This is a genomic window from Actinomyces vulturis (assembly GCF_001687305.1).
Lineage (GTDB): Bacteria > Actinomycetota > Actinomycetes > Actinomycetales > Actinomycetaceae > Actinomyces > Actinomyces vulturis.
Map to the genome: position 1 here is coordinate 1 of NZ_KV700386.1, position 115,343 is coordinate 115,343.

Here is a 115,343-nt window from a genome sequence, read left to right on the forward strand (position 1 = left end):
GCACTCGCTAGGGTGTGGGAGAGTAGGACGCCGCCGTACATATACTTGTGAGGGTTGAGCCCCGCTGCCATGTTTGTGTGGTTGGCGGGGCTCCCCCACACCCCAGGGCTGGATTGTTCTCTTTTTCCCACAGTATTGGTGGTATGGTCCTTGGGACTAGTGACTTGTGTGTATTGGTATTGGTGAGAGTTTGCATAGGGCATGATCTCGCTAGTTTCTTGTTCATGCCGTAGCCTTAGTGATGAGTTTTCATAGTGTTTGTTGGAAGTAGTGCCATGCCAGATCAGCCCCGTCGTTACGAGTCTTTCTCACAAGGTCAGTCTCGCGGTTCCTCCTCTGATCGAGGATCTGGCCGCGCTTCTTTCCGTGATCATCACTCGCAGGACGAGCGTCGTTCCTTCCGTAATGAGCGGCATGATAACGGCCGTCGTTCGTTCCGTCGTGATGGTGAGGAGCGTCGTTCGTTCCGTCGTGATGGTGATGGAGAGCGTCACTCTGTTCGCGGTGATCGTCATGATGAACGACGTGGTGGTCGTCCGGGAAGTTCTCGTGGTGCACAGTTCCGCGATCGCCAAGATAGTCGTGCTTCTCGCCGCCGTGACAATGACTCACGTCCTCCTCAGAGCGTTCGTGTTCCTGAACCACCGCTTGCTGATGATATTGCTGCCGGCGATCTTGACCCCTCCGCACGTAAGCCCCTTCGTGCTCTGGGACGTCAGAATGCCGACAACGTTGCTCGTCACCTTGTGATGGTCCAGCGTCTTCTTGAAACTGATCCTGCTCTCGCTCTTGCGCATGCGCGGTACGCGAACTCTCACGCCGGTCGTGTCGCTGTGGTGCGCGAGGCCACAGCAATGGCTGCGTATCTTGCAGGCGAGTATTCTGAGGCACTGCGTGAAATTCGTACAGCACGTCGTCTGAGTGGCCTGGACATCCACCGCGCTATCGAAGCGGATTGCGAACGCGCATTGGGACGATATGATGCCGCACTACGCGTTGCCGAGGAAGTTGATCCTCGGTTCCTTGATGACGCTGAACGAGCAGAACTCGCGATCGTTATATCCGGCGTACGCCACGAAATGGGACATGACGATCTTGCTCTGCTTGTTATCGAAGATGCGATTCGTCAGCGTCCTGCTGACCGCGAAACTCTTCGTCGTTTACATCTTGTTCGTGCAGACCGTCTTGAAGAACAGGGACAAAAGGCAGCAGCCGACGCTATTCGTGAACGTGTTGGTATCAACGAACCCACAATTGAAGACGAGGAAGTTACCGTCTTCGATCTTGAAGAAGAATTCAACACGGACGACGATTTCTCCGCGGATGACAATGAGTCTTTCCCAGATGACTCCCCACGCTCTCCGCTCAATGGTGAATCTGTCTATGGTGAGTCTGTCGAATGTGACAATGCAGATACTGATAGTAACGGTGGGAACCTCTCCACATTTGCAGACGATTCAGCGCACAACGTCGACATTGACGGACAAGCCGAGTTTCAATCCGCCACCAACACTGAGGATGACGATCAGGTATGAACGCAACTCTCCTGCCCTGTGACCAGCCATTGATGAGTGCCTTCGATACCGCACTCCTAGACCTCGATGGCGTTTGCTTCGCGGGAACCGACCCGATCGACTATGCGTCCCAAAGCGTTCGCGCTGCTCGCGAAGTTGGCATGCGGACCATGTTCGTCACCAACAATGCATCCCGTCCGCCACAGTTAGTTGCTGACAAACTTACTGGCCTCGATATTCCTACCGATCCCACGCAGATCTTCACCGCTGCGATGGATGGTGCAGCCGTCGTGGCGCAAATGTTGCCCAGCGGCAGTGCAGTGCTTCCTGTTGGAGGACAAGGCGTGATGGAAGCACTTGCGGATGAAGGCATGCGAATTGTGACCAGTGCCGACGACCACCCGGCTGCTGTACTCCAGGGCTACGATGCAAGCGTCGACTGGGCCATGATGAGTGAAGGAGCTTACGCCATCAATAATGGCGCCATTCATGTGGCGACAAATATGGATGCCACTTTGCCTACTGAACGCGGATTTGCGCTCGGTAACGGTAGCCTCGTTACCGCCATCAGCCACGCTACCCGCGTAGAGCCCATCGCCGCAGGAAAGCCCCTGCCAGGGATTTACCAGCGTGCTTTGGCACGATGCCATGGCGAGAACCCCGTAGCAATCGGTGACCGTCTCAATACAGACCATGCTGGTGCACGCGATAGTTCTATCGCTTCCCTCCATGTCCTTACTGGTGTGAACGATGCACGAGATGTCATTACTGCTCCGGCACAATGGCGCCCGACATTCGTTCATACCGACCTGCGTGGTCTGACTGAACCTCACCCGGAAGTCGACGTCACTGTGAACGCTGAAGGCGATGTTGTGGCGAGCGTAGCGCCAATCGGCGAGTACCCAGCAGCCCAGGCTTCGGTCCATGAAGGGGAACTAACTGTCGATGGAATCGGCTCTTTGTCTCATCCCCGTGAACTTAGCCTGAACGAGTACCGCGCAGCCATCGCCGCTGCATGGGCATGGGCTGATATTCATGGCCCTCTCGCTGATGATGTCGTGGCACATGTGAGTGTTAAGGCCTAACCTTTCATGACACCCCTATCCACTACTCAACCACTCTCTCCCCACACCGGTGCTGATCCGGCGCCCAGCCCTGCGAGTATGCCGATGCACGCCACTCGACCATTGACGGCACCGATGGGTGTAGAGGACATGCGAGTTCTAGCAGATCAGTGGTCGCAGAAACTTAGTGATGAACTTGCCTCACTGAAGGATTTGGACGTGTCTGACCACTACGCCGTCTACGTCGATATCTGTGAACAACTCTCGAGTCGATTGAAAACACCATGGCACGTCTGATTCGCCTGGATTCAGAACTTGTCCGTCGCGGATTAGCGAGGTCTCGCAGTCATGCGGCCACGATGATTCAGGACGGCCATGTGGCACTTGATGGACAGGTCGTGATCAAGCCTGCCCGTCAGGTCAATCCCGCTCAAGCGATTACTATCGTCGAACCTGAAGGAACGGATTACGTTTCCCGAGGCGCATACAAACTTGCCGGGGCTTTGGACACTCTCATCGAGATGGGCAAACCAATCGAGGTGCAAGGGCGACGCTGCATGGACGCAGGGGCATCGACTGGAGGGTTCACTGACGTGCTATTGCGCCGCGGCGCCGAACACGTCACCAGCGTAGACGTGGGCTACGGGCAACTCGCATGGAAACTTCAGAGCGACAGTCGAGTTACGGTGATGGACCGTACAAACGTGCGCCTCATGGAATCGGGAGACATCACACCTGAGCCCACATTGGTTGTGGGAGACCTTTCATTTATTTCACTGCGTCTTATTTTGCCGGCTTTAGTGAAAGTTGCGGCTGTGAAAGCCGACCTCCTCTTGATGGTGAAGCCACAGTTCGAAGTTGGCAAAGAACGACTTGGCCACGGTGGAGTTGTCCGTGACCCCGCATTGCACGCTAGTGCTGTTATTGATGTGGCTACATGCGCACTCGATCTAGGCTTACGTATCAGTGCTATTGCCGCCTCACCATTACCTGGTCCAGCGGGAAATGTAGAATACTTCATCGCGATGCACGCATCTGAGTCCACGATTGATACAACACTGCTTCTCGACGCTGAGCAATTACCTCAGGCAATCGATCAAGCCATCCAGGATGGTCCCGTTGGCCAGAGCACACGAGCCCATCACCGACGCCGTACATCCCCCATGTGAGGAGCATGATGATTCTCTCGCCCCAACGTGTCATGGTGCTACAGCGCAGCTCAGACATGAAACGTCCTCACTCTCGTGCCTCCCAAGAAACCGCACAGACGGCTGCGCTTGTGTGCAAGTCACTGGCATCCCACGGTGTTGAGGTAGTCAGCAATCCTGATGATCGTGCGAGTCATGACGACTTAATCGAACACAATGTTGACCTCATTATTGTTATCGGTGGGGACGGTACCATCCTTTTTGGATCCCAAATCGCCCGAGAACTTGACGTCCCCTTGCTTGGTATCAACACCGGCCATGTAGGCTTCCTCGCCGAAGTTGAGGCTGAAGATGTGGACAAGGTGATTCATCAAGTCATTCACGGCAACATCATGATCGAAGAACGCATGACACTTGACGTGGAAGTTCGCCGTCCAGATGGCAGTGTGGAATTTGGATGGGCTTTGAATGAAGCAGCCTTGGATAAACGTGATCGCTCACGCGTGGTTGATGTGGCAATCGGTGTGGATGGACAAGCAGTTTCGTCTTTCGGGTGTGATGGTCTGATCGTCTCCACCCCCACCGGTTCAACGGCTTACGCCTTCTCCTGCGGTGGCCCAATTTTATGGCCAGACCTTCAGGCGCTTCTCCTTGTTCCTGTTGCAGCTCACGCACTCTTTACTCGCCCCCTAGTAGTCGGCCCTCATTCCTGCCTTGAACTAGGGGTGGCTCATTCTGGTGGCGGTGGCTGTGATATTTGGTGTGATGGACGCCGTTCCATTGATGCTCCTGAAGGGTCACTTATTCGGGTGCGGGCTGGTGAACAACCAGTTCGCCTGGTCCGAGTCACTGATGCTCCCTTCTCCGAACGACTCGTGGCTAAATTCCACCTGCCCGTCGATGGCTGGCGCGCAGTAGCTGACTCCGAGGATTGATTTAGGCATGATCGAGTCCCTTGCCATTGATGATCTGGGAGTAATTGAGCACGCGGATTTCTCCTTCAGTCCTCGCCTGACCGCGCTGACTGGTGAAACCGGTGCAGGCAAGACGATGATTCTCTCCTCCGTAGCTCTTCTCATGGGAGCACGATCGGAGACCTCAATCGTGCGTGCAGGCGCAGAGAAAGCCGTGATCGAAGGCCGATGGCTTATTAATGACAATTCTGCCGCTGCACAACGTGCTCTAGAGGCCGGCGCAGCACTCGATGATGATGAACTCATCTGCGTGCGGATGGTTCCCTCTGAAGGCCGTTCTCGAGCAGTAGCCGGCGGGCGTTCAGTCCCCTCCAGCGTACTGGCCGATATTTGTTCAGACCTTATTACTATCCACGGGCAGGCCGACCAGATTCGCCTACGTTCGCAATCTGCACAGCGACGAGCAGTAGACAACAGCGGGGGGCAATCGCACCTTGATCTCTGCCGGAATTATGCTCAAGCGTGGAAAAAACTTACCGCTGCTCGCACAGAACTCAAGGAACGGACACACTCTGTAGCTCAACGTCAAGCCCGTGCCGCCCAACTGCGTCTTATGATCGACATGGTCGAGGAAGCACAACTCCAACCTGGTGAAGACGAAGAACTCACCCACGAAGTCGAACGACTTTCCTGGGTTGATGACCTTCGTCAGGCAACTACGCAGGCACTGGCTGCATTACGCGGTGGGGAAGAGACGACGTCGATTGACCAGGAGCAGGATGCTCAGACACTCCTGGGAAATGCCGTACGATACCTCGAGCATGCCTGCCACTATGACTCGGCTCTGGACGCAGTAACTGAACAACTGGGCGCACTGACCTCTCAAATTAGCGATATCACTGATGAAATCGTTTCTTACACTGCCGGTCTCAACGCGGATCCTCAGCGTCTAGAGGAAGTGTTCCAAAGACGTGCGCTTATCGCCCGCACCCTGAAAGAACTTGCTGCTGCATCCCTCCAGCCAATGGATCACACCGATGATGCTCTTCAGTTTGTGGCTGCGGCGCGTGAAGAATTAGCAGATCTCAATAACCCGGATAATGGCCCAGAACAAGCCCAGCGGAATGTTGATGCTGCTTATGCAGAAGTAGTCCGATTCGGCGATGAACTTACCGCATCACGCCAACGTATTGCCGCCACAATGGAAGAAAAGGTTGCCGAAGAACTCCATGGCTTATTCATGCCCGGGGCACGTGTCCATATCAGCCTTGACGAACTTGATGATTACGGCCCCACAGGTAAAGAAAATGTTGCTCTTCTCCTTCAGCCACACCCTGGTGCTGAACCACTTCCTTTGGGGAAGGGAGCATCTGGCGGTGAATTAAGTCGTGTCATGCTTGCCATTGAACTTGTCCTTGCCGATACGCGAGCACAACATACTGAGAACACGTCTTATCCCACCACGATGATTTTCGATGAAATTGATGCCGGTGTGGGCGGAAAAGCGGCAGGAGCCATCGGGCAGCGTCTTGCCCGATTAGCTCAACATCATCAGGTCATTGTGGTTACTCATCTGCCTCAGGTAGCCGCATGGGCAGACCGGCATCTTGTCGTCGAAAAAACCGTTGGAGACACGAGCACTACTACTCGAGTTCACCACGTAGTGGATGAATACCGTCAACGAGAACTCGCTCGAATGCTCTCAGGACATGATGATTCTGACACGGCATTACGCCACGCCGTTGAACTGCTCCGTGAGGCAACCGTGGCAGAATGCCATTCGTGAGGAATCTGTTCCGCAAACAACCAGCGTGCGATCCAGACCGTCCAAGTGGTGCGGTCAAGATTGACGCGCGTACAAAGAACCTTGTGAAGCGTCTCAACCCTGGGGATATTGCAGTCATTGACCACTGCGATCTGGACCGAGTTGCCGCAGAATCACTTGTTGAAGCGAAGGTCGCTGCTGTGCTCAACGCAGCCCCCTCCGTGAGTGGTCGCTACCCGAACCTAGGGCCAGGCATCATCATCGATGCCGGTATTCCTCTTATTGATGACCTTGGACCAGACGTGATGCGCCTGCGTGAAGGAACCCACGTCATCATCGTCGATGACACGATTCTTCACGTTAAAGATGAATCGATGATCGCGCAGGGTACCCGCCATAGCCGCGAAAGCATCGATACCCTGATGGAATCGGCCAATGAAGGTCTGGCCATTCAAATGGAAGCTTTTGCCGCCAATACCATGGAGTACATGCGTAAAGAGGCAGATTTGCTTCTTAACGGCATTGGCATGCCGCAAATCAAAACGGATATGCGAGGCCGCCACGTCTTGGTTGTGGTGCGCGGATATAACTATAAAGAAGACCTCCAAGCACTACGCTCTTACGTTCGCGAATATAAACCGATCATTATTGGTGTGGATGGGGGAGCAGACGCAGTTCTCGGCGCAGGTATGCACTTAGACATGGTGGTTGGCGACATGGATTCTGTCACCGATAAAGCCCTGCGTTCTGGTGCAGAAATCATTGTCCATGCATACCGTGATGGCCACGCCCCAGGCCTGGGACGTGTTGAGGAACTTGGAGTAGAACATACTGTTTTCCCCGCTGCGGGAACCAGCGAAGACATCGCTATGCTCATTGCTGACGAAGCGGGAGCAGAACTCATCGTCGCTGTGGGCACCCATGCCACGCTGCTGGAATTTCTTGACAAAGGTCGCTCGGGCATGAGTTCAACCTTCCTCACTCGCCTCAAACTCGGTGGCAAACTCATCGATGCCAAGGGAGTCTCTCGCCTCAATCGGCCGCGTATTCGCAACTGGCACCTGGCACTCCTGGTAGCCGCAGGATTCTTCGCACTGTTTGCAGCGCTCGCCTCAACCCCCGCTGGTCAGACTTTTCTCGGTCTGAGCGGAGTAGCGTGGGATGACTTGCTTAACTTCTTCCGATCCCTCGTGGGACTAGCACCCAACTCACCATCTGTGTGACGCGTGATTTAAGGATTACTCCAGTGATTGACTTCCGATACCACCTCGTGTCCCTGATTTCTGTGTTCATGGCTTTAGCTGTGGGCGTCGTGTTAGGTGCTGGTCCTCTTCAAGGGTCTCTGGGTAACGCCCTGGCTGACCAGGTCGATTCTCTTAGCGCCACCAAAGCTGCTACCCAAAGCCAGTTGGAAAAAACCGAAACCGCGGTTAATCAGCGTGATACCTATATTGCTCAGGCCGCGCAGGACTATCTGCCCGGCTCGCTTACCAATCACCATGTGGTTCTCGTGCTGCTCCCTGGTGCTCAAGGAGAAGATGTTGACGTCGTGGCTCAGGAACTCGAAACTGCTAGCGCCAGTGTGGTTGGTCGAGTGACTCTGACCCAGGCATGGGAAGACCCCGGACGCGAAACTTTCCGCAACACCTATGCAGGCCAGTTCAGCGCATACCTGCCTTCCAGCGCTGGTGCAGCCACCGGCAACGAAGCATTGGGGCAAGGGTTGGCCGTAGCATTGACCAGTAATGATCCCAACGCCGATGCGCTGACAGATTTGCTCACTGCCTCCGATTCGCCGTTGTTGTCTGGTAAGCCGGATCTTTCTGAACCTGCCGACATGATTGTGATCGTTGGTCCTCATGCTGACGTTGACTCCGATGCCATTCCCAGTCCGTCACCTGACGAAGACCCCAATGCTTGGACTGCAGCAGTCAAGGGCATCAACTCCATTGCCGCGACGGTGGTCCTCGGCTCTGCTGTCAATGACAATGATTTGATTTCCCTGCTCCGGCAGGGTGATTCTCAAGTCACCACTATTGATTCCGTTGGCCAGATGCCTTCTGCTGTTAGTGTCCCCTTGGCCCTAGCTTCCATGAGAACTGAGGGGAAACGCGCTTACGGCTTTGCTTCCAGTGCTACGGCAGTGATGCCGCCGCTTCCTGGTAAGAACTGAGGCACAGCGATGAGGATGACGCGTTCTCATCTCCATGATCTGTTTCATCATGTGGATATTTTGTCCCAAGCCAAGGATTGCCTCATGGGTGTGGCGCGGATCAGTGCTATGGCTACCATAGCTGTGAGTGAGGTGGCTGCTAGTCTTCCTGCAGAGGTTGCTGAACGTGTAAATTACCGTGGCAACACGGTGCATCTTCGTGGCGGTTTAGGTGCTGCATCCGGAGTTGTAGCCGCCGGAATTGTCACCTCGTTTGTTCCTCAAGTGAGCGTATTGGCCTCCGCCACCAGCCCATTGCGTCTTTTGCAGCATCGCCCGGTTAGCGCAGTCAATTCCCGAGACGGGGACCTGTCATATTCTGCATTGGGAGTGGCTACTGCGGTGGCAACCTCTGTGGGGGCCACTGCTGGCCTTATTGATGACCTTGAAGAACGCCATCGTGACAGTGAGTTCCACGCCAAGGGGATCCAGGGCCACGTTGATGCACTTCGTCACGGACATGTGACAACCGGGATGATGAAGGTTGGTCTTATTGGAACAGGTTCCCTCCTGGCCGCTTCTATTCTCTCAACTGACGCTGGGCTGGACCGTTCACTTCAACGTTTACCTCACCGAGCGGTTCCTGACGTTTTTCGAGCCCTGAGCGTGGGGTCACTCGTGGACACAACGGTACGAGCCATCGCTATTGCCTCATGGGCTAATGTCGCTAATTTGCTGGACTTGAGGCCAGGGCGCTGTTTGAAATCGATGAGCATGATTGCTGTACCTGCTCTGTTGACTGATGGACGATTTATCGACCGACAGGGGCAGGACAGTGCGACGGTGCCTGGAGATTTTTCGACATGCTTACCACTTTGCACAGGCACTACCTCACCGCTGGCTCTGTGCCCACGTCCAGGTGCACGCCGTACCCTAGCGACAGGCATCCTAAGCGTGTGCATGATGGCTATTCGAACTGATCTCAACGAAACCACCATGTTGGGAGATACCGGTGCCAACGCTTTGGGCGCAGCAGTCGGTGTTCTCCTGGCAAGTTCGTCTTATCCCTGGGTTCGCGTAGGTGCTGCTGTGACCGGTGTGGGACTGACTTTTGCGAGTGAAAGAATCTCTTTTTCTGCCGTCATCGACTCCACCCCTATTCTCTCTGCCTGGGATCGTTATGGACGCGCACATTCCAGCAACTGAGTGCTCTGCGCCAGGCAAGAATGAAAAGACTAGCCCCGCTCAGCCACCTTCCTTAGCTTCACGCGCAAGGAAGATTTCCGGGTTGACTCTTGGCTCTCGAGTACTCGGCTTCGTTAGGTGGATGGTTCAAGCCTCCATGGTCGGTTCAGGTACCGTCGCAGGCGCCTACGCTACTGCGAATCAAATCCCGAACGTCTTGTACGAAGTGGTCGTTGGTGGGGCGTTAGCAGGGGCTGTGGTCCCCATGCTGTCTTCAGCAGTTCACGCTGGTCACAAGGATGAAGTGGAACAGACATCCCGAGCGCTGTTCACTATCGTCCTTGTGGTTCTTGTTCCCATTGCGTTGGCAGTTTTTTTGGGTGCCGGTGCTATCGCTCATCTCTTCCCCGTCTCCGAAGGGGTGGACCCGCATCTTCAACGATCTCTTGTTGCATCATTTTTGAGGATGTTCGCCATTCAAATTCCTCTTTACGGAATTGGAGTGGTGATGACCGGAATCCTCCACTCGCATGAACGGTTTATTCTTCCCGCCATCACTCCAATTGCCTCAAGTCTGGTTGTGATGGTGACTTATGCGATGTATGGAGCACTGACTCACTCTGTGGGGGGCGCGGCCTCAAACACAGCAATGCCGTCTCAGCAGGCCCTTGAGGTACTGGGCTGGGGAACTACGATCGGTGTAGCGGCACTTAGTTTGCCGCTTGTTATCCCAGTCAAGCGTCTTGGTATTCGCCTTCTTCCCCAATGGGGGATGGATCGCGAGGTTGCCCGCAGAGGTCTGCATGTCGCAGGGGCGGGAGTGTGGGCCCTCATGGCCCAGCAGGTATGTGTTGTGGTGCTTATCGGCTTGACTCGCCATGGCGGAGCCACGGGTACCGTTGCTGTTTATCAGTACACCCAGGCGGTCTACATGCTTCCCTATGCCGTAGCCGTGATTCCGCTTGCGACGGTGGTTTACCCCTATCTTGCCCGTCAGGCGCAGGTCCCTGAACGCTGCGAATTCCACAATAAAGTTACTGCAACGATCTCTCTTATTGTGGTGGCCTCTATGGCAGGGGCTATTGCACTGAGCGTTGGGGCGCCAGCAGCGTGGAAAGTCTTTTCCTTGCTTGCTCCTGTTCCTGGTATGGATCATGCGCTTGTTGCATTTGCCCCGGGACTTGTGGGCTTGGCTCTTATCTATCACGCTACCCGGGTGCTTTACTGTGCAGGAAATCCTGCCTCAGCAGCAGTGATGACCAGTCTGGGATGGCTCATGGTCCCTATTCTTGCTTGGTTTCTCATTGCAGGTCCTGGGCAAGACATTAACTTGGGAACGCTGTTTGCTTGTGATGCCCACGCCTTTGATTATTCCGCAGGTGCTCGCACTCTTGTCGCTCTTGGATTAGCGACGAGTGGTGGCATGATTGTGGCTGGCCTGGCTATGATGGCGGCCGTTGCCAAGGTCTGTGGTTTACAAGTGGTCATAGCTCCTCTTCGCGTCTTCCTGGTTGGGGCCCTCATCTCTATTCCCACGGTATTTCTCTTACGTCCACTGACGCTGACTTTCGTTGAACGCTATAACCCGCTTATCGGTATTGTGCTGACCGCGGTGATTGCTCTTGTCGCAGCGGCGCTGTTAGTAGCGATTATCTTTGTTGGAGACAAGAAAATAACCCGTCCAGAACATCGTTGGAGTGCGGCATTACCTTCGACCGCTCATGTCGGTTCTTCAAGCTGTGGCAGGCTTGGACCTGAATGTGAATAATCGTATGCCTTGGAGGGCTTGGCATGGTGAGTGATGAGGAGACGTGAGGATGACCCGAATCGTCATCGTGTGTGCTCAAGCGTCCGGGGGAGTGCGTCATCATGTGGGGCAGACTGCACGCCTCTTGAGTAATTCTTATGAGGTTCACGTAATCGCGCCTCAGTCAGTTCTTGAGGGACTGGACTGCGGTCAGGCGGCCACCCATCCACTGGCTATCGGTTCACGGCCTTCTTCACAGGATCCTGCAACGGTGCGTGCGCTGAAACGTGCTTTCTCTCGCTATCGGCCTGACGCCGTGCACGCTCATGGCCTACGCGCCGGTGCTTTAAGTTCTTTAGCCCTGATGGGATTTCCCTCCCGTTTCGTGGTCACTCTTCACAATATGCCGGTAGGCTCACGATTGATCCGGGGAATTGGGCAGACATTGTTGAGCGTTATCGCACGTCGAGCTGATGTGGTGATGGCTGTAAGTCCTGATCTCCGTCAGTGGGCTCAGCGGGCAGGGGCGCGAGTGACTCGAGTGGCCACAGTTCCTGCGCCGTGGAGCGATACGAATGTTCACTCAACCCACCACAAATTGCCGCGAGAGAGTGGAAAATCGCAGTACGAAATTCGAAAACTCCGCCAGGCAATTCTTTCCCTCAGTAGTCACCGATCATACGACCTATCAGGTGAAGTTGAGAGGGTAGAACCACTCATTATTTTGACCTGTTCTCGTTTGGCTCCGCAGAAAGGAATGGGGGAACTTCTTGACGCACTCCGTATCCTGCGTACTTGTGCACCCCGTCCATTTGTCTGGGTTATTGCTGGTGAAGGACCACAAAGAGACTTACTTGAGCAGGCGAGAGATCAGGAGTCTCTTCCATTAGTGCTCCTTGGTCACCGCATTGACATACCCGATCTTATGACTGCTAGTGACCTCATCGTTTCGACCAGTCTTTGGGAAGGGCAGTCCCTCACTCTTCAGGAAGCCTTGCATGCACACAAACCTCTGATCACGACAGACGTGGGTGGCAGTGCACTAACCTCACACGGTGGAGCAACCCTGTGTGAACCCACAGGTGAGTCACTAGCGGAAGCGGTTCTCAGTGTCATCACTACTGATGATGCGTTGGCTCAGGCAGCGCGCAAGTCAGCGTCCGCAGCCCAATTGCTGCCGACAGAAGCCGATCTTCGCGACGAACTTATCTCTGTTCTTCGCCTTGATGCGTCAACTTAAAACTCAGATTCTCAGGCGCATAGCGCCAGAATGTGGATGTGAAACATGTGACATTTTTGTCCCTTCTCACGCCTAGTAACTGGAAAAATGTGTCGGAAAATCACCGTTTTCTCACTGTGCTGCAGACGAACGAAAAAATAAAGACTCGTTGACTCTCAACAAATTCCCAGGAAATACATATAGCCTGGAGTTCCGTGAATAATTCAATGACCCGACACGGGAATCAAACGCCAGTCCCACGCCATATTTTCGTCACCGGTGGCGTTGTCTCTTCCCTCGGTAAAGGCCTCACGGCTTCCAGTTTGGGCCGTCTCCTTCGCGCTCGCGGTCTGACCGTGGCCATGCAGAAACTCGATCCCTACATCAATGTGGATCCCGGCACCATGAATCCCTTCCAGCACGGGGAAGTCTTCGTTACTGAAGACGGTGCAGAAACCGATCTTGACATCGGACATTACGAACGTTTCCTTGACGTTAACCTCAGTGGAAAAGCAAACGCCACCACAGGCCAGGTTTACTCAACTGTCATCGCCAAAGAACGCCGTGGCGAATATCTTGGCGACACAGTTCAAGTCATCCCGCACATCACCGACGAAATTAAGCGCGTCATGCGCGCTCAAGCTGAACCTGATGCTGATGGCAATGTCCCCGATGTCATCATCACCGAAATCGGAGGCACTGTTGGTGACATCGAAAGTCAGCCGTTCCTTGAAGCAGCACGACAAGTGCGTGCAGACCTAGGCCGCGGAAACGTGGCCTTTGTTCATGTCGCCCTCATTCCCTTCCTCCCTGCAGCAGGTGAACTCAAAACCAAGCCCACTCAACACTCGGTAGCAGCACTGCGTAATATCGGTATCCAGCCTGATGCCCTCGTCCTGCGTACCGACCGTCCTCTTCCGGAGGGAATCAAGGGGAAGGTCGCATTGATGTGTGACGTGGATCGTGAGGCTGTTATCGAATGTGCCGATGCGGCGTCGATCTACGAAGTGCCTCCTACTCTCCATAAGGAAGGACTCGACGCCTTCCTTGTTCAACGACTTTCCCTTCCCTTCCGCGACGTGGACTGGAGTGAATGGAACCAACTCCTCGAACGGGTCCACTCACCTAAATACCGCGTTGAGGTAGCGCTCGTGGGCAAGTATGTCGATCTTCATGATGCTTACCTCTCCGTATCCGAAGCCATCAAACACGGCGGATTCGCCAATAATGCCCAGGTGAAAATTCGATGGGTTGCCTCGGACTCATGTGAAACTCCTGAGGGAGCTCAGCACGCCCTTGAAGGCGTAGACGCCATCGTGGTGCCTGGAGGATTCGGCGTACGTGGAATCGAAGGCAAACTTGGTGCATTGCGTTGGGCCCGTGAGCATCAGGTCCCAACTCTCGGTATCTGCCTGGGCCTGCAGTGTATGGTTATTGAAGCAGCACGTAACCTTCTGGGACTCAGCGCAGCGTCTTCTACCGAAATGGAGCCTGAAACGCCTGATCCCGTGGTGGCTACCATGGACGATCAGAAGCAAATCATCTCCGGCCAGGGCGACTTGGGCGGCACCATGCGACTAGGTGCTTATGAGGCAACTTTGACTCCGGGCTCCCTGGTAGCAGACATCTACGGCACTACTACTGTCAGTGAGCGTCACCGCCACCGCTTTGAAGTCAATAACGCTTACCGCAATCAACTTCAGTCCGTGGGCCTAAACGTTACGGGGACATCACCCGATGGTCACCTCGTTGAATTTGTTGAACTCGACTCGTCTTTGCATCCCTACTATGTAGCCACGCAAGCACATCCTGAGTTCAAATCACGTCCCACCACTCCTCATCCTCTCTTTGCTGGGTTGATTGGGGCCGCGCTAACGAAACGTCATGACCTTTACGCTGCTCACGAGTAAGCATCGCTAGGCTCACTTGGCTTCACTGCTATCTCACAGAAGGGACTAATCATGTCCGTACCTTTACGCGACGAACGCGTCATGGATGCTGAACTCGTTGAGCATGAACGTGTCTGGGATGGTCCAGTCTTTGGGATGAATGATGATGCTTTGATTTTGCCTAGCGGTGAACGCGTGATTCGACGTCAGTACCTTGCCCATCACTCGGCCGTTGCTGTGGTAGCGCTGCGTGATGGGCAGGTAGACGCGAAGGAGCCGGAGGTGTTGTTGATTCGTCAGTACCGTCATCCGGTTCGCGCTCGCCTTTGGGAGATTCCCGCAGGGTTGTTGGATCATCCAGGGGAAGATCCGCTTCTTGCTGCTCAGCGTGAACTCGCTGAAGAAACGCAGATGAGCGCCGCAACCTGGCATGTGCTTATGGATGTGTTCTCCTCACCTGGTTGCTCGAGTGAAGCACTTCGCATCTTCCTTGCCCGTGATCTTGAGGCCTGTTCTCTTCCTGAAGGGTTTGTGATGGAGGATGAGGAGGCCACACTTGAGCCCACCTGGGTTCCGCTAAGTCAGGCAGTCGATGCCGCATGTGCAGGCGATATTCACAGTGGTACTGCCGTGACGGGGCTGCTTGCTGCGCAGCGTGCGTGGGGGCGTTACTGCATCGGTGTGAGGAAGAGGTTTCTTTCTGAGGGTGGAAGTCGGGATGTGGTAGCGTATTCCGTCGCTTCTGGCGAACGGTGGCCGGGGCTTCGCTCAACGGATAGCGAGTGGCTTGGTTCGCCCTGCGGTTTTCGTTATTGCAATGATGGCAACCTCGTGAGAAACAACTCATGAAAAGTGCCTAATAATTTTGGCTTTATGAAAGCCATTCGCCTATGATTGGCGAGTAAGTATTTTCGGCACAAGAATCTTCGCTATTGTTGGGTATGGAGGTTTTCGTCTCTGCCGTACCGCACAGCGCTGAAGAGGGGAGTGGGCATGAACTACGCCGATGATGCCGGAACCCGAGCTAAAGTCCTTGATCTTATTGTGGAAAAAGGGCCGGTCTCGGCAGCGCAGATGGCAAGGGTCCTCCGTCTGACCCCAGCAGCCGTCCGTCGGCATATCACCGCCCTGGAGAACAGTGGTGATATCGAAGTTCATGAGGTTCCCCAAACATCTAAGCGTGGGCGCGGGCGTCCAGCGCGCCACTATGTTGCAACGACCAAAGCTGCAAGCCACTTGCCTGAAGGCTATTCAGAACTCGCCACGCGAGCATTGAACTACCTCTCTCAAGTTGCTGGTGGAGAAGCAGTCGATTCTTTTGCCGCCGCCCGTGGGCGTGACCTGGAACGTCGCTACATCGCCATTGTGAATGCAGCAGGAAAAGATCCAGCCGATCGTGCTCGTGCACTTGCTGATGCACTGACTGCCGACGGTTACGCAGCAACGGTCAGGGACATCGGTGACGGTAGTTTTGCCGTCCAACTATGCCAAGGCCACTGCCCCGTTCGTGAAGTTGCTGGAGAATTCCATGCACTGTGCGATGCAGAAACCCAAGCATTCTCCCGGCTCCTTGGAGTACCAGTGCAACGCCTGGCCACTCTTGCCGGCGGTGAGCACGTGTGTACCACACATGTTCCCGTCGCTATGCCAACCCTGCGTGCGCGAGCCGCACGCACCACAGACCAGCGAGGCCAACGTTCCTCGCGAATGGAAGGACACCGATGACTCAACCCACCAGTGAGGCCGTCAGCGATGATGAAATCATCGCATCCATCTCCACCAGTTATGACTACGGCTGGCACGATTCTGATGCCGCTGGCGAAAGTGCAAAGCGTGGCCTCAATGAAGATGTGGTGCGTGAGATCAGCGCAGCTAAAGACGAGCCCGAATGGATGCTCCAGCGTCGTCTGAAGGCATACGAAATCTTCGAGAGCAAGCCCATGCCCACCTGGGGTGTGGACCTTGAACCCCTCGATATGGACGCCGTGAAGTACTTCGTGCGTTCTACCGAACGTCCAGCTACGAGTTGGGATGACCTGCCTGAAGACATCAAAAACACCTACGACCGCCTTGGCATTCCTCAGGCGGAGCGTGAGCGTCTTGTCGCCGGTGTGGCAGCCCAGTATGAATCTGAAGTGGTCTACCACCAGATTCGCGAAGATCTCGAACAGCAGGGCGTAATCTTCCTCGATACAGATACCGCGCTTAAAGAACAGCCTGAATTGTTTCAGGAGTACTTCGGTACCGTGGTGCCCGCTGGTGACAATAAGTTTGCCGCACTGAACACTGCCGTATGGTCTGGTGGGTCCTTCATCTACGTGCCCCCGGGCGTCCACGTGGACATCCCACTTCAGGCCTACTTCCGTATTAACACCGAGAACATGGGGCAGTTTGAGCGTACGCTCATCATTGCTGACGAAGGTTCTTACGTTCATTACGTTGAAGGTTGCACCGCCCCGATCTACAAATCGGACTCCCTGCACTCTGCCATCGTGGAAATCGTGGTCAAGAAGAACGCCCGCGTTCGCTACACCACCATCCAGAACTGGTCTAACAACGTTTACAACCTGGTGACACAGCGCGCCACATGTGAAGAAGGCGCCACTATGGAATGGATCGATGGCAACATCGGCTCTAAGCGCAACATGAAGTATCCTGCGGTTTTCCTTATGGGGCCACACGCTCGCGGTGAAGCTTTGTCTATTGCTTTTGCAGGCGAAGGTCAGCACCAAGATACCGGTGCCAAGATGGTGCATATGGCTCCTCACACCTCGAGCCACATCGTCTCCAAGTCCATCGCCCGTAATGGTGGACGCAGTGCTTATCGTGGCCTGGTCCAGATCATGAAGAATGCACGTCACTCCAAGTCCAACGTGCTCTGTGATGCGCTGTTGGTTGATGAGATCAGTCGTTCCGACACTTACCCTTACGTCGACGTTCGCACTGACGACGTAGAGATGGGACACGAAGCAACCGTTTCCAAGGTGAGCGCTGACCAACTTTTCTACCTCATGCAGCGTGGTCTTAATGAGACCGAAGCAATGGCAACCATCGTGCGTGGCTTTGTTGAGCCCATTGCGCGCGAACTGCCCATGGAGTACGCACTCGAACTCAATCGCCTCATTGAACTTCAAATGGAGAACTCGGTGGGTTAATGCGCCCAACGCACACACCACCCCGCAACCCACTGAGATAGAGGAACGTCACCATGACACAACTTTCAACCGATCATTCACGGGCCACCTTAGACGGCGCCCACACCCACGGAGGCCCGCGCTACGTGGCCAGCCGTGGCCAACGCCCCACCTCTTTCGACATCGCAGATTTCCCCATGCCTCGCGGTCGCGAAGAAGAGTGGCGCTTTACCCCCATGAAGCGTTTTGCCCCGATTCTCGCCGAGGAACTGACAGACGCCACCAGCTGGATCAGCGTTGATGCTCCTGAAGGCATCAGTGTCGAAACCGTTGAGCGTAGCGACAGCCGCGTGGGCACGATTAACGAGCCCATTGATCGCGCCAGCGTCTGCGCATGGGAAAATGCCACTCAGGCCACTATCGTCACTGTAGGTAAAAATGTGACCACTGATCGTGCCACCACTGTGACGATCACTGCTAAGGATAATCAGCCTAGTGCGCAGCACCTTGTCATCCAGGCAGAGTCCGGCTCCACTGCCACTGTCATCCTTGACCACCACGGTACGGGCCAACTTACCCAGAGTATTGAAGTCGCCGTCGCATCCGATGCCAACCTCACCCTCGTTAGTGTCCAGGACTGGGACGATGAAACAGTCCATGCCTCCAACCACCGCGTACGCGTTGATGCCAACGGCAAACTTAAGCACGTTGTAGTCTCACTCGGCGGCGATGTTCGCATCTGCCCTGATATGGGCTTTGGTGGCGAAGGTGGCCATATTGATTCCTACGGTGTCTACTTCACCTCCGCAGGCCAGCACCAGGAACACCGCCCCTACGTGGCACACACTGAGCCCCACTGCTACTCACGAGTCACCTACAAGGGGGCCCTCCAGGGCAAGAACGCTCACGCTGTGTGGGTTGGCGACTGCCTCATTGGTGCCGCTGCACGTGGCACTGATACCTACGAACTTAACCGTAACTTGGTTCTCACCCAGGGCGCTAAGGCTGATTCAGTCCCTAATCTTGAAATTGAGAACGGACAAATTGAAGGCGCAGGCCACGCCAGTGCCACCGGCCGCTTTGATGATGAACAACTGTTCTACCTACGAGCACGTGGTATTCCCGAACATGAAGCACGCCGTCTCGTTGTTCTCGGCTTCTTCAATGAAATTGTCAGCGAAATCGGCGTTGAAGAAATCGAAGAACGCCTCATGGAAGCCATCGAAACCGAGTTGTCTGCCTCGGCCCTACTGGACTAATTAAGAAGAAAAGGAACCTAAGACTATGAGTACCCTCGAGATTCGCGATCTCCACGTCCAGGTGGCCACCAACGACGGCCCTAAGCCCATCCTCAAAGGCGTGAACCTTACCATTGACTCCAATCAGGTCCACGCCATCATGGGCCCCAACGGCTCTGGCAAGTCCACCTTGGCCTATTCCATCGCTGGCCACCCCTCTTATGAGGTCACCAATGGCCAGGTCCTGCTTGATGGCGAAGACTTACTTGAAATGAGCGTCGATGAGCGGGCACGCGCAGGTCTTTTCCTGGCCATGCAATACCCCGTTGAGGTTCCCGGTGTGTCCGTAGCGAACTTCCTGCGCACCGCCAAGACCGCCATTGATGGCCACGCCCCTAAGGTCCGCCAGTGGGTTGGCGAAGTTAACGCTGCTATGGAACGTCTACGGATGGATCCTTCTTTCGCGCAGCGCGACGTGAACGCTGGTTTCTCTGGTGGTGAGAAGAAACGTTTCGAAATTCTCCAGATGGAACTACTCAAGCCCCGTTTTGCCGTCCTTGATGAGACCGACTCCGGCCTGGACGTTGACGCCTTGCGCATCGTGTCCGAAGGCGTCAACCGTCTCCATGACACGACCGATGCAGGCTTCCTGCTCATTACGCACTACACCCGCATTTTGCGTTACATCAAGCCTGATTTTGTTCACGTATTCGTCGACGGCCGAGTCGCCGAACAGGGCGGCCCCGAACTGGCTGACCGCCTTGAAGAAGAAGGCTACGACCGTTTCTTGGCTTGATTGCCAGTAGTTAGTGGTGAGTCGACGACGATACTCAACTCCTCGGCGTCGGCTCACCACTGATACCACACCATCGCATCGTTCACGCAGGAACATCTATGACCAGCCACCCCTTCACGCCAGTACCCAGCGTCGATGACATTCGCGCCGATTTTCCCATCCTGGCCAAGCCTGTGCGCGGTCAACGTCCCTTGGTTTATCTTGACAGCGGAGCCACTAGTCAAAAACCTCAGCAAGTCATCGACGCCGTGAGCAACTTTTACGCGGCACAAAACGGTGCAGCGGGACGCTCTACCTATGAACTGGCTGACGAATCGACCCGAGTCGTTGACGAAGGCCGCATTAACGTTGCCGAATTTGTTGGCGCTCAGGACACTAATGTTGTGTTCACTAAGAACGCCACTGAAGCGATCAACCTCGTGTCATTGGCCATTGAACATGCTGGCGCAATTGCCCAGCACCCCCTCGCCATTGGAGAGGGCGACGAGGTTGTTGTTACTCGCGCCGAGCATCACGCCAACCTCGTGCCTTGGCAGCAACTGTGCCAACGTAGTGGCGCCACCCTCAAGTGGATCGACCTTGATGAACAGGGCCGCCTCGATATGGCTACCCTGAACGTCATTACCCCTGCCACACGCGTGGTTGCCCTGACACATGCCTCCAACGTCACCGGTGCAATCACTGAGCTGGGTCCCGTTCTCGATGCGGTCAATGCGATAGCAGGATCTAAAGCGCCTTCTGTTGAACGCGGCGGTAAAGCCATCGTTGTTCTCGATACGTGCCAATCCAGCGTTCACATTCCCATTAACTTCGCGCTACTTAGTAAGGCAGGCGTTGACGCTCTGTGCTTAAGCGCACACAAAATGCTCGGTCCTACCGGAGTTGGTGCATTGGTCGCCACGGAGGAACTCCTTGACCTTATGCCCCCTGTCCTGACTGGCGGATCCATGATCGAACTGGTCTCCATGGACTCTTCAACCTTCATGACAGGCCCTTCACGCTTTGAAGCCGGCACCATGCCCATGGCACAAATTGCCGGTTGGAGCGCAGCACTGAACTACATTAAGCGCTGCGACATGAGCGTTTTGCGTGAACGTGAAGATAGACTGACTCTCGCACTGCTACGTGGCATGCGAGATATGAATGGCATCCGGATCCTTGGCCCTGCAGATGACGAGAGCGTGACCAGCGGTATGCGTCTTGGCGTGGTGGCTTTTGATGTGGGGGATGTACATCCTCACGATGTGGGCCAAGTTCTTGATTCTTACGGTGTGGCTGTTCGTACTGGCCATCACTGTGCTCAACCGCTTCACGCTCACTTCGGCGTGCGATCCTCCGCACGCGCCTCACTTGGGCCATACTCGAATGCTACTGACGTAGATCGCTTCCTCGAAGCACTGCCGCAGGTTCGTCACTACTTTGGAAGGTCATGATGAATAACCTCGATCAGCTCTACCAGCAGGTCATCTTGGACCATTCTCGTGAACGCCACGGTGAAGGCCATATGGATGAGCCTCAAGGCTCATCATTCCAGGTCAATCCCACCTGCGGTGACGAAGCTACCGTGGATGTCCGTGTCGTAGATGGCCGTTTGGAAGAAGTTTCTTGGCACGGTAGTGGTTGCTCTATTTCTCAGGCCTCCATTTCCGTCATGCATGATCTGGTAGACGGTGAAGATCTTGCTACCGTGGCACGCCTGGCCAACGACTTTGATGCTCTTATGCACTCACGCGGCAAAGGCGTGGATGATGACATCCTTGACGAGCTCGAAGACGCTGCAGCTTTCGAAGGGGTCTCCCAGTATCCGAACCGTGTCAAGTGCGCACTTCTTGGCTGGATGGCTCTCAAAGACGCGCTTGTGAAAGCAGGCATTGACGTCTGCGCACTTGACGAGCGCAAATAACACGCCTTCCATTTGCCACCACAGTTGTTAGCAACAGAAAGACATCATCAGATGACTCAGTCAGATAATCCCATGGCATCGGATCACAAGATTCGTCCCATGCCCACCCAAGAAGAAATCCAGGCTGCTGCCCGTGCACAGGTCGAAGAAAGCCAGGAGAATCTCATGAAAGCAGGTGAAGAACTCGCTGAAAGTGCAGGTGCTCATTCCTGCGGTTGTGGCCATGGTGGCTGTGGTTCTTCCACATCTGAACTTAATGAACCTATTAATGCGGCTGATGTGGAAGAAGCTCTCCGCGACGTAATCGACCCCGAGTTGGGTATTAACGTGGTGGACTTGGGTTTGCTCTACGGTGTGGTTATTGAACCTGATGGTGCCATTGTTTTAGACATGACTCTGACCTCGGCGGCTTGCCCCTTGACCGACGTTATTGAAGAGCAGGCCGCACAGGCTTTGAGCGCAATGAGCCATGACGTACGCATCCAGTGGGTCTGGCTGCCACCGTGGGGACCGGACAAAATTACTCCCGAGGGCCGTGAACAATTGCGTGCTCTGGGATTCAATGTCTGAGCATAAGCCATTAACGCGCTGAGAAAGTTGTCAAGGAAGTAGGCTAATCCCGTGCTCTACCGACTCCTGTATAAAACTGTCTTCACCCATATTGACCCAGAACTGTGTCATCATGTGGCGGTCGATGCCATCAGCATGACTTCACGAGTTCCTGTATTGCGTGATGTGGTGCGTCAAATGTTTGGCCGCCGCCCCGACAAGCCGATTCCCGACGCTGCACATGGCGGCCCCTTTGTCCGCCCTGTTCCCGGTGTATTGGGCCTTGCCGCCGGTATGGACAAAGAGGGTTTGGCTGTCGAAGGCATGGATATGCTGGGATTCGGTTTTATCGAGGTTGGGACTTTCACCGCTCAAGCACAACCCGGTAACGATAAACCTCGCCTCTGGCGATACCCCCAGACCCGTGCTATCCGTAACCGGATGGGCTTTAACAACGATGGCGCTGATGAAGCAGGACGACGACTACGTCAGTTACGCTCTACCGTCCGTGGACGCTCCATTGTGGTGGGTGCCAACATCGGTAAAACTAAGGTCACTCCTGTTGAGGATGCGGTAGCCGATTACGTTTACTCGGCCTCCAAGGTGGCTCGTTGGGCCGATTACCTAGTCATCAACGTCTCGTCACCTAACACTCCCAATCTGCGCGATTTGCAACAGGTTGAAGCCCTGCGTCCCATCGCTGAGGCCGTTGCGGAAACTGCAGACCGCGTTGCTAAGCGCCATGTTCCGCTTTTCATCAAGATCGCTCCCGATCTTGCTGATGAAGACATTGATGCAGTAGCTGACATGGTTCTCGAACTTGACCTAGCCGGTGTGGTAGCCACGAACACCACCATTAACCATGATCTTGGCGAAGGCGGACTATCTGGTGCCCCTCTGCGCCCACGCGCATTAGAAGTGGTCCGTCGGCTGCGTATGCGGCTGGGCGATAAACCGACCATTATCGGTGTGGGAGGTATTTCTACCGTGATGGATGCCCAGTTGATGCTTGACGCTGGTGCTGACTTGCTCCAGGCCTACTCAGCATTCATCTACAACGGCCCCGCTTGGCCTGGTGCGATGAATCGTATGCTGGCTAAGGATTAGAACGGATTGTCCTGATCAGTAGTAGTGAGAAATCTGCGCGTTCTCTTGGCAGAACGCGCAGATTTTTACCTTGTGGTGGTGGAGATGGGCTACTTATTGCTTGATTCTGTTGTCCCATCTTTGGACTGATTTTGCGCGGTAGGAGGCGCCAAAATATCCCATTTATCGACAGAAGGATCATGTGGACGTAGCGCGACATGGCCACCAGGCCCTACCAGCACGTCCTCTCCAGGGGCATAGAACTCTAGAGATAGTTCGTTTCCCCAAGGAGCTCGCAGCACCTCTCCATCAGGACCGAGATAGGTCAAATAGGTAATTTCTCGTAAAATCGCAGCTTTTTTCGGTGCCGACGAGGTGATCACATCACAGTGTTGTATTCCTGTAATCATTCTTGTTGAACGATTTGCACCGAGAAGAAGAGCAGCATTCCAATCGGGAGTTATTCCAGCCACAGAAATAATTACTTCATCGCATCCAGCGCTGAAACTTAGTCCCGCGATAGGGGAGTGGTCGTGGGCAGCGACAAAACAACGTGTGGTGGCTTTTCCCTTGTTGGCTGAGTCCTCTTCCTTGCCTTCTATAGTCGATAAGGTAAACGAACCCTCGGGGAAATCACCTTGTTCATTTGACGCTGAGGGAAGCAGAATACCTGGCCCCCAGGGAGTAGCACCGCTTTGATTGAGGTCACTCACCGGCACTGATGAGACAACCGCCTGTGGCCAGGACATAGTGGAGCGAACGATCCGCGCTGAGGAAGTCAGCGAGACCATGACAAACCAACTTGGGTTAGGCGAATGATCTTCCACAATGACCCATGAACCACTGATGATAGGACGAAGCGTCCAAACGAGAATTGTTTTTGCTGTCAGTTTGTTCTCAGAGGCGGAGTAAATCACTCGTGCTGGAGTGGACCCTGAAGTATCCCAGGTGACTACATGCCAGTCGCTGTTCTCTGGATCATCCATGATCCATACGAGTGTGGTCCCTGATAGGGCCATTTGACCGATGGGATTACCTGAGGGGACATGATTGTTATGCCATGTGAATTGCGCAGGTTTCAGTGTATCGGGAGTCGCTAACCCGACCACGCGCTTATCGCCTTCAGCCCATGAACCCCACATGTTGCCGTTGAGGGATAGAGCCCCGGCAACAAAACCAACTTCTGCAGGAGTGGACCAAAGTGGCTTATTCGTGGTCCATTTTGACTCCGATGGGGTCACACGAGTGGCGGCGAGTGTCGAGCCGGGATTGTTTGTGCTAGGCGCCCAAGTGATGAATAGGTCAGGAATAGCATTCTCATCGGCTGGCTCTGGGGGAGCAGAACTCTCATCCTGAGGTTCATTAGTTAAAACCTCAGGATCTTCAGAATCTTCTACAGGACTTTGCGGGCCAAAAATGTCCCATAGGGCGAGCGCACCGATGGTTCCGCTTAAGCCGAGCCCCAGAGCCAGACGTCGAGAAATTGCCATTAGTGTCAGCAGGGCCGTTTTGCAGGTGATGCGGTTTTTGCCGGATCACGTTCTACGACGTCACCGATGGCTTTATCAATGGCATCCATGGCGGAATCATTGAGAGTAACGTCAGTTGCCTTAACGTTCTCAACCAACTGCTCAGGGCGAGAAGCACCAATGATGGCAGCACTGATTCCGGGACGTGATAGGACCCAAGCTAGAGACATCTGAGCCATAGTGACACCAAGATCATCGGCGATGGGCTTGAGATTAGCGACAGCGTTAAGAACGTCATCACGCATCCAGCGGGCAATCATCTGAGCACCGCCTTTATGATCGGTAGCACGGGAGCCTGCCGGAGGTTCCTGACCAGGAGCGTACTTACCGGTGAGCACGCCTTCGGCCAGGGGAGACCAGACGATTTGACCAATGCCCAGTTCCTGGCAGGTGGGGACGACTTCGGGCTCAATGATGCGCCACAGCATCGAGTACTGCGGCTGGGAGGAAATCAAGCGGAAGCCCATCTGGGTAGCCAGTTCCTGGCCGCGGCGAATCTCTTCAGCCTTCCACTCTGAGACGCCGATGTAGAGAGCCTTTCCTGAGTGCACCACGTCCGCAAAGGCCTGCATGGTTTCTTCCAGCGGTGTGGCGTAATCGAATCGATGAGCCTGGTAGAGATCAACGTAATCGGTCTGTAAGCGTTTGAGAGAACCGTTGATGGATTCCATGATGTGCTTACGGGACAGGCCACAGTCATTGGGGCCCATCGGACCAGTAGGCCAGTAGACCTTGGTAAAGATTTCCAAGGATTCACGGCGCTGGCCTTTAAGAGCCTGGCCAAGAACAGACTCAGCAGCAGTGTTGGCGTAAGTGTCTGCTGTGTCGAAACTGGTGATACCGAGGTCAAGTGCAGTTTCCACACACTTGGTGGCGATATCGGACTCCACCTGAGAACCGTGCGTAAGCCAGTTTCCGTAGGTGAGTGAAGAGATTTTTAATCCGGACGAACCAAGGTGACGGTGTTCAATCATGCTTACCAGACTAACGGGTAACGTCGGCCTTCGCAGGCATCAAGGAGACAAAAACACCTGAGTTTTACTTGGGGAACTCGCCGCGCTGAACCATCGCAACTGGCTGACGCCAACGGCGTAACTGGAAGCAACGGCTGAATACGTAGAAGAATAGGCGGCCACCACGAGCAACCTCAGTCTCATCGAATTTTTCGTTTACTCGAGACTGAATTCGCCTCCAGGCGATCACACTGTCACCGATAGCCACGGCGAACCACACATAAATGCCGATCATGAGCCATACAGCAGCGCTGGAGGTGGGTATGGTCTGACCCAAGATAAACATCATGACCAACATGAGCAAAGTGATAGGAAGGAATAACTCGCCGATGCTGTAGCGAGCATCCACGTAATCGCGGGCGAAGCGACGGACGCGCCCCTTGTCACGTGCTGGCAGGTAACGCTCATCGCCAGTCATCATCGCTTCGCGCTGACGCTCAAAGGCTGCATCGCGACGAGCACGCTCAGCACGCTTGGCAGCCTTACGGTCCTTAGGGACAATAGGCTGAATGCGCTGAGCCTGAGCATCGCGACGTTTGGGGGTAGGACGGCCCTTTTTGCCTTGAGAACGATGAGATTGTTCGGAGGACTGGTGCGCAGAGGCAGTCTTCTTTTCGGCGGTAGGGGCAGGTTCATTCTTCTTTAGCCAACTCACAAGGTAAGGGTAGCGGCAATTTAGCGATAGTCTGAAAAGCATGAGTACTGTTTCTTCACTCCGGACCGCCGTTCATGAGTCTTTTGAGGGCTACGTGGACGATTTATGTGACCTTGTAGCCATCCCTTCAGTCTCTTCTTCATCTTTCGATCAAGAGCAGTTGGTGGCCAGCGCTAAGTTTGTTGCTTCTCTGTGCGAACGTCTTGGAGCGGACCCCGAAATTCTCCGTGCTCCCATGGAAGATGGTGAATTGGGGCGTCCCGCCGTGGTGGCTCACTTTGAAGGCCCTGCCGAGGCTCCTCGCGTCCTGCTTTACGCTCATCATGACGTTCAGCCTCCCGGCGATGCTGCCCAATGGACTCAGGATGACCCCTTTACTGCCGTACGCCGTGGTGAGCGCCTTTACGGTCGTGGTACTGCTGACGATGGAGCCGGCGTGATCACCCATATCGCTGCTCTGGAAACTCTTAAGAAGGAACTAGGTAGTCTTCCCTGTTCTGTCACTGTTTTCATTGAAGGTGAGGAAGAAGTTGGCAGCCCCTCCTTTGTGAACTTCCTTGAAACCTATCGCGACAAGTTAGATGCCGACGTGATTGTCGTGGCTGACTCCTCCAATTGGTGCGTGGGTACTCCCGCATTAACTACCTCCCTACGCGGTGTAGTTCAGGCAGATGTCACTCTGTCAATGCTTGATCATGCTCTGCACTCTGGCCAGTACGGTGGCCCAGTCATGGACGCCCCCACCGCCATGTGCCGTCTCGTTGCCTCTCTTCATGATGAAAACGGTGATGTGGCCGTGAAGGGATTGGTTAGCCGTGACGCGGCCGACGTCACCTACGAAGAATCTCAGTTCCGTGCTGACGCTGGTGTTCTTGACGGCGTCGAACTTATTGGTACGGGAGATCTGGCCGCACGCCTATGGACCAAGCCCACCATTACCCTTATCGGTATGGACGTCACCAGTGTGGCTATGAGTTCCAATACCCTCAACCCCACCTGTAAAGCTCGCCTGTCCATGCGCATCGCTCCTGGACAGAACCCTGCTGAAGCATTTGATCTGCTTAGTACGCACCTGCGCGAACACGCACCCTTCGGTGCCCAGTTGGACATCACTAATGGAGAACTTGGCCCTGCCTTTGATTCCAGCGCCGATACCCCTGCTGGACGTGACGCCATGGCATCTTTGTCTGAGGCATGGCAAACCCCGGCCGTCACGATTGGCCAGGGCGGTTCTATCCCCTTTATCTCCGATCTTCAGCGTGTCTTCCCTGAAGCACAAGTGCTTGTCACTGGTATCGAAGATCCCGACACCCGCGCTCATAGCGCCGATGAGTCTATGCACCTAGGCGAATTTGAACGCATCATCCTGGCAGAGACACTTCTCCTGGCTCGCCTTGGCGGGGAACTGAGCGAGTAATACGTGAAGCGTGTTGCCTTCGTTACGACCTGCCTGAGTCTTAATGATCCCTTCTCCATCTCCACGATGCCATCAACACAGTCGGGGCCGGGGGAATGGATGCTTGCCACTCAGGCAGGTCGTATCATGCGTGAAGCTTGGACGAACGCCGCCCCCGACGATGAATGTCACCTCAGTTCACTTGTGGTGCCTTCACCCCATCTCTTGTCTGAATTCGATGCTTTACATCGCGAGAGTCAGGAGATAGAGCAGGGAGGGACAACCGCTACTGAGACCGCATCGCCCTTAGTAACACATTTGCCGGAGCGAGCATGGACTGTTGCTCGTACCGCATTAGGAACAAGCATCGTCTGCGATGCGACCGTCTCCTATTGGCCCGCTGACCTCACCAGTGCTCACCTCGCCACCCTTATTCTCGACGCCGCACAGGCGTGTCACGACGAAAGTGCTCGACGCGGTCAGGCCATTCCTCTTGTTCTCCTTCTTGATCGTCACCCCAGCCATGATGTGGGACAGGCGATGATTGAGCAGATCGGGGGAATCAATGAGTTGAAAACTTTGGTGCGTTCTACCTCGCTGGTTCTAGGACTCGTTGATAACAGTCCCCTAGGTGGTCTCCACGGTGCGGGAGCGCAATTAACAGATACCGCAGGTATCACAGAGGAAGAGGCTCAGCAAGCAGATCGTGCAGCCTGCAGCGCAGCGCATCGCCTCCAACGCCAGATCAATCCACTGGTGGAACTCAGCCCTAATGCTTGGGGAAGCGGTGCTGGCGGTGGAGCAGCGTTCACGTTGAGAGCCTGTGGTGCACGTGCCTACGACGCCACGATTATTCTTAACCCACCTCTGATATGGGGCGGGGAAGGAGAACCTGACATCGTAGTGACCTGCGCCGATGATATGTGGGACGCCACTAGCCTCCCGCACCTTGCACTTGTCGATCAGTGGGCACAACAATACGCTGCACCGCTTATCGTTATTGCCCGTTCTTGTGCCATGCCACGGCCAGAACGTGCGCAAGCAGGCATCCACGCGGTGTACACCATGGATGCTCTCCATAACGGTTCACTTCATGTCGATGAGGCACTTGCGGCATTGACTACTCGCGTGGCACGTACCTGGTCCCGCTGAAACGCTTTCCTCCACTCTTCGCCCTTTGAACACTTCGTAGGAAAATCCATGACATCCTCTTCATTACGTGACCGTATTAGCCAGAGTATGCCGCGTTATAGTGATTTGCTCTCCGAGTTTGTCGCGATTGATTCAGTTTCACAGAGCACTGCCGACCCGAGTCGAGTTGATGCCAGTGCACAGTGGGTGGCTGAACAACTTGGCGCTCGCGGTTGTGACGTGGAGATTTATCGTACGCGCACTCCAGAGGGTTCTCTTGGCCTACCCACGGTGGTAGGACACTATCCGGGCCCCGAGGGTAGTCCTCATGTGGTCCTCTACGCGCATCATGATGTGATGCCTGGAGGAGACCCGGCTGAATGGACTACTACGGAGCCGTTTACTGCTCGTGTGATCGATGGACGACTGTATGGGCGTGGAAGCGCCGATGATGGAGCTGGACTGGTTGCTCATCTCGCTACCATCGACCATCTACTTATCGAGGGCAACGGAGAATTGCCGTGCTCTCTTACCGTGCTCAGTGAAGGAGAAGAAGAAGTTGGATCTGCCTCCTTTGAGAGTTTCCTTGAGCAGCACGGGCATCTTGTTGATGCTGATGTGCTCGTGGTGGCTGACGGTGGCAATCCCGCGCTCGGTGAGCCGGCACTGACGACGTCGCTGCGCGGCGTCATTCAGGTATTCGTAACTGTCTCCACCATGGATCACCCTGTGCACTCAGGTATGTACGGGGGCGTAGCGTGCGATGCAGTGACAGCGATGTGCAGGCTAGTTGCCTCCCTGCATGATGAGCACGGTAACGTGGCAATTGATGGGCTTCGTGGAGCCGTCCACCGTCAGGGCACAGTCAAGCGTGATTCTTTCAGTTGTATTGATATGAGTGAAGATACTGTTCGTGCTGATTGTGGAATTCGCGATGATGTTCCGCTCTTAGGGCAGGGGAGTGTGACCGATCGTCTCTGGTTCCAGCCCTCTATCAGCGTCATTGGTATCGACGCCGTGGACGTCGCCCATTCATCATGTACCCTTCAACCTCAGTGTCGGGCACGTTTGTCATTGCGTACCGCGCCCGGAGAAAATACCCGTCAGGCCTATGAAGCCTTGGTTCGCCACCTGCACAACCATGCACCTTTTGGTATGCATGTTGAGGTTGAATGTGATGAATTAGGAGCCGCTTGTCTGGTTGATGACCAGGCTCCTGCTGTTCAGGTAGCTCTCGACGCGATGACTGAAGCGTGGGGGCATCAGGCCGTGACATTAGGGATGGGTGCATCCATCCCGTTTGTGGCTCTGTATCAAGAGAAGTTCCCTCAGGCTCAAATCCTTGTCACGGGAATTGAGGATCCTGATGCTCGTGCCCATGGGGCGGATGAGTCGATTCATCTAGGGGAACTGGAACGAATCATTCACAGCCAGTGTTTGTTGCTCAACAAATTGAGTGCTTAGGCGGTTGTTATCAGCCGAACCATGTGCTGGTTAGGTTGTCCAGTGTGCCATCATTCTTTGCATCTTCAATACCCTGATTAAGAGCCTGGAGGAATGCAGGATCATCCTTGCGAACTGCAACCACGCAGGATTCAGTTCCCATGTTTTCGTCAAGAATACGGTATTTCTCTGCGCCGCGTGCTTTTGCGTAGTAGCCGAGCATCATGTAATCGCCGGCAACGGCATCTGCGCGTCCCACTTCCAAGTCGCGAAGCGCCTTGTCGTAGGTGTCGTATAGGAGAGGCTGAGCGCCGTCAATACTGTTGAGGAAATCGGTATCGGCGGTGATGAGATCCAAAGCGGATGAACCAGCCTGTGTAGCGACTTGCTTGCCAGCAAGGTCTGCCTTGGAAGTAATATCGGAGGCCTCAAGAACCATGAAGGTTTGGTCATTGGTGAGGTACGTATCCGTAGCTGAGACTTTTTTCAGACGTTCAGGAGTGACGGTGTAGCCGCTCCAGATGGCATCAATTTTGCCGGAAGTTAGTTCGGCTTCTTTCATCGCCCAGTCAATATTTTCCCAGCGATATTTCTTGCCGATCTGTGTAAAGACGTACTCGGCAAGGTCTACGTCAAAGCCTTTGGTGATTCCGTTATCGTCATATCCCATCGGGACGAAGGTGTTGTCATAGCCGAGAACTACGACGTCTTTGTCCATCGCGGATTGGCTGTGCTCAACAGAATCAAGTGACGATGAGCAGGCAGACAACGACAATGCTCCAGCACTGAAGAGTCCAGAAAGCAGTAGCGCTCGTCGAGAGAGTGGGGAAGCCTTAGTCATTGGTGTGGTCTTTCCGAAGAGGATAAGAAAGCGATAAAAGAACATTAATGCATTAACGCGCTAATATGCAAACTGTTGGGGCTGAGGACATGCAAATGTTTGGGCAAAAGATGAGTGCGACAAGGTACAAATCTGCCTGCGAAATACAGTGATGAGAATGAGTAGTGACGTTAACGTAGGGCGGTAGTCAATGTGTAGACGCTAACTCTCGTGACGAGACGAGACGGCGACTCAAGAAACCGTCCTAGCCTCAATCCAGACACATGTCAGGGGAGGGATCACGCGATGCTCTCCGTGACGTTTCAGTGGGTAGGAGGATGCCAGAATATTGGCACCCGCAGGCAAGGTCACATCAGAGTTTGAGGTATTAACAACAACAAGAATATTGCGGCTCAAAAACGTAAGGACCTCAGGGTTTGACCACTCGATGCCTTGAACAAAAGCCAACGGCGCACCAGGGAGTGACCATTCTTCGCGCAGGATTGCGGCGCCTTTGCAGTTAGATAATGGTGAATTGCCGATTAATTCTTGTTCTTCACTACGCTGAAGGATTAACTTCACGAAATCATGAGCATCCGCTGGACGTTCGCGGTCAAGCAATCCTGTTTCGTCACCCTGGCGGATGTAGATGGTGCCTGGCAAGGACAATGCCATCAGCTGGAGAGCACGTGAACGACGCAGACGCGTGGCCTCATCAGCCTCAAACCAACGAGGACCATGGTCAGAAATTTTATCGCCCACCAGTGCATAGGAAGGAAGAATGCGCCAGACAGGCAAAGCACCGAAACGATCATGAAGTGATAAGGAACGTGTCAGTTGCTTAGTGATTGAGGGAGCACTCCATGAGGTGCGTACTAGCGAATCATCACGCAAGTGGTGCAGCCAGTCATCTTCAATGTGGTGCTGGAGTGCATCAGGAAAATCGCTAGATGCGTCAGCGCCAATGATGCCATCATCAACATACTCAGCAAGTAGTGACTGCAAAATCGTCACGCGAGACGACAGGAGGTCGAGATCAGTAGCGGGGGCGACCTGAGGAGGAACAATCGTTCCTAAATCTAAGCCATCGGCCCCACAAGCTAAGAAGGCTTCAGCACGAGTCAATAGATGCTCACCTTCACGCTCCAAGCCTGTCACACAGGGAGGAGGGCCATCAGAAGAAGGATGAGTTAATGGGCTTAAAGCACCGGAAATGCGAACGATGACACGCAAACCCTGATGATGAGCGTGATCAATGAACTCAGCCATTGCCGTGGGATCAGTTTCTACATCAACTTCACTGGGGCGAAGCAAAACAGTAGAAATACCCAGGGCAGAAATATGGGGGAGGAGCTGGTCAACAGCATCAAGGTCATGGACGTTTAAAGAAGGCTGAGCAATCTCATAAACCAGACCATCGCGCCACCACTCAGACGGAGTGGGATCGTTACGGTGCACCAGCGTGGTGGTTGTTGCCAAACTGGGCACCTCCAATATCAGTAGTCAACGCGGGCGCTGTGTAGTCATCAACCGCTATTGGGGCGGTATCGGGCAGCACCCGTTCATCCTAACCGGTTTTAGCAGACCTCAGGGTGAATACTAAGGTCCCGTTTCTCTCTACAGAGGGCAAGAGATACCTCACACTCTATTTTTCCAACAGCCTGTCTGCCACTTGTGCCCACCCTACGGTACTGTGTCAATTATGGGAGCGCAGACCTATGGCTATAACCAGGAATCCACGGAACGGTGGGTTCCCGAGACTGGAAAGAATCCACAACGTACGCCTTTCGAACGGGACCGTGCCAGAGTTTTGCACTCTTCAGCCCTGCGCAGACTCGGCGCAAAAACCCAAGTCTTGGGTCCGGCGTCGGATGACTTTGTACGTACCCGACTCACTCACTCTCTTGAAGTGGCCCAAGTGGGGCGCGCGTTAGCCAGCGCCCTGGGGTGCGACCCTGATGTAGTGGATGCCGCATGCCTGAGTCACGATCTTGGTCACCCGCCTTACGGGCACAACGGTGAGAATGCACTTAATACTGTTGCCGCATCTATCGGTGGATTTGAAGGTAATGCCCAAACATTCCGCATCCTGACTCGTCTTGAGCCCAAAACACTCGATTCTCAAGGCGATTGTGTTGGTCTGAACCTTACTCGAGCATGTCTTGACGCCGTGGCCAAATACCCCTGGCAGCAAGCCACAGATCCACAGTCCCCCCATCATCGAAAATTCGGCTGTTACACAGATGATGAACCCATTTTTTCATGGATGCGCCAAGGTAAGCCCGCCGATTTGCCTGCAAGCGCACGGTGCCTGGAAGCGGACATCATGGACGTATCAGACGATGTGGGTTATTCAGTCCATGATGTGGAGGACGCGATTGCGTTAGGTCGAATGAATCCCATTGCCGCTGACGATGACAAAGAACGTGACGCACTTCTCGATGAAGTGATCGCCTGGTACAAACCCTCCGTTAGCCGCGACGAATTGGGACAAGCGTGGGAGCGCCTGCGCACTTCAACCATGTGGCTCACCAGTTATGACGGCTCACGTGCTAGCCAGGCCGCATTAAAAACCTTCACTTCTGATCTCATCGGTCGCTTTGTGAAAGCCGTTGCGCAGTCCACTCGAGCTGTAGCTGGGAATGAACCGCTCGGTCGATACAACGCCTCACTCGTGATTAGTAGGGAAACCGCAGCGGAAATACTTCTGCTCAAGGGGTGCGCTGTGCGCTATGTGATGGCTCCGCGTGAACATGAGCCGGTGTACCTGCGTCAGCGTACCGTTATTTTTGATTTAGCGGATGCTTTAATGGAACAGGGACCGGCAGCGCTCGATGCTGCTTTCGCTGAGGATTGGCAACGCTGTTCAACGGATGATGAGAAACTCCGTGTGGTAGTAGACCAGATTGCTTCATTGACTGATACCAGTGCACGTCAATGGCACGCACGCCTGTGCGGAATGTTTTCCGAACTATAAAGGTTTATGTCTTAACCAAAGAGTTGCCAGGAGCGGTAACTTTGCTCTTGATAATCTGGGAACGTATTCGTTGATGAATGCCTACGGTTAAGATGTGAGCGTGGCGGGACGAATCAAACGTGAAGACATTGACACCGTACGTGAACGCGCCAGTATCGAACAGATCGTCGGCGAACACGTCACCTTAAAGCCTGCTGGTGTCGGGGCACTGAAAGGTCTGTGCCCTTTTCACGATGAACGCACCCCCTCTTTCCACGTCCGCCCTCACATGGGCTTATGGCATTGCTTCGGCTGTGGTGACGGCGGGGACGTTGTTAGTTTTGTTCAGCGCATCAACCACATGAGTTTTGTGGAAGCCGTCGAATACCTCGCCACCAAAACCGGTATTCAACTGCGCTACGAAGAAGGTGGCGCCATGCATCAAGGCGTGGACGTGGGAACACGTCAACGTCTCATGGACGCTAACCGCATGGCAGAAACTTGGTTTCAGAAAAACCTTGCTGGTCCTCAAGCGCAAGCAGGTCGCGATTTCCTCACTGGGCGAGGATTCGATCGATCCAATGCCGAGTATTTTGGTGTGGGTTATGCCCTTCCCGGATGGGACAATCTCACTAAATACCTGCGTTCTCAGGGCTTCACAGACTCAGAACTCGTTGACAGTGGCCTGTGTACCCAAGGAAACCGTGGAATCTATGACCGTTTCCGTGACCGTCTCATCTGGCCTATTCGCGACGTCACGGGTGCAACCGTAGGTTTCGGGGCACGCAAACTCTCCGACGACGACCAAGGCCCTAAATACCTCAACACTCCCGAGACTGCTGTCTACAAAAAATCCACTGTTCTCTACGGTCTGGATTTGGCAAAGAAAGATATTGCCTCCACCAAACGCGTCGTGGTGGTTGAGGGCTACACAGACGTAATGGCAGCACACCTGTCCGGTATCACCACCGCCGTAGCGACATGCGGGACCGCTTTCGGTGAAGGTCACGTGCGTATCGTGCGTCGTTTACTGGGGGACAGTGCCAACCCAGCGGCAGGGCTCATGCTTGGCGGAGGTAGCCACACCCATGGCGGTGAAGTGATTTTCACTTTCGACGGTGATGCTGCCGGCCAAAAAGCAGCCCTACGTGCCTTTGGAGAAGATCAGCACTTTGCCGCTCAAACTTTTGTGGCGGTTGAGTCAAGTGGCATGGATCCCTGTGAAGTGCGCATGGCTCGAGGTCCGCAAGGAGTGGTAGATCTTGTTGAAGGTCGTAAGCCACTCTTCGAATTCGTCATTAAATCGACCCTCAATAGCGTGGACCTGTTTACTCCTGAAGGGCGTGTTGCAGGTTTACGTGCCGCTGCTCCCGTCGTGGCTCACATTCGCGACGTCGCACTGCGTCGTGAGTACACCCGTTCCCTGGCAGGATGGTTGGGAATGCCTGAGGCGGATGTACGTCAAGAAGTTCAGCGCGCAACCTCCTCACGTAGAACAGGGCAGGGCAATTCTGCTGACAGCGCTCGCGGTTCTCACTACGCACAGCAAGGTTCTCAACGTCCTTCGTATAACCAACAGCCCCCTCAAGGTCAGATGAACTCGCCGTACAGTCAGTACGCACAGCAAGCGCCGCAGGCAGATGGTCCTCAGATACCATCCCAGCGTCCAGCAATTACTGATCCGGTGACAAAATTGGAACGTCAAGCCCTTGAGGTGATTCTCCAGATGCCAGTGATTGCTTCCGCAGCGGCAGTCGATGACTTGGACCCGGCTGTTTTTTCTCTCCCCATGCATCGTGCGATTTTTGAAGCCATTTTGGCTGCTGGTGGTGTGCAAGCGTGTATAGATCGTCTGCAAACTCTTCAGCGTAATCGTGCCCAAAGCCCTGATCTGACCGCGATGGCTACCGCGGCATGGCTGGAAGATGTGCGTGAGGGTGCTGTAGATATGGTGGGCGCGGCTATCACGGAACTGGCTGTGGTGCCCTTGCCTTTGGCTGAGGGGCAGAAAGGCGCTGAGTCTGCTTATGCAAGGGGAGTGCTTAAGTCCATGACTCAGATGGCGCTTACTAAGCAGTTGGCGCAACTGCGTTCCGAACATCGGCGGATGACTCCTTCAGATCCCGAGTATCGCGAAACATTCCAGAAGATTGTGGATCTGGAGAGCCGGCGTCAGCAGATGAAGTACGAAGATTTATTGTAAGGCTCGTCACAAATCGGTGGACTGTTGGAAATAAGCCAAAAACTCGATTCGACACAGCAAGGGTCTTCTTGTTAGAGTTCCACTCGCGTCAACGCGCAATTCCCGCGTAGCTCAATGGCAGAGCATCCGACTGTTAATCGGACGGTTGTTGGTTCGAGTCCAACCGCGGGAGCCAAACGGTCCTCTGGCTTGCCAGAGGATTTTTTGTATATATTGAAGGTGATTTCGATGGTGTCTTGCTCCTTTATCGGTTTGAAGTTGGATAGTGGATACTGTCATTGCAGGAATGGTGGCGTATGCTGAAAAAAGTCGTATTCGCGAATCTTAATTTAGGTAACTTTGGTGGAATTCACACGGTTCTCGAAGGTTTAGCCACGGAGTTCTCTGCTCGGGGAATAGAGATCGACTATATCTCTGTGAATCCTGTTGTTCGAATGCCAAGTGTTCCGGGTAATGTTTTTCAGATCAATAAATTTGAGAATTTTACGACTGATCATCGATTGGCTAAGAGCTTTCCGGGACTGTTCGGAATTAAGTTAAAAGCAAAGTCAGTTTTAACGCCGTTTTGGCGTTTTTGGAGAAATAAGAGGCTTCTTAAGTATTTTGCAAATCTAAATGAAGAAACTTTGGTTATCTTTATGGAGCCTCAGCCGGGCGATCTTCTTTACCGTGCGGGATACAAAAAAAATGATTCCCCCGCCTATCTACATTCACAGTTCCATCAAAGTTTTTATGGCCTTCAATGCTGGGGGCAAGAAAAAGAATTGAAAAATTCTGTCACTATCTCTAATACCTTTAGTGTCTTGTCAGTTGGCGATGTTCAGGAGTTCTCAAATTTTCTTTCAATCGAGCCTCTCGTATTGGAGAATCCTCTCCGTATCCCACTGACATCTTCTCCGTACAACCGTTTTAGTAAGGACATTATTTTTCTTGGCCGTTTAGCGCCTGAGAAGAACGTTGATTCGGTGATTCGTGCTTTCGCAACAATTAAGGATAATTTTCCTGATTGGAATCTTCGGATTTATGGTACAGGTGTTGATGAAGAGAAGATAAGGGATTTATGTGAAAAATTTGGAGATCAGGTAGTTTTTGAGGGAGAAACAAACGATATTGTAAAAGTTCTCGATTCCGCTGCTTTTATGTGTTTGTTCTCATCGTTTGAGGGGGCGCCAATGGTTCTGCTTGAAGCATCGGCTCGTAGAGTTCCTTCGCTAGTTCGCCCGTGTTCGCCAGCGGTCTCGGCTTTTATCCAAGATGGTGGGATAAATGCGGGTGACTCTGAAGATAGTCTAGCTGATGCGATGGCTAAAATGATCCAAGATGTTCGATTAAGAGAAGAGATCGCTGATCGGAGTCATGCATGGGTTTCCCAATCAACGCCTCAACTTGTTGTCGACCGCTGGATTGAAATGTTTGAGGCGGGGCAATTTTCGAGGTTAGCAGGAGACTATTGATACTAAATTGATAATCCACTTTTCTTTTGTGTAATCGGTCCTAGTGGTATGTTCATTTATTTAATTCTCTTTACTGTGGGCTTCGTGAGAAGATAGGGCCATGGCTTATCGCGACATTCGAATCATTGGTGACCCGGTACTGCGCACCCCCTGTGAGTGGATTACTGACATTGACGACACAGTGAAGTCTCTTGTGGAAGATCTCCTGGAAAATGTCGATCAGGACGGTCGTGCTGGACTCGCTGCAAATCAGATCGGTGTAAGTTTGCGAGCCTTCTCCTGGAATATCGACGGAGACATCGGCTACGTCCTCAACCCCCGCCTTGTTGAAGCCGACATGGAGGAATATCAGGATGGTGACGAAGGCTGCTTGAGTGTTCCGGGCCTTTGGTTCCCCACCGAGCGCGCCTGGTACGCCCGCGTTGAAGGCATCAACCTTGATGGCAAAGAAATTGTGGTCGAAGGTGAAGAACTTATGGCCCGTTGCCTTCAGCATGAGACCGACCACCTCGAAGGTCACCTCTACCTCGATCGACTCGATCGAAAGACACGCGCTAAGGCCATGAAGGAACTGCGCGCACAGGGACTCTGAACCCACCAATACTGCAAGTATGCGGCGTGTTATGGCACAATGGTCATAGCACGCCGCGTGCTTCATTGTGATTCTTCTTGTTGAGTTCGTGACAAGGCCGTTGGGGAAGACGATCCTCGTCAATAACCAGGAGGCAATCACCATGAACGGTGCTTACACCCGCGGTGTACTTTTCGTGCACTCAGCACCTCGTGCGCTCTGCCCCCACATCCAGTGGGCAAGCGAAGAGGTCCTGGGCTCTCGTGTGCTGCTCGAATGGACCGAGCAAGACGCCGCCCCCGGTATGCTCCGCGCCGAATGCTCATGGGTAGGCAAAGTAGGAACCGGAGCCACCCTTGCCTCCGCTCTTCGCGGATGGGCAAACCTCCGTTACGAAGTGACCGAAGAACCCACCGCCTCGACCGACGGCGGCCGGTGGTCCCACACCCCTGACCTCGGTATCTTCCATGCCCAAACCGACGTCCACGGCAACGTTGTGGTTCCCGAAGACCGAATCCGCGCAGCCCTTGTTCACGCGGCCGATCCAGAACGGATGCGCCGTGAACTTGATCTTGCCCTCGGTCAGGCGTGGGACGACGAACTTGAACCTTTCCGCTACGCCGGTGCTGGAGCCCCCGTGCGTTGGCTCCACCGAGTAGGCTAGTTCGCCACCACACGGCTGGTCGCTTGACGCGTCATCATGCGTGCAACGTTGCTTTGTACATCGACAGGCCGATTAGGTGATCACTTAAGAACATCGATTAAGGGGTGAGCCCCGCGAGAAAAACTCGCGGGGCTCACCCCTGTCAGCACGATAAGAACGGGCCGTCAGGTCAGTCCTGAGGCGCTGGAGTGAAGATGAGTGCCACGTTGTGTCCCCCAAAACCGAATGATGTACTGGCGTGAGCGGCATTGGAAGGCACGGGGCTCATTTTTTCACTGATGACCGCACCAGATTTGGTAATCACCGGGTCAATGTCACCGGGTAAGAGCGTAGGCAGCGTGCAGGAATGCTGGAGTGCGCACAGCGTTAGCACGGCTTCGAGAGCGCCAGCCCCACCGAGCAAGTGCCCGGTCTGAGACTTCGTCGCACTGATAACAGCATTGGGAAGGCAACGGGTCAGCATTGCTGCTTCCACGGCGTCTCCGGCCGGTGTTGAGGTCGCATGGGCATTCACGTGAGCCACCTGGGAACTATCGCGCAGGAAACCCGCAGAAACCGCCTGCTCCAGTGCCTGACTCAGTGCCCATTCCTGGCTCTCACCACTGGGATCCGGGCGAGCCACGTCCATCGCATCACTGGACATCCCATAGCCGGCCAGAACACCCAGAATCGCAGCCCCACGAGCCACAGCATGCTCGTAGGCTTCCACGACCACGGCGCCGGCGCCCTCGCCCATGACAAAGCCGTCACGGTCAGTAGCAAAGGGGCGGCTCGACGTCTGCGGGGAATCATTGCGTGTGGACAGGGCGCGCATGGCAGCGAAAGCCGCTAGCGGCATAGGTTCGAGCGTGGCGTCACATCCACCGGCGAGCACTACATCAGCGCGCCCCAGAGCAATGAGGTCAGCAGCATGCGTAATCGCTTCAGCGCCCGACGCACAAGCACTAGCCGGGGCGTGAGCACCAGCCTGAGCACCAATCTCAATGCTGATGGTGGCCGCAGCGGCATTTGGCATAAGGGCAGGAACAGCGGTGGGGAGTACACGCCGCGCACCGCGTTCACGCAGTGAATTGGCAGTAGCAACCACGGTGTTGACCATCCCCATGCCGGGGGAGAAACTTACGGCAACGCGGCGCGACGGTACCACAGCCGCCGCATCGCTCCCCGATTCAGCACTCCCGGCGGCAGCGTTGTCATCAGAGCCCGCACTGTCAGCCTGATCCATCCGGCTAGAGGAGATGAGCCCCGCCTGTGCCCAGGCTTCACGGGCGGCAATCAGTGCGCACTGAGTGGCACGGTCAAGGCGTTTACGTTCCTTAGGGGAGAGGAACTGGTCAATGTCCACGGGAAGCGGCGCCCCAATGTGGACCGGAACTCCAAACTCTTCCAACCGTGGGTCATTGAGTGTACGCACGGCACATGTCCCTGCCTCTAAGGCTTCCCACGTGCTGGCCACGTCCACTCCGAGAGGATTAATGGTTCCCAGCCCCGTAATCACGGGCGTGCGCGGTGAGAGGGGAGTAGGTGAGTGGTAAGTAGTGGTCATGGTGTGCGCCTTCGCAGATACAGGTTGCTCACCCGCACCTGGTGGTGACGAGTGAGCAAATGAGGAGTGACGGATCAGTGGCCAGCGGTAGCGGCTGCCAGCACGTCAGACACGGTGGTGAATGACGTAGCAGCACTGTCCTCAATGGTGATGTCCAGTTCCTGCTCCACCTGGGTGGCGATGGTCAGCAGGCCGAGGGAATCAATGTCCAGGTCCTCAGCAAGCTTGGTCTCATCGGTGATCTGGTCAGCATCCACACCAGATTCTTCGCTAATAATGCCGACGACGAGTTCGCGAATTTCTTCAACAGTTGCCATGGGGATCCTTTCGGACTGGCCGTGGTGGCCGTAGGGTTCAATAATTCTCTGAGGCGATCATACGGTGCAAAGTTCCGCTGACTCACCTCTCAACGCTGTGGGCTGACCTTTTCGCAGAGAACTTCGCGGTGGTCAGTTTTCATGAGCCCCGCTAGCGCTCCGGCGGGAGCCAGTTCGTAAGCCTTCTTGACGCCGCGTGCAGCCAGTTCGTTCATCACCTCTCGCCATCGCACGGGCTGAATCAGTGAATCGGGTAAGGCCGCCAGGGCTTCAGCGGGCTGGCATGCCTGGCCGGTCAGGTCGCTGATGAGTGTGCGAGTGACGGGAGAAATATGGGAGGTAAGAGCGTTGCAGGCGGCACGGACGGCGTCTTGCCCCCCCATCATGGCGGGGGAGTGGAAGGCTCCTGCAACAGGTAGGGGGAGGGCGCGTACCCCATTGGGAAGGTTCTCAACTAACGTGGCGATGGCATCGACGCTACCAGAGGCAACGATCTGCTTTGATGAGTTGATATTTCCTGCGGAAATCCCATACTCCTTAAGTAATTCCTCACTGACGTTAGCTGGGCCAATGAGTACCGTCATGGAGCCAGGTGCCTCTTTCGCACATTGAGCCATCGCAAGGCCGCGATGGCGGGCTAGAACCACAACATCGGTCGGCTCGAGGGCGCCACATAGAGCTAGTGCGGTCAGGGACCCTAAGGAATGACCGGCCACAATTGTCTCAATTTCCTCACCGATTGATGGCATAAGCCCTGTGACCATGGCCGAGGCAATAGATGTTGCTGCCACGATGGGCTGAGTGATGGCAGTATCGCGAAGAGTATCCGCGGGGGCGTTGACTCCTAGGTCGATCAGGTCAAGGCCGATTGCTTCACTGGTTCGAATAAGGAATTCGGTAGTTTCGTCTGTTAGCCAGGGTTTAAGCATCCCGGGTTTTTGAGTTCCCTGACCGGGGCAGAGAATTGCGCGTGCCATTAGCGAGCGTCCTTCACTGCTGCTAGGCGACTCACCATGATGGCTAAGTGAAGCACTAACGCATCGCGGGGGTCTGTGGCATCCCACCCCACCACATCACTTACTCGGCCTAGGCGGTAACGAACTGTGTTGGCATGGACGAAGAGGGCACGTGCGGTGGCCTCCAGGCTGGCACCATGGGACAAGTAGGTCCACACCGTGTCTTCGAAGGGATCTCCCAGATCATGGAGAGGCTGAGCAACGAGAGTCAAAATCTGCTCACGCGCTAACACATCGCCGTTGAGTAGACGTTCAGGGAGAAGATCATCAGCGCGAACAGGATTGGGAGCCTCAAGCCATGCAGAGCGTGCGCGGAGGCCTGCTAATGCGGACTTTAAGGAAATGCCTGCGCTGGAGACGGAAGGTTCCACGGGGCCAATAACTGTGGGGCCGTTAAGACGCTGAGCAACGCGGTGAGCCGCATGGGTGAGGACGTCAGTATCTTGCGTGGAATTTTCCAAACCCAGCACCAACATGACGGAGTCACCGCGGACGGATACTACGCAATCATTGACCAGGGTGCGGCACTCGTGACGAATACGGGAGGCAGCAAGAGCATCAAGACGCGCGTGAGCGACCACGGCGATCACGGAGCCTGTGCCAGTCCATCCAGCAGCGCCAGCGCGTGTGACAACGTCAGAGGCATCGTCGTGAAGCATGGCATCAAGTGCCATGGACTCAAGACGAGCATCCCATGCTCCACGGGCCTCTGCAGCGCGAGCGTATAGTTCCGCAGCTGCGAAACCGACGTCGCGTCCAAAGAGCAGGGCGCAGACACGGACCGCGTCATGGTCGCGTGAGGGGACGAGTTTTGGGGCTTCTTCCTGCACTACATCGATGACGGTTCGTACTAAGGCGAGGGTCTGTCCCAAGGTGATAGTGCCGGTTAGCGTGGCAGGGGCGGAGGAGAAAATGTGACCCGGACGGGAATCTTCACCATCGCTGGCCACCCAATCGACGTACATTGTCACGCCATGACGTGCCACATGTTCGATCTGGGCTCGTTGAGCGGTGGGGAGTGCTCGATACCAGGGGAGATTGGCACTGATTTTGTCCAGTGCATGGTCGGTAAGCATATCTTTGCTGGCGCGAAGGGAATCGATGGCGGGCGCGCTGAGGTCTTCCATGGCAACGATGGTACTCCCGCTTGGAGTTTGATTTTGATGATTTCAACAAAGAAAATCAAGATAATGGCGCATTTAATCTCTCAATTGTGTGATGAATTCACGATACGTTGCAGTCTTTGATGAAGTTTGTTCAGTACGGCGTTGTCTCATGCAATGATTGCCGCTTCGCGTTAGCGTTGTGACTGTCACGTTGATGCCTACAAGGCGACCAAGGAGAAGCATGAACGCCACCCGGATTGAAGAAGACCTCCTGGGGAAGCGAGAAGTCCCACTCGACGCATATTGGGGGATCCACACCCTGCGTGCCATGGAGAACTTTCAAATCTCTCACTCCACCATTGGCGATACTCCCGCATTCGTCCGTGGCATGGTCCAAGTGAAGAAAGCCAGTGCACTGGCCAACATGAAACTTGGAACTCTTGATGGCACGATCGGCGGTGCCATCGTCTGGGCCTGTGATCAGATACTCATTACCGGACGCTGTATGGACCAATTCCCTACGGATGTGTTCCAAGGGGGAGCAGGAACCAGCCTCAACATGAATACCAATGAGGTTGTCGCCAATCTTGCTCTAGAACATTTGGGATATGCCAAGGGGCGTTATGACGTTATCAACCCCAATGATCACGTCAATAAGTCTCAATCCACCAATGACTCCTATCCCACCGGCTTCCGTATCGGTCTGTACACCACGGTCGGTGAACTTGAAGGTGAACTTGAACGTCTAATTACTGCTTTTGCTGATAAGGGTGAAGAATTCGCTGACGTCCTCAAAATGGGGCGAACCCAATTGCAAGATGCTGTACCCATGAGCCTAGGCCAAGAATTTAAGGCCTTTGCTCATCTGTTGGAAGAAGAGATTCCTCGGTTACGTAATAACTCCCAGTTACTGCTTGAAGTCAACCTCGGGGCCACTGCTATCGGTACTGGCCTCAACACTCCTCCTGGCTACCAGGCCACTGCAGTATCCTTCCTGAAGGAAATCACGGGACTTGATGTCAGTGGTGCCACTGACTTACTTGAAGCCACCAGTGATACCGGTGCGTATGTGTCCATGCATACGGCCATTAAGCGTCTGGCAGTGAAATTATCCAAGATCTGTAACGACTTGCGGCTACTCTCTTCTGGCCCTCGTGCGGGTCTTGGTGAGATTCGTCTACCTGAGCGTCAAGCAGGTTCCTCCATTATGCCGGCTAAGGTCAACCCTGTGATTCCTGAGGTTGTTAACCAGGTCTGCTTCAAGGTGATGGGCAATGACGTCACTGTGACGATGGCCGCTGAAGCGGGCCAGTTGCAACTCAACGTTATGGAGCCTGTCATCGGTCAGGCATGTTTTGAATCCATACAGTTACTCATTAACGCCATCTCCACATTGCGTCGCTTCTGTATTGAAGGCATTGAAGCCAATCCGGAGGTATGTCGCCGTAACGTTCTGGAATCTATCGGTATTGTTACCTACCTCAACCCTGTGATTGGCCACCATAACGGTGACTTGGTAGGCCGAGAATGTGCGCGCAGTGGGCGTAACGTTCGTGATGTGGTGATCGAGATGGGCCTGCTCGATGCAGAAACAGTCGATGATTTGTTGAGCCCTGAGAACCTTCTCCGCCCACATTACCGAGGGGCTCGTGGTTATCACGGTTCAGACCCAGCAACACCAGTTCCCAGCACCACAGATGCACAGGACACTACTCTGTCAAGTACAAGCAGGGAATCAAATCTCAACGCATAGTCCTCACTTATGTGAGAGATGACGGAGCCCCCTGAGTAACTGACAGCGGTGATATAGCGTTGCAATGAATGGTTGAATGGGGAGAAGTCAATTCTGAGAACACATGGTAACGGTGTGGGGCCGGTCCGCATTAGCGGACCGGCCCCACACCGTAGTACACCTATGCTCTAGCGAGCAGTTTAGGCATCTCCGCCCTGCGCGCCAGACTTACCAGCGTTGACGTTCTCCAGATCGTAGCGAGCAATGGCATCAGCCAGAACGCTATGGTCCATAGCGCCGTCTTTCACCAGACCACCGAGGGCCTTGACCACGACGCTTTGAGCGTCGATGAGGTAATGACGGCGAGATGCTGCACGGGTATCAGAGAAGCCGAAGCCGTCAGCACCGAGTACGTAATAGTCCCCGGGAATCCATGCGCGGATCTGGTCCTGAACAAGATGGTCGTAATCGCTGGTGGCGATGAAGGGGCCTTGTGCACCAGAAAGCTTTCGGGTGAGGTAAGGGATCTTCTGCTCAGCGTTGGGGTTAAGGAAGTTGTACTTCTCAACCTCGAGAGCCTCACGACGTAGTTCGTTCCAACTGGTGACGCTCCAGACGCTTGCGCTGACACCCCATTCCTTGGCGAGGATGTCGCGTGCTTCAAGCGCCCACGGCACGCCCACACCGGAAGCGAGGAGTTGGACCTTGGGGCCATCGACCTCAGCAGGACCAGCAACGCAGTAAATACCCTTCAAGATGCCCTCAACGTCAACGTTGTCAGGTTCCGCGGGCTGAACCATAGGCTCGTTGTAGACGGTCAGGTAGTACATGACGTCACGGTTGCGACCGGAGTCAGGGCCATACCAACGCTCGAGAGCATCACGCACAATATGACGAATTTCGTAAGCGTAGGCGGGATCGTACTGAACCACGGCGTCGTTGGTGCCAGCGATGAGCGGTGAATGACCATCCATGTGCTGGGTACCCTCACCTGTCAGGGTGGTACGGCCAGCGGTTGCACCGATGAGGAAACCACGGGTGAGTTGGTCACCAGCGGCCCAGAACTGATCAGCGGTGCGCTGGAATCCGAACATCGAGTAGTAGATGTAGACCGGGATCATCGGTTCGGCATGGGTGGCGTAACTGGTTCCTGCCACCTGGAACAGGGCAGCAGAGCCAGCTTCGTTAATGCCGGTGTGCATGATCTGACCATGTTCACTTTCCTTGTAGGAAAGCATCATGTCGTGGTCCACTGCCACGTAGTTCTGGCCGAGGGTGTTGAAGATCTTAGCCGAGGGGAAGATGGAATCCAGACCGAAGGTACGTGCCTCATCGGGGATGATCGGGACGATACGTTTACCGATCTTCTTGTCCTTGATGAGTTCTTTGAGCAGGCGAACGAAGGCCATAGTAGTGGCCACTTCCTGCTTGCCAGATCCTCCCTTGAGAACGTCAAAAATCTTGTCGGCAGGCATCTCGAGTTCCTTGCCGGGATCACGACGCTCAGGTACGAAGCCACCGAGCTGGCGGCGACGCTCAAGCATGTACTGCAACGCCGGATCGTTGTCATCGGGCTTGTAGTAGGGAGGCTTGGTGGGATCTGCTTCGAGTTGCTCATCGGTGAAGGGGATGTGCAGACGATCACGCAACTGCTTGAGGTCATCAAGCTTAAGTTTCTTCATCTGGTGCGTGGAGTTACGACCAGCGAAGTGGCTGCCCAGAGCGTAGCCCTTAATAGTGTGGGCCAAGATGACAGTGGGCTGACCGGTGTGTTCCATGGCTGCCTTGTAGGCGGCGTAGACCTTGCGGTAGTCGTTACCGCCGCGCTGCAGTGCCCAAATCTCATCGTCGGTCCAGTCCTTGACCAGAGCAGCGGTGCGAGGATCACGGCCAAAGAAGTGCTCACGGACGTAAGCGCCATCGTTGGCTTTAAAGGTCTGGTAGTCACCGTCAAGGGTTTCATTCATCAGGTGGACCAGAGCGTTGTCCTGGTCAGCGGCGAGGAGTTGATCCCAGCCACGGCCCCAGATGACCTTGATAACGTTCCAACCGGCACCTTTAAAGAAGGCTTCCAGTTCCTGGATGATCTTGCCATTACCACGAACCGGGCCGTCGAGGCGCTGGAGATTGCAGTTAATGACGAAGGTCAGGTTGTCTAGGCCCTGCTGGCCAGCGAGCTGGAGCATGCCGCGAGATTCGGGCTCATCCATTTCGCCATCGCCGAGGAATGCCCACGTGTGCTGTTGGCTGGTGTCCTTGATGCCAGCGCCCTGAAGGTACTTGTCGAACCAAGCCTGGTAGATAGCTTCGGCGGGGCCGAGACCCATGGAGACAGTGGGGAACTCCCAGAAGTCAGCCATACGGCGGGGGTGGGGGTAGGACGGTAGTCCACGGCCCTTGCCAGTGGCGGGATGGGAGTATTCCTGGCGGAAACCATCAAGATCGTCTTCGGTCAGACGGCCTTCAAGGAAGGCTCGTGCGTAGTTGCCGGGGGATGCATGTCCCTGGAAGAAGACATGGTCACCACCACCGGGGTGATCCTTACCGCGGAAGAAGTGGTTGAGACCCACTTCGTAAAGGGTGGCAACGGATGCGTAAGAGGAAATGTGTCCGCCAACGCCAATCCCGGGCCGCTGTGCGCGGGTCACCAGAACAGCAGCGTTCCAGCGGTTCCAGCGGCGGTAAGCACGCTCGGTGGTTTCGTCACCGGGGAAGTAGGGCTCATCCTCAACGGCAATGGTGTTGACGTAGGGGGTGGTGAGCTGGGAAGGGACAGTCACATTCTTTAAGCGGGCCTGAGCCAGCATGGACAGAAGGATGTAACGGGCTCGAGGAGCACCCTTCTCAGCGATGAGAGCATCAAGAGACTCTCGCCATTCGTTTGTCTCCTCAGGGTCGTTATCGGTGACCTTAGCCAGGAGGCCGTCAATGAGCGGCGTGGTGTCGCTAGTTGGGCTCACGGGTTCCTCATTTCTTCCACTAACGTTCGTATGGCCTGATCTCCTCGGGGGAGGGGCCGGTGGGTTGTGCCCACATACAGTCCAAATGTACGACCTTTTTGGAGACGATTGCAGTCTCATGGGGGCTGTAGGTCCTATCGTCCTTGTGAACTGTGGCACCTGAATGTGGCAAAACTTGAGCTCTTGATGTGTTCTGTGTGTGGAGCATTGCGCGTATCACATGGACTACGGCACACTAACGGTGAACTGGTCGCGATCCGTCCTGACCAGCCGTTCACTGAAGAGGGATAGTTCTCAGTGAAGTGTTTGTCTCGTGGGCATTAGCCCAATAAGGAAAGGTGAGATCGTCGTGGCGAGCAAAAACGGGGGAACCTTTGGGTTCACCTCGGGCCAGGTTGTTCAGGAATTTGGCTTTGATGATGATGTTGATGAGACCTTGCGAACTGCGATTTCACAGGTCACGGGTTGTGATCTAGTCGATGAGGATTACGACGACGTTGTTGACGGTGCCTTGATCTGGTGGCGTGACGATGATGGTGACGTGGATGATCTCATTGACGTGCTTGTCGATGCTCAGGCGAACCTTGATGGTGCCGGATTTATCTGGGTGCTGAGTCCCAAGGCTCGTACTGAGGGGGCTATTGACCCTTTCATGGTCGAAGAAGCTGCTCAGATTTCCGGTATGCATGCCACTTCTGCTGCCGCTATGGGTGACGCATGGAGTGGTATTCGTATTCAGTCTGGTCGTCGCGCCTGATTTTTCTCTGTTTTGACGCCGATTAGTCACTTGGGTGTTTTACCAGGTAGACTCCCGGCGTAGTCACCGCTCGTCGGTTGGCAAGAGACCCGCACACATACTAATGCGAAGGCGTTAGTGAATGCGGTCATTGGGCCCGTAGCTCAGCTGGTCAGAGCACCTGGTTTACACCCAGGGGGTCATCGGTTCGAACCCGGTCGGGCCCACCACCAGATATGGTTGAAATATCAACGAAAAGCCCCCTCAAGTGAGGGGGCATTTTTCATGCAAAAGCCGTTTGTGTTAACAATTTGTTAACATCGCTCCTCGGTTTTACGTGAAGGATTGTGTGCTTTGGCAGGCGCAAAATGCGCTGGCGAGCGATGAACTTATTATTCGATATGTGTTTACATCCGACGGATGATTTCGGCTCCATTGCCTAGTGCTATGAAATGATTGAGGGGTGAGTACTGTAGCCCCGCTTGAAGACAATTCTGAACCTCAAGAGAATCAATCTTTTTGTCACCCAACTGTTGGTGACATTATCGAGGCGATGGAATCCTTTGCTCCGCCACAATTAGCTGAATCGTGGGATTCTAATGGGTTAATTTGCGGAGAGCGAAGCGCGACCGTTCGCAAGATTATGCTGGCAGTTGATCCGGTCAATGATGTGGCCGGTGAAGCCGTGGAGTGGGGGGCTGACATGTTGCTCACTCATCATCCGCTGTTCCTTCGTGGAACAAACAGCGTTTCGTGTGATGACCCCAAGGGCAAAGTGATCCATACGCTGATTCGTTCCGGTGTAGCGCTTTACAATGCGCACACCAATTTAGATAGTGCTCACCATGGAGTGGCTCAAGCTTTGGCTGACGTGGTCGGGCTGGAGAGCGATGAGCCTCTTGAAGCCAATGATGAGTATGAAAACCTTGGGATTGGGCGTGTCGGCAAACTTCGTGAACCAGGAACACTCCGTGAAGTTGGGTGGCGTATCGCCCAGGTGCTTCCTGATTCAGTTCCAGGTCTTCTCATAAGCGGTGACCCAGATGCCGAAGTGCGTACGATGGCAGTCAGTGGTGGTGCGGGTGACTCACTGCTTGGCGCTGCGCGTGCTAAAGGCGTGGACGCCTTCCTTACCGCTGATCTGCGTCATCATCCTGCTGGTGAGCATGCTGAAGGCGGAAAGCCTTTCCTCATCTGTGGAACACATTGGGCCACTGAATGGGTTGGTCTGCCTCCTGTCGCTGACTTCCTCACTACGTGGGCACAGGACAATGGTTACAGCCTTACCGTTCGTGTTTCTCACCTTGTGACTGATCCCTGGACATTGCGTATCCCCACTGGTCCATTGTCTGAGGCAGTGACTTATCCCTACCGGGATGAAGAAAGAGAGAGGGAGCGTTTGCACGATACGATGTGAACAGTGACAGTGCTGGCCCTACGGGAAGCACATCAACATTTGCATAGAGCACGGCACAACAAAAGGACATCTTCATGGTGAAAGCCCCCATTGAGCAGCAGCGCAAACTTCTTGAGTTGCAGCGAGTCGATTCTGCGTTAGCACGTGTGGCCCATGAACGTCGCACCTTGCCGGTGCTAAGTAAAATCGAAGATCTCATTAATTCCTTGGGAGAAAATAAGCGTCGTATGACGCTCGCTCGTGCTGCTGTTGATGATGCTCGTCGCGTTGCAACTCGTGCTGATGACGACGTGGCGAAGGTTGTGAATCGTGCTGGCGTGCTTCGTGATCGTCTTAATGCCGGTGGCATGAGCCCTAAGGACCTTTCCGCGCTTCAGGGCGAAATTGATCAGTTGGGTCGTCGCCAGGGCGTACTGGAAGAAGCCCAGTTAGAAGCCATGGAGGCAGTGGAGAAGGCTCAGCAAGAGTTCGATGAAGCCGCTGCTCAAGAGCAGAAGATTCGCGAAGAAGGTCGAGAACTGACCGCCAAGCGCGATGCGGCATTCCAGCGTCTGGACATGGAAGCCACACAGTTACGTGGAGAGCGAGACATGATTGTGGCTCGTCTTGATACCGCTCTCGTGGCTGATTATGACGCTGTTCGCGAAGAAACTGGTGGTCTTGGTGTGGTTGCTCTTTACGGACGCCGTATTGAAGATGATCTTATCCCCGTTAGCCCCCAGGAACTGGCCAGCATTATGGCAGCTGACCAGGATGAAGTGATTCACTCTCAAGAAGCGGAAGTCATCATTGTCCGTATGACTGACGCTGACTGACAAACGTTAATTCAGGACGATGTGTGGGGGCCACTGGAACGGTGGCCCCCACACATCGTCCTGTTACAAGGATTCAGCATCAAGAATGAGCGTGGCAGATCCAGCCTTTTGTCCACGAGTACTCTGCTTGGGAGCAATGAATTCAATGTCCTGGACACCCTTCATGCCGGCGGCCACCTCAAGGACACTCTCGGTGCTGGCACAGGCATCCAATGTGCCAGATTCTCTGGCGCGAAGGACCTCAGCGGTGAGCAAACCGCGATAGTGCTTGGCCCAATGAGAAACCGTTTGAAGTTTGCCCGTTGCAGGATTGAGCTTCTTCGCTCCCACGGTGATGAGATCGGCCTCTGTTGAGGTTCCTGGCCATGGCTTACGGTATGGCGCTGATCGGCAATCGAGAATGCACTGTGTGCCAGTCGATTCGACATAGGAATCGAGAACTTTCGGTAAGTGTTGCGACCAGAGCCCTGCCACGGTTCCAAGAGCCGGCAGTGAGACGGTCATGGATAGCCGGTGATTGGGAATCACGTCGTTGGAGCGCAGTACTCCCCACAGGCCCGAGAAAATCAGCAGATGCTGACTGGCAAGTTCATGCCAACGATCTGACTGATGGCGTTGATCTAAGGCATCGAATAAGACGCCCGTAAAAATTTCCAGAGCAGGTGCGCATGGCGACGTTGAGAGTCGAGTGTTGTGGGCGGCGTCGTCAATTGAGGACGGACCCAGCCCCAGGATATCGGCGCACTCATCAGAAGAACTGACCGCAGAGAGTTCCTCCATCAGTGCTGAGCGTGGCTCGGAGAGCACGTCAGCGCCAAATAAACTCGAGAGATCAAGACGAGGGCCCTGATCGGGCGTGGTTTTACCTTCTGAGGGAGGCAGGGCAATCAACATAAGGACCATCGTATAGAAGAGCCTGCCGGCCACCTAGGGGAGTTGTGCTGATCTGCAATGAGGCGAGGGCGTGACGCTGTGGCATACTTGAGCCGCAAGACGAGATGGTCGGGCGGCCGCGGTACAACGCTTGCGTTGATCGAGGAACGTCCGGGCTCCGTAGAGCAGGGCGGTGGCTAACAGCCACCCGGGGTGACCCGCGGGACAGTGCCACAGAAAACAAACTGCCAAGTTCGCTTGGTGAGGGTGAAAAGGTGGGGTAAGAGCCCACCAGCGTGCCAGGTGACTGGTGCGGCTAGGTAAACCCCGTCCGGAGCAAGACCGCATAGTGCGCATTTGAAGGCTGCTCGCTTGAGCGCACGGGTAGGTCGCGTGAGACCAACGGCAACGTTGGCCCAAGATGGATGGTCGCCGCCACCACACGGGAAACTGTGGGTGGTAACAGAACCCGGCGTATAGATCATCTCGTCCTCGCACAAAAACGTTGTGGGCCCCGAGCATTCGCTCGGGGCCCACAACTCTTGTTCAGTACGAGTCAGGCTCACTTGGCCTGCATGTACATCTCATCGCCAGAGAAGTCATAGTTCACCGCGAAGATACCGCTGTTCACGTCCGCTTTGGGGATTAGGAAAGTGAAGTATCCGGTGACAGTGCCACCATCACGAGGCATATCCATCATGCGGAAATCATCATCAGCAATAGATGTTTTGGCTGAGAAAGTGCTTCCGTCCTTAACGTAATCGATAGAGATATCGAAAGAATTCATCTGGCCTTTGCCATGGTAGGTTACCGTGACGGGAAGACGAATGTAGACCGAATCTGCAGGAGGCGCTTCGTAAAAGAAGTCTTCAGCAGCTTGAACATCAGCATCTGCATCCCAGTTAACTTTCCCGAAAGAGATCTCGACGTGAGCATCGGGATCAGAGGAGTACTTGCTGGCGTACATGGTGAGGAATTGAGTCTCAGGATCACCAGGGTTGTTCATGGAGCGACCAACATCGCTACCGTCGCTCTTGGAGGAATCATCCTTCTTGCCAGAGTCTGCAGGAGTAGGTTTGCTGCCGGAATCGCCCTTGGTGGACTCATCCTTCTTAGACTCATCTTTCTTGGAATCGTCCTTCTTGGACTCATCCTTCTTGTCAGAGTTGGCGGCTTTGGTGGCTGCAGGAGCCGGCTTGGCTTCCTTATCGTTGCCGCCGCTGAAGATCAGAGCGCCAACGCCAACGAGGCAGAGAACGACAACAGCGGCAATTGCGACCCAGAACCAAGGCTTCTTGGTGATGGGGGTGTTGCCACCCTGAGGACCGTTGGGGCCATTGACATCCACAGGCTGCCAAGCGCCACTCTGAGGAGCAGATGCTGCTGCAGGGGGGTATGAGCCGGGAGCCTGTCCCTGGAAGGGAGTGGGAGCCTGAGGGTAGTTGTAGGGAGCAGCGCCAGGTGCAGAAGCAGCCATTGGTGCGGCGCCAGGAGCGGAACCAGCCATGGGAACAGCACCGGGTGCAGAGGCAGCCATGGGTGCGCCACCGGGGGCGGAGCCGGCCATGGGAACAGCGCCAGGTGCTGAGGCAGCCATGGGTGCGCCCATCACGGCGGTGGGAGCAGTACCTGCAGCAGAGGAAGCCATAGGAGCCGACTGAGGAACAGGATTAATCGGTGCAGGCTCAGCGCTGGGGGCGGAGGCGGATGCACCTGTCGGGTTAGCAACGCTGCCAGCGGAAGAAATGGCCTGGGTGGGTGCCCAAGCGGGATCCTGAGCGGAACCAGCAGAAGTGGGGACCGAATCCTCGACCCACAGTTCCCATCCTTCAGGCGCGGGCCCCCAAGCGGGATCGGGCTGCCAGCCAGCGGGAGGTACGAAGCCCTCAGGGGGTGCCGGCCAGTTCGGCGGTGGGTTGAAACGCAGAGCCATGGAGACCTCCAGGACGGGGACGAGAATGGGGTCGAATAAAGTCGGATAGAACCGTACAGGGTAAATGTACACGGTTTTTTTGCTTCATCCGGCAGTATATCGCGAGAATTAGCCAAAAATCGCCCTCGAGTAAGGGGAGAGTTCCCCATCGTTTTAGCGAGTGAAAAGATGCAAAACGTGAGACGAGGTACACGATTATTCGTGAGGATCACCGATCAGAACCAGTGAAGTTTGTTGTGCAACAGACATAAAAAGTCAATTAATTCTGCTGCGCAACGGATACAAATAATCGCTCAGGGGAGAGTAAGGATCTCCGGACCATCTGCGGTAATCGCGATAGTGTGCTCAAACTGAGCGGTACGCGAGCGATCAGCAGTGACAACAGTCCAGCCATCATCCCACTGCTGCCAATCAATTCCACCGAGCGTCAGCATAGGTTCAACAGTAAACACCATGCCCTCTTCGATAATGTCATTGTGATCCGGGGCAGAATCGTAATGAGGGATGATTAGACCAGAGTGGAATGCTTCGCCTACGCCGTGGCCGGTGTAATCGCGGATTACACCGTAGTCAAAACGCTTGGCATAGCGCTCAATGACTCGACCAATCACGTTGACTTCACGGCCAGGCTTGGCAGCTTTGATGCCGCGCATCATAGCCTCATGGGTGCGCTCAATGAGTAGGCGGGATTCTTCATCAACGTCACCTACCGTATAGGTGGCATTGGTATCTCCATGAACGCCACCGATGTAGGCGGTGATATCGATATTGATGATGTCACCATCATTGAGGACGGTGGAGTCAGGAATGCCGTGGCAAATGACCTCATTGATGGAGGTGCAAATGGACTTGGGGAATCCCATATAGCCAAGGCATGAAGGATAAGCGCCATGGTCGCACAAGAACTCATGAGCGAGTTTATCCAACTCATCTGTAGTGACACCGGGCGCAACAGCCTCACCGGTTAACTTCAATGCCTGAGCAGCCAATTTACTGGCGCGGGCAATACGGTCAAGTGTCTCCGCATCTTTGACCTCAGAGGCGGTCACGTGCTCGGGGCCATCATGGAACATGTATTCAGGACGCTCAATGGGCTGAGGAACACTCAGCATGGGGCTTACAGTTCCAGGGGTTAGTGTTCCGCGGGGTGCACGATCAGCAAGTGAAGTCATACCCCAAGCATAGGACGGCCTGCAGGGCAGATGCATAGCCCCTTGTGCTAAGTCATCTTTGCCTGTGAGGAAATCATCCTTATTGATCGAACCAGTGTTCAGCAGCGGGAAATGCTCCAGTTTTCACGGCATGGGCATAACTGTGAACAGCCTGAGATAAGGCCTGGCCCACTTGGCCGAACTGATGAGCGAAGCGTGGAGACCACGACGTCATCCCTGCCATATCCGTCCATACCAGGACCTGACCATCACAGCGCGCACCAGCACCAATACCGATGGTGGGAATATCAAGTTCATCAGTGATCTGAGCAGCTACGGGCTCGGGAACCATCTCAAGCACCAAAGCAACAGCGCCAGCATTCGCCAAGGCGTGAGCATCACGAACGAGTGCCTGAGCAGCATTGCCACGTCCCTGGACTCGGAAACCACCAAGCATGTTGACTGACTGCGGAGTGAAACCAAGGTGGCCCACTACAGGAATGCCCGCCTCCGTGAGTGCACGGACAGCAGCCTCGCGAGGCTGACCACCCTCCAACTTCACGCCATGAGCCCCGACTTTCATCAAGCGCACTGCGCTAGCAAGTGCCTGCTCCGGGCCTGCTTCATAGGAGCCGAACGGCAGGTCAGCCACCACGAATGCGCGTTTGACGGAACGAGCCACGCTCCGCGTTGCCACAATCATCTCATCGAGTTCAACGGGAAGAGTAGAGGAGTGACCAAGGACGACGTTGCCGATGGAATCACCCACCAGGAGCATATCCATGCCCGCCTGATCGAAAATTGCGGCGGTAATCGCGTCATAGGAAGTGAGCATGGTGATCTTCTCGCCGGCTTCCTTGGCCTGAGCCAAATGATGCACACGAACGGGCTTGCCCGGGCCGGGAAGGACACTGGCCATGACAGGTGAGAATACGGCGTCGTTAACTGGAGCAACACCCTGGTCGCTGGCAGGTGCGGGGTAAGAAGCAGTAGGCAATGCGCTGGAAGCAGAATCACTCATGGCATCAAGCCTACTGCTTAGTGAGCAACACGCATATTGGCTGCAACGTGAGGCACAATAGGACACAGGGTGATCACCGCCCCGCTGCCATCGCCTGATTCGGTGCATGGAACAGGGAGGCCCAATACGCCATCAAGGAGTAGAACCGCTATGGATAAACAGCAGGAATATGTGCTCCGCGCCATTGAAGAGCGCGACATTCGCTTCGTCCGCCTGTGGTTTACCGATGTGCGCGGTCAACTCAAGAGCGTGGCCATCGCCCCGGCAGAAGTTGAGGGTGCATTCGACGAAGGCATCGGATTCGATGGGTCCAGTGTTGAGGGCCTGACCCGCGTCTACGAATCTGACATGCTCTTGGCCCCCGATCCAGCCAGTTTCCAAATGCTTCCCTGGCGGGCCGGCTCTAATGGCGTGGCCCGCATGTTCTGTGACGTACTTACTCCTGATGGTCAGCCTGCACGCACCGATCCACGCGCTGTTCTTGAACGGCAGTTGGCGCGCGCCGCAGACGCAGGCTTCACCTGCTACGTCCATCCTGAAATCGAGTTCTATCTCGTCAAGAAGGATGAGAACGGTATGATCGCTCCCACTGATCACGCGGGCTACTTTGACCACGTGGCCGGCGGTACGGCTCATGATTTCCGACGCCGCGCCATCACCATGCTGGAAAATATGGGCATCTCTGTGGAGTTTTCTCATCACGAAGGCGGCGCCGGCCAAAACGAAATTGATCTGCGATTCGCCGATGCCCTGTCCATGGCCGATAACATCCAGACTTTCAAAGCCGTCATCGAAGAAGTTGCTATCCAAGAAGGCTGCATCGCCACTTTCATGCCCAAGCCCTTTGTAGAACAACCCGGCAGCGGCATGCACACCCACTTCTCTCTCTTCGAGGGTGAACGCAATGTCTTCTATGACCCTGCTGGTCAGTATCAACTCTCGGCTACCGGGCGTTCTTTTATCGCTGGTATTTTGCGCCACGCCCAGGAAATCACCGCGGTGACTAACCAGCATGTGAACTCCTACAAACGTTTGTGGGGCGGGGGAGAAGCCCCCTCCTACGTATGCTGGGGACATAACAACCGCTCTGCTCTAGTGCGCGTGCCCATGCACAAGCCTGGCAAAGCACAGTCCGTTCGCGTGGAGTACCGATCCCTGGATTCTGCGGCCAACCCCTACCTCGCATTCGCCGTCATCTTGGCAGCGGGTTTGAAGGGGATTGAAGAAGGCTATGATCTTCCGGCCGAAGCAGAAGATGATGTGTGGGCATTGAGCCCGCTTGAACGTGAAGCCCTTGGCATTGAAGCACTTCCCACCTCGCTGAAGAGTGCTGTGGCTGCCATGCGCGATTCCGAACTTGTTGCTCAAACGCTCGGTGAAGATGCTTTCGCATACTTCCTGCGTGACAAGGAACAGGAATGGCGCGCCTACGACGCTCAGGTCACTCAGTACGAAATCAGTCAGTTTTTCCCTAAGGACTGAGTTGTGCTTCCTGATCAGACTCCACGATTTTCACGGACCAGGCTGATCAGAGCGGGTATCACTGAACCGTCGCGTGCACTGCGTGTCCTTGATGATCCAGTGATGGAACCGCTCATTGAGGCATGCGGTGCTGATGGATTCATCGATGCACTTTGCGGACTTAACGATCCGCTTGAAGCACTTTTGTGCTTGGTGCGTTTGGTTCAAACTGAACGAGCCAATGACGTGATTGACGTGATGGCTACGGACACCCCGTTGCGCACCAGACTTCTTCACGTAATTGGAGCCTCACGCGCCCTGGGGGATTTCCTTGTTGCCCACCCTTCCATGATCCAGGCTCTCAGTGACAAGCGCTCATGGGATGCGATCAACGTTCATGAAGCTCTTGCTCATACCGTGGATCTTTCTCGCATTCGCATGGGACTTGAGCCTGCAGGCTTAGGGGTGGTCGATGTGGTGGATGGCGATACCTGGCCACGATGGAACCCCTTACGAGCAGCAGAGGAACTCCGCCTTGCTTACCGTGAGCGTCTCGTGACCATTGTTGCTGATGACTGTACTGCCGAGGATCCATTCGTTAGCGTCATTGAGGTAGCGCACCGTATGGCAGACCTTGTCGATGCCACTCTTAATGCTGCGGTGGAATTAGCGAAATTCGATGTGGCTTCGCGACGTGGCTATGACGTGGTCAGCGAACTACAATTTTGCATCATTGCTCTGGGAAAAACTGGTGCTCAAGAACTCAACTACATCTCAGACGTTGATGTGATGTACGTGGTGAATAGCGCTACGCTCGATGATGATCAATGCCAAGAAATCGGTGCAGATATCGCCCAATCTGTTGCCACATTCTGCTCATCGCCAGGACACGAAAAAGCCCTCTGGCCTGTGGACACGGCACTGCGTCCTGAAGGTAAAGATGGTGCGCTGGTGCGCACCGTGGAATCTTATGCGGCCTACTATCAGCGTTGGGCACAATCCTGGGAATTTCAAGCGTTGCTGAAGGCTCGCCCCTGCGCGGGAGACCTGAGACTTGGCCAAGAGTTTATGGACAAGATGTGGCCTATGGTCTGGCAGGCCAGTTCCCGCGAAAACTTCATTCATGATGCCCGAGCCATGCGCCAGCGTGTGGAAACAGAATCCGCAAGTAGCCGTGGAGATGACTGGCGCATCAAACTGGGGCCCGGTGGGCTGCGAGACGTGGAATTCACCGTCCAACTCCTTCAACTAGTCCATGGACGTACCGATGAGCGTCTCCACGTTCGTTCTACTGTGGACGCGATTAATGCACTTCGCGACGGTGGATATATCTCCCGCGGTGATGCCCACGAATTGGACAACTGCTACCGCCAACTGCGCGCCATTGAGCACCGCGCACAAGTCTTTGGCTTCCGACGTACCCATGATCTTCCTCTTAAGGATGTGGACGTCCGTCGCATCGGCAGAGGCCTGACTCATGGTCGAATGAATGACCCTGACGAACTGCGTAAGTCCTTCCTTGCCATTCGGCGTCGTGTGCGCACCTTGCATGAAGAGATTTACTACAGGCCCCTGCTCACTGTTGCGGCCACGCTTTCCAATGACGAGTTGGCTCTGACGGAACAGGCCGCATGTCAGCGCCTGGAAGCTGTGGGGTACCACGATCCAGATGGGGCACTTCGCCACATCCAAGCCATGACCGAAGGCGTCTCACGTACCGCCACGATTCAAAAACAGTTGCTTCCGGTAATGATCCAGTGGCTTGCTCAAGGCCCAGACCCGGATGCTGGTTTACTGAGTTTGCGTAAACTCAGTGATGAAGTGGGGGGCTCGCACTGGTACATGGCCATGCTCCGTGATTCCTCGCTGGCAGCGCCGCGTCTGTGCCATGTGCTCTCTGGTGCCCCTTGGACTGCCGACCGCCTGGCTGAACGCCCAGAAACCATCGCCTGGCTCGATAACGATGATGACCTCAGCCCACGTAGCCACGAGGCGTTACATGACGAAATCCATGCCATTATTCGCCGTCGAACCCTGGCCGATGATCCCCACGGCTTAGCCCATGACGCGATGGTGTCCATGGCTTCTGTCCGAGCTCGTGAATACACCCGCGCGGCTCTCGGAGACACTCTTGACGGCGTGGAGCCTGAACGTTCCGCCACCATTCTTTCTCCTGCCACTGATGCACTTATTGATGGTGCTCTTCACTTGGCTACAGCACTGGCCATCGCGGAACGCGATGGCCAGGAGGCTCTCACTGGTGGACGCGATGAAACCGGACGCTGGCCGGCACAGCACGCTCGTCACGCTGTCATTGCCATGGGCCGATTGGGGGGTGGAGAGATGAGTTACGCCTCCGATGCTGACGTCCTCTTCGTCTATGAACCTCTTGAGCCTTCGCACGGGCTTGATGAATCTCCTCTTCGTCCAGCAAGCGTTACTGCACAATCGGCTTTGGCTGAGGCCGAAGCCGTTGCCAAATGGACCAAGAAACTACTTGCCACGGGCCCCTACCCACTTGCTATCGATAGCGACGTACGTCCTGAGGGGCGCTCCGGTCCAATCACGCGAAGCGTGGAGAACTATATTGAGTACTACTCCACTCACTGCGCTACCTGGGAAAAGCATGCTTTGATTCGCGCTCGCCACTGCGCCGGTGATGCCTCTCTTGGTCAAACTTTTATCGATGGTATTAACCCTATTCGGTATAACAGCGAGGGGTTGAGTAGTGCTGAACTGCGCGATATTCGTCGCCTTAAAGCTCGGATGGAAGCAGAACGCATCCCCCGGGGTATTCGTCCTGAACGTCACGTCAAACTGGGTCCTGGTGGCCTGACGGACGTGGAATGGGTCGCTCAACTTCTTCAACTGCAGCACGCCGGACAAATCCCCGCTCTTCACACCACCTCAACTATTGAGGCTCTTGACGCTGCTTGCGATCATGGCCTTATTGACCTCTACGCTCGCGATGCTCTGGTTCGTGCCTGGACTATGGCTACGCGCATCCGTAGTGGTGTGGTGCTTGGCGCTGGCCGCGTCACAGGCGCACGTATCGACGCTCTGCCAGAATCCTTGCGCGATGTGCGTATGGTGGGCAGACTCCTTGGCTACGAGGTAGGACGCGAATGGGAACTTGATGATGATTATCTGCGTGCTGCCCGACGAGCACGTTCTTGGGCAGAGGTTCTCATCTACGGACGTTCGCAGATCCCAAAGAAGGACACAACCAACGCTACTGCCGCGAAGAGTCCTTCATCATCTGCACACAACCTTGCCCATACTGCGTATGGTTCCACCCCCAATCTCTCTGCTCCTGGCGAGGGCAGCGCAGACAAGGTGACACGGGCCTCATCTCAGCACGCAACTACTCCCCATTCGGTACACGCAGGGGAACACAGAGACGGTGAGACTAAGGAGCGTGGCGAGTCCACGGCGTCGAAAAAACCGGTACGACGCCGCCCCCGCACCACGACACGACGCGTCCCGTTTGATCCCACGCGCCCCTGGCAATTCTGAAGTAGTCTGCGCTCCTTCCTGAACTGCACACTTGCCGCGTCAGTTCATGCCAACGTCAGTGTTTGCTGTGGCAGAACCCTCCATATCCTAGGCTGAACTTGTCAGCACGAGGGTGGCACAATGACGGTGTGGATCTCATTCTTGTGCGACATGGCCAAACAGACTCCAACCTCGCCGGAGCCCTCGATACAGCAATCCCCGGCGCCCCGCTCAATGACACCGGCCTAGCACAGGCCAAAACACTAGTCGGTACCCTCGCAGAGGATGCCATTGCCTCCCTGTGGGTTTCGCCCATCCAGCGGGCACGGCAAACAATCGCCCCGCTAGAAATCGACCGTGGACTCAAAGCACAGGTACGTGATGGACTGCGCGAAGTGTGCGCAGGAAGCATGGAAATGTCCACCGATACTGAGGATGTTTCCTGCTACATCGACTCCACACGCTCCTGGATGGTAGGCCGCACCGCAGTGCGCATGCCGGGCGGAGATAACGGCCGCATCACATTTGAACGCTTCAACGCTGTGGTTACAGAAATCGCTGAAGAACACGAGCGCACCAACGCTGAAGGAGCCGCACTTATCGTCGCTCACGGAACCATTCTGCGACTATTCACTTGCCTGGGGACCACCGGCGCAGACCCCGCATGGATCTGCAACAACCCCATGGGTAACACTCACGTTACCCGCGTCAGCGGCAACCCCACGGACGGCTGGAAACTTATCAGTTGGAATAACGGCCAGTGGACAGCATCTGCGTCTGCTTGATGCTGTTCGTGGTTTTTCTAGAGTCTGTCTTTGCTCTGGTTTTCAGATAGTAACTTTCGGACATGAAAATGCCCCGTTATCGTCGAAACGATAACGGGGCATTGCTGATTGTAGACGAATAAGCGGTGACTAATCGGTGACTTTCATCGGGTTTCGTCTAGAGACGCACCATGAAAGCAATACTTATAAGAGCGTAATTGCTTATAAAAGTCAGGACCGTGCTCGTCTAGTACCGTCTACATATCGTAGTAGAGCTCAAACTCGAAGGGATGGGGGAGCATCCGCATCGGTTCAATTTCGTTGGCGCGCTTGTAATCGATCCAGGTTTCAATGAGGTCGGGAGTGAACACGTCACCTTCCGTGAGGAAATCGTGATCCTCTTCGAGAGCTTCAAGAGCCTGATCCAAGGTATAGGGAAGTTTCTCGATGTCATGGAACTCTTCGGGAGCCAGTTCGTAGAGGTCCTTATCGATGGGTTCGCGAGGTTCAATGCGGTTACGAATACCGTCGATTCCGGCCATGAGGATAGCGGCGAAGCACAGGTAGGGGTTCGCTGAGGGGTCGGGCACGCGGTACTCAACGCGCTTAGCGTTTGCTGAGGAACCAGTGACAGGGATACGGATGCAAGCAGAACGGTTACGTGCTGAGTACACCAAGTTAACGGGTGCTTCAAATCCGGGAACCAGGCGGCGGAAGGAGTTCACTGAGGGGTTTGTAAATGCCAGGAGAGCCGGTGCGTGAGCGAGAATACCGCCGATGTACCAACGCGCCAGGTCAGAGAGCTGGCCGTAACCGCGCTCATCGAAGAACAGGGGCTTGCCGTCCTTCCACAGGGAGTGGTGGGTGTGCATACCTGAGCCGTTGTCACCCACGATGGGCTTAGGCATAAAGGTCGCGGTTTTGCCTGCTTCCCAAGCGACGTTCTTGATGATGTATTTGAACTTCATCATGTCATCGCCTGCAGCGAGCAGAGAGTTGAAGCGGTAGTTAATTTCCTGCTGACCGCCGGTGCCTACCTCGTGGTGTGCACGCTCAATCTGAAGGCCAGCCTCAAGGCAGACGCGGCTCATCTTGTCTCGCAGATCAGCCATCTGATCATTGGGGGACACGGGGAAGTACCCGGCCTTGAAACGAGTCTTGTAGCCCTGGTTACCGCCATCTTCGTTAGAGCCGGTGTTCCAAGCAGCTTCCTTAGAATCGATGGCGTAGAAGGAACCCTGAGGCTTGGATTCGTAACGGATGGTGTCAAAGAGGTAGAACTCTGCTTCAGCACCGATGTAACAAGTATCGGCAATACCGGTGGAGCGTAAATAATTCTCAGCTTTGGCGGCGATGGAGCGGGGATCGCGGGAGTAAACCTCGTCAGTGAAGGGATCGACGATGGAGAAGTTCATGACCAGCGTTTTGTGATCACGGAAAGGGTCAAGGAACGCGGTAGTAACGTCCGGAACCAATTTCATGTCTGATTCGTGGATAGCGGTAAAGCCTCGGATGGAGGATCCATCGAACATCAGGCCGTCAGTCAGCGCATCGTCTTTAAACGCGCTTACAGGGATGGTGAAGTGCTGCATGACTCCAGGCAAGTCGCAGAAACGTACATCAACGAACTGGACATCTTCTTTTTCGATGTACGTCAATGCTTCAGCAGCATCTTTGAACATTATTTCCTCCATGCTGGGTGGTTCCGTGGAAACCAATAATCATTACGCGGGGAGCACGTATCAGTGAACCGTTCAGATTCAGTAATAACGCTACCGTCTGATCCATGTCATTGCCGTGGCAGACATGTGTCAGTAATGTTTCGTCCCCCAGATCACACAGTGGACCTGGGGGACGATGAGCAAAATTTCAGTGCCGATCAGCGACCGCGCATTGCACGGCGGTTGGGGCGAACAGCATTGGGATCGATGCCTTTAGGAATGGGTAAGCCTTTGGCGCCTAGTGAACGTAGACGCTGAGCAACCTGGACAATTTCCGCAGGAGTCAGTTTCGTAGGCTTAGTGGGAAGGCGACGCATTGTCTTTTCCAGATCAATCAAACGTACCTGGCCTTCGCTTGTTCCTACCTGAAGAGTATGAACCGGAACGGTAGGAATAATACGGTTAACCTTGCGCTTTTCTTCCTGCAACATTTTGGTGGTGCGACTAGAGGGGCCTTCAGCAAGGAGGACCACACCAGGGCGGCCTACTGCGCGCCAGACGATGTCACGAGTCTTGGGGTTGATAGCGCAGGGTTCTTCGTCGATGTTCCAGCCACGACGGATCTGGTCAAGGACAGCTTTGGTTGCGCCGGGGTGGCCCTCAATTTGTGAGTAGGAGGCACGGCGAACTGTCCAACTGAGAATCATCAGGTCAGCAGTAAAACCGATAAGCACACCAAGTAAAGCCCAGTACCACAGAGGTTGCTGAACAGATGCTGCGATGGCAACGCCGAGTGCGACGAAAGCGACGAAGGCACCAAGCATGGCCCAGCCGACCCACGGGAATGTCCTCCGTGAGATGGTGTAGGAGTCTTTAAGGTTGCGGAAGTAGAGCGCTAACTTGCGCTCTTTCTTGGGCTTAGGTGTTGGTTGAGTGCTCACGATGACTAAGAATAGTTCACTTTGGACAAAAGGTGGATTCTATGGGGAGAAGTGAGTGAAGAGGTGCTCAATGGGCGCCAACGAGACTCGTTGCTTCCTGACGGGTTGTGGTGGGGACAGCTAGTTCAGCAAGATGTTCGGGAATAGGCCATCCACGCTTCACCATGGCTCGGCCCCACAAAAGGCCAGCACGGTAGGACGAGCGCACCATTGGGCCACTCATCACTGCAGCGAAGCCAATTTCTTCAGCCAACTTTGACAACTGAATGAATTCCTGAGGCTTCACCCAGCGGTCAATGGGATGATGCAGGGGAGAAGGACGCAGATACTGGGTGATGGTGAGAATGTCACACTTGGCGTTCACCAATGCTTCCATTGCCTGCTCAACTTCATCAGGACGTTCACCCATACCAAGGATGAGGTTGGACTTCGTGACCAATCCAGCCTCAGACGCTGCGGTGATCACTTCCAGGCTGCGTTCATAAGAGAAAGCAGGGCGAATGGACTTAAAGATACGAGGGACAGTCTCAAGGTTGTGGCCGAAAACCTCAGGACGTGAATCGAAAACATCAGTTAGCGCGTCAGGGTCTGCTTTGAAATCGGGGACCAGCAACTCTACGCCGGTACTCGGACTCATTTTGCGGATCTCGCGGCACGTCTGAGCATAGAGCCATGCTCCGCCATCGGGGCGATCATCGCGAGCCACTCCGGTGATAGTGGCGTAGCGAAGTTCCATATCAGCAACGGACTGTGCCACACGGCGAGGTTCATCTTCGTCATACTCGGTGGGGCGACCAGTAGCGATATCACAGAAATCGCAGCGACGAGTGCAGATGTCTCCACCAACGAGGAAAGTTGCTTCGCGGTCATTCCAGCATTCGTAGACGTTGGGGCAATTTGCCTCTGCGCATACGGTGTGGAGTTTCTTTTCGCGGACTAATCCACGCACTTCCTGGTAGGTCTCGCCCACCACCGCGTGGGTCTTAATCCACGAGGGCTTTTTCTCAATAGGAGTCTGTGCGTTACGCGCTTCGACACGTAGAAGTCGGCGCCCCTCGGGGGCTGGCGTAGGAGTCAACGCATATCCTTCCGTGGTTGTGTCACAACGAAGTCATTGGTGTGATGCTGGCTCAGTGTACGTCCTTGACTTGTTCGGAGTGGCAGACGTGCATTGAGGTATTTCTGAGCACTCCTTGTAGTTTAGTCCCCCTCCACGAAGACTGGGACCTCAGACCTACTTAGTGGTGGCGAAGAGGGGTGAGATGAGCGACTAAAGACGAGTACACGGCGTCGGAAACATCATGAATCGTGAGATCCAGGCCAGTTTCCTCCGTAAGAGAAGTCACGCCTGCATCTGTGATGCCACAGGGGATGATGCGCTCTAAATCGAAAGCCGACAGGTCCGGATTAATGTTGAAACCAATTCCGTGAAGGGTCACTGACCGTGCCACTCGCACGCCTAGTGCACAAATTTTCGCTTCGGGTTTTCCATCATGTGCAGGCACCCACACGCCACTGCGTCCCTCAACACGTATCGTGTCGACGTCGTACTGTGCGCACACATCCATCACCGCCTGTTCTAGTGCGCGCACGTAAACGATGACATCAATGGGCATCGCCATCGCGATAATGGGGTAGACCGTCAACTGACCAGGACCATGCCATGTTGTTTTCCCTCCACGGTCCGCATCAATAACTGGAACATCGTGGGGGCCTACTGTCTGGGTGGACGGGCGCTCAGTGGTCTTTGCGCGGCGGCCTACGGTGTACACGGGTTCATGTTCCACCATGATGATGGTCGATTCAGCGCCGTTCATGACATTGGTATGGATGCGTTCTTGAAGATCACGACCTTCGGTGTAGGTCATTCGGCGGTCGGTGAAATCTAAGCACTGCACCGTGTCACTGTAACGCATCGCGGGCAGGCGTTTTGCCCGCTGTGACAAGGCGATGGAATGCGTTCAGTGAGAGGTGAATTGGGTATGGAATGAGTGAGGAGTGGTGAACAAAGGAATGCGTGACAATCAGTAGATGAGTTATCCACAGGTTTACTGACTTTTCATGATGTTTAATGATTGTTGTTCATACTTAATGTATGGCTGATAAAGATATGGATACCTCAACAGATTGTGGTGCAGGGGAAAAACTCGTTATGCGCCATACGGGTGTACCTTCAAAGTGGCCCATGCGGGGCATGGGGATGATTGTTGACGAACGAAAGCGCCGGTTCTGGTGCAGGAATACGTCCGGTCATGAGGCGTGTGATCATCAACCGTCGCAGTTTTCACCATTGAGAAAAGGCCCAATACGTATTGCTGCTCATACTCGCGATCACCTTGAGCGTGAACTCATTGAGTATTACCGAACTGTGTATCCAGATTGTGTTGATTGGGTTTACCCACTTCTTCCACGTCTGGAAAGGCAGGGATTTACTGTCAGCACGGTACTGAGCAGCCGTGCTGATCGTATGGTGTGGTATGCCCGTGACGAGCGAGGTGACTCCTATATCCTGCGAATTCTTACTGTTACTGAAGAAGAAAAGCGGATTTTTCATCGCAGGTATAGCGTCTTGACACGTGTTCGTCATCGCTCATGTGAAACTATTCGTGAGTGTCTAGAACTCTCCCCGAATCACCTTGCGATTGTTAGTGATTACGTTTCGGGAGTCTCTTTACAAACAGTCCTCAAATCGAGGGGATCATTACTCCTTGGAGAACTCTCCACACTGATTGATCAGGTCGCCAGCGCTCTGGCAGCCCTGCATCGCGAATCACTCGTTCATGGAGATCTATCTCCACACAACATCATCTGTACTCCCGATGGCGAGTTACGGCTGATTGATTTTTTCTCTCGGCCCAGTGAAGTCGGTACCCAAGGGTTTTCTTCACCCCAAGTGGAACAGGGACAGCGTCCTACTTGGCACGACGACGTTTACTCTTTAGCTCGTATCGTTCAAGTATGCAGCGACCCTGCTGACTGGGAGTATGACCGTGTGCGGTGGAATGATGCACTTAGCGAATCCCACGGTGATCGGCCATCAGCAATTTCTTGTGCTTTACGGACGATTCCTGGGATTTCACCAATGCCTATTGACGTGCCTGAGCGTGAACTTCTAGCTGCAGAAATGATACGCAGCCAGGCAGCAGCCCCTACACGTGTCAAGCCAATGACAATAAGTGGTACAGGAAGAAAAAGGAAGGCTTTTTGCCCTCGATTACGCATGACTTTGATCATTGTTACGGCAGTGTTTTCAGTGGTTACTGGTGGTGTAGCAGCAGCCCTAGTGACTCATCATGATGAGACTTCTCGTGAACTGTATTCACTTACTCATTCGATCCTTACAAATAGAGACACGCAACACCAAGAGGAGCGCGATTCTCATCGTGCGGATCCTATTTATATTGCTAGCCGCCAACCAGCGTGCCAGGACAGAGGCGAACAGTGCCAGGTTCAGTCGCTTATCCGGAGGTGGTTGGCTGCACGGGACAATGCGCTTCGTGGCACCGATGATAAAAGTTCTTCCCGTCACCATAGCGATTCGTCACTGTCAAATAATGATGATGGCGCTGATTTATGGGGAAAGGTTTTCGCTTTTGAGTGTCCGGCGTCTGCAGTAATCGACCAGGAAAAAACACTTCGTGATCAGTGGGAAGGAATGGCCGCTCAGGGGTTGGTTAGTCGCGTGCTATTTCCGGACGATGATGCGAAAGACTCTGCGGGAAATAGGGAAATGAGTGGATTGGGAATGGTTGAATATGGCCCAGAGGAGAGGGGCGAGGAAACGCTTAATCGTAATTCGTGGGGTAGTGACCAGGGAGAACTTGAGGGTAATGAGGAAATGGCCGAGGACGAACTTATTAGGATGACTACTCGTCTGTCGCATCAGCCTTATACCGTTTTTCGCCTTAGCGATGATCCCTCACAGATGTCATATGACACTGTGCGTACTGTTCCTGCGGTTGATAGTCGTGATGTGCAGGTCATAGTTAAACATCAAGGTGACGGAAGATGGTGCGTCTGGGATGTAGTGTCACCGTGATGAATAAGTCACGTCATTGACTGAAATGTTGATTGTGAGGGTCCTTGAGCATGTGGGAAAAGCAATTAAACGAATGAGGCCTTAATATCATCAAATAGTTTTTATGAATACATGTGGGGGTCCCAGCACAAGTGCTGGGGACCCCCACATGGCGAATTAGCGGTTCATTACGACTGGGAATCACCCGTTGTGGGTGAGGCTTGACTCGTAAGGAACGGGTTCACTCACAGGCCAAGTTCACCGGCGAAGTCAGCCTCTTCGAGGCGCTTCTTCACAGTCATCAAATAACGGGCTGCGTCAGCGCCGTCAACCAGACGGTGGTCGTAAGACAGAGCCAGGTAGCAGACGGATCGGATACCGATGGTTTCGTTGCCATCAGCATCGCGTACCACGCGAGGCTGCTTCACGATCGCACCTAGTCCCAGGATCGCAACCTCGGGCTGGTTAATGATCGGGGTATCGAACAGTGCGCCACCGGAACCGGTGTTGGTAATAGTGAAGGTAGAGCCGGAGAGTTCTTCAGGAGCCACCTTATTGTCGCGGGTGCGTGCCGCCAGGTCGTTGATGGACTTGGCCAGCCCCGGGATATTCATATCACCGGCGTTCTTGACGACGGGCACGAGTAGACCACGAGGAGTGTCAACGGCGATACCGATGTGCTCAACGTCGTGGTAGGTGACGTTCTTGCCATCAATGGAGGCGTTGATCTTCGGGTGAGATTTCAAAGCCTCGGTAGCAGCCTGGACGAAGAAGGGCAGGAAAGTGAGTTTGGTGCCGTTCTTAGCCAGGAAGTCATTCTTGGCCTTGGCGCGCAGAGCAGCAATCTTGGTGACATCAACTTCGACCACGGTGGTCAACTGAGCAGAAGTCTGTAAAGAGTCGATCATTCGCTCAGAGATGACCTGGCGTAGGCGGCTCATCTTCTCGGTAGTGCCGCGCAGTGAGGAGACCTCAACGGCCTTCTTTGCAGGTGCGGCAGCAGGAGCGTTGGCGGCAGGAACAGCGGCGGGAACTGCGGCAGGTGCAGCCTGAGCAGCTTTGGCGGCCTCAGCAGCCTGCTCAACATCCTGCTTGCGGATGCGGCCACCAACACCGGTACCAGTGACGGTCTCAAGGTCAACACCGAGATCCTTGGCCAACTTACGAACGATAGGGGTCACGTAAGAAGCAGATGCGGTGGCGCTTGCTGGAGGAACCGGAGCGGACACGGGAGCAGTGGAAGGAGCAGCCTGGACTGCAGGGGCCTGAACTGGAGCGGCAGGCTGTTCGGGGGCTGCGGGAGCAGAGGAAGTCTGGGCGCCAGGAGCGCCGATGATAGCCAGAACGGTACCGACCTCAACGGTGTCATCTTCAGGGACACGGATTTCGAGAAGTACGCCGGAAGCGGGGGCGGGAACTTCGGTATCAACCTTGTCGGTAGCAACCTCAAGGAGGGGCTCATCAGCCTCAACTTCGTCACCCACGGCCTTGAGCCAGGAACTGACGGTACCTTCGGTGACGGACTCACCAAGGGCGGGCATGGTCACTTCGGTGCCTTCAACAGAACCTGAGGAAGCGACAGGGGCTTCAACAGGGGCAGCCTCCGCGGCAGGAGCGACTTCAGCGGGTGCTTCTTGTGCGGCAGGTGCGGAACCTGCGCCAGAGCCGTCACCGATGATGGCCAGGACGGTGCCGACCTCAACGGTTTCGTCTTCTTCAACCAAAATCTGCTCGATCACACCAGAGATCGGGGCAGGAACTTCGGTGTCAACCTTGTCAGTAGCGACTTCCAGTAAAGGCTCGTCAGCCTCAACATGCTCACCCACGGCCTTGAGCCAGGAGCTCACAGTGCCTTCGGTGACGGATTCGCCTAGTGCGGGCATCTTGACGGATTCAGACATGTGTCTTTCCTACTCTCGTAACTATCTCTAGCGATCAGCCGTGGTTGTGCAGGGCCTTACCTGCCAAAACCATGGCGGCTTCACCGATGGTCTCGTTTTGGGTGGGGTGGGCGTGAACAAGGCTAGCTACGTCATTTGCGTCAGCTTCCCAGTTCACGATGAGCTGGCCTTCACCAATCTGTTCACCCATACGGGTGCCAATGGCGTGGAAACCAACAATGGGGCCATCCTTGAGGCTAACCAACTTGACGAAGCCGGTGGTGCCCAGGATCTGGCTCTTGGCGTTGCCTGCGACGTTGAACTCTGCGGTGGTGATGTTGTCAGCGCCGTGAATTTCTTTAGCCTTTGCTTCGGACAGACCGACAGAGGCAATTTCAGGTTCACAGAAAGTGACTTTAGGGACAAGCACGTCGTCAACAGGTTTGGGATTGAGGCCGGCGATGGACTCGGCAACCTGAATACCCTGGGCGAAACCGCGATGAGCAAGTTGAACGCCAGGAACAATGTCACCCACGGCCCACACACCGGGGATGTTGGTGCGGCAGTAGTCATCGGTGAGGACAAAGCCACGTTCCATAGCAACGCCGACCTCTTCATAACCGAGATTGGCGGTAGCAGGGCCGCGGCCTACGGCAATGAGCATGACTTCAGCGTCGTATGTCTTGCCATCTTGAGTATGGACGCGAACGCCACCATCGACATGCTCGACACGTTCGAACATCGTGGAGGTCTTGAAAGTGATCTTGCGCTTACGGAATGCGCGCTCAAGGGCTTTACTGATGGCTTCGTCCTCATTGGGAACGAGGTGGGGCAGGCCTTCAATGATGGTCACGTTACAGCCTAGGGAAGCCCAGGCGCTGGCAAACTCTACGCCGATCACGCCGCCACCGAGGATAACTGCGGAGGAAGGAACGTGGTCGATTTCCAATGCCTGTTCGCTAGTCATGACAGGACCACCGATTTGCTGACCAATAGTCTTGGAGAAAGAACCGGAAGCAAGGATGACGTTCTTGCCAGTGTACTGTTGGCCGTTAACCTCAACGGTGGTGGGGGAGATGAGTTTGCCCCATCCGGAGATGAAATCAATGCCACGGGAGGAAACTAAGCCTTCCAGACCTTTGTACATCTTGGTGATGATGCTGTTCTTGTATTCGTTGACCTTTGCCATATCAACGCCAAGGTAATCAGCGTTGATACCTAGGGCACTGGCTTCACGAACAGCTGCTGCTGTTTCTGCAGCGTGGAGAACAGCCTTAGTGGGCACGCATCCGCGGTGGAGGCAGGTACCGCCAACTTTATCCGCTTCGATGAGAGCAACCTTGAGGCCGAGCTGAGCACCACGCAGAGCAGCGGCATAGCCACCAGACCCAGCACCCAGAATGACCATGTCGTACATGGATTCAGTCACGAAAAACTCCTCAGTCAAGATGATGACGTTGGTACGGCAGTGGAGCCGTTCCTGGTGCCCATTGTTCCACTTCGAACTGGAATGAACATCCTGATCCTCGCTAATGGGAGGGACAAGAGTCCCCCATGGCCTGTGATAAGAGTCACGAAGAAGGAGTAAAAGGAGTGAGTGGGGGCTAATTTTTCTTCATGTGAAAAACTAGCCCCCACTGTTCCTACTCAGTCATTGTGCTGAGCAATAAAGGAAACCAAGGTCGGAACACTCGCTCCGGTACCTCCGGTGGGGGTGAATCCCCACGGAGAGCTCTCGTTGAAAGCTGGTCCGGCAATGTCCAGATGTGCCCATGGTGTTTCTTTCACAAAATGAGCAAGGAAGTGGCCTGCCAGGAGCATTCCGCCAGCGCGATTAGACATGTTTGCGTTTTGTAAATCGGCGTAGGGGGAATCTAATCCTGCTGCTACGTCCTCAGGGAGGGGCATGGGCCAGAAGGCTTCGCCCGATTCTTCAGCAGCCGCGACCACGGCGTTACGAACATCGTCATCACCCATAACACCGCTGGTACGTTCACCCAAGGCGATGATCTGGGCGCCGGTGAGTGTGGCCACGTCGAGGATTGCGTCGGGGTGTTCCTCTACGGCTACGGCCAGCGCGTCTGCCATGACCAAGCGGCCCTCGGCGTCGGTGTTTGTAATTTCCACTGTGGTGCCGTCATACATGGTGACCACGTCACTGGGACGCTGGGCATCCATGCCAGGCATGTTTTCTGCCAGCGCGAGCCAGCCGGTGACGTGAACGTTGAGACCAAGTTCGGCAACAGCGAGAACAGCACCTAGTACGCTGGCGGCTCCAGCCATATCGGACTTCATTTCCGGCATAGAAGCAGAAGGCTTAATGGACAAGCCACCCGAATCGAAAGTAATTCCCTTTCCGACCAGAGCAATGTGCTTCTTAGCGCCACGAGGCTTGTAGTCCAAACGAACGAGGCGAGGAGGATGAGTGGATCCTTGTCCCACGCCCACAATGCCTCCGAAGCCCTCCTTCGCCAGTGCCTTCTCATCGCGAACGGAGTAGGAAACACCGACTTTCTTAGCGGCATCTCGCGCGACGGTGGCAAATGTATCCGGAGTGAGCTTGTTCGGTGGATCATTGACCAGATCGCGAGTCAATGCCACGGCGCGGCCCAGAATTTCTGCACGCTCACACGCTTCGCGAGCGGCCTTTGCTTCAGCGGAGCGCTTGGACCCAACAAGATCGGTCAGCACACTTACCTGGGCAACAGGTGTATCTGTTGCAGGCACGCGGTGGCTCCATGTGTAAGCACCGTATGCGGCCCCTTCGGCAACAGCGGCAACAGCTTCAACATCAGGAGTGGGGAGGGCAAGAGCGACATGGGAAGCCGGAGCGGCAACGCGAACAGCGCAGCCAGCACCACGACGCAGGCTCACCGGAGTTAGTGCTGGTCCAAGACCCACGATCATGAGGATGCGTGCCTTGAGTACGCCGGCGGCAGGTAAGCGAAGAATTTCGTCAGTTTTACCGCTCATACCGAGATCTTCAAGATGCTCTAGAGCAGCGGTGAGATGGTTCTTTTTGCCCAGTGCGTCAGAGTCGATCAGGAGCACAGGACCATCAGGAGTGGACTGCGCACCAACGACGAGCACATCGGCATCGTAGGAGGACAGGGCTGAGGATGTAGCAATTAGTGATGTCACCGTCACATCGTATCCCTCTTCCCTCAACGATGTGCAGGGCACAGAGCATAAGGCAGTGGTTGAGGGAACACGAACATGGAGAATCCAACAGTGTCTTGGGATGAAAAATGCAGGGGAATGGAGTGGAGCACCTTATACTGATGTTTCGCGGCGACAGTAGAAGGCCGTGAATTCATAACTTTCTACCCCGACGAAACCACAGGTATCCATGAACGAGACTGCACACGAGCGCGCGCTCACCGATTCGCGTCGTTCTGCGCTCGGCTTTGGCCGACTCGTCGTGGTTCTCACCGCAATCACCGGTGCGGTGACCTTCGTACCATCATTTGTTCATATCATTCGTGAGACAACGTCAGTTCGTAGCGACATTACATCGATGGTTGCAGGCCTTGCTTTCATCGTCTTGTCGATTTCATTGGCGCACAACGGACGACGTATGCGCTGGGTGGGGTGGGGATGTTTCGTCGTCACCGTACTTGGCTTTGTTGTTGTCAACGCACTAGGAGCACAGCCTCAGCCTACTGCTCAGTCTTTCATTGATGGGACCGTATGGGCTCAATGGGGAGAGGAATCCTGGTTCCTTACCTTGCTCACACCGATTGTTGCTGGTGCTTGGTTATGGTGGAGTGATCCTCGTCGTATCGTGGTCAATGCTGAGCGCATTCAGGATATTTCCGGTTCCGTGGGCCGCGGCGTTCTGACCGAACGCAAGAGTGACTAACAACTGAAGTTGTTAGTGCCGATGTTCCTCGCGTGAGCAATTCCGTAGGGACGTACGGGATTCCCATTCAAGGGAATCGGTAGTTTTTCAATAATTATTCAGCCGAATCTGCAGTGTTGCGTGAATGCTTACGCTTAGGCTGAGCAACCCCTGATTGACCATGAGAGTGCCACGGATTCATACGCACGGACCAGCGAGCTTGAGCATCTCGTTCGGCAGTGGCCGCCTCACGAAGTCGGCGTAACCAAATCTGTTCATAGGCATACATACGCGCACCAAAGGACGTACGAGCTTCTGCAGCTTCCAGAGCACGGCGCTGATGGCGATACAACCGACGGACCATATCCTCCTGGCTAACCCAGCCAAGAAGAAGACCATTGTGGTCAATGACTGGCAAACCTTCAGCATGCGATTCAAGCAATGTTCGAAGCACCGTTGTGGGGGAGTCTTCACTGCGTACATGCTCGCGGTTAAGTACGAGCGAATCGATGGTGCGCTGGTCATCGCCTTCAAGACGTGCCTCGGCCACAGAAAAAGCGCTCACGCATCCGAGCCAACGATCGTTATCAGGATCATCACCGTCAATAACGGGCAGGCGGTAGCAATCGGATGAACGCAGTGCTTGCGCAGCATCAGCCAAGTTCATCGTGGCGGGCAGTACCGTGGGGGGACGTTGCATCAAGGCTCGCGCAGGAGTGCGGCCAACGAGGGTGGCACGAACAGGATCATCAATATCTTCGCCACGCTTGCGCAGTTCCTCGGTGTAAATCGTGGTGCGAGTTAAGAATCGGCTCACACCGGTAGCTAGCGCGATGGCAAGCATAAGGGGCAGTAACAGATCGTATTGACCGGTCATCTCAATAATGAGGATGACACCCGTAATCGGGGCTCGGGCTGCGCCTGTGAAGACGGCGCCCATGCCTACCACGCCAAACATGGCAGCAGCTGCAGCGTTACCGGGGGAAGCTACGGTTCCAACAGCAGCACCAAGCATGCCGCCGATAAATAGGGACGGGGCGAATACGCCACCCACGCCACCAACGGCTAATGTCACTGAAGTCGCGACGATTTTGGCCAACATTAGTATGACTAGCAGAACTAAGGTGTAACGGCCATGTAATGCGCGGTCCAGAACGCCGTTCGATTCGCCATACATTTCAGGCCAGATCAGCAGAATTCCACCGATGAGCAATGAACCCACGATGGGACGCAACCATGATGGACCATGCCATGCCCAGTCGATGAGGTCTTTGGTGCGGAAGTGGATGCGAGAGAACAACACACCGATCACACCGCCCAAAATGCCGAGCGTGGCCACCACGCCAAGGTCGCTTCCTTCACCAATAACGAGGCCTGTTGGTAATGACAGCGAGAGGGTTTTATCCATTAAGTGATCAGCGAGTACCGAGGAAGCTACACAAGAGATCACCACGAAGCCAAAGGTTTCCGCCGTGAAGTCCACCAAAATCACTTCCATGGCGAAAAAGGCGCCAGCCAAAGGAGCATCGAATGCGGCGGCGATACCTGCGGCGGTACCTGCTGCAGCGAGGGTACGAAGAGGTTTTTCTGGAACTTTGAAAATATGGCCAAGCAATGATCCGACGGCCGCGCCTAACTCAGCAATCGGACCTTCAGGACCTACTGAACCACCGCCACCAATGGTGAGCGTGGAGGCAACAGTGGTGGTGACTGCTGGTTTGAGATTGACAGATCCGTCTTTGCGACGGGCAGAAAACATCACACCCCCCACTCCATGACCTGTGCTTGCTCCGCCGAACTTCGCCATCAATGGTCCATAGATGGCTGCGGAGATAAGAGGAGCAACAACCACGAACCATGGGCCCATTATGGCTAAAGCGCCAAACGATGGACCCATGGATACGGAGTAATCCGGGGCGCCGGTGAGGAACTCACTCCAAGCGTCAATACCTAAACGGAAAGCCGTAGCCCCAAGGCCAGAACCTAAGCCAACGAGTGCGGCGAGTATGAGAAGACCCGATCGGTTGTATCGGAAATACCCTAAGATCCGGTCTCTCAGGCCGCTCATTGCTCGCGATGCTCCAGGTTCTCAACAGTCACAGTATGGGACAGTTCTTCACCAGGGGTGATACCCCACACCTGGCAATAGAAACTGAGCTCAGCGTCGAAAGCCTTACGGATATTCGACGCTAAGCGGAAACCATGGCCCTCACCCGGGTACATATCAATGGCAACCGGAAGACCCTTCGACGCCACGGCGTCGAACATCGTGGTGGCTTGTTCGGCAGGAACCACAGGGTCATTGGTGCCTTGAATCAGGAGCAAAGGCGCATGGATTGACTCTACGTGGCTGATGGGAGAGCGCTCAAGTAGAAGTGGATCGTCTACGCTGTGAGCTCCTACTAATTGGGGAATGTAGTGTGACTCGAACTTATGAGTGGTACGAGCCAGCAGACCCAAATCAGCTACGCCGAACATTGAAGCCGCAGCACTGAAAATTGTGGAGCGGGTCAAAGCACTAAGGACAGTAAATCCACCACCGCTGTGTCCACGAATAGCGACGCGCTCAGGATCTACCCAGCCTTGATCAACGATGTACTGTGCGCCGCTGACACAGTCATCCACATCAACAATGCCCCACTTTCCGTCAAGGGCCTTACGGTATTTGGTTCCGTAACCGGTGGAACCACGGTAGTTGACGTCAAGGTAAGCAAAACCACGACTAGTCCAGTACTGGATTTCCAGATCGTAGCCAGCGTGGGATGCCGTCGTAGGGCCAGAGTGAACGTTGACGATTAATGGAGGTTTGGTACCGTCTTCGCCGGTGTATTCAGCGTTAGCTGGCTCGTAGTAGAAGCCATGAGAAGTCGCGCCGTCAGTGGTGGGCCACTGGACAGGTAAAGCCAGAGAGATGCCCTTGGTGTCAGGATCAAACTCGCCAGAGCCGCGTAGAACCTGGACCGAACCATTCTTGACCTCAACGATAGATGGCAGGTGAACTTCACTGGTGGCTAGCATGACGACGCGTCCATCAGCAGAGGCAACGTTTCCCATGGGCTGCCAGCCAGTGACCCACTCTTCGAGTTCGCCGTTGGCCAATTTAATAGTGCCCAGGTGGCCAATCGCGTTTTGAGTCCACGAAGCGATGAGGCGATCGCCGTCGAGAATGTCATAGGAGTGAGGACCCAAATACCAAGCCGGAAGCGAAAAAGTTGCATCCTTGGGGTGGAGGGAGCGTGTGCGCAGTTTCTTTGTCCATCCCGGAGCAGATGCCCCCAAAACAGGGAAACCTTCAGTGCGGTAGAGGTTCCAAAAGCCGGAGTGATTCGAGGCGTGAATGAGGTCGCACTCTTGAGTCCACCGTGGTTCCACGGCGCTAACGCCTTTACCTTCGCAAATAATCGTGTGCTCACCAATTGTGCCGTCGTCGTTGAGATCGGCTACGTGGAGAGTGGTCTCATCCCATGGCATGTTGGGGTGATTCCAACTGAGCCACGCGAGGTGTTGGCCGTCGGGGCTGAGTGCGGGGGAGGAGACGAAGTCCGTACCGCTAAAGACGGTTTTTACTGGTTCATCGTCACGGGCTGCGCTGCCATCGAGAGGCACAGCAACGAGGGAGTTCACTGCCTCACCATTGCTACGATGATCCTCACGCACGGCATATAGCAGGCCACGGTCACGATCGATCTCTATATCGCCATGGCGAACGTCACCGTAGATAGTCAGTGGGACGAGACCACGCATACGGTCTTCCACGTTGTATAGGTACAGGCGCGAGTCCCCTGCATGAGAGACGACGATGATTCCTCCACTCACTGCGTAAGCCTTGCCTCCGTACTCATGGACAAGGGTGCGTACATCCACGAGTTGGTCATCAGGAGTAAGAGGAAGAATCTCACCAATAGTTCCATCACCGGAGCGACGCAGCAGAACCTGGCGCCCCTCCTGGGTGGCGCGACGTTCAACCCAATAGGTATCGGGACCGTCAACACGAACCTGAGAGAGAAGTACGGTACGAGCCGTAATTGTTCCCGTGGTGATGGGGGATGGCCAGCTTCCGTAGGTGGCGGTAGGCATGATTCCTCCTGACTCTCGCCTTAAAGGGGGCGAGGGGATATATGCGATAGGCCTTAGCCTACGTTGTCCCCGGAGATTTGTGGGAAATTTGTGTGGGCACGGAGAGAAAATGCTGTTGATGGTGGCGAGAAGGCCTTGGGGCACTATGATGGGGTTTCACGATCACGAACAGATAGTGATGTGGGAAGGGGAAATCGCGTGACTTTGCTGGAATCTGTGCGCGGTCCACAGGATCTCAAAGCGATGACCTCCACACAGATTGCTCAGCTCATCGAAGAGATTCGCAACTATCTTGTTTCTTCTGTTTCTCAGACTGGTGGTCACCTAGGGCCTAACCTTGGCGTGGTTGAGTTGACCATTGCTCTGCACCGAGTTTTCGATTCCCCCACGGACACCCTGATTTTTGATACTGGCCACCAGGCTTATGTTCATAAACTCCTTACTGGACGCAATGATTTCACTACGTTGCGTCAACCGGGGGGACTATCTGGCTATCCGTCACGCTCTGAGTCTGAGCATGACGTCGTAGAAAATTCCCATGCTTCGACCGCGCTGTCTTGGGCAGACGGAGTGTCTTATGCCTACGACGTGCAAGGACAGTGTCGCCGCCATACGGTTGCCGTAATTGGTGACGGCGCGATGACTGGCGGCATGGCATGGGAAGCGTTGAACAACATTGCTGAACGCCGTGACCAGCATGTGGTCATCGTTGTTAACGACAATGGCCGCTCCTATGCCCCAACCATCGGTGGCTTAGCCCATCACCTGGATGCTTTGCGTACTAACCCTGGTTATGAGCGTATGCTCGCCACGATCAAGCGCACACTCCAGTCTCAGGGTGCCCCTGGCCGTGCAGCATTTGACGCTTTGCATGGACTAAAGCGTGGTCTTAAAGATGTCCTTGTTCCATCAGCATTCTTTGAAGACTTAGGTATCAAGTACACCGGCCCCATTGACGGGCATGATGAGGAAGCAGTTGAAGCAGCGCTGCGTCGTGCTCGCGAGTACGAATCTCCTGTTATTGTTCACGTCATCACTCAAAAGGGACGCGGATACACCCCTGCTGAGGAAGACTCAGCTGATCGTTTCCATGCTGTGGGCAAAATTCATCCCGAAACTGGTCTTCCTGTAGTGCCGTCACGATTCGGTTGGACGAGCGTGTTCGCGGATAAGATTGTTGAACTAGCTGACGCTAATCCGAAGATCGTTGGTCTGACCGCAGCGATGTTACGTCCTGTTGGTTTGGGGCCGTTAGCAGAGAAATACCCTGATCGCGTTGTGGACGTGGGTATTGCCGAGCAACACGCCTTAACATCTGCAGCAGGCATGGCTTTTGCAGGGCTGCACCCCGTAGTGGCTCTGTATGCCACGTTTTTGAATCGTGCCTTCGATCAGGTGCTCATGGATGTGGCACTTCATCGTGCGGGAGTCACTATCGTTCTTGATCGCGCCGGAATCACCGGTTCGGATGGTCCTAGCCACAATGGGCAGTGGGACATGGTCATGTTGCGTGTGGTTCCTGGGCTGCAGTTAGCTGCCCCGCGTGATGAAGCGACGCTACGCGAGCAACTCGATGAAGCAGTTGCTGTGGACGATGCCCCCACTGTCATTCGTTATCCCAAGGGCGAGATTCCTGTGGCATTGCCTGCGCTACGCCGTGATGGTGGTCTTGATATTTTGTACGAATCCGAGGTGGAGAACGTATCGGATGCCGCACACTCACCCCAGTGCCCTGACGTACGTCGCATTGTGATTGTGGGAGTTGGAGCGATGGCTCGCACTGCTGTTGACGTGGGGCAGCGCCTTGATGCCTATGGCGAACAGGTGATTGTTGTTGACCCTAGGTGGGTTATTCCTGTCAATGATCGCCTCGTAGAACTCTGTGCTGATGCTGACCTTGTGGTCACTATTGAAGACGGCGTGGTTGACGGTGGAGTAGGAACTGGCATTCGTGAGGCCTTGGAAACATGGCTCTGGAGTGGGAAAAATCGCGTGATTCCGATGATCCGTCGCGTGGGTATTCCACGAGAATTCATTGAAACAGATAACCGTGACGATTTGCTTGAACGTTTCGGAATGACCGCTGATTCCATTGTGAAATCTCTGGGCTACGAGAACTGAGAAACGCATATCATTAGCCCCACTAATGTGGGACTTAAGTCCCTCTTTTGTCTCCTGCCACTCACACTTGTGAGTGATGCCACCGGCTTTTCTGTGCCGACTTGGCCCACCGGACTTTAGGCCCCCTTAGGCTAGGAACTGACGGCGCAACGACGTACCGCCTCGCCCACTTCCCCAGTGTGCGAAAAGCAATCCGGGTGGCCAATTGCCACCCACCACAGGAGGCAAACGGATGACCACTGAGGTCAAGGCAAACGCCACCGCTGAACAGGGCTCCACGAGCGATGCCTGGGAAGGGTTCACCCCTGGCCCTTGGCAGGAAGAAATTGACGTTCGCGACTTTATCCAGCGCAACTACACGCCTTACGAAGGAGATGCTTCCTTCTTGGCTGGTGCAACGGACAAGACTCTTCGTCTCTGGGACACCCTTGAGCAGAAGTACCTGAGTGAAGAGCGTGCTCGTCGCGTGTACGACGTCGACACCGACACTCCCGCTGACATTGATGCCTTCGGACCTGGGTACATCTCCGAAGATGACGATGTTGTCGTCGGCCTTCAGACCGATGTTCCTCTCAAGCGCGCCATGATGCCCAACGGTGGTTGGCGCATGGTGGAAACCGCTATCAAGGAAGCCGGTAAAGAGGTTAACGCCGATGTGAAGAAGATCTTCACCCGTTACCGCAAAACTCACAACGACGCTGTTTTCGATATCTACACCCCCCGTATTCGCGCAGCACGTTCCTCCCACATCATCACCGGTCTTCCCGATGCCTACGGTCGTGGCCGCATCATCGGTGATTACCGCCGCGTTGCCCTCTACGGCGTTGACCGCCTCATCGCCGACAAGCAGAAGGACAAGGACTCTGTTGCAGACAAGCCCTTCTCCGAGCACTGGGCACGTTTCCGCGAAGAACACTCTGAGCAGATCAAGGCTCTGAAGAAACTCAAGGTTATGGCCGAGTCTTACGGATTCGACATTGGCCGCCCTGCCGCTAACTCCCGTGAAGCAGTTCAGTGGACCTACTTCGCTTACCTGGCATCTGTCAAGAGCCAGGACGGCGCCGCCATGAGCATTGGCCGCCTCTCCGCATTCCTCGATACCTACTTCGAGCGCGACCTTGCTGCAGGTACCATCACCGAATCCGATGCACAGGAACTCATCGATAACCTCGTCATGAAGCTCCGCATCGTGCGATTCCTGCGCACCATCGATTACGACCAAATCTTCTCCGGTGACCCCTACTGGGCAACCTGGTCAGATGCTGGTTTCGGTGAAGATGGTCGTACCCTGGTCACCAAGACCGCATTCCGTCTCTTGCAGACTCTGCGCAACCTTGGCCCCGCACCCGAGCCGAACATCACCATCTTCTGGGATGAGAACCTCCCCGCTGGCTACAAGGAATTCTGCGCAGCCATCTCTATCGAGACTTCATCCATCCAGTACGAATCTGATCCTCAGATTCGCGAGCACTGGGGCGACGACGCAGCCATCGCATGCTGCGTTTCCCCCATGCGCGTGGGTAAGCAGATGCAGTTCTTCGGCGCACGCGTCAATGCTGCTAAGGCTCTCCTCTACGCCATCAACGGTGGCCGTGACGAAATGAGCGGCAAGCAGGTTGTTGAAGGTATGACGGGCATTGAAGGTGACGGCCCTCTGGACTTCGATGAGGTCTGGGCCAAGTACGAAGACATACTGGACTGGGTTGTGGGCACCTATGTTGAGGCCCTCAATATCATCCACTTCTGCCACGACCGTTACGCATACGAGTCCATCGAAATGGCGCTGCACGATTCCGAAATCGTCCGCACCATGGGCTGCGGTATCGCAGGTCTGTCCATCGTGGCTGACTCCCTGGCCGCTATCAAGTATGCAAAGGTCACCCCTGTCCGTGACGAGACCGGCCTCGTGGTTGATTACGTCACCGAAGGTGACTTCCCCGTCTACGGTAACGACGACGACCGCGCCGACGATATTGCTGCAACCGTGGTTCACACCATCATGAGCAAGATCCGTGCGATCCCCATGTACCGTGACGCCATCCCCACCCAGTCCGTCCTAACCATTACGTCGAACGTGGTTTACGGCAAGGCAACTGGTTCATTCCCCTCGGGCCACAAGAAGGGCACTCCCTTCTCTCCTGGTGCCAACCCTGAAAACGGTATGGACACCCACGGCATGGTTGCTTCCATGCTCAGCGTCGGCAAACTCGACTATGACGACGCCCTCGACGGTATCTCTCTGACCAACACGATCACGCCCTCTGGTCTTGGTCGTACGAAGGACGAGCAGGTAGCGAACCTTGTCGGCATCTTGGACGCCGGCTTCATCCCTGATGAGAACTGCTGCTGCTAAGCAAACGTCCTCACCGACTAGTCACTCAACCCCATTGACACAAAAGGAAAAGAACATGGCTGTTACTTTCGAAGAGCGCCTGGAGTCCATGAAGGCCAACCGTGCAGAGAAGACCACCACCAAGGGTCTCTACCACGCAAACATCAACGTGCTTGATCGCGCCACCCTCGAGGATGCCATTGATCACCCTGAGAAGTACCCTAACTTGACTGTCCGCGTTTCCGGCTACGCCGTGAACTTCGTGAAGCTCACCCGTGAGCAGCAGTTGGACGTTCTGGCTCGTACCTTCCACAACAACGCCTGACGCTGATCGCGTCACGCACACAGTCATATGACTGAGACCATGCCAAGCATGGACGGTAGCCGCCGGGACCAGGATTTCCTGGCCCCGGCGGCCCGTTTGCGCGGCGGTGGAACCGCAGGTCTGGCTGAACTGTCAGACATTGAGCGTTCTGACCGCCTCAAGCGCATGCGTGAAGGAACCCTTGGCTCCATTCACTCCTGGGAACTAGTCACCGCAGTGGATGGCCCTGGTACACGCATGACCATCTTTTTATCCGGATGCCCCCTACGGTGTCAGTACTGCCACAACCCCGATACCTTCAATATGAAGGATGGGGAGCCTATTGAAGCGGAAGAATTGCTTCGGCGTATGCGTCGCTACAAGAACCTTTTCCGCGCCACCAAGGGTGGTATTACGCTCAGTGGTGGAGAAGTGCTGATGCAGCCAGCTTTTGCTCGCACACTTCTGCGTGGAGCAAAGGAGATGGGAATTCACACTGCTCTGGACACCTCAGGTTTCCTCGGTGCAGCAGCAACCGATGAGATGCTTGACGATGTGGACCTGGTCCTGCTCGACGTGAAATCTGGCCTTCCTGAGACTTACAAGGAAGTTACCGGACGCGAATTGCAACCCACCATCGACTTTGGTGATCGCCTCGCCGCTAAAGGCATTGAGATCTGGGCACGTTTCGTGCTTGTCCCTGGCTTAAGCGATGCGGAAGATAACATTGAAGCAGTTGCTGAGATTGTTAAGCGTTGGGGGGAAAGCGTTACTCGACTTGAGGTACTCCCATTTCATCAAATGGGCACAGATAAGTGGGATGCACTGGGTCTGAATTACACACTGCGTGACACTCTGCCCCCAACTCCTGAGCACACCGAGCATGTTCGTGAAATGTTCCGTGCTCACGGGTTCACAGTAACCTGAGGGTGAGCGAACCGGACTGAAGATCCGTTTTGTTATTGACAGTGAATTAGGTGTTGTTAGAGCACTGCATCACTAAAATCCCGACTTTGATATGCACTGGCCCCGCGGAGGAACTCCGCGGGGCCAGTGCTGTTGAGTAGTGATGTTGTGGCTATATAGTTCTCATGTGCGTTACTCAATGAAGAGGCAGCGTTCGATAAACCGATTTGTTTCTATGTAACTACCTGTTTGTGACGATGATGAGTGAGAAGAGGACGCGGGATGATTCATCAAAGAGTGAAGTGAATGATGAACCATCATGAGGTTAAGAAAAAGTCAGTTACCCGTGCTGGCGTAGCGCATCAGTCAGACGCCGTGAAACCAATTCACGCTGCCAGGGACGTACATCAGCGCCGATTAACAAGGCATCTACGTCTACCCCGGCGTGATAGCGCCAAGCCAATTCACGTTGCGTTGCCGGCGCCAAGACATTTTCCTGAGGGACATTAATCTCCTTGGCAATCTCCTGAACCACGGACTTCACCACAGTCAGACGTTCAAAACGATCTTCATGGTGGCGATGCCATGACACAGGTTTGGGAATATACCCTTCCGGATGAACGGCACGCTTCGTTGGAAGACTCGTCGGGGGAGTCTTCATGGCACGATCAAGCGCTTGCCACCACTGCTGCAAGTATGGACGAGCAGTACGGGTATGGAAGTAACGAATGCGGTCCAATTGCTTACGTGATGATGGCTGCTGTTGAGCGGCCATAATGAGTCCCTCATGAGCCACAACAACACGAGGAATGACATCTAACTCTTGAGCGATCTCTTCACGAACAGTCCAAAGTTGTTTAACGATTTCGCGACCACGGTCGGTACGAACCGAAGAAAAACCCGGGACCTTGCGCCAGGGCTCAGGATCAACCGGTTTCGGGGGAGCAGTGCGCACATGTTCAAACTCTTGCTCCGCCCACTTCAATTTACCGGCTTGCTCGAGTTCGACAGTTAGTGCATCACGAAGTTCTTCGAGCAGTTCTACATCAAGCGCAGCATAAGCTAACCACGTCGATGGCAGGGGACGCGTGGACCAATCAGCTTGCTGGTGCTCTTTAGCTAAAGACCATCCCAAGGTCTCTTTGATCACATGGCCCAGACCCACACGACTTCGGCTAAGTAAGCGTGCAGCCAGTTCAGTATCAAAGAGGCGTGGTGCCGCAAGCCCAACAGCACGCATACAGGGAAGATCTTGGTCAGCTGCATGAAGAATCCACGTGCAGTCTTGAAGAGCATCAGACAACAGGCTCAAATCAGACAGAGATCGAGGATCGATGAGATACGTGGGGCCGTGCCCACGACGTAACTGAATGAGGTAGGCATCTTGTCCATAGCGGAATCCCGAGGCACGTTCGGTATCAACGGCAAGGTCACCACTTTGGGAGGCGAGTGCAGCGACGGCAGAGGACAGGCCTGCGTCGGTAGAGATCACTGAGGGAACACCCATAGTGGGGTGGCTCAGTTTGGTGACCAGATCAGGATCGACAGGGTTGTCGGTGGTTCCCCACGTCTTGAGGGACGGGTGGGAGGGGGTATTCACCGAGGCTCTCCTCCTTGTTGCAATGGATGAATTAGTCCAGGCTCATGACCACAGGCCACACGAATGAGGTCAAACCACGCCTCACAGTGAGGGGTGAGATCATCAGTGACGGGAGTCCACGAAGCTCGTATTTCGATGTGTGCGCAGGAATCGCTTAACTCAAGGCCACCGAAGGTCTCGGACATGACCCGAGTAACTGTTCCAACCCGATGATGATATCCGGCACCTGCACACTCCAGTGCATCGGCCATCCATGACCACGCCACTTCACCCAAGCAGGGATCGACAGCAATATCATGATCGACTTTGGCTTTCACCATGACAACGAGACGATAGGTGCCACCCCACGCCTCTTGACCATCAGGGTCGTGAAGAATAACGAAACGACCACTTCCCAGGGAAACGCCTTGATCTTCAGCGACTGTCTGGGCGTTGAGTGCGGCAGTGTAAGGAGCCAGGCGTGTGGGGGAGGGAATCTCCTCAAGTACCACGTCATTCGGGCGTCGAGCATCACGGATGCTCAGGAGAGCACGGGCAAAACTAGGGGGAATATCACCCTCAGTGATGGTCTTTTCTGACACTTCTCCAGGCTAATGGGAAGGAGAGAAAGCCCTGGGATCCCACGCCGTAAAGGTGGTCATCGCTGTTGTATAGCGTTGAGAAGTTATTCCGACGCCGAGTGCTTGCCGAACACCACAGTCGTACCAGGCATTAGCACTGCCTCATTCACGCTCAATCCAAGTGGCCATGAGACCAGAACACTATTGATTGATAAAACAGAGGGCAAGGGGCGTGGCTCAAGGGCGGTATTGATGATGAACTGCAGCCCGCTGTGAGCCACGGTAATCACACCGTCGCTATCTGTGATGGTTGGCCACTCAGTGTGCTCAGCGAGAGCAAATTTCCGCCGAATCGTGATGAGTTTCTGATACCAGCGAAGCATTGCCACGTGCTGGGGTTGAGAACACTCGTTCCAATCGAGAGTGGAGCGAATAGCCGTCGATTCGGCTTGTGGATCAGGAACTACCTGATCATCCCAGCCATGTGAGGCGAACTCCTGGGAACGGCCTTCGGTAATGGCCTGTCCAAGTTCTGGAGCATGATCGGTGAAGAATTGAAATGGCACTCGGGTCCCCCACTCTTCACCCATGAAAATCATTGGTGTGTAGGGACCTAAGAGAATCAGTGCGGCTTGAGCGGCCAACTGGGCGTCACTGAGCTGTTCAGAAGGACGATCGCCCGTAGCACGGTTACCCACCTGATCATGGTTCGAGGAACACACGACGAATCGACGAGGATCTATGTCAGTAGGTACAGGAGTGCCCCATGAGGATCCGCGGAAGGTGGAGTAGGAACCATCATGGAGGAAGGCACGTGCATAGGTTTTTTCTAAAGCGCCAGGTTCAGCAAAATCACCGTAGTAGCCGTCACTTTCACCGGTGAATCGTGCATGGATGGCGTGGTGTACGTCATCATTCCACTGAGCATCCATGCCCAACGCAGGACGTACGTGTTTACCAGTCAAAGGTTCATCGACTGGCGTGATTACAGCAATATCGTTGAGATCTGATTCAGCCACAAGACGCATCGGACGGGAAGAGTGAGAACGCAAGCAACTTACTGCGCGAGAGAGATCAGCCAAAATATGAGAAGCGGAGGAATCCTCAATGGCGTGGATAGCGTCAAGGCGTAAAGCATCAATGTGAAAGTCGTTGAACCAGCGTAGACAGGCCTCGATGATGAAGCCTCGCATGCCTTCACAGTGCTCATCATCAACGTTCACCGCCTGGCCCCACGGTGTTTCATGCTTGGAGGTAAAGTACGGGCCAAACTCTGCCAGGTAGTTATCAGCAGGGCCAAGATGATTGAAAACGACGTCCAGGCATACTCCCATACCGCAGTGGTGGGCAGCGTCAACGAATCGAACTAAAGCTTCAGGCCCTCCGTAGAAGGGATGAACGGCATAGAGGCCCACACCGTCATAGCCCCAGCCACGATTTCCTGGGAATGTAGCTAAGGGCATGAGTTCAATCATTTCCACGCCAAGTGAAGCCAAATGCGGTAATTTCGTGATTGCCGCGTCGAGAGTTCCTTCACTGGTGAAGGTGCCAATATGTAGTTCATAAAACACTGCGCCAAGAGCATCACGCCCTGCGAAATCATGATCCGTCCAGGTGAAACTTGCTGGATCCCACCAAGTGGTTGCACCAGCAGAACCATCAGGATGAGCAGCACCACGAGGGTCACCACGCAATACATCATCATGTCCCTGACGATGCAAACGGAACATATAGCGCTGACTAGAAGGAAGTTCACGGGAACTGACCCACCAGCCACCAGGATGAGAGTCCATAGCCCACTGCTCATCGCAATCTAGAAGGACTACCTCAACACTGTCCGCATAAGGAGCCCATAACGGAACATCTGGGCCAACCCAATGATGATTTTCGGGGAGGAAACTCTCCACTTCAGGGCATACCTCGCGAACAGATCGCCAGGCGGAAGACTGCTGCGCAGAGGTAGTCATCAGGGGGTTACTCCGTTATCCGCTCAAGAACACAGACAGGGCTGGAATCCATTAAAACAGCCAGCGGGACATCCCCGCCGTCAACGTAAACATCGGTTGCATGCTGAAAGCCCAGTCCTACACTTGCGCCCACAACAACTCGCCACTGGCCATCAGGAAGGACAACTCTATGGTCTTGCCATCCATGTACCTCATCCAGGCGTTTGGACAGGCGTTCAATGATGACCACCACATCAGCCTGACCATCTCGGGTGCGTGCATAGGAGAAGGCATGAGATGTAGTGACCGGAAGAGCAACGTAACCTGAACGAGACCCTACAAAAGTTTCGCAGCGGCGAGCCCGCAATCGAACCAATGCAGCAGTGAGAGCCAATTTTTCTTCGTCAAGGGAGGATGGACGGTGAGACGAATCCAACGCCTCCAACATGGAGGACAACTCCTGGAAATCCACGGCACGACGGTTATCCGGGTCTACGAGGGAAGTTCGCGTGATTTCACTGCCCTGGTAAATGTCACTGACACCCACCCACGTCAACACCATCGCCTTGGCGCTAAGAACGATCGTGCGGACAGTCTTTTCAGTTAATTCAGCCCAGTCTTTCAGATGCTGAATCACCTCATCATCGGTGAACACAGATTCAACTGCCTGACGCACAGAACGCTCAGCATCCTCATCAGGGGCAGTCCATGCGGTCCACATTTTCTGCTCACGAGCCGCCTTAATGAAGTACTCACTTAAGCGATCAGGAGTCATAGGATCGAGGGAATCAGGAGCCCACGTGCCCACAAGAGTCTGAACCATTAGATTGATACTGCGGCCACTGACAGCAGGACTCAGGCCGTGGTCACGAAGTGCCTGGGCAAGAGCGCGAGCCACCGGAATCCATTGAGGTCCAAACGAGGACAATGCATTAATGCGGGCGCGGACATCTTCACCGCGCTTCGTATCGTGAGTCGATGACGTAGCCATGGTGGCAGGCCATGCGAGTCCTATCGATTTTGCCCACGTATGGGCTTCATCGCTCATGAGAGCGAAGCCTTCTGGTTCTCCGCCCACTTCGGTTAAAGAGCACAGATGGGTCCAGCGGTAAAAGGCTGTATCTTCCACACCCTTGGCGGTGACCGCACCACAAACCTGTTGGAAACGAATTACTGCCTCAGTACGGCTGGGCATATCCATGAGGCCCTCAGAGCCCACGGCTTGTCCCAAAAGCAGATCTACTACTACGTCGAGCGTGGACCACCTATCCTCATCGAGATGAGCGCGGGCACGCTCCGCATCAGCAGAAAGGAGGCGAACGGCGTCGGTAGGCGCATCCTGGCTCGGAAGCACGTAAGCGCGGTAACGCCGGGCAGCAACTAACAACTCCACCAAGCAGGCGCGCACGTCACGTACCGTATGGTCACGTAGACGCACATCCGCACTCATCGCGTCATGAAGAAGGCCAGCTAAGCGGTCCACCTCGGCGGACAAAGATGAGGAAATCACCTCACGCTTAGCATCATCGACCACGGATTCATAGTCAATAGGAGCGTCACCAGCGATCTCATTCATCACTGCACCCAGGTGCAGGGCACCCGCAGGATCGCAGTGAAGTTGGTCAATACGCCAGGACACGTCATAGCCAGTAGTTCCAGCAACCGGCCATGATGATGGCAAAGACTCATGCGGAGCGAGAATCTTTTCGGCAGCAATCCAGAGGCCGCCTGTTGCCTCAGATAAACGCTCCATGTAGCCAGCCGGATCAGCAAGACCATCAGGATGATCTACACGTAATGCATCAATATGGCCACTGTTCACCAACTCAAGAATGAGAGCGTGGGTGGCGTTGAAAACTTCAGGAATTTCTACTCGGATAGCGGCGAGCGACCCCACATCGAAGAAGCGACGGTAGTTCAGTTCCTCATCGCCCACTTTCCAGTACGCCAGACGGTAATGCTGCTTATCCACCAGCACATGAATTGGCAACGATTCCGTCCCAGGAGCAACTGGGAACACATGGTCAAAGTAGCGTAGAACCCACTGTTCTTCACCATTCTCAGAAGGAATACTTCGGCGTTCAAGAACCAATTCTTCGCGAGCCAGTACATCCCCCAAACGATCTCCGAGGATCGGCATGAGAAGCGGCTCATCGAGGCTTAAATCAAACCAGTTCGCGTAGGGACTCTCAGGGCCTAAACGCATCACAGACCACAGCGCACGGTTGTGCCAGGCTGGGGTAGGAACAGCCATGTGGTTGGGGACAATATCCACCACCACGCCAAGACCACGTTTATGAGCATCGTCGCATAAGGCTTCGAGCGCTTTACGCCCACCAATCGACTCACTAATGCGCGAATGGTCCACTACGTCATAGCCATGCATGGAGCCCGGTGCGGCCTGAAGCACGGGGGAGAGGTAGATATCCGTAATCCCCAGCGCGGTCAGATACGGCAATACTTTCTGTGCATCAGCACAAGTGAAATCTGCATTTAACTGCAGTCGGTACATAGTAACAGGAGTACGTTTCCCTGGGGCAGGAACGTGCCCCGACCATGGTGCATAGACCGGCTGAGTGGTCATGATTTAGTTCTCCTGAACTGACTCCTGGCTGATGACACTGACAGGCTCATGGACAGGACTGTCAGCATCGTGATGCTCCTGATTGACACCAATTTCCGTGGGGTCAACTTCATTGAGGTCTTGCTTGGTCATGTCCTTGGCTGGAACCGTCATCGATTCGCTGGGTTCAAGGTCAGGAACTGAGGGCGTGGTTAAGAAGACCATGGACCGAGCCTGGGCTTTGATTTCATCTCCAGAAGTGAAAGATGTTTCTTGCCCGCCATCAAGAGATGTGGTCAGAGCCAAGGTCCAGGTCCGCTCTACACGGGTGGAAGGAATGGTGAAGATGATGTCATTTTCTGAGGCATTAATGAGGACAAGGAAAGAATCATCAACGATCTTTTCTCCGCGATCACCAGGCTCACTAATGGCATCGCCATTGAGGAAAACCATCATGGCGCGGGCATACCATGTGTCCCAATCTGCATCGGTCATGCGCTCACCGGTGGGGCGCAACCATTCAATCTCACCCAGGCGAGACTCACCCCCGTGAGCAGCCTCGCCACCAAAGAAGCGACGTCGGCGCAGCACAGGATGATTGCGGCGCAGATGCATCATCTTGCGGGTGAAGTCCAACAAGGACTCACTTTCAGGACTCAGTGACCAGTCCACCCACGCGATCTCATTGTCCTGGCAATAGACGTTGTTATTACCACCCTGGGTACGACCCAATTCATCACCATGACAGATCATCGGAACGCCCTGGCTAAAGAGGATAGTGGCTAAGAAGTTACGAATCTGCCGCTGGCGTAGTTCGAGCACTGCAACATCATCCGTGGGGCCTTCAGCGCCACAGTTCCATGAACGGTTATTGGATTCGCCATCTGCGCCGCCTTCACCATTAGCCTCATTGTGCTTGTGGTTGTAGGAGACCAGGTCAGCCATAGTGAAGCCATCGTGAGCGGTCACGAAGTTCACACTGGCAACAGGGGTGCGACCTGAGTGCTGGTAGAGATCTGACGAACCGGTGATACGAGAAGCGAACTCGCCAAGGGTGGAGGGCTCGCCGCGCCAAAAATCACGGACAGTATCACGGTACTTACCGTTCCACTCACTCCACAAAGCAGGAAAACCGCCAACGTTGTAGCCACCATCACCAACATCCCATGGCTCAGCAATAAGTTTGACGCGAGAGAGGACCGGATCTTGATGGATGATGTCGAAGAAAGCACTGAGTTTATCGACTTCATGGAACTGGCGAGCCAACGTTGAGGCAAGATCGAAACGGAAACCGTCCACATGCATCTCGGTGACCCAGTAACGCAATGAATCCATAATCAACTGCAGCACTGCAGGCGAACGCATGAGAAGGGAATTGCCGGTACCGGTGGTATCGAAGTAGTGGGCCTGATCGCCGTCGACAAGACGGTAGTAGGAGGCGTTATCAATGCCACGGAAGGAAAGAGTGGGGCCCATATGGTTCCCCTCAGCAGTGTGGTTGTACACCACGTCAAGAATGACCTCGATATCGGCTTCGTGGAAAGCCTTGACCATAGCCTTGAACTCTTGGACCTGCTGGCCCTGAGAACATGACAGTGCGTAACCGTTGTGAGGAGCAAAGAAACCAATGGTGTTATAACCCCAGTAGTTCGACAGCCCTTTTTCTTGCAGATGTGTGTCATTGACGAACTGGTGCACCGGCATCAGCTCGATAGCGGTGACTCCCAGTTCCTTGAGATGATTAATGACAGCGGGCTGAGCCAGCCCAGAATAGGTGCCACGTAGTTCCTCAGGAATCAGCGGATTTAACTGAGTCATGCCTTTGACATGCGCCTCATAGATGATGGTTTCGTGATACTGGTGAGCAGGGGGACGGTCATGACCCCAATCAAAATAGGGACTGGTCACTACACAACGCATGGTGGCTTGTGCTGAGTCCGTCTCATTACGCTGTGAAGGATCAGCGAAACTGTAGGAATAGAGAGACTCTGAAGGTTCAACCTGGCCTGTGATGGCTTTGGCGTAGGGATCAAGGAGCAATTTTGAGGGGTCACAGCGGTGACCAGATGCAGGATCGTAAGGGCCGTGGACACGATAACCGTAATGCTGCCCAGGGCGGACAGACGGAAGATAGGCGTGCCAAACGTCACCATCAACTTCGGTGAGGGGAACACGTGTCTCTTCTCCGCTTTCATCGAAAAGACACAGTTCCACCGAGGTGGCTGCGCTTGAAAAAAGAGCGAAGTTCGTGCCAGCGCCATCAAAAGTAGCGCCGAGGGGTGCGGGTTCTCCAGGCCAAATCTGCATACCCACTACATTGCCATGTTTAGGTTACTCGCGGCAGGTAATAGCGATGAGAACATACGAAACATCTCTATCCTTCACAAGAGCGTGAGCGAGGTCATGGTCAATTTGTCGTAGTCAGTTTGATGTTGGGCTAAAAAGTCTGCTAGTTTTCTCTGCGCACCCGGAAACGGGAAAGCAACGCGGATGTGGCTCAGTTGGTAGAGCATCACCTTGCCAAGGTGAGGGTCGCGGGTTCGAGTCCCGTCATCCGCTCGGGCGATTGGCGCAGCGGGAGCGCGCTTCCCTGACACGGAAGAGGTCACTGGTTCGATCCCAGTATCGCCCACTCTCAAGCCGAGGTTTTCAATGATTAAAACCTCGGATTTTTTATATTTTGAACCCACTCTTTCTCGCAGTATTTACCGTCACACTTGCGGTACAGTCTGATACGTCACTATATCTTTGCTTAGATGCGAGACAAAAGTGGGACTTGTGGCCCACAATAGTGAAGAACTCGCTCGATCAGTGCACGCAAGGAGGCCGCAATGACCGATTACTCAGACGTGCCCAGCACCCACACTTGTCCAGATGACCTGTGGGAACTGGGACAGCGCGCTGTTGAACGTGCTCGAGGATGGGTTGATGAATCCGTTCATCAACCCACACCCCTGAGTGCCCAGTTACTTTCCCGAGTGCTGGCAGACCCTGAAGGTTTGGACTTCACCACGCGTTTCGTTGACGACGTGGTGCGTCCCGTCGATCTTAAGGTTGCTGGTCAAGCACTGCGCCGCCTGTCCATGCGACGCACTGATTTCCTTCCTGCCTACCTCGCCGCAGCTGTGAAGGCTGGCGGTGTTGGTTCACGTATCGCTCCTGAGGCTGCTGCTGCTATCGCACGACGTACCTTCCGTGAACTCGTCGGTGATCTGGTTGTTGATGCCACTGAAGACTCCCTTGGTCCGGCATTGGCGCGCCTGCGCGCCACCGGTAATCGCCTTAACGTCAACCTGCTGGGTGAAGCCGTACTTGGTGAAGCGGAAGCAGAACGCCGTCTGGCTGATGTTGAACGGCTGGTTCGTCGTGAGGACGTTGATTACGTCTCCATCAAGGTCTCTGCAGTTACTGGCCCTCATAATCCCTGGGGCTTTAACGAAGTTGTCCAGCATGGCGTGGAACAACTCGCACCGCTTTACCGCGTTGCTCGCGACAATAACACTTTCCTTAACCTCGATATGGAGGATTACAAAGACCTCCAACTCACCCTCGATGTGTTTATGCACATCCTTGATGAGCCCGATCTGAAGAACTACGAAGCCGGTATTGTGCTTCAGGCCTACCTGCCTGACACGATGGCTGCCATGCAGCGTCTTCAGGATTGGGCTGCAAAGCGTGTGGCCTCTGGCGGTTCACGCATTAAAGTCCGCTTGGTTAAAGGTGCCAACCTTGCTATGGAACGAGTCGATGCAGAAATTCACGGTTGGGAATTGACCACCTGGCCCTCCAAACAGGCAACTGATACCAACTACAAGCGAGTACTTTCTTGGGCGCTGCGTCCCGAACGTACCAAGAATATTCGCCTGGGAGTAGCAGGTCAGAACCTCTTTGATGTGGCATTTGCCCGCGAACTATCCCTGGCACGTGGTGTGGCCGATGACGTGGAATTCGAAATGCTCTCCGGTATGGCCACTGGTCAAGCTGAAGTTGTTCGCCGTGACGTGGGCCACCTCCTGCTTTATGTCCCTGTGGTTAGCCCTTCTGAATTCGATGTGGCCATTGCTTACCTGGTACGTCGCCTTGAAGAAAACGCTATGCCTACAAACTTCATGAGCGGCGTGTTCGACTTGGCGAAGGATGACAACATTTTCAACCGCGAGCGCAACCGCTTCCTCGGCTCCCTGGCAGATGTGGATGAAGAAATTCCCGCGCCTAACCGCACTCAGGATCGAGCCAACGAAACCGCTGACGAAATCCGCGAAACCGTTCAACTCAACGGACAATGGCACTTCGAAAACACCGCTGACACTGACTTAGCTCTTCCTGCTAACCAGGCATGGGCACGCGAGATTGCCGATCGTATTGCTTCCTCCACCCTGGGAGTCGATGAGGTTGCTAAGGCGGAAGAAGACCTTTCCACCATTGAAGCCATCGACGAACTCGTTGATACCACGCGTAAGGCTGGGGAGAACTGGGCCAACAAACCGGCAAAAGAACGCTCCGCCATCATCCATGAGGCCGGAGTCAACCTCGGGCTCATGCGTGCTGCTCTCCTTGAGGTGGCTGCTTCTGAAGCAGGAAAGACCCTGGATCAGAGTGACCCCGAGGTCAGCGAAGCGATGGACTTCTGCCACTATTATGCTCAACGAGCGCTCGAACTTGAACGCCTTGACGGTGCGCGCTTCGTGCCCTCCAAACTTGTAGTGGTGGCATCCCCCTGGAACTTCCCCGTCGCTATCCCCACCGGTGGTGTGGCAGCAGCCCTTGCCGCAGGAAGTCCCGTGGTGCTCAAACCGGCCCCTCCCGTGCGTCGCTGCGCCATGGTACTTGCCCAAGCCTTCTGGGATGCAGGAGTTCCTCGTGACGTTCTTCGCGTAGCCCCCATTCCGGATTCTGATGTGTCCAAGCGACTCATTGTCCATCCTGACGTTGAACGCGTCATCCTTACTGGAGCCACCGACACGGCACAGTTGTTCCGTTCATGGCGTAAGGATTTGCCTCTCCTGGGCGAAACTTCTGGAAAAAACGCCATCATCGTCACTCCATCAGCAGATCCCGATCTTGCCGTCCGTGACGTGGTCGCCTCCGCTTTCGCCCACGCCGGTCAGAAGTGCTCGGCAGCATCCTTGCTCATCCTTGTGGCCAGTGCAGGACGCAGTTCTCGTATCGCCCGTCAACTGGTGGATGCCACCGCATCCTTGCGTATCGGTAAGCCTGAAGACCTCAGTGTCCAGGTTGGCCCCATGGTGATGGATGATGATCCCAAGGCCCGCCGCGGTCTGGAAGAACTCGGCCACGGGGAACATTGGGTCTTGCGCCCCAAATACCTGGGAGGAGGATTGTGGCGCCCTGGCATCCGTGCAGGCGTGACCCCAGGTTCCGACTTCCACCACACTGAATACTTCGCACCCGTCCTGGGCGTGATGCGTGTGGACACTCTGGAAGAAGCTATCAATGTGGTCAACGACGTGGACTACGGCCTCACCAGTGGTCTGCACACCCTTGATGAGCGTGAGCTGGACGTTTGGCTTGAGAACATTGAAGCAGGCAACCTCTACGTCAACCGCTCCATCACCGGTGCAATCGTTCGCCGCCAGCCCTTTGGTGGCTGGAAGCGAAGCGCCATCGGATCGACCACCAAGGCCGGTGGCCCCAGTTATCTCCTCGGCCTTGGCCACATGGTTCGCGACGACGAGCACGGCCCCACCACCCACGGTGTGGCTCAGCCTGATCCGTTCGTTGACCAGATCCGTAGTGCATTGGCACCGCACACCGATGATCTGGAACTGGCCTTCTTCGACCGTTCCATTGCCTCGGACTCTGTCATCTGGTCTAGCCACTACGGCCAGGCCATCGACGAGAGCAACCTCGCCTGCGAACGCAACATCCTGCGCTACCGCCCCATCGACGTGGTTGTCCGCGCCGAAGAAGGCGCCCATGTGGTTGACATCGCCCGCGTCATTGCTGCTGGTGTTCTTACTGATTCGCCCATGACACTGAGCGTCAATGATGCTTTGCCTATGGGCCTGAGCGCTGCAATGGAACAGGCTGACGTTGAGGTTATTGTCGAAAATGATTCCGCATGGCGCGCTCGCCTGGCTACGATGGTTAGTGACGGTGTACTCGGAGCCCGAGTCCGCGTCATCAGCGCCCGCGGTGCCGACTATGAAGAAGTCTGGGCGCGCACCTGCGACGCTACATCGGGAAGTCCTGATGTAGCTGTTTACGCAGCCGAAGTTACGAGTTGTGGCCGCGCAGAAATGCTGCCCTTCGTTCACGAGCAGTCCGTTGCTATTACTAACCACCGCTTCGGAACGCCATTTGATCTTGCACGCGACCTTATCTAAGGTCTACGCACTGAATCCACCGCACCTGACATGGTGCAGGGGGGGGCGGCCACACGATGTGGCCGCCCCCTAACGTTTTCTGCGTAGTGTTCTCTTACGATTATGCGTTTTTTAGAGTAACTGTAAGGCTTGCCTTAGGACGAAGCACTCTTTCCATTTCCACACATCGTCTGCATATTCTTTGACACACTAGATGCGCAATTCGGCGGGAACACACCCGTCATCGTTAGAGTGCGACGCGTTGAGGAGACGACATCACCATGACTCAGGCTCAGGGACATCGTTGTGCCATGCCACGGTCAACAAGTGATACCCCGTCCGCGGCTATATCACCGCGCACCCCGCGTACCATGCCCTATGAGAAGTACCGCAATCCACTGGGATTGCAGCAAATACCCCTCACGAGCAGGCAATGGCCCTCCCGGCAACTTACGAAAGCCCCTCGTTGGTTGAGTACCGATCTGCGTGATGGTAACCAATCCCTCATCACCCCGATGAGCCCCGACCAAAAATTGCTCCTTTTCAATGAACTCGTTGCCTGCGGCTTCAAAGAAATCGAGGTGGGTTTTCCCTCTGCTTCAGATAATGACGTGCGATTCATACGCACTCTCATTGATCGTGCGCTAGTGCCCGATGATGTGACTATTTCGGTTTTGACTCAGGCACGCGAAGACCTCATCAACCAAACAGTCGATTGCCTTCATGGCCTTCCTCAAGCCACTATTCACGTCTATAACGCGATTTCCCCACAGTTTCGTCGCATGGTCTTTGGAATGAGCAAAGACAACGTGTGCGACTTAGCAGTAAATGCTACCCAGATGATTGCCGCACGTGTGGCAAAAGTGCTTGACCCATCCATGGCTGTAGGCCTGGAATACTCACCCGAACTTGTGGTGGATGCTGAACCCGAATTCGCTTTGCGAATTTGTTCCGAGGTCGCTCGTACTTGGAGGCGCAGCCAAGAAGGCGAACTCATTATCAATCTGCCTGCCACGGTCGAGCGCACCACCCCTAACGTATTTGCCGACTATGTGGAATGGATCAGCACCAACCTTGCTGATAGGGACAGTCTCTGTTTGTCTGTCCACCCTCATAATGATCGTGGATGTGCTGTAGCAGCCGCCGAGTTAGCCATGCTTGCTGGTGCGGACCGTATTGAAGGTTGTCTCTTTGGGCATGGAGAACGCACAGGCAATGTGGATCTCGTGACTTTGGCATTGAACCTGCTCAGCCAAGGTATTAACCCCGAACTTGATTTTTCCGCCATCGACCGTGTGCGCTCGGTAGTGGAAGAATGCACTTCTATTGAGGTTCCCGCCCGCGCCCCCTACGCTGGTGACCTGGTCTACACCTCCTTTTCTGGTTCACACCAAGATGCTATTCGTAAAGGATTCGCTGACAGAGCACGAGAAGTTCAAGCCAACGGTGGCCGTGATGCATCCGTTCCGTGGACCGTGCCCTACCTGCCCATTGACCCCCATGACGTGGGCCGTACCTACGAAGCCGTAGTTCGTGTCAACGCACAATCGGGTAAAGCAGGCGTTGCTTTCCTTCTTCATCGTTACGCTCACATTGATATCCCTCGGCGACTTCAAGTGGAGTTTTCGCGGGTTGTCCAGCGATATGCAGATTCGCACCTGGGTGAATTAGATGCGGCAGAAGTGTGGAGTCTCTTCGTTGATGAATACATGCCCTCCCATCAAGGGCTTAACGCACACTTACCCGGACTTATCCCTGCAGACGGCGGACGCATGGCCCAGCCGTGGGGCCGCTATCGCTTGGTCAATACCATGACTTCCTCACGTAATGACGGTGCCTTGTGGTGGGTTGACGCTGTTCTAGCGGACGCCGAGTGCGCACGTGAAGCATCGCAAGTCCCGTCCAGTAGAGCAGTGCTCGATGGCGACCATGTCATCAATGACCAGGCCACGGCGTCGGAAATCAGTCAAGAACTCGGCTGCGTAAGAACCCGTGCCACCGGAGACGGCCCCCTTGAAGCTTTCATCGCCAGCCTCGAATTCATCGGCTGGAATATCAGAGTCTTGGACTACTCCGAACATGCACTAGGACAGGGGCGTGACGCCCACGCAGCGGCCTACGTGGAATGTGAAATCGGGGGAGAAACGTGGTGGGGAGTTGGAATCGACAAATCCATCACTACAGCATCATTTGCCGCTGTGATCTCTGCACTAAATCGCTCTGTACGTGGGGAACATGACCCCATCGTGATGGTCCATTCCTCGCGTCCTGAACAGGGCTTTTTACCCTGAGCACATCAGACGAGTGAACTAGGAGCATGTCCCTTAAACATGAGACACTAACCGCGTGGCAAGTAAGTTGTATCGAGACGAGGCTGTGGTCTTGCGAACCTACCGGTTAGGTGAAGCAGACCGAATTCTCGTACTCCTTACACGTCACCACGGACAAGTCCGAGCAGTAGCCAAAGGTGTACGTAAAACCACCTCACGTTTTGGTGCACGGCTGGAACCCTTCTCCATGATTGACGTGCAACTCCATAAAGGCCGCAATCTCGATATCGTTACCCAAGTTGAAACTTTGGACCCTTTCGCACGCACGATCGGCTCCGATTACGCCATGTACACCTGCGCCTCCACCATCGCCCAGGCAGCCGAGCGAATCACCGAACTGAGTGCCGATATCGACGACGAATCCTCACCTCAGCAATACCTTCTCCTCATCGGAGCACTCACCGCACTGACAAGACGCCGCCACGAACCTGGTCTCATTATGGACTCCTATCTCCTGCGTGCTATGGCGCTGGCGGGATGGGCCCCCTCATTCCACTCCTGCGTGATGTGCGGAGTCCACGGTCCTCATACGCGTCTTTCCATGTCCAGTGGCGGTGCTGTATGTGAGAACTGCCAGTCAGCTGGAGCACATGAGGTTGGCCCTACTGTTACCACACTGCTTGGTGCTTTGCTCAGCGGCGACTGGGCTTACGCTGATGCTTCGCATCCACGTGATCGGCTTGCCGCTTCGCACGAAGTTTCTGCCTGGGTTACCTGGCATATGGAAAAACGACTCAGTTCATTGCGCTACGTCGAAAGGGCATAGCCATGAGTGAAAACTCCCGTCCGCTACCACCACCACCGCACCCAAGCGGAGCGCAACCACCAGCACTCCCGGCGGAACTTGTTCCGCAACACGTTGCCGTAGTCATGGATGGAAATGGACGGTGGGCTAATGCCCAGGGTCTCCCACGCACCGAAGGCCATCGCGTGGGTGAAGCCACCTTGATGGACGTAGTGGCAGGGGCGGTAGAACTTGGCGTCAAAGAACTTAGTGCCTACGCCTTCTCTACAGAAAACTGGAAGCGCTCACCTTCAGAAGTCCGCTTCATCATGGGCTTTACACGGACCGTGCTGCGTCAACAACGTGATGATCTCAATGACTGGGGAGTTCAAGTCCGCTGGGTAGGACGCACTCCACGTCTATGGAAAAGCGTGCTCAGAGAGCTGCACACTGCCGAAGAACTGACGAAAAATAACACTACGATGACATTGAACATGTGCATCAACTACGGTGGTCGCGCTGAAATCGCTGATGCTGCCCGTGCCATGGCTATGGATGTACGTGAAGGTCGTCTCAAGGCTGAATCCATTACGGAAAAAACCTTGGCCAAGTACCTCTACAGTCCCACCATGCGTGATGTGGACCTGCTGATCCGCACCGGGGGAGAGCAACGTACTTCAAACTTCCTCATGTGGGAATCGGCCTACGCTGAACTTTACTTCTCCGATATTGCTTGGCCAGATTTTGATCGCCGCCACTTGTGGAAAGCATGCCAAGCCTACGCTCGCCGTGATCGTCGCTTTGGTGGTGCGAAAGATGCGGTGATTGATCAATCAGAGTGATGAGCAGCCTATACGGAGCATGCTCCGCATAGACCGAACAGTTCAACAGTGTGAGAAACGTCAGTGAATCCGTGCTCGGTGCTGACAGTATTAACCCACGTTTCGAACGCATCTCCAGCAATTTCTACGGTTGTCCCACATTCACGGCACACAAGATGGTGGTGATGTTTATCGTCGTCACAGTGTCGATAAAGTACTTCGCCGTCATCGCTACGCACTTGGTCAACTAAGCCTGCGTCAGCCAGTGACTGTAGGTTGCGGTAGACCGTCGCCAAACCTACTCGTGTGCCTTCAGCGTCGAGTGCTGCGTGAATCTGCTGAGCGGAGCGGAAACTCTCGGTTCGCGCAAGAAGATCAGCAACAGCTTGGCGCTGCCAGGTGGAGCGAGTCTTGGAGGGGGAAGTACTTGACATGGTTCTACTGTCTCACGTGTGAGGGATTGTGTCTTTGGTAGGGGCGGCGATTAGCGTCGTGGAGGGGGACAAAGACTTAGCTTACGTCAGTTTTGCTGAATGTTCTGGTAAGACGTGGGTGGGTTGGGGAAGAGCGTTCAACTGGTGTTATTGGCACGCACTGACCGAACGTGAACGGGAGAATAGTGCGTGACTGATTGCCACGCCAAGGGACACTATCGCATAGGTTCCGACCAACAGAATAACGATCATGGCACCGGGAGAAGCGGCCACGAAGTACGTGATGGTCAAACCGAGTACACAGGCCACACAGCCAATAATCATAGCCATATGCATGGTGCGAGAGAAGGAATGTGACAGCAGTTGTGCAATAGCGACGGGCACAATCATCACGGCACTGACAAGGAGAACACCCACAACGCGCATGGAGACGCTCACAGTAAGAGCAGCAACTACAGCAACTAGGATATTGAGTGCACCGGTTGGTAATCCGATGGCTTTGGCGAATTCTTCGTCATGGGACAGAGCGAAAAGCGGGCCACGAAGACCAAGCCCCACTCCTAGAACGATAATGGCTAGCATGACGGTGAACCATACGTCGTTTTGAGAAACCGTTGCGATGGAGCCAAAGAGGTAACTGGTCAGGTTTGTAGTGGTTCCACCTGCGAATTTAATGAGGATGACGCCACCTGCGATACCTCCGTAAAACAGGATCGCCAACGCCACATCTCCTCGCGTTTTCCCCCGGGCGCGAACAATCTCGATGAGGATGGCACCTACGACGCTGGCAACGATAGCGCCGGGTACAGCCAATACATCTTGAGGGGTGGCACCAACAATGCCGGCTACCAGCCAGCCAAGGGCCACGCCTGTCAGGGAAATATGTCCAATACCGTCACCTAACAGTGCTAGGCCACGTTGAACGAGGTAGGTTCCCACGACGGGGGCGCTAATGCCCACCAAGATGGCTACGATGAAGGCCCTCTGCATGAGGGGGCTGGCCAACATGTCACTCATTGCGGTCAGGGTCATGCGGGGTTCCTTAACACTGGGGCGTGGTGGGCGACGCGGCTGAGAGAATCGTGCGGGTGGAGATGCTCGCACCCCGTCTCGCCTGGGTGATGATGAGGGTGATCGGTTGCTGGCGGTTCACCGTCGTGAATGATGCGTCCCTCTTCGAGGACTACGGCGCGTTCCACGATGGGGGTGAGTTCACCCATTTCGTGAAGAACGGTGATGAGTGTCAGTCCGCGTTCACGCAGTGAGGACAGGATGGTGGCAAGTGTCTCGCGGCTAGTACGGTCAATACCTGCCAGTGGCTCATCGAGGAAAAGAAGTGAGGGATTACGTACCAAGGCGCGAGCAATCAGCACACGCTGAGCCTGACCGCCTGAAAAGACTTGAACGTGGTCATGGGCACGATCGGCTAGATCGACCGCAGCAAGAGCTTCCATCGCGGCTTGATGGGCTTGACGCCCACGGTCTTTCCATGGGGTAGAACGTGAGAGTAGTCCACTTCGCACCACTTCCAGGGCAGTGGCAGGCACGCCGGAGGATGCGCCCACGCGTTGGGGTACATAACCGATTTTTCTCCAAGGAACGGAACTCTTGCGGGCAAGATCTTTGCCATAGATCTCAATGCGTCCCCTTGTACTTGGCACAATTCCGAGGCAAGTTTTCACCAAGGTGGACTTACCTGAACCGTTAGCACCAAGGAGAGCAACCGATTCTCCTTGCTCAACAGTCAATGAGATGCCGTGCAGGATCGGGCTGGTACCCAGGGTGACATCTAATTGGTCAACCAGGAGTGGCATGGGGGTGGTGGACTGTGAATTCACGAAGGATGATTCTTCCATGGGTAAACGCGCAGCGCGTGTGAGGGAAGGATGATTCTTCCCTCACACGCGCTAGTGCTGGTGACTTAGTCAGTTCTTGGCGCCAAGAGCTTTTTTCAACTCGGTGAGATTGGACTCCATGGCGGTGAGGTAATCGCCATCTTCGGGAGCGGACTCAATGGGATTGAGAACAGCGGTGGTAGCGCCAGTTTCTGCGGCCAGTGCCTCCGCAGTCTTGGGAGAGACTAGTTCTTCGGTGAAAACCGTGGTGGTGCCGGTTTCTTCAATGACCTTTTTGACTGCTGCTAGGTCGGCGGGACTCGGCTCAGATTCAGGGTCGATGCCGGAGACGCTGACCTGCTTGAGATCGTAGCGTTCAGCCATGTAGCCGAAAGCGGCGTGAGAGGTCACGAAGGTCCTGCGCTCGGTGTCTTTCAGACCGTTTTTGTAGTCTTCGTTGAGTTTATCGAGTTGGGAGTTAAGCAGCTCGAGGTTGTTGTTGAGGGTGTCCTTGGAATCGGGAAGTGCCTTGACTAGGGCACCGTGGACGGCGGTGGCAGCGTCCTTCATGCGGATGGGATCGAGCCAGAAGTGAGGATCGAGTGCTTCGTCTTCTTCCTCGTGGTCATGGTCATGGCCTTCTTCGTGCTCATGATCGTGGTCATGACCTTCTTCGTTGTCATGATCATGTTCATCGTGATCATGCTCTTCATGTTCGTCTTCATCGCCGTGATGGTGATGGTGGCCTACACCCTCATGATGTTCGAGGTGAACATCGTCGAGGAGATTGATGACGGTAGGGCCGCTGATTTGTGCCACTGCATCGTCAAGGGAAGGCTGGAAGCCCTGGACGTAGACAATCATATTGGCGTTGGACAGGTCAGTGACGTCCTTGGGGGAGAGCTCGAAATCGTGAGGCTCAACGTTGGTGGGGGTTACAGAGGTGACCTTTGCCAGGTCGCCAGCCAGTGAGGTGACGAGGAACTGGATGGGATAGAAGGACACGCTGACGGCCAGTGGGCTGTTTGCAGAGGAGGAATTGCTCGAAGATGCGGATCCGGAGTCGGATTTCTTGTCTGAAGAGCACGCGGCTAATGCGGCCAATGTGGAGGCAGCAAATAGGGCGGTTGCGTGGCGTCGTGAAATAGCATTCATGAAAATCATTCTCATATAGTTCTGGGGTGAGGTCAACTTCTCCGCCACGCACCCGCCAAGAAAATGCGTTGAATACACCACAATCACACCAGATTGTCCTACGCGACGCCATCACTGAAGTTCCAGCCCCATAGACTGAAGGTCCAGCATGGAAACTCAGCAAAAACCTGACGGAAGCGTCAAAGGCAACTGAATTCCTATGCCCTCGCTGCATCATCCAGGTGCGGTGACCGAACACAATCAGGAGTACAACGTGGCACAGACCCCCTCCCGACTAGACGCAGTAATCAACCTCGCCAAACGACGCGGATTCGTCTTCCCCTGTGGCGAAATCTACGGCGGTACTCGTTCCGCATGGGATTACGGGCCACTCGGCGTCGAACTTAAAGAAAACATCAAGCGTCAGTGGTGGCAGTACATGGTTCGCTCCCGCTCTGACGTGGTGGGCCTGGACTCTTCAGTTATTCTTCCTCAGCAAACCTGGGTAGCCTCTGGTCACGTTGCCGCCTTTACTGACCCGCTTATCGAATGCACCAGTTGCCACAAGCGCCTGCGTGAAGACGACCTCCAGGAAACCTACGCCGCTAAGCATGGTATTGAGGACCCTGACAGCGTTACCCTTGACCAACTCGTCTGCCCCAACTGTGGCACTCGCGGTCAATTCACCGAACCTAAGGCATTCTCTGGCCTGCTCAAGACCTTCCTTGGGCCTGTCGACGATGAAGCTGGTCTACACTACCTGCGCCCTGAAACTGCACAGGGTATTTTCATTAACTTCGCCAACGTCATGACTGCGGCACGTAAGAAGCCCCCCTTCGGCATTGGTCAGGTGGGTAAGAGTTTCCGAAACGAAATCACCCCCGGTAACTTCATCTTCCGTACCCGCGAATTTGAGCAGATGGAACTTGAGTTCTTCTGTGAACCCGGCACAGACGAAGAATGGCACCAGTACTGGATTGACTACCGTAAGGCCTGGTACACCGGCCTGGGCATTGATGAGAACAACCTGCGTTTCTACGAGCACCCCCAGGAAAAACTTTCCCACTACTCTAAGCGCACCGTGGATATCGAATACCGTTTCGGATTCCAGGGTAGTGAGTGGGGCGAACTTGAAGGTATCGCCAACCGCACCGACTACGACCTCGGTGTGCATGCCGAATCCTCCGGCAAGGATCTCAGTTACTTCGACCAGACCACCGGTGAACGTTGGATTCCCTATGTCATTGAGCCTTCTGCCGGTTTGACCCGCTCCCTCATGGCATTCCTTGTTGATGCCTACCATGAGGACGAAGCCCCTAACACCAAGGGTGGTGTAGACAAGCGCGTTGTGCTTCGCCTTGATCCTCGCCTTAGCCCCGTCAAGGTGGCCGTCTTCCCGCTGTCCCGCAAGGAAGAACTCACCGGACCTGCCAAAGAACTGGCTGATAACCTGCGCCAGTACTGGAATGTTGAATACGACGATGCCGGTGCTGTGGGCCGCCGCTACCGCCGTCAAGACGAAATTGGTACACCCTTCTGTGTGACTTTCGACTTTGAATCCGTGGAAGACGGCGCCGTGACTGTTCGCGAACGCGACACCATGAGCCAGGAGCGCGTCAAGATCGACGAACTCCAGTCCTACCTGGCAGCCCGCCTCATCGGCTGCTGAATGACTGAACTGCTCCGCCGCAAGGCGTGAGCCAATGAGTGTCCCTCGTCTGAATCTTTCAGGCGAGGGACACTCGTATGTCAAGGCACAACTTGTACGCTGACCTTCGTGAGCCCACAGCACCTTGACCATGCCCACGCGCACGATCACAGCGCGCCACTCGACGTCTCAGCCCAGCAGATTCGCAGGGTCCGCATCGCCCTGGCCACTATGGTGATCCCGTTGATTCTGGCAACTGCGCTCGCCATGGTGACAATCTGGCCCCACGGCAGTTCTTTAGTAGGAAGCCGAGAGTTTGTAGCCCCCGGCTCCTCTATGCGTGAAGCGACCGTGACAGCGATGAACATTGACGGGTGCCCTGAATCGGTCACCTCGCTCCGTGACGTGACTGCGGGAGTCGGAACTGGGGCGGTTCAACCTGACGGGAACGGACAAGCGCCCTCTGGCCAAGATGGTGCTCCGGCACAGAAGGGCGTTACTCCACAGGCCCAGGGTGTTGATCCGCAGGGGGCGGACACCAATGGTCAAGCAGGGCAAACTGAGGGACAAGCAGGAGGGCAAGCCGCCCAGCAATCAGCCCTCTCATCTGCCCAACAGCCTGGTCTGCTGGCAGACGCCGTGTGCGCACGAATCGAATCTGGGCCCACTGCCGGCGTGGTCATGCCCGTTCATGTCCCTCCGGAGTCACAGCAGCCGATGCGTGTGGGCGACCGTATAGAAGTGATGGAAAATCCTGGGGCAATTGTGTCAGGCACTCCATTTATCTTCGTGGACTTCGAACGCAGCACACCGATCTTCTGGCTTCTTGGCGCTTACGCGGTACTCGTCGTACTTGTTGCTGGACGAAAAGGTTTCGCTTCCATGATTGGCTTGGCTTTCGCTATCGCCATCATGATGTTTTTTGTGATTCCGGCGCTCCTTGGTGGCCAACAGCCGATTTCTGTGGCCCTTGTTGGTGCCAGTGCCATGATGATCGTCTGTTTGTACACAGCCCACGGCATTACCGTGAAAACAACCACCGCACTCCTGGGCACGATCGTGGGTGTGGCCATTATGGTGGGCCTGGCTGTGTGGGGAACGTCAGCGGCGCGCCTTACCGGTGCAGTTGATGAAAACGCCTATTTGCTTAGTTCCTTTGTCCCTGGAATTAACCTGCCCGCATTGCTCACATGTGGCATGGTCATTGCAGGACTGGGCGTACTTAACGATGTGACGATTACTCAGGCATCCAGTGTGTGGGAGTTGCACAGCGCAAACCCCTCACTGAGCGTCCTGGGGCTTATCCGTTCGGGCATGCGCATTGGTCGCGACCACATCGCGTCGACCGTGTACACCTTGGCCTTTGCTTACGCCGGTGGTGCCCTGCCTCTGGTGCTCAGCGCCGCGCTCATTGATCGCTCGGTGATGGATACGGTGCTGTCTGGTCAGATTGCTGAGGAAATTGTGCGCACGCTCGTCGCATCCATCGGACTAGTTCTCGCCATCCCCATCACCACGGCAATCGCCGCTCTCCTGAGCAAAGCCACCGCACCCGCTCACAAGGTGAGCATAGGTAAGCACGAGCAGGTCACTGTCGCCCCAGTAATTGACGGCGATGAACGAGCCAGTAATCGACGGCGATGAATCTGAGGCGATTTAGCCGCCGGAAACGTCGTGTTCGGCGTCTGCTAGGCCTGCTTGTTCTTCAGCGTTGAGATAGGGCGAATCCAACCAGCCCTCAGGTAGATGGGGGCGCTTGGGAGTGCCCGCGCGTCCGCGCGGGCCTTCGACTGTGGAACCTGGGTAGGGAGCATCAGCGTCGAGCCTGGACAATAACGTGTCCAGTTCTTCCAGGCTGGTGACCTTCATGAGTTCAGCGCGAGCCGCTCCGCCCACCGGGTAGCCCTTGAGATACCAGCCGATGTGCTTGCGAAGATCACGAACACCGCGATCTTCACCCATTTCGTCGGCAAGAAGTCTGCCGTGTTCCTGAATTGTGGTGATGACTTCCCCTAGGTTTGGGGCAACTCGCTGCTCATGACCAAACATGGCAGCAACCAAGTCAGCGAACAGCCACGGGCGTCCCTGGCAGCCGCGGCCTACCACCACACCATCGCACCCGGTCTGACGCATCATCTCCACTGCATCGCTGCCCATCCAGATGTCGCCATTGCCCAGAATCGGTAAAGAACAGTGTTCTTTAAGTACGCCGATTGTGGACCAGTCAGCGTGACCGGAGTAATGCTGGGCAGCAGTGCGGGCATGCAGAGCCATGGCTGCCGCACCGGCACCCTCAACGATGGTGGCGCAATCAAGATAAGTCAGGTGATCGGTGTCGATCCCCAGGCGGGTTTTGATGGTGACGGGAACGGGGCGCTCACGATTCGCATCCCGCTCAGCCTTCTCACTGGCCTTCACCGCCGCGGTCACGATGTCTTTGAGGAGATCTCGCTTCCATGGCAGTGCAGCGCCGCCGCCCTTGCGGGTCACCTTGGGGACGGGACAACCAAAGTTCAGGTCGATATGGTCAGCCAGGTCCTCAAGGACAAGAATGCGCACTGCGTGAGCCACGGTATCCGGCTCGACTCCGTATAACTGGATTGAACGTACGCGTTCAGTGGGGTCTGTACGCACCATGGAAAGAGTTTTCTCATTGCGTTCAACGAGAGCACGAGTAGTGACCATTTCGGTGACGAAAAGACCCGCTGGAGCGGTGAGTACGCCGTCATGAATGACGGGGCCGTCAACGGTGGGTGCGAAGTTCTCTGGAAGGGCACTTTCGCCACTCTTTCGGCACAAATAGCGGAAAGAAGCGTTGGTAACGCCTGCCATGGGTGCGAGCACCACAGGGGTCGGTACGGCGATAGGGCCAATCGACAATTGGCTGGGGGCGAGAGGCGAGAACTGGTCAGTCACATCCGTATTGTGGCACGAGTCCGCAATTTGTTTGATTTGGGCAGGAATCACGGTCAAAAGCGACATATTCTAATCCTCATGACTTCAGCCGGCCTGCCCAATCTTCCCCAGCATGACTGCTCTGGTGCCACTTCATGGCCTCAGCAAACCATCGTCGTGACTGGAGCATCGCGAGGGATCGGCCAGGCGGTTGCGGAACATTTTGCTTGTTGCGGCCACCGTGTAGCAGGTATTTCGCGTAGTGGCGGTGCACCTGAAGGGGTGCTGGGGCTTAGCGCAGATGTCACGGATATTGACGCTCTTACCCACGCAATTAAAGAAATCCGCGCTGAATTTGGCGCGCCTCATGTTCTAGTTGCTGCTGCAGGCATTAGCGCCGAGTCCCTGGCGCTGCGAACCAGTTCGCAGATGTGGGATGAGGTGATCGCCACCGATCTGACGGGCACGTTCAACTCAGTGCGTTCGGTTCTTCCTGACATGCTCAAAGCCCGATATGGCCGCGTAGTGCTGCTCTCGTCCGTGGTGGCCGCTAGTGGTGGTGTGGGCCTTGCAGCATATGGCGCGGCAAAGGGCGGAGTTGAAGGGCTCGTCCGTAGCCTGGCAAGAGAGGTGGCACGGAGAGGAATTACTGTTAACGCCGTGGCGCCAGGATTGATTGAGACCGATATGACGGCTGCTCTTACTCCTCAGGCTCGTGCTGGTTACATGGAAGCCATCCCGATGGCTCGTTTTGGTCAGGCGCATGAAGTGATTGCGCCGGTGGAATTCCTCGCTAGTCCCGCATCCTCTTATGTCACCGGTTCCATCATTAGCGTCGATGGTGGCATGGGGATGGGGCGTTAATTATCAGAAGGTCGAAATGGCAGCGATCAACTTCGAGATATGACAGTGTCCGTAACTGATCGTTGTTTTACAAGGCAAAAAGTTCTTCCAAACATGACAGTAGAGCGTCTTTTGCTTCAGGAATTGCGTAATTTTCTGGTGTCAGTGAAACATTGATCTGGAGGTTTGATGTTTGATAGGTCTTATCGGTTAGATCTTCGCCAAACGGAGCCAGTTTATCAATCCAACTCTTTACTAAAGTTTCACCCATCGCGCGGCGAGCAAATTTAACAACAATTGCAGACTTATTAAATGAAAGCTCAGCCTTTGTAGTTTTTCCAGCCGAATTTAGGCGATAAAACTTTGGTTCTGGTTGGACGCCAATTCCAGTCGTAAATTCATTAGATAAGTCACCAAGACGGTCCTTAAGAGAGTTAAACAGGTCAGAAAAAAGACTGACAAGCTCTGGGTTCGCATGGTACTTCGTGAGTAGTGTATCTATAGTTACTTCAAAACCGAGCACGATTTCTCCTTTAGTTGTTTTCTTGCGATCGTTGCCAACCGATGTAATAGAAGCCAATGAAAGGGCGGTTCGAAGGTCGTTAATATTGCTCATCTGATTTTTTGAATTCCCTGTTGTAAACACGCCGAGTAGGGATGTTAAAAAATTAATAAAAGAATACGTTTCGATGGCTGAAATGTCGAAACTATCGAGTAATGTTGAAGTCTCTTCGTTGTCTTGTTCGAAAAGAGAAATTTCTTTCTTGAAGAACTCTTCTACAGAAGAGTCGCACACTTCATTTTCTACTTTTTGTATAAATTCTCTGTAATATAAAGGATATGCGCTTTGGAGGCACAGGATAGCAAAGAGTTGTAATCGTTCCGCGGGGTTAGTTTCTTTATCGGTGCGGGATCGGATATTTTCGAGTAGGCGGAATGTATTAAGGAGTCGTTTGATGGAACGGGGGTTGTTGCCGACAGATAGTGTGCACAGTGTTTGATAAATTTTTGATTCGCTAGAGTCTGTAGTGTCAACCATCTCCTTAATTAGTGTCCCAGTCTCATAGGCGCTAACAGGCATGTGGAAAGGTACTTGAATTATCTTATCGAAAAATGATTGTGCTTTTTTCTCGCGAAAATCATTACCGAATTTTTTATGTACGCCCTGTTTGATTACTTCAAAATCGATGGCAAGGATAAAGACGCACCCAGGTAGATCAAGGAATAGTTTTAATGACTCAAGTAATTCGACTGCTTTTGCAGGTTCAAGGCGATCTAAGTCGTCAATAAAGATGAAGATTTTTTCGTCAGATTGTGATGCAGGCTGATCGGATCGCTTTAATGCACTATTGATCATTAATGCAATGTCAGACTTAAGTTCTTCTAGAATTTTGACGTCATACTCAAATAGTTGAGTAGCATAATCGTTTAGTTCCTCACTAGAGGTTTCGAATGCTTTTTTGCCGCCTTCAAAAGTTTTTTCAATTAAAGGCTGATAAGGGGTCAGCGTTGTCAACCCTGATATGAACCCGGTTCCTGCCCCTAAGGCAATTTTTGCAATTTTTTTGAATTTTTTGGTATAATTTACTTTATCGCTTGGGTTAATTTTCGATAGTGCGATAGTTAGTTGTTGTAACAAGGCGAGAATTAACTTGTCGCCCATGTTAAATTGGGAATATTGCCAAGTATTGAACCAAATGACGTGATTTTTTTGTTCAGTATTACTGATCTTATTTTTGATCATGTTCATTAGCGATGTTTTCCCAGAGCCCCAATCGCCTTGGATTGCGATGGTCATGGGAGTCTCGCACTTTGTTGAGAAATCAGCTAATGCGTCAACATATTGCGAGATGTTTAGCGAGTCTTCATTCGCTGGGATATCGGTCATCGATAGTGGTTGAAGTTGTTTCGACATGTCGGCTCATCTCTCAGGAACTAGTTAGCCCTTTGCAACTGCTGTAAATTATAGGTGATTACATTTAAGTTAGTAACCTATTTCAGGTTCGTAAATTACCAACTAGTACGAAGCGTCGACAGGCATTTGGTTGGGGAACCGGCCCGTTAGTTTGTTTCTGACAGGTTGCCTGGGTTACTTTTCGACGACGCCGTGAGGCAATGCCTTAATCGTTGCCATCTGTTCGTTTAGATCACACCACGCACCGTCATAGGACATGATGATTGCCGTTGCTGTGGACATGCCGAAGGCAATGTCCTGGGTCAGAGGATTCGAACGATCAGCAGATAACGCATAACCAACCATGGATAAGGTGGGTTCGTGGCCTACCACCATTACTGAGGTGTACTCTTCGTCGACGTCATGCAGCATATCGATGATGGAGCCTACGCCGTTGCGTGGAGCGTAGATGGTCTTATTAATTGCGATGGATGAGGGTTTGGTGGCTTTGGCAAGGTACTGGCCGGTTTCGCGTGCGCGCTTGGCAGGTGAAACCAGCATAAGGTCAACCTTGAGGCCTTCGGCTTTGAGTTGAGAAGCCAGGTTCTTCGCCATGGCTTGCCCTTTTTCTGTCAGTGGCCGTTCCTCATCAGATGTGGCCATGGAGGCCGCCTTTGAGTGGCGAACGAGTACAAGAGTCTTCATAGTCACAAAGTGAACTGTATCAACGGAGCAGCGGGCATTTCGTAGTTTTGGATACTCAATATTCATGATCGTTCACTAACGGGTGGGGACGGGGGCTGTGGGGAAGCCTTGTTTGAGTGACATGGTGATGCGCTATGTGAACGTATTCGGTGTTACCGAAAAACGGTGGGGCGCCGACGAGAGTCAGCGCCCCACCGCGTGGATGGCATAAGCACGTGTGAGTGAAGAAAGAAATCCTTACCGGGTCACAATCTGGCCCTTAGCGACCACTGTGATACCGGATTCAGTCACCGTGAAGCCACGTGCGCGATCATGTTCGTGATCGATGCCGACCATGGCACCTTCTTCTACGCGAACGTTCTTGTCCAAAATGGCTCGGTTGACCACGGTGTTGCGGCCCACGTTCGCGCCGTCGAGAATGACAGAGGAGCGGACCGAGGACCAGGAGTTAATGCGGACGCCGGGGGAGAGGACAGAGGAAATGACTTCACCGCCTGAGACGATGACTCCGGGGGAGACGATGGAATCAATTGCGTGTCCTAGACGTTCATGGTGGCCGTAGACGAACTTCGCTGGAGGCATGCCTGCGTCATAACCGGTGTACAACGGCCAGCGGTCATTGTAGAGATTGAAGACGGGGGTGACGCTGATGAGATCCTGATGAGCCTCGTAGAAAGCGTCGAGGGTACCTACGTCACGCCAGTAGTTACGGTCACGATCGGTTGAACCGGGAACTTCGTTGTCTTTGAAGTCGTAAACGCCGGCGGCGCCTTGGTTGACGAACCAAGGAACGATGTTGCCGCCCATGTCGTGCTTAGAGTTGTCATCTGCAGCGTCAACGGTGACAGCCTCGCGCATGGCGTCCACGCTCATGATGTAGTTACCCATTGAAGCAAGAACTTCATTGGGGGAGTCCGGCAGGCCGGGAGTGTCCTTGGGCTTTTCTACGAAAGCCTTGATCTTGCCGGGCGCCTTCGGGTCAGTTTCGATCACACCGAACTGGTCAGCCAAACTCTTGGGTTGACGGATACCAGCAACAGTCAGAGGTAACCCGGATGCGATATGGTGCTCAAGCATCTGGGAGAAGTCCATCCGGTAGATGTTGTCAGCACCGGTGATCACCACGTAATCGGGACGTTCATCATCCACCAGATTGAGGGACTGATAGATCGCATCAGCGCTTCCTAGGAACCAGTGCTTACCCATACGCTGTTGTGCTGGTACGGGAGCGACATAGTTGCCCAGCATCGATGACATACGCCAGGTCTTGGAGATGTGACGGTCAAGAGAGTGGGACTTGTATTGAGTCAACACCACAACACGCAGAAAGCCTGAGTTCACCATGTTGGACAAGGAGAAATCAATCAGGCGGTAGTGGCCGCCGAAGGGCACTGCGGGCTTGGCGCGATCGATGGTGAGGGGCATAAGGCGCTTACCTTCACCACCGGCGAGGACGATTGCGAGAACACGTGGAGCTGCCATGGGTTAAGCCTAAAGTGCTTGAGAGTGTTTCGCAGGAAAAACGCCAGGTAATTTTGGCCAATTTCTAGGGCTAACTGCCTACATTAAGGAAGAAAAGAAGGGAAGAATAGAAACGGTAAGGTTGCTTGAATTGCATCGTTTGACCTGAGCTTCGCTCAAAATTAGTCATTTATGTGTCTCATTACTTTCCATCATGAAACGAGAATGTAAGCATACAGTGACCTGATTCATTGTGATCGTCAGTGAATAATGGTGGCTCGGATCGAAGGTTACGGTTGTAGAGTGTGACCTGCGATACTCTTATGGTGCATTGTTGCCCAATGGAGTCACTACCTCCAGTCGCGTCCATCAAAGAAAGGGGCATCCCGATGAGGGTTGACCTACTGACCAAGGAATACCCGCCATTTATTTACGGTGGGGCAGGAGTCCATGTTGACGAACTGGCTAAGGTGCTTCGTCCCCTTGCCGATGTGCGCGTTCACGCCTTTGGCGGGCCTCGTAAACAAGGTCAACCTGGTGGCGATCCCGGTGTGACGGGTTACCCCAATGTTGAGGAGTTGGCTGGGGCCAATGCTGCACTGCAGACCTTCGGCGTTGACTTAGAAATGGCAGCCGGATGTGAAGGTACGGACCTGGTCCACTCCCATACCTGGTATGCCAATCTCGGCGGGCGTCTGGCCCAGCTCCTTCACGGTGTTCCCCACGTGATTAGCGCGCACTCCTTGGAGCCCATGCGTCCATGGAAAGCTGAACAACTTGGCGGTGGGTATGCTCTGAGTTCCTGGGCAGAAGAAAACGCTTACACCAACGCTGATGCCATCATCGCCGTGAGTGGCGGCATGCGCGAAGACATTCTTCGTTCTTACCCCACCGTTGATCCAGAAAAGGTCAAGGTTGTTCACAACGGTATTGATCTCGATGCATGGAAGAAACCAGAAGGTCCTGAAGCAGGAGAACTTCAAGAAAAGACCTTGGCTCGTTTGGGAATTGATCCTGAACGGCCCACCATCGTCTTTGTTGGGCGTATTACGCGCCAAAAAGGTCTGCCTTACTTCCTGCGTGCTTGCGAATCACTGCCGGAAGAAGTCCAGATTGTCCTGTGTGCCGGAGCCCCGGACACCAAGGAAATCATGACCGAAGTCGAAGGTCTGGTTGATACGCTGCGCACGAAGCGTACCGGCGTCGTGTGGGTTGAAGAAATGCTTCCTCGGCCGGAACTTATTGCCGTACTTGATGCTTCTGACCTGTTCGTGTGTCCCTCAATTTACGAGCCCTTGGGGATCGTGAACCTGGAAGCCATGGCTGTGGGGTTACCAGTTGTTGGCAGTGCAACAGGTGGTATTCCGGAAGTTATTAACGACGGCGAGACGGGCCTTCTCGTCCCTCTTGACCAGTTACATGACGGTACTGGCACACCCGTTAATCCTGAACAGTTCATTGCAGATCTTGCCAAGGCGATCACTACCTTGATTACTGATAAGGAACTGTGCGAAAAGATGGGTAAGGCCGCACGTAAGCGCGTGGAAGACCACTTCGCATGGACTGCCATCGCTGAGCGTACGATGGCTGTTTATGAATGGGTTCTTGAGCAGCGCAAAAATGCCTGACGGACGCACTTGATTCAGTGAGTTTAAAAGTCTGGACGAGCAGACGATAGTGACGAGCGGGGCAGTAGCTTATGAATCCTCTGGTCAATTAGGTGCTTGGCTGCTCTATTGACTGCGATGTCGGGATAATTACGGTGCGGGGTGGAGACGGTTATCGTTGTCTACCCCGCACCGTATCGTTTGTCCCATAACAATTCAGCGCGCCTAGCAACCGCAATGATTGTGAACAAAGTAGGCTGGGCACATGGTTGATGTCCTGCGAATGAGCAATGTCAGTGTGGTCCGCGATGGCCGAGCCATCGTTCATGATGTCAACGTGACCATTGAAGATTGGCAACGATGGGTCATTCTTGGCCCCAACGGTGCCGGTAAAACCACCCTTGCCCGCATGGCTTCTGGTCGCCTGTACCCGTCGAAGGGTGAAGTCGCCATTC

At 54.5% G+C, this 115,343-nt stretch carries 87 protein-coding genes, 4 tRNA genes and 1 other RNA gene (1 of these 92 running past the window's edge); 56 read left to right on the forward strand and 36 right to left on the reverse strand.

Annotated features, from left to right (window positions below):
- Positions 1-275 precede the first annotated feature (275 nt).
- The 21 genes from A9753_RS10125 to A9753_RS03465 all read left to right on the forward strand — a co-directional run bounded on the left by A9753_RS10125 (position 276) and on the right by A9753_RS03465 (position 23,324).
- Positions 276-1,535, forward strand: a complete 1,260-nt coding sequence (locus tag A9753_RS10125; protein ID WP_141673286.1) for a tetratricopeptide repeat protein — start codon at positions 276-278, stop codon at positions 1,533-1,535.
- Positions 1,532-2,599 carry an HAD-IIA family hydrolase gene (locus A9753_RS03375; RefSeq protein WP_067780411.1) on the forward strand — a complete coding sequence of 356 codons (1,068 nt, stop codon included), beginning with the start codon at positions 1,532-1,534 and terminating at the stop codon, positions 2,597-2,599. Before A9753_RS10125 ends, A9753_RS03375 begins: the two co-directional genes overlap by 4 nt.
- 6 nt (positions 2,600-2,605) lie before the next feature.
- A complete protein-coding gene (locus tag A9753_RS09605; RefSeq protein ID WP_141673288.1) occupies positions 2,606-2,875 on the forward strand; it encodes a hypothetical protein in 270 nt (89 codons plus the stop codon).
- The gene (locus A9753_RS03380; protein ID WP_067780414.1) at positions 2,863-3,747 is read left to right on the forward strand and encodes a TlyA family RNA methyltransferase; all 885 of its coding nucleotides are present in this window, start codon (positions 2,863-2,865) and stop codon (positions 3,745-3,747) included. The genes A9753_RS09605 and A9753_RS03380 overlap by 13 nt, the downstream gene beginning before the upstream one ends.
- A 5-nt stretch (positions 3,748-3,752) precedes the next feature.
- Positions 3,753-4,661 (forward strand): NAD kinase, encoded by a 909-nt coding sequence (locus A9753_RS03385; RefSeq protein WP_425394245.1) that lies wholly within the window; start codon positions 3,753-3,755, stop codon positions 4,659-4,661.
- Positions 4,662-4,668: 7 nt separating this feature from the next.
- Positions 4,669-6,426, forward strand: coding sequence for a DNA repair protein RecN (gene recN, locus A9753_RS03390; RefSeq protein WP_067780420.1), 1,758 nt, complete (start codon positions 4,669-4,671; stop codon positions 6,424-6,426).
- Entirely contained in the window at positions 6,423-7,628 is a 1,206-nt protein-coding gene (gene steA, locus A9753_RS03395) for a putative cytokinetic ring protein SteA (protein ID WP_067781055.1), read from the forward strand. The genes recN and steA overlap by 4 nt, the downstream gene beginning before the upstream one ends.
- A 23-nt stretch (positions 7,629-7,651) precedes the next feature.
- A complete protein-coding gene (locus A9753_RS03400) occupies positions 7,652-8,578 on the forward strand; it encodes a copper transporter (protein ID WP_067780423.1) in 927 nt (308 codons plus the stop codon).
- A gap of 9 nt (positions 8,579-8,587) precedes the next feature.
- On the forward strand, positions 8,588-9,763 hold the full coding sequence (locus A9753_RS03405) for a hypothetical protein (RefSeq protein WP_141673290.1): 1,176 nt from the start codon (positions 8,588-8,590) through the stop codon (positions 9,761-9,763).
- Positions 9,738-11,510: a murein biosynthesis integral membrane protein MurJ gene (murJ, locus tag A9753_RS03410; RefSeq protein ID WP_083090268.1), complete on the forward strand. Its 1,773-nt coding sequence runs from the start codon at positions 9,738-9,740 to the stop codon at positions 11,508-11,510. Before A9753_RS03405 ends, murJ begins: the two co-directional genes overlap by 26 nt.
- A gap of 49 nt (positions 11,511-11,559) precedes the next feature.
- A complete protein-coding gene (locus tag A9753_RS03415; RefSeq protein WP_067780431.1) occupies positions 11,560-12,729 on the forward strand; it encodes a glycosyltransferase in 1,170 nt (389 codons plus the stop codon).
- Positions 12,730-12,935: 206 nt separating this feature from the next.
- Complete coding sequence (locus tag A9753_RS03420; protein ID WP_083090269.1) at positions 12,936-14,618, forward strand: CTP synthase; 1,683 nt, start codon at positions 12,936-12,938, stop codon at positions 14,616-14,618.
- A gap of 51 nt (positions 14,619-14,669) precedes the next feature.
- Complete coding sequence (locus A9753_RS03425; RefSeq protein WP_067780437.1) at positions 14,670-15,446, forward strand: NUDIX domain-containing protein; 777 nt, start codon at positions 14,670-14,672, stop codon at positions 15,444-15,446.
- A gap of 144 nt (positions 15,447-15,590) precedes the next feature.
- Positions 15,591-16,322, forward strand: a complete 732-nt coding sequence (locus A9753_RS03430; RefSeq protein ID WP_067780438.1) for a helix-turn-helix transcriptional regulator — start codon at positions 15,591-15,593, stop codon at positions 16,320-16,322.
- On the forward strand, positions 16,319-17,752 hold the full coding sequence (sufB, locus tag A9753_RS03435; protein WP_067780440.1) for a Fe-S cluster assembly protein SufB: 1,434 nt from the start codon (positions 16,319-16,321) through the stop codon (positions 17,750-17,752). The genes A9753_RS03430 and sufB overlap by 4 nt, the downstream gene beginning before the upstream one ends.
- A gap of 53 nt (positions 17,753-17,805) precedes the next feature.
- Complete coding sequence (sufD, locus tag A9753_RS03440) at positions 17,806-18,990, forward strand: Fe-S cluster assembly protein SufD (protein WP_067780441.1); 1,185 nt, start codon at positions 17,806-17,808, stop codon at positions 18,988-18,990.
- A gap of 25 nt (positions 18,991-19,015) precedes the next feature.
- On the forward strand, positions 19,016-19,765 hold the full coding sequence (gene sufC / locus A9753_RS03445; RefSeq protein WP_067780443.1) for a Fe-S cluster assembly ATPase SufC: 750 nt from the start codon (positions 19,016-19,018) through the stop codon (positions 19,763-19,765).
- Positions 19,766-19,863: 98 nt separating this feature from the next.
- Positions 19,864-21,198 (forward strand): aminotransferase class V-fold PLP-dependent enzyme, encoded by a 1,335-nt coding sequence (locus tag A9753_RS03450; protein WP_067780446.1) that lies wholly within the window; start codon positions 19,864-19,866, stop codon positions 21,196-21,198.
- Entirely contained in the window at positions 21,198-21,668 is a 471-nt protein-coding gene (sufU, locus tag A9753_RS03455; protein ID WP_067780450.1) for a Fe-S cluster assembly sulfur transfer protein SufU, read from the forward strand. Before A9753_RS03450 ends, sufU begins: the two co-directional genes overlap by 1 nt.
- A 51-nt stretch (positions 21,669-21,719) precedes the next feature.
- Positions 21,720-22,238 (forward strand): metal-sulfur cluster assembly factor, encoded by a 519-nt coding sequence (locus A9753_RS10105; protein WP_281180960.1) that lies wholly within the window; start codon positions 21,720-21,722, stop codon positions 22,236-22,238.
- Positions 22,239-22,289: 51 nt separating this feature from the next.
- On the forward strand, positions 22,290-23,324 hold the full coding sequence (locus A9753_RS03465) for a quinone-dependent dihydroorotate dehydrogenase (RefSeq protein WP_067780453.1): 1,035 nt from the start codon (positions 22,290-22,292) through the stop codon (positions 23,322-23,324).
- A gap of 89 nt (positions 23,325-23,413) precedes the next feature.
- On the opposite strand, the gene A9753_RS03470 is transcribed toward A9753_RS03465, so the two are convergent.
- The 3 genes from A9753_RS03470 to A9753_RS03480 all read right to left on the reverse strand — a co-directional run bounded on the left by A9753_RS03470 (position 23,414) and on the right by A9753_RS03480 (position 26,542).
- On the reverse strand, positions 23,414-24,793 hold the full coding sequence (locus A9753_RS03470) for a hypothetical protein (protein WP_067780457.1): 1,380 nt from the start codon (positions 24,791-24,793) through the stop codon (positions 23,414-23,416).
- A 5-nt stretch (positions 24,794-24,798) separates the two neighbouring features.
- Positions 24,799-25,806, reverse strand: a complete 1,008-nt coding sequence (locus tag A9753_RS03475; RefSeq protein WP_067780462.1) for an aldo/keto reductase family protein — start codon at positions 25,804-25,806, stop codon at positions 24,799-24,801.
- 64 nt (positions 25,807-25,870) lie between these two features.
- Positions 25,871-26,542: a DUF3043 domain-containing protein gene (locus A9753_RS03480; protein ID WP_083090270.1), complete on the reverse strand. Its 672-nt coding sequence runs from the start codon at positions 26,540-26,542 to the stop codon at positions 25,871-25,873.
- Here A9753_RS03480 and A9753_RS03485 point away from each other — a divergent pair.
- From A9753_RS03485 to A9753_RS03495, 3 genes are read left to right on the forward strand one after another with little or no spacing between them, the layout of a single operon-like run.
- The gene (locus tag A9753_RS03485; protein ID WP_067780465.1) at positions 26,541-27,917 is read left to right on the forward strand and encodes a dipeptidase; all 1,377 of its coding nucleotides are present in this window, start codon (positions 26,541-26,543) and stop codon (positions 27,915-27,917) included. The genes A9753_RS03480 and A9753_RS03485 overlap by 2 nt on opposite strands.
- 3 nt (positions 27,918-27,920) lie before the next feature.
- Positions 27,921-29,048 (forward strand): glycerate kinase, encoded by a 1,128-nt coding sequence (locus A9753_RS03490; RefSeq protein WP_141673292.1) that lies wholly within the window; start codon positions 27,921-27,923, stop codon positions 29,046-29,048.
- A gap of 48 nt (positions 29,049-29,096) precedes the next feature.
- Complete coding sequence (locus tag A9753_RS03495; RefSeq protein WP_067780473.1) at positions 29,097-30,491, forward strand: M20/M25/M40 family metallo-hydrolase; 1,395 nt, start codon at positions 29,097-29,099, stop codon at positions 30,489-30,491.
- A 10-nt stretch (positions 30,492-30,501) separates the two neighbouring features.
- On the opposite strand, the gene A9753_RS03500 is transcribed toward A9753_RS03495, so the two are convergent.
- Positions 30,502-31,311, reverse strand: a complete 810-nt coding sequence (locus A9753_RS03500; RefSeq protein ID WP_067780475.1) for an amino acid ABC transporter substrate-binding protein — start codon at positions 31,309-31,311, stop codon at positions 30,502-30,504.
- A 231-nt stretch (positions 31,312-31,542) separates the two neighbouring features.
- Positions 31,543-32,769 (reverse strand): alpha-amylase family protein, encoded by a 1,227-nt coding sequence (locus A9753_RS03505; protein WP_067780479.1) that lies wholly within the window; start codon positions 32,767-32,769, stop codon positions 31,543-31,545.
- 223 nt (positions 32,770-32,992) lie between these two features.
- Here A9753_RS03505 and A9753_RS03510 point away from each other — a divergent pair, with 223 nt between their 5' ends.
- The 6 genes from A9753_RS03510 to A9753_RS03535 all read left to right on the forward strand — a co-directional run bounded on the left by A9753_RS03510 (position 32,993) and on the right by A9753_RS03535 (position 39,138).
- A complete protein-coding gene (locus A9753_RS03510; protein WP_067780482.1) occupies positions 32,993-34,267 on the forward strand; it encodes a deoxyguanosinetriphosphate triphosphohydrolase in 1,275 nt (424 codons plus the stop codon).
- A gap of 100 nt (positions 34,268-34,367) precedes the next feature.
- Positions 34,368-36,449 carry a DNA primase gene (dnaG, locus tag A9753_RS03515; protein ID WP_067781063.1) on the forward strand — a complete coding sequence of 694 codons (2,082 nt, stop codon included), beginning with the start codon at positions 34,368-34,370 and terminating at the stop codon, positions 36,447-36,449.
- 100 nt (positions 36,450-36,549) lie between these two features.
- Positions 36,550-36,624, forward strand: a tRNA-Asn gene (locus tag A9753_RS03520).
- 121 nt (positions 36,625-36,745) lie between these two features.
- Entirely contained in the window at positions 36,746-37,903 is a 1,158-nt protein-coding gene (locus A9753_RS03525; RefSeq protein ID WP_067780487.1) for a glycosyltransferase, read from the forward strand.
- A 100-nt stretch (positions 37,904-38,003) separates the two neighbouring features.
- Positions 38,004-38,495, forward strand: a complete 492-nt coding sequence (gene def / locus A9753_RS03530) for a peptide deformylase (protein ID WP_067780492.1) — start codon at positions 38,004-38,006, stop codon at positions 38,493-38,495.
- Positions 38,496-38,637: 142 nt separating this feature from the next.
- On the forward strand, positions 38,638-39,138 hold the full coding sequence (locus tag A9753_RS03535; protein ID WP_067780497.1) for a DUF3145 domain-containing protein: 501 nt from the start codon (positions 38,638-38,640) through the stop codon (positions 39,136-39,138).
- A 169-nt stretch (positions 39,139-39,307) separates the two neighbouring features.
- Here A9753_RS03535 and A9753_RS03540 read toward each other — a convergent pair whose 3' ends face one another.
- From A9753_RS03540 to A9753_RS03555, 4 genes are all read right to left on the reverse strand, one after another.
- Positions 39,308-40,684, reverse strand: coding sequence for a beta-ketoacyl-[acyl-carrier-protein] synthase family protein (locus A9753_RS03540; protein WP_067780503.1), 1,377 nt, complete (start codon positions 40,682-40,684; stop codon positions 39,308-39,310).
- Positions 40,685-40,758: 74 nt separating this feature from the next.
- Entirely contained in the window at positions 40,759-41,001 is a 243-nt protein-coding gene (locus A9753_RS03545; protein WP_067780506.1) for an acyl carrier protein, read from the reverse strand.
- An 89-nt stretch (positions 41,002-41,090) separates the two neighbouring features.
- Positions 41,091-41,978 (reverse strand): ACP S-malonyltransferase, encoded by an 888-nt coding sequence (locus A9753_RS03550; RefSeq protein ID WP_067780509.1) that lies wholly within the window; start codon positions 41,976-41,978, stop codon positions 41,091-41,093.
- Positions 41,978-43,144: a PucR family transcriptional regulator gene (locus tag A9753_RS03555; protein ID WP_067780512.1), complete on the reverse strand. Its 1,167-nt coding sequence runs from the start codon at positions 43,142-43,144 to the stop codon at positions 41,978-41,980. Before A9753_RS03555 ends, A9753_RS03550 begins: the two co-directional genes overlap by 1 nt.
- 220 nt (positions 43,145-43,364) lie before the next feature.
- On the opposite strand from A9753_RS03555, the gene aspA reads away from it, so the two are divergent.
- Entirely contained in the window at positions 43,365-44,876 is a 1,512-nt protein-coding gene (aspA, locus tag A9753_RS03560) for an aspartate ammonia-lyase (RefSeq protein WP_067780514.1), read from the forward strand.
- 179 nt (positions 44,877-45,055) lie between these two features.
- Here the strand turns inward: aspA and aceE are convergent, their stop codons facing one another.
- The gene (gene aceE, locus A9753_RS03565; protein WP_067780516.1) at positions 45,056-47,815 is read right to left on the reverse strand and encodes a pyruvate dehydrogenase (acetyl-transferring), homodimeric type; all 2,760 of its coding nucleotides are present in this window, start codon (positions 47,813-47,815) and stop codon (positions 45,056-45,058) included.
- A gap of 349 nt (positions 47,816-48,164) precedes the next feature.
- Here aceE and A9753_RS03570 point away from each other — a divergent pair, with 349 nt between their 5' ends.
- The 4 genes from A9753_RS03570 to A9753_RS03585 all read left to right on the forward strand — a co-directional run bounded on the left by A9753_RS03570 (position 48,165) and on the right by A9753_RS03585 (position 50,783).
- Complete coding sequence (locus tag A9753_RS03570; RefSeq protein ID WP_067780517.1) at positions 48,165-48,572, forward strand: DUF3052 family protein; 408 nt, start codon at positions 48,165-48,167, stop codon at positions 48,570-48,572.
- 132 nt (positions 48,573-48,704) lie between these two features.
- A tRNA-Val gene (locus tag A9753_RS03575) sits at positions 48,705-48,781 on the forward strand.
- A gap of 233 nt (positions 48,782-49,014) precedes the next feature.
- Positions 49,015-49,968 (forward strand): Nif3-like dinuclear metal center hexameric protein, encoded by a 954-nt coding sequence (locus A9753_RS03580; protein ID WP_067780519.1) that lies wholly within the window; start codon positions 49,015-49,017, stop codon positions 49,966-49,968.
- Between the two features lie 74 nt (positions 49,969-50,042).
- Complete coding sequence (locus tag A9753_RS03585; RefSeq protein ID WP_067780521.1) at positions 50,043-50,783, forward strand: zinc ribbon domain-containing protein; 741 nt, start codon at positions 50,043-50,045, stop codon at positions 50,781-50,783.
- 63 nt (positions 50,784-50,846) lie between these two features.
- On the opposite strand, the gene A9753_RS03590 is transcribed toward A9753_RS03585, so the two are convergent.
- Positions 50,847-51,677 carry a YaaA family protein gene (locus A9753_RS03590; protein WP_067781067.1) on the reverse strand — a complete coding sequence of 277 codons (831 nt, stop codon included), beginning with the start codon at positions 51,675-51,677 and terminating at the stop codon, positions 50,847-50,849.
- A 100-nt stretch (positions 51,678-51,777) separates the two neighbouring features.
- On the opposite strand from A9753_RS03590, the gene rnpB reads away from it, so the two are divergent.
- Positions 51,778-52,149: RNase P RNA component class A (gene rnpB / locus A9753_RS03595), an RNA gene on the forward strand.
- A gap of 69 nt (positions 52,150-52,218) precedes the next feature.
- Here rnpB and A9753_RS03600 read toward each other — a convergent pair.
- From A9753_RS03600 to panB, 3 genes are all read right to left on the reverse strand, one after another.
- Entirely contained in the window at positions 52,219-53,589 is a 1,371-nt protein-coding gene (locus A9753_RS03600; protein ID WP_067780522.1) for a hypothetical protein, read from the reverse strand.
- Between the two features lie 293 nt (positions 53,590-53,882).
- Entirely contained in the window at positions 53,883-54,761 is an 879-nt protein-coding gene (gene map, locus A9753_RS03605) for a type I methionyl aminopeptidase (protein ID WP_067780527.1), read from the reverse strand.
- A gap of 79 nt (positions 54,762-54,840) precedes the next feature.
- Positions 54,841-55,659, reverse strand: coding sequence for a 3-methyl-2-oxobutanoate hydroxymethyltransferase (gene panB, locus A9753_RS03610; RefSeq protein WP_067781070.1), 819 nt, complete (start codon positions 55,657-55,659; stop codon positions 54,841-54,843).
- Between the two features lie 252 nt (positions 55,660-55,911).
- Here panB and glnA (A9753_RS03615) point away from each other — a divergent pair, with 252 nt between their 5' ends.
- From glnA (A9753_RS03615) to A9753_RS03625, 3 genes are all read left to right on the forward strand, one after another.
- Entirely contained in the window at positions 55,912-57,243 is a 1,332-nt protein-coding gene (gene glnA, locus A9753_RS03615) for a type I glutamate--ammonia ligase (RefSeq protein WP_067780530.1), read from the forward strand.
- A 3-nt stretch (positions 57,244-57,246) separates the two neighbouring features.
- Positions 57,247-60,738, forward strand: coding sequence for a bifunctional [glutamine synthetase] adenylyltransferase/[glutamine synthetase]-adenylyl-L-tyrosine phosphorylase (locus tag A9753_RS03620; protein WP_067780532.1), 3,492 nt, complete (start codon positions 57,247-57,249; stop codon positions 60,736-60,738).
- Between the two features lie 98 nt (positions 60,739-60,836).
- Positions 60,837-61,502: a histidine phosphatase family protein gene (locus A9753_RS03625; protein ID WP_245637352.1), complete on the forward strand. Its 666-nt coding sequence runs from the start codon at positions 60,837-60,839 to the stop codon at positions 61,500-61,502.
- A 236-nt stretch (positions 61,503-61,738) separates the two neighbouring features.
- On the opposite strand, the gene glnA (A9753_RS03630) is transcribed toward A9753_RS03625, so the two are convergent.
- The 4 genes from glnA (A9753_RS03630) to lipB form a co-directional block, all read right to left on the reverse strand.
- Positions 61,739-63,163, reverse strand: coding sequence for a type I glutamate--ammonia ligase (gene glnA / locus A9753_RS03630; RefSeq protein ID WP_067780539.1), 1,425 nt, complete (start codon positions 63,161-63,163; stop codon positions 61,739-61,741).
- A gap of 197 nt (positions 63,164-63,360) precedes the next feature.
- Positions 63,361-64,083: a DUF4191 domain-containing protein gene (locus tag A9753_RS03635; RefSeq protein ID WP_067780542.1), complete on the reverse strand. Its 723-nt coding sequence runs from the start codon at positions 64,081-64,083 to the stop codon at positions 63,361-63,363.
- A gap of 67 nt (positions 64,084-64,150) precedes the next feature.
- Complete coding sequence (lipA, locus tag A9753_RS03640) at positions 64,151-65,161, reverse strand: lipoyl synthase (RefSeq protein WP_067780548.1); 1,011 nt, start codon at positions 65,159-65,161, stop codon at positions 64,151-64,153.
- A 160-nt stretch (positions 65,162-65,321) separates the two neighbouring features.
- Entirely contained in the window at positions 65,322-65,999 is a 678-nt protein-coding gene (gene lipB / locus A9753_RS03645; RefSeq protein WP_067780551.1) for a lipoyl(octanoyl) transferase LipB, read from the reverse strand.
- Positions 66,000-66,178: 179 nt separating this feature from the next.
- On the opposite strand from lipB, the gene A9753_RS03650 reads away from it, so the two are divergent.
- Positions 66,179-68,122: a serine/threonine protein kinase gene (locus A9753_RS03650; protein WP_067780560.1), complete on the forward strand. Its 1,944-nt coding sequence runs from the start codon at positions 66,179-66,181 to the stop codon at positions 68,120-68,122.
- A 224-nt stretch (positions 68,123-68,346) separates the two neighbouring features.
- Here A9753_RS03650 and sucB read toward each other — a convergent pair whose 3' ends face one another.
- The 3 genes from sucB to A9753_RS03665 form a co-directional block, all read right to left on the reverse strand.
- A complete protein-coding gene (gene sucB / locus A9753_RS03655) occupies positions 68,347-70,002 on the reverse strand; it encodes a 2-oxoglutarate dehydrogenase, E2 component, dihydrolipoamide succinyltransferase (RefSeq protein WP_067780563.1) in 1,656 nt (551 codons plus the stop codon).
- 34 nt (positions 70,003-70,036) lie between these two features.
- Positions 70,037-71,410 (reverse strand): dihydrolipoyl dehydrogenase, encoded by a 1,374-nt coding sequence (gene lpdA, locus A9753_RS03660; protein ID WP_067780565.1) that lies wholly within the window; start codon positions 71,408-71,410, stop codon positions 70,037-70,039.
- Positions 71,411-71,628: 218 nt separating this feature from the next.
- The gene (locus tag A9753_RS03665; protein WP_245637353.1) at positions 71,629-73,128 is read right to left on the reverse strand and encodes a leucyl aminopeptidase; all 1,500 of its coding nucleotides are present in this window, start codon (positions 73,126-73,128) and stop codon (positions 71,629-71,631) included.
- A gap of 202 nt (positions 73,129-73,330) precedes the next feature.
- Here A9753_RS03665 and A9753_RS03670 point away from each other — a divergent pair, with 202 nt between their 5' ends.
- Positions 73,331-73,843 (forward strand): hypothetical protein, encoded by a 513-nt coding sequence (locus tag A9753_RS03670; protein ID WP_067780568.1) that lies wholly within the window; start codon positions 73,331-73,333, stop codon positions 73,841-73,843.
- A 94-nt stretch (positions 73,844-73,937) separates the two neighbouring features.
- Here A9753_RS03670 and A9753_RS03675 read toward each other — a convergent pair whose 3' ends face one another.
- Together A9753_RS03675 and A9753_RS03680 are read right to left on the reverse strand one after the other, a co-directional pair.
- On the reverse strand, positions 73,938-75,890 hold the full coding sequence (locus tag A9753_RS03675; protein WP_067780570.1) for a chloride channel protein: 1,953 nt from the start codon (positions 75,888-75,890) through the stop codon (positions 73,938-73,940).
- Entirely contained in the window at positions 75,887-77,902 is a 2,016-nt protein-coding gene (locus A9753_RS03680; protein ID WP_089024729.1) for an alpha/beta hydrolase family protein, read from the reverse strand. Before A9753_RS03680 ends, A9753_RS03675 begins: the two co-directional genes overlap by 4 nt.
- Positions 77,903-78,097: 195 nt before the next feature.
- Between A9753_RS03680 and dxs the strand changes: the two genes are divergently transcribed.
- The 4 genes from dxs to pflA all read left to right on the forward strand — a co-directional run bounded on the left by dxs (position 78,098) and on the right by pflA (position 83,583).
- Positions 78,098-80,020 (forward strand): 1-deoxy-D-xylulose-5-phosphate synthase, encoded by a 1,923-nt coding sequence (gene dxs / locus A9753_RS03690; protein ID WP_083090274.1) that lies wholly within the window; start codon positions 78,098-78,100, stop codon positions 80,018-80,020.
- A 232-nt stretch (positions 80,021-80,252) separates the two neighbouring features.
- Complete coding sequence (locus A9753_RS03695; RefSeq protein ID WP_067780580.1) at positions 80,253-82,373, forward strand: pyruvate formate lyase family protein; 2,121 nt, start codon at positions 80,253-80,255, stop codon at positions 82,371-82,373.
- On the forward strand, positions 82,354-82,677 hold the full coding sequence (gene grcA2, locus A9753_RS03700) for an autonomous glycyl radical cofactor GrcA2 (RefSeq protein WP_083090275.1): 324 nt from the start codon (positions 82,354-82,356) through the stop codon (positions 82,675-82,677). Before A9753_RS03695 ends, grcA2 begins: the two co-directional genes overlap by 20 nt.
- A gap of 27 nt (positions 82,678-82,704) precedes the next feature.
- The gene (pflA, locus tag A9753_RS03705; RefSeq protein ID WP_067780586.1) at positions 82,705-83,583 is read left to right on the forward strand and encodes a pyruvate formate-lyase-activating protein; all 879 of its coding nucleotides are present in this window, start codon (positions 82,705-82,707) and stop codon (positions 83,581-83,583) included.
- Between the two features lie 319 nt (positions 83,584-83,902).
- On the opposite strand, the gene A9753_RS03710 is transcribed toward pflA, so the two are convergent.
- The 5 genes from A9753_RS03710 to glgX form a co-directional block, all read right to left on the reverse strand.
- Positions 83,903-85,162, reverse strand: a complete 1,260-nt coding sequence (locus A9753_RS03710) for an HRDC domain-containing protein (RefSeq protein ID WP_245637354.1) — start codon at positions 85,160-85,162, stop codon at positions 83,903-83,905.
- Positions 85,159-85,743, reverse strand: a complete 585-nt coding sequence (locus A9753_RS03715; protein ID WP_067780588.1) for a DUF3000 domain-containing protein — start codon at positions 85,741-85,743, stop codon at positions 85,159-85,161. Before A9753_RS03715 ends, A9753_RS03710 begins: the two co-directional genes overlap by 4 nt.
- 83 nt (positions 85,744-85,826) lie before the next feature.
- The gene (treZ, locus tag A9753_RS03720) at positions 85,827-87,689 is read right to left on the reverse strand and encodes a malto-oligosyltrehalose trehalohydrolase (RefSeq protein ID WP_083090276.1); all 1,863 of its coding nucleotides are present in this window, start codon (positions 87,687-87,689) and stop codon (positions 85,827-85,829) included.
- Between the two features lie 7 nt (positions 87,690-87,696).
- Positions 87,697-90,252: a malto-oligosyltrehalose synthase gene (gene treY, locus A9753_RS03725; protein WP_067780591.1), complete on the reverse strand. Its 2,556-nt coding sequence runs from the start codon at positions 90,250-90,252 to the stop codon at positions 87,697-87,699.
- Between the two features lie 3 nt (positions 90,253-90,255).
- Positions 90,256-92,538 carry a glycogen debranching protein GlgX gene (gene glgX, locus A9753_RS03730; RefSeq protein ID WP_083090277.1) on the reverse strand — a complete coding sequence of 761 codons (2,283 nt, stop codon included), beginning with the start codon at positions 92,536-92,538 and terminating at the stop codon, positions 90,256-90,258.
- 179 nt (positions 92,539-92,717) lie between these two features.
- Here glgX and A9753_RS03735 point away from each other — a divergent pair.
- The 6 genes from A9753_RS03735 to A9753_RS03760 all read left to right on the forward strand — a co-directional run bounded on the left by A9753_RS03735 (position 92,718) and on the right by A9753_RS03760 (position 100,453).
- A tRNA-Gly gene (locus A9753_RS03735) sits at positions 92,718-92,790 on the forward strand.
- A 1-nt stretch (position 92,791) separates the two neighbouring features.
- Positions 92,792-92,863: transfer RNA gene (locus tag A9753_RS03740), tRNA-Val, on the forward strand.
- Between the two features lie 199 nt (positions 92,864-93,062).
- Positions 93,063-96,578: a proline dehydrogenase family protein gene (locus A9753_RS03745; protein ID WP_067780594.1), complete on the forward strand. Its 3,516-nt coding sequence runs from the start codon at positions 93,063-93,065 to the stop codon at positions 96,576-96,578.
- Between the two features lie 350 nt (positions 96,579-96,928).
- A complete protein-coding gene (locus A9753_RS03750) occupies positions 96,929-98,848 on the forward strand; it encodes a 2-isopropylmalate synthase (RefSeq protein ID WP_089024731.1) in 1,920 nt (639 codons plus the stop codon).
- Positions 98,849-98,903: 55 nt separating this feature from the next.
- Complete coding sequence (gene recO, locus A9753_RS03755) at positions 98,904-99,653, forward strand: DNA repair protein RecO (RefSeq protein WP_067780599.1); 750 nt, start codon at positions 98,904-98,906, stop codon at positions 99,651-99,653.
- A 2-nt stretch (positions 99,654-99,655) separates the two neighbouring features.
- Complete coding sequence (locus A9753_RS03760; RefSeq protein ID WP_067780600.1) at positions 99,656-100,453, forward strand: isoprenyl transferase; 798 nt, start codon at positions 99,656-99,658, stop codon at positions 100,451-100,453.
- 8 nt (positions 100,454-100,461) lie between these two features.
- On the opposite strand, the gene A9753_RS03765 is transcribed toward A9753_RS03760, so the two are convergent.
- The 4 genes from A9753_RS03765 to A9753_RS03780 all read right to left on the reverse strand — a co-directional run bounded on the left by A9753_RS03765 (position 100,462) and on the right by A9753_RS03780 (position 103,856).
- On the reverse strand, positions 100,462-100,866 hold the full coding sequence (locus A9753_RS03765; protein WP_067780601.1) for a Fur family transcriptional regulator: 405 nt from the start codon (positions 100,864-100,866) through the stop codon (positions 100,462-100,464).
- Between the two features lie 147 nt (positions 100,867-101,013).
- On the reverse strand, positions 101,014-101,898 hold the full coding sequence (locus A9753_RS03770; protein WP_067780603.1) for a metal ABC transporter permease: 885 nt from the start codon (positions 101,896-101,898) through the stop codon (positions 101,014-101,016).
- Positions 101,895-102,722: a metal ABC transporter ATP-binding protein gene (locus A9753_RS03775; protein WP_083090279.1), complete on the reverse strand. Its 828-nt coding sequence runs from the start codon at positions 102,720-102,722 to the stop codon at positions 101,895-101,897. The genes A9753_RS03770 and A9753_RS03775 overlap by 4 nt, the downstream gene beginning before the upstream one ends.
- 69 nt (positions 102,723-102,791) lie before the next feature.
- Positions 102,792-103,856 (reverse strand): metal ABC transporter substrate-binding protein, encoded by a 1,065-nt coding sequence (locus A9753_RS03780; protein WP_067781085.1) that lies wholly within the window; start codon positions 103,854-103,856, stop codon positions 102,792-102,794.
- Between the two features lie 253 nt (positions 103,857-104,109).
- Between A9753_RS03780 and A9753_RS03785 the strand changes: the two genes are divergently transcribed.
- Both A9753_RS03785 and A9753_RS03790 read left to right on the forward strand, forming a co-directional pair.
- Positions 104,110-105,504, forward strand: a complete 1,395-nt coding sequence (locus A9753_RS03785; protein WP_067780606.1) for a glycine--tRNA ligase — start codon at positions 104,110-104,112, stop codon at positions 105,502-105,504.
- Positions 105,505-105,612: 108 nt separating this feature from the next.
- Positions 105,613-107,127, forward strand: a complete 1,515-nt coding sequence (locus A9753_RS03790) for a YibE/F family protein (RefSeq protein ID WP_067780608.1) — start codon at positions 105,613-105,615, stop codon at positions 107,125-107,127.
- Between the two features lie 12 nt (positions 107,128-107,139).
- On the opposite strand, the gene dusB is transcribed toward A9753_RS03790, so the two are convergent.
- Entirely contained in the window at positions 107,140-108,465 is a 1,326-nt protein-coding gene (gene dusB, locus A9753_RS03795; RefSeq protein ID WP_083090280.1) for a tRNA dihydrouridine synthase DusB, read from the reverse strand.
- Positions 108,466-108,477: 12 nt separating this feature from the next.
- Between dusB and A9753_RS03800 the strand changes: the two genes are divergently transcribed.
- Positions 108,478-109,242, forward strand: a complete 765-nt coding sequence (locus tag A9753_RS03800; protein WP_083090281.1) for an SDR family oxidoreductase — start codon at positions 108,478-108,480, stop codon at positions 109,240-109,242.
- Between the two features lie 67 nt (positions 109,243-109,309).
- On the opposite strand, the gene A9753_RS03805 is transcribed toward A9753_RS03800, so the two are convergent.
- From A9753_RS03805 to glgC, 3 genes are all read right to left on the reverse strand, one after another.
- Positions 109,310-111,136, reverse strand: a complete 1,827-nt coding sequence (locus A9753_RS03805; protein ID WP_067780611.1) for a KAP family P-loop NTPase fold protein — start codon at positions 111,134-111,136, stop codon at positions 109,310-109,312.
- A 174-nt stretch (positions 111,137-111,310) separates the two neighbouring features.
- The gene (gene sixA, locus A9753_RS03810) at positions 111,311-111,886 is read right to left on the reverse strand and encodes a phosphohistidine phosphatase SixA (protein ID WP_083090282.1); all 576 of its coding nucleotides are present in this window, start codon (positions 111,884-111,886) and stop codon (positions 111,311-111,313) included.
- A gap of 171 nt (positions 111,887-112,057) precedes the next feature.
- Positions 112,058-113,302, reverse strand: a complete 1,245-nt coding sequence (gene glgC, locus A9753_RS03815; RefSeq protein WP_067780614.1) for a glucose-1-phosphate adenylyltransferase — start codon at positions 113,300-113,302, stop codon at positions 112,058-112,060.
- 368 nt (positions 113,303-113,670) lie between these two features.
- Between glgC and glgA the strand changes: the two genes are divergently transcribed.
- Both glgA and A9753_RS03825 read left to right on the forward strand, forming a co-directional pair.
- Positions 113,671-114,909: a glycogen synthase gene (gene glgA, locus A9753_RS03820; protein ID WP_067780617.1), complete on the forward strand. Its 1,239-nt coding sequence runs from the start codon at positions 113,671-113,673 to the stop codon at positions 114,907-114,909.
- Positions 114,910-115,153: 244 nt separating this feature from the next.
- Positions 115,154-115,343, forward strand: partial view of an ABC transporter ATP-binding protein gene (locus A9753_RS03825; protein WP_067780620.1) — the 5' end (the start) only. Its footprint extends 638 nt past the window's final position; the window shows 190 of its 828 coding nt (coding positions 1-190); the start codon lies at positions 115,154-115,156; the stop codon falls past the right edge of the window.

Coding starts and splice junctions, on each gene's coding strand:
- A9753_RS10125 (WP_141673286.1), top strand. CDS start 276: ATGCCAGATCAGCCCCGTCGTTACGAGTCTTTCTCACAAGGTCAGTCT.
- A9753_RS03375 (WP_067780411.1), top strand. CDS start 1,532: ATGAACGCAACTCTCCTGCCCTGTGACCAGCCATTGATGAGTGCCTTC.
- A9753_RS09605 (WP_141673288.1), top strand. CDS start 2,606: ATGACACCCCTATCCACTACTCAACCACTCTCTCCCCACACCGGTGCT.
- A9753_RS03380 (WP_067780414.1), top strand. CDS start 2,863: ATGGCACGTCTGATTCGCCTGGATTCAGAACTTGTCCGTCGCGGATTA.
- A9753_RS03385 (WP_425394245.1), top strand. CDS start 3,753: ATGATGATTCTCTCGCCCCAACGTGTCATGGTGCTACAGCGCAGCTCA.
- recN (WP_067780420.1), top strand. CDS start 4,669: ATGATCGAGTCCCTTGCCATTGATGATCTGGGAGTAATTGAGCACGCG.
- A9753_RS03405 (WP_141673290.1), top strand. CDS start 8,588: ATGAGGATGACGCGTTCTCATCTCCATGATCTGTTTCATCATGTGGAT.
- murJ (WP_083090268.1), top strand. CDS start 9,738: ATGGACGCGCACATTCCAGCAACTGAGTGCTCTGCGCCAGGCAAGAAT.
- A9753_RS03415 (WP_067780431.1), top strand. CDS start 11,560: ATGACCCGAATCGTCATCGTGTGTGCTCAAGCGTCCGGGGGAGTGCGT.
- A9753_RS03420 (WP_083090269.1), top strand. CDS start 12,936: ATGACCCGACACGGGAATCAAACGCCAGTCCCACGCCATATTTTCGTC.
- A9753_RS03425 (WP_067780437.1), top strand. CDS start 14,670: ATGTCCGTACCTTTACGCGACGAACGCGTCATGGATGCTGAACTCGTT.
- A9753_RS03430 (WP_067780438.1), top strand. CDS start 15,591: ATGAACTACGCCGATGATGCCGGAACCCGAGCTAAAGTCCTTGATCTT.
- sufB (WP_067780440.1), top strand. CDS start 16,319: ATGACTCAACCCACCAGTGAGGCCGTCAGCGATGATGAAATCATCGCA.
- sufD (WP_067780441.1), top strand. CDS start 17,806: ATGACACAACTTTCAACCGATCATTCACGGGCCACCTTAGACGGCGCC.
- sufC (WP_067780443.1), top strand. CDS start 19,016: ATGAGTACCCTCGAGATTCGCGATCTCCACGTCCAGGTGGCCACCAAC.
- A9753_RS03450 (WP_067780446.1), top strand. CDS start 19,864: ATGACCAGCCACCCCTTCACGCCAGTACCCAGCGTCGATGACATTCGC.
- sufU (WP_067780450.1), top strand. CDS start 21,198: ATGAATAACCTCGATCAGCTCTACCAGCAGGTCATCTTGGACCATTCT.
- A9753_RS10105 (WP_281180960.1), top strand. CDS start 21,720: ATGACTCAGTCAGATAATCCCATGGCATCGGATCACAAGATTCGTCCC.
- A9753_RS03470 (WP_067780457.1), bottom strand. CDS start 24,793: ATGGCAATTTCTCGACGTCTGGCTCTGGGGCTCGGCTTAAGCGGAACC.
- A9753_RS03475 (WP_067780462.1), bottom strand. CDS start 25,806: ATGATTGAACACCGTCACCTTGGTTCGTCCGGATTAAAAATCTCTTCA.
- A9753_RS03485 (WP_067780465.1), top strand. CDS start 26,541: ATGAGTACTGTTTCTTCACTCCGGACCGCCGTTCATGAGTCTTTTGAG.
- A9753_RS03480 (WP_083090270.1), bottom strand. CDS start 26,542: ATGCTTTTCAGACTATCGCTAAATTGCCGCTACCCTTACCTTGTGAGT.
- A9753_RS03495 (WP_067780473.1), top strand. CDS start 29,097: ATGACATCCTCTTCATTACGTGACCGTATTAGCCAGAGTATGCCGCGT.
- A9753_RS03500 (WP_067780475.1), bottom strand. CDS start 31,311: ATGACTAAGGCTTCCCCACTCTCTCGACGAGCGCTACTGCTTTCTGGA.
- A9753_RS03510 (WP_067780482.1), top strand. CDS start 32,993: ATGGGAGCGCAGACCTATGGCTATAACCAGGAATCCACGGAACGGTGG.
- A9753_RS03525 (WP_067780487.1), top strand. CDS start 36,746: ATGCTGAAAAAAGTCGTATTCGCGAATCTTAATTTAGGTAACTTTGGT.
- def (WP_067780492.1), top strand. CDS start 38,004: ATGGCTTATCGCGACATTCGAATCATTGGTGACCCGGTACTGCGCACC.
- A9753_RS03535 (WP_067780497.1), top strand. CDS start 38,638: ATGAACGGTGCTTACACCCGCGGTGTACTTTTCGTGCACTCAGCACCT.
- A9753_RS03540 (WP_067780503.1), bottom strand. CDS start 40,684: ATGACCACTACTTACCACTCACCTACTCCCCTCTCACCGCGCACGCCC.
- A9753_RS03545 (WP_067780506.1), bottom strand. CDS start 41,001: ATGGCAACTGTTGAAGAAATTCGCGAACTCGTCGTCGGCATTATTAGC.
- A9753_RS03550 (WP_067780509.1), bottom strand. CDS start 41,978: ATGGCACGCGCAATTCTCTGCCCCGGTCAGGGAACTCAAAAACCCGGG.
- A9753_RS03555 (WP_067780512.1), bottom strand. CDS start 43,144: ATGGAAGACCTCAGCGCGCCCGCCATCGATTCCCTTCGCGCCAGCAAA.
- aspA (WP_067780514.1), top strand. CDS start 43,365: ATGAACGCCACCCGGATTGAAGAAGACCTCCTGGGGAAGCGAGAAGTC.
- A9753_RS03585 (WP_067780521.1), top strand. CDS start 50,043: ATGGTGAAAGCCCCCATTGAGCAGCAGCGCAAACTTCTTGAGTTGCAG.
- A9753_RS03590 (WP_067781067.1), bottom strand. CDS start 51,677: ATGTTGATTGCCCTGCCTCCCTCAGAAGGTAAAACCACGCCCGATCAG.
- A9753_RS03600 (WP_067780522.1), bottom strand. CDS start 53,589: ATGGCTCTGCGTTTCAACCCACCGCCGAACTGGCCGGCACCCCCTGAG.
- map (WP_067780527.1), bottom strand. CDS start 54,761: ATGACTTCACTTGCTGATCGTGCACCCCGCGGAACACTAACCCCTGGA.
- panB (WP_067781070.1), bottom strand. CDS start 55,659: ATGGCCAGTGTCCTTCCCGGCCCGGGCAAGCCCGTTCGTGTGCATCAT.
- glnA (WP_067780530.1), top strand. CDS start 55,912: ATGGATAAACAGCAGGAATATGTGCTCCGCGCCATTGAAGAGCGCGAC.
- glnA (WP_067780539.1), bottom strand. CDS start 63,163: ATGTTCAAAGATGCTGCTGAAGCATTGACGTACATCGAAAAAGAAGAT.
- lipB (WP_067780551.1), bottom strand. CDS start 65,999: ATGCGTTACAGTGACACGGTGCAGTGCTTAGATTTCACCGACCGCCGA.
- A9753_RS03650 (WP_067780560.1), top strand. CDS start 66,179: ATGGCTGATAAAGATATGGATACCTCAACAGATTGTGGTGCAGGGGAA.
- sucB (WP_067780563.1), bottom strand. CDS start 70,002: ATGTCTGAATCCGTCAAGATGCCCGCACTAGGCGAATCCGTCACCGAA.
- A9753_RS03670 (WP_067780568.1), top strand. CDS start 73,331: ATGAACGAGACTGCACACGAGCGCGCGCTCACCGATTCGCGTCGTTCT.
- A9753_RS03675 (WP_067780570.1), bottom strand. CDS start 75,890: ATGAGCGGCCTGAGAGACCGGATCTTAGGGTATTTCCGATACAACCGA.
- A9753_RS03695 (WP_067780580.1), top strand. CDS start 80,253: ATGACCACTGAGGTCAAGGCAAACGCCACCGCTGAACAGGGCTCCACG.
- grcA2 (WP_083090275.1), top strand. CDS start 82,354: ATGAGAACTGCTGCTGCTAAGCAAACGTCCTCACCGACTAGTCACTCA.
- pflA (WP_067780586.1), top strand. CDS start 82,705: ATGACTGAGACCATGCCAAGCATGGACGGTAGCCGCCGGGACCAGGAT.
- treZ (WP_083090276.1), bottom strand. CDS start 87,689: ATGACTACCTCTGCGCAGCAGTCTTCCGCCTGGCGATCTGTTCGCGAG.
- treY (WP_067780591.1), bottom strand. CDS start 90,252: ATGACCACTCAGCCGGTCTATGCACCATGGTCGGGGCACGTTCCTGCC.
- glgX (WP_083090277.1), bottom strand. CDS start 92,538: ATGCAGATTTGGCCTGGAGAACCCGCACCCCTCGGCGCTACTTTTGAT.
- A9753_RS03745 (WP_067780594.1), top strand. CDS start 93,063: ATGACCGATTACTCAGACGTGCCCAGCACCCACACTTGTCCAGATGAC.
- A9753_RS03750 (WP_089024731.1), top strand. CDS start 96,929: ATGCCCTATGAGAAGTACCGCAATCCACTGGGATTGCAGCAAATACCC.
- A9753_RS03760 (WP_067780600.1), top strand. CDS start 99,656: ATGAGTGAAAACTCCCGTCCGCTACCACCACCACCGCACCCAAGCGGA.
- A9753_RS03765 (WP_067780601.1), bottom strand. CDS start 100,866: ATGTCAAGTACTTCCCCCTCCAAGACTCGCTCCACCTGGCAGCGCCAA.
- A9753_RS03770 (WP_067780603.1), bottom strand. CDS start 101,898: ATGACCCTGACCGCAATGAGTGACATGTTGGCCAGCCCCCTCATGCAG.
- A9753_RS03775 (WP_083090279.1), bottom strand. CDS start 102,722: ATGGAAGAATCATCCTTCGTGAATTCACAGTCCACCACCCCCATGCCA.
- A9753_RS03780 (WP_067781085.1), bottom strand. CDS start 103,856: ATGAATGCTATTTCACGACGCCACGCAACCGCCCTATTTGCTGCCTCC.
- dusB (WP_083090280.1), bottom strand. CDS start 108,465: ATGTCGCTTTTGACCGTGATTCCTGCCCAAATCAAACAAATTGCGGAC.
- A9753_RS03800 (WP_083090281.1), top strand. CDS start 108,478: ATGACTTCAGCCGGCCTGCCCAATCTTCCCCAGCATGACTGCTCTGGT.
- A9753_RS03805 (WP_067780611.1), bottom strand. CDS start 111,136: ATGTCGAAACAACTTCAACCACTATCGATGACCGATATCCCAGCGAAT.
- sixA (WP_083090282.1), bottom strand. CDS start 111,886: ATGAATATTGAGTATCCAAAACTACGAAATGCCCGCTGCTCCGTTGAT.
- glgC (WP_067780614.1), bottom strand. CDS start 113,302: ATGGCAGCTCCACGTGTTCTCGCAATCGTCCTCGCCGGTGGTGAAGGT.
- glgA (WP_067780617.1), top strand. CDS start 113,671: ATGAGGGTTGACCTACTGACCAAGGAATACCCGCCATTTATTTACGGT.